76 protein-coding genes (1 of these 76 running past the window's edge) are annotated in these 83,332 nt (G+C 50.1%); 25 read left to right on the top strand and 51 right to left on the bottom strand.

The window, feature by feature from the left end; all coding sequences use genetic code 11:
* Positions 1–369 precede the first annotated feature (369 nt).
* Positions 370–1,482: a hypothetical protein gene (locus IKQ95_07490; protein ID MBR4196536.1), complete on the bottom strand. Its 1,113-nt coding sequence runs from the start codon at positions 1,480–1,482 to the stop codon at positions 370–372.
* Positions 1,479–6,842, bottom strand: coding sequence for an AAA family ATPase (locus IKQ95_07485; protein ID MBR4196535.1), 5,364 nt, complete (start codon positions 6,840–6,842; stop codon positions 1,479–1,481). Before IKQ95_07485 ends, IKQ95_07490 begins: the two co-directional genes overlap by 4 nt.
* 117 nt (positions 6,843–6,959) lie before the next feature.
* On the opposite strand from IKQ95_07485, the gene flgB reads away from it, so the two are divergent.
* Both flgB and flgC read left to right on the top strand, forming a co-directional pair.
* Complete coding sequence (gene flgB / locus IKQ95_07480; GenBank protein ID MBR4196534.1) at positions 6,960–7,361, top strand: flagellar basal body rod protein FlgB; 402 nt, start codon at positions 6,960–6,962, stop codon at positions 7,359–7,361.
* A gap of 6 nt (positions 7,362–7,367) precedes the next feature.
* Positions 7,368–7,787: a flagellar basal body rod protein FlgC gene (gene flgC / locus IKQ95_07475; protein MBR4196533.1), complete on the top strand. Its 420-nt coding sequence runs from the start codon at positions 7,368–7,370 to the stop codon at positions 7,785–7,787.
* 293 nt (positions 7,788–8,080) lie between these two features.
* Here the strand turns inward: flgC and IKQ95_07470 are convergent, their stop codons facing one another.
* From IKQ95_07470 to IKQ95_07435, 8 genes are all read right to left on the bottom strand, one after another.
* Positions 8,081–9,112 (bottom strand): hypothetical protein, encoded by a 1,032-nt coding sequence (locus IKQ95_07470; protein MBR4196532.1) that lies wholly within the window; start codon positions 9,110–9,112, stop codon positions 8,081–8,083.
* Entirely contained in the window at positions 9,109–10,173 is a 1,065-nt protein-coding gene (locus IKQ95_07465) for an ABC transporter permease (GenBank protein MBR4196531.1), read from the bottom strand. Before IKQ95_07465 ends, IKQ95_07470 begins: the two co-directional genes overlap by 4 nt.
* Position 10,174: 1 nt before the next feature.
* Positions 10,175–11,677: a sugar ABC transporter ATP-binding protein gene (locus IKQ95_07460; GenBank protein ID MBR4196530.1), complete on the bottom strand. Its 1,503-nt coding sequence runs from the start codon at positions 11,675–11,677 to the stop codon at positions 10,175–10,177.
* Positions 11,678–11,690: 13 nt separating this feature from the next.
* Positions 11,691–12,656 carry an ABC transporter permease gene (locus IKQ95_07455; GenBank protein MBR4196529.1) on the bottom strand — a complete coding sequence of 322 codons (966 nt, stop codon included), beginning with the start codon at positions 12,654–12,656 and terminating at the stop codon, positions 11,691–11,693.
* 12 nt (positions 12,657–12,668) lie between these two features.
* Positions 12,669–14,171 (bottom strand): sugar ABC transporter ATP-binding protein, encoded by a 1,503-nt coding sequence (locus IKQ95_07450; GenBank protein ID MBR4196528.1) that lies wholly within the window; start codon positions 14,169–14,171, stop codon positions 12,669–12,671.
* A 13-nt stretch (positions 14,172–14,184) separates the two neighbouring features.
* Positions 14,185–15,123, bottom strand: a complete 939-nt coding sequence (locus tag IKQ95_07445; GenBank protein ID MBR4196527.1) for a hypothetical protein — start codon at positions 15,121–15,123, stop codon at positions 14,185–14,187.
* Between the two features lie 84 nt (positions 15,124–15,207).
* On the bottom strand, positions 15,208–16,326 hold the full coding sequence (locus tag IKQ95_07440) for a sugar ABC transporter substrate-binding protein (GenBank protein ID MBR4196526.1): 1,119 nt from the start codon (positions 16,324–16,326) through the stop codon (positions 15,208–15,210).
* Positions 16,327–16,351: 25 nt separating this feature from the next.
* Complete coding sequence (locus IKQ95_07435; protein ID MBR4196525.1) at positions 16,352–17,344, bottom strand: ABC transporter substrate-binding protein; 993 nt, start codon at positions 17,342–17,344, stop codon at positions 16,352–16,354.
* 103 nt (positions 17,345–17,447) lie between these two features.
* Between IKQ95_07435 and IKQ95_07430 the strand changes: the two genes are divergently transcribed.
* Positions 17,448–18,473: a galactose mutarotase gene (locus IKQ95_07430; protein MBR4196524.1), complete on the top strand. Its 1,026-nt coding sequence runs from the start codon at positions 17,448–17,450 to the stop codon at positions 18,471–18,473.
* On the opposite strand, the gene IKQ95_07425 is transcribed toward IKQ95_07430, so the two are convergent.
* Complete coding sequence (locus tag IKQ95_07425) at positions 18,470–19,165, bottom strand: L-ribulose-5-phosphate 4-epimerase (protein ID MBR4196523.1); 696 nt, start codon at positions 19,163–19,165, stop codon at positions 18,470–18,472. The genes IKQ95_07430 and IKQ95_07425 overlap by 4 nt on opposite strands.
* Before the next feature lie 8 nt (positions 19,166–19,173).
* On the bottom strand, positions 19,174–20,649 hold the full coding sequence (gene araA / locus IKQ95_07420; protein ID MBR4196522.1) for an L-arabinose isomerase: 1,476 nt from the start codon (positions 20,647–20,649) through the stop codon (positions 19,174–19,176).
* Between the two features lie 116 nt (positions 20,650–20,765).
* Here araA and IKQ95_07415 point away from each other — a divergent pair, with 116 nt between their 5' ends.
* Genes IKQ95_07415 through IKQ95_07405 form a run of 3 tightly spaced genes read left to right on the top strand, consistent with a single transcriptional unit; the run spans position 20,766 to position 23,386 of the window.
* Entirely contained in the window at positions 20,766–21,500 is a 735-nt protein-coding gene (locus IKQ95_07415; protein ID MBR4196521.1) for an MgtC/SapB family protein, read from the top strand.
* Positions 21,501–21,542: 42 nt separating this feature from the next.
* Positions 21,543–22,607 (top strand): branched-chain amino acid aminotransferase, encoded by a 1,065-nt coding sequence (locus tag IKQ95_07410; GenBank protein ID MBR4196520.1) that lies wholly within the window; start codon positions 21,543–21,545, stop codon positions 22,605–22,607.
* Complete coding sequence (locus IKQ95_07405) at positions 22,598–23,386, top strand: 4-diphosphocytidyl-2C-methyl-D-erythritol kinase (protein ID MBR4196519.1); 789 nt, start codon at positions 22,598–22,600, stop codon at positions 23,384–23,386. Before IKQ95_07410 ends, IKQ95_07405 begins: the two co-directional genes overlap by 10 nt.
* A gap of 25 nt (positions 23,387–23,411) precedes the next feature.
* Here the strand turns inward: IKQ95_07405 and IKQ95_07400 are convergent, their stop codons facing one another.
* The gene (locus IKQ95_07400; protein ID MBR4196518.1) at positions 23,412–24,158 is read right to left on the bottom strand and encodes a polysaccharide pyruvyl transferase family protein; all 747 of its coding nucleotides are present in this window, start codon (positions 24,156–24,158) and stop codon (positions 23,412–23,414) included.
* 546 nt (positions 24,159–24,704) lie between these two features.
* Here IKQ95_07400 and IKQ95_07395 point away from each other — a divergent pair.
* Positions 24,705–25,472: a DUF1311 domain-containing protein gene (locus IKQ95_07395; GenBank protein ID MBR4196517.1), complete on the top strand. Its 768-nt coding sequence runs from the start codon at positions 24,705–24,707 to the stop codon at positions 25,470–25,472.
* A gap of 41 nt (positions 25,473–25,513) precedes the next feature.
* Here the strand turns inward: IKQ95_07395 and IKQ95_07390 are convergent, their stop codons facing one another.
* The 9 genes from IKQ95_07390 to IKQ95_07350 form a co-directional block, all read right to left on the bottom strand.
* The gene (locus tag IKQ95_07390) at positions 25,514–26,806 is read right to left on the bottom strand and encodes a hypothetical protein (protein MBR4196516.1); all 1,293 of its coding nucleotides are present in this window, start codon (positions 26,804–26,806) and stop codon (positions 25,514–25,516) included.
* A gap of 17 nt (positions 26,807–26,823) precedes the next feature.
* Complete coding sequence (locus tag IKQ95_07385; GenBank protein ID MBR4196515.1) at positions 26,824–28,104, bottom strand: hypothetical protein; 1,281 nt, start codon at positions 28,102–28,104, stop codon at positions 26,824–26,826.
* Between the two features lie 12 nt (positions 28,105–28,116).
* Positions 28,117–29,286, bottom strand: a complete 1,170-nt coding sequence (locus IKQ95_07380; GenBank protein MBR4196514.1) for a hypothetical protein — start codon at positions 29,284–29,286, stop codon at positions 28,117–28,119.
* Positions 29,287–29,307: 21 nt separating this feature from the next.
* A complete protein-coding gene (locus IKQ95_07375; protein ID MBR4196513.1) occupies positions 29,308–30,585 on the bottom strand; it encodes a hypothetical protein in 1,278 nt (425 codons plus the stop codon).
* Between the two features lie 14 nt (positions 30,586–30,599).
* The gene (locus tag IKQ95_07370; GenBank protein ID MBR4196512.1) at positions 30,600–31,865 is read right to left on the bottom strand and encodes a hypothetical protein; all 1,266 of its coding nucleotides are present in this window, start codon (positions 31,863–31,865) and stop codon (positions 30,600–30,602) included.
* 15 nt (positions 31,866–31,880) lie between these two features.
* Positions 31,881–32,534, bottom strand: coding sequence for a hypothetical protein (locus IKQ95_07365; GenBank protein ID MBR4196511.1), 654 nt, complete (start codon positions 32,532–32,534; stop codon positions 31,881–31,883).
* Positions 32,531–33,157, bottom strand: a complete 627-nt coding sequence (locus IKQ95_07360; GenBank protein ID MBR4196510.1) for a hypothetical protein — start codon at positions 33,155–33,157, stop codon at positions 32,531–32,533. The genes IKQ95_07365 and IKQ95_07360 overlap by 4 nt, the downstream gene beginning before the upstream one ends.
* Before the next feature lie 14 nt (positions 33,158–33,171).
* Positions 33,172–34,500 (bottom strand): MBOAT family protein, encoded by a 1,329-nt coding sequence (locus tag IKQ95_07355; GenBank protein MBR4196509.1) that lies wholly within the window; start codon positions 34,498–34,500, stop codon positions 33,172–33,174.
* 99 nt (positions 34,501–34,599) lie between these two features.
* Entirely contained in the window at positions 34,600–36,006 is a 1,407-nt protein-coding gene (locus IKQ95_07350; protein ID MBR4196508.1) for a purine/pyrimidine permease, read from the bottom strand.
* 119 nt (positions 36,007–36,125) lie between these two features.
* On the opposite strand from IKQ95_07350, the gene IKQ95_07345 reads away from it, so the two are divergent.
* Genes IKQ95_07345 through IKQ95_07330 form a run of 4 tightly spaced genes read left to right on the top strand, consistent with a single transcriptional unit; the run spans position 36,126 to position 40,757 of the window.
* A complete protein-coding gene (locus IKQ95_07345) occupies positions 36,126–37,238 on the top strand; it encodes a BMP family ABC transporter substrate-binding protein (GenBank protein MBR4196507.1) in 1,113 nt (370 codons plus the stop codon).
* Positions 37,238–38,770 carry an ABC transporter ATP-binding protein gene (locus IKQ95_07340; protein ID MBR4196506.1) on the top strand — a complete coding sequence of 511 codons (1,533 nt, stop codon included), beginning with the start codon at positions 37,238–37,240 and terminating at the stop codon, positions 38,768–38,770. The genes IKQ95_07345 and IKQ95_07340 overlap by 1 nt, the downstream gene beginning before the upstream one ends.
* On the top strand, positions 38,767–39,795 hold the full coding sequence (locus IKQ95_07335) for an ABC transporter permease (protein MBR4196505.1): 1,029 nt from the start codon (positions 38,767–38,769) through the stop codon (positions 39,793–39,795). The genes IKQ95_07340 and IKQ95_07335 overlap by 4 nt, the downstream gene beginning before the upstream one ends.
* Entirely contained in the window at positions 39,795–40,757 is a 963-nt protein-coding gene (locus IKQ95_07330) for an ABC transporter permease (GenBank protein MBR4196504.1), read from the top strand. Before IKQ95_07335 ends, IKQ95_07330 begins: the two co-directional genes overlap by 1 nt.
* 40 nt (positions 40,758–40,797) lie before the next feature.
* Here the strand turns inward: IKQ95_07330 and IKQ95_07325 are convergent, their stop codons facing one another.
* From IKQ95_07325 to IKQ95_07265, 13 genes are all read right to left on the bottom strand, one after another.
* Positions 40,798–41,595, bottom strand: a complete 798-nt coding sequence (locus IKQ95_07325) for an Rpn family recombination-promoting nuclease/putative transposase (protein ID MBR4196503.1) — start codon at positions 41,593–41,595, stop codon at positions 40,798–40,800.
* A gap of 76 nt (positions 41,596–41,671) precedes the next feature.
* On the bottom strand, positions 41,672–42,292 hold the full coding sequence (locus IKQ95_07320; protein MBR4196502.1) for a V-type ATP synthase subunit D: 621 nt from the start codon (positions 42,290–42,292) through the stop codon (positions 41,672–41,674).
* A 16-nt stretch (positions 42,293–42,308) separates the two neighbouring features.
* A complete protein-coding gene (locus IKQ95_07315) occupies positions 42,309–43,715 on the bottom strand; it encodes a V-type ATP synthase subunit B (GenBank protein ID MBR4196501.1) in 1,407 nt (468 codons plus the stop codon).
* Complete coding sequence (locus tag IKQ95_07310) at positions 43,705–45,498, bottom strand: V-type ATP synthase subunit A (GenBank protein ID MBR4196500.1); 1,794 nt, start codon at positions 45,496–45,498, stop codon at positions 43,705–43,707. Before IKQ95_07310 ends, IKQ95_07315 begins: the two co-directional genes overlap by 11 nt.
* A 27-nt stretch (positions 45,499–45,525) precedes the next feature.
* Positions 45,526–45,861: a V-type ATP synthase subunit F gene (locus tag IKQ95_07305; GenBank protein MBR4196499.1), complete on the bottom strand. Its 336-nt coding sequence runs from the start codon at positions 45,859–45,861 to the stop codon at positions 45,526–45,528.
* A complete protein-coding gene (locus IKQ95_07300; protein MBR4196498.1) occupies positions 45,851–46,849 on the bottom strand; it encodes a V-type ATPase subunit in 999 nt (332 codons plus the stop codon). The genes IKQ95_07305 and IKQ95_07300 overlap by 11 nt, the downstream gene beginning before the upstream one ends.
* Positions 46,850–46,864: 15 nt before the next feature.
* Positions 46,865–47,443 (bottom strand): hypothetical protein, encoded by a 579-nt coding sequence (locus IKQ95_07295; GenBank protein ID MBR4196497.1) that lies wholly within the window; start codon positions 47,441–47,443, stop codon positions 46,865–46,867.
* An 18-nt stretch (positions 47,444–47,461) separates the two neighbouring features.
* Positions 47,462–47,944 carry a V-type ATP synthase subunit K gene (locus tag IKQ95_07290; protein ID MBR4196496.1) on the bottom strand — a complete coding sequence of 161 codons (483 nt, stop codon included), beginning with the start codon at positions 47,942–47,944 and terminating at the stop codon, positions 47,462–47,464.
* A 151-nt stretch (positions 47,945–48,095) separates the two neighbouring features.
* Positions 48,096–50,093, bottom strand: a complete 1,998-nt coding sequence (locus IKQ95_07285) for a V-type ATP synthase subunit I (protein ID MBR4196495.1) — start codon at positions 50,091–50,093, stop codon at positions 48,096–48,098.
* On the bottom strand, positions 50,074–50,409 hold the full coding sequence (locus IKQ95_07280) for a cell envelope biogenesis protein TolA (GenBank protein ID MBR4196494.1): 336 nt from the start codon (positions 50,407–50,409) through the stop codon (positions 50,074–50,076). The genes IKQ95_07285 and IKQ95_07280 overlap by 20 nt, the downstream gene beginning before the upstream one ends.
* A gap of 163 nt (positions 50,410–50,572) precedes the next feature.
* Positions 50,573–51,145, bottom strand: a complete 573-nt coding sequence (locus tag IKQ95_07275) for a flavin reductase family protein (GenBank protein MBR4196493.1) — start codon at positions 51,143–51,145, stop codon at positions 50,573–50,575.
* Positions 51,146–51,418: 273 nt separating this feature from the next.
* Complete coding sequence (locus IKQ95_07270) at positions 51,419–52,867, bottom strand: trypsin-like peptidase domain-containing protein (protein ID MBR4196492.1); 1,449 nt, start codon at positions 52,865–52,867, stop codon at positions 51,419–51,421.
* Positions 52,854–53,573 carry an ankyrin repeat domain-containing protein gene (locus IKQ95_07265; protein ID MBR4196491.1) on the bottom strand — a complete coding sequence of 240 codons (720 nt, stop codon included), beginning with the start codon at positions 53,571–53,573 and terminating at the stop codon, positions 52,854–52,856. Before IKQ95_07265 ends, IKQ95_07270 begins: the two co-directional genes overlap by 14 nt.
* 150 nt (positions 53,574–53,723) lie before the next feature.
* Here IKQ95_07265 and IKQ95_07260 point away from each other — a divergent pair, with 150 nt between their 5' ends.
* The 7 genes from IKQ95_07260 to IKQ95_07230 all read left to right on the top strand — a co-directional run bounded on the left by IKQ95_07260 (position 53,724) and on the right by IKQ95_07230 (position 60,441).
* A complete protein-coding gene (locus tag IKQ95_07260; protein MBR4196490.1) occupies positions 53,724–54,314 on the top strand; it encodes an extracellular solute-binding protein in 591 nt (196 codons plus the stop codon).
* Between the two features lie 48 nt (positions 54,315–54,362).
* Positions 54,363–54,725 carry an ABC transporter substrate-binding protein gene (locus IKQ95_07255; protein ID MBR4196489.1) on the top strand — a complete coding sequence of 121 codons (363 nt, stop codon included), beginning with the start codon at positions 54,363–54,365 and terminating at the stop codon, positions 54,723–54,725.
* Positions 54,726–54,796: 71 nt separating this feature from the next.
* Complete coding sequence (locus IKQ95_07250; protein ID MBR4196488.1) at positions 54,797–55,252, top strand: hypothetical protein; 456 nt, start codon at positions 54,797–54,799, stop codon at positions 55,250–55,252.
* 16 nt (positions 55,253–55,268) lie between these two features.
* Positions 55,269–57,479 carry an iron ABC transporter permease gene (locus IKQ95_07245; protein MBR4196487.1) on the top strand — a complete coding sequence of 737 codons (2,211 nt, stop codon included), beginning with the start codon at positions 55,269–55,271 and terminating at the stop codon, positions 57,477–57,479.
* A gap of 270 nt (positions 57,480–57,749) precedes the next feature.
* Positions 57,750–58,856, top strand: a complete 1,107-nt coding sequence (locus IKQ95_07240) for an ABC transporter ATP-binding protein (GenBank protein ID MBR4196486.1) — start codon at positions 57,750–57,752, stop codon at positions 58,854–58,856.
* A gap of 187 nt (positions 58,857–59,043) precedes the next feature.
* On the top strand, positions 59,044–59,949 hold the full coding sequence (locus IKQ95_07235) for a TDT family transporter (GenBank protein MBR4196485.1): 906 nt from the start codon (positions 59,044–59,046) through the stop codon (positions 59,947–59,949).
* A 21-nt stretch (positions 59,950–59,970) separates the two neighbouring features.
* The gene (locus tag IKQ95_07230; GenBank protein MBR4196484.1) at positions 59,971–60,441 is read left to right on the top strand and encodes a C_GCAxxG_C_C family protein; all 471 of its coding nucleotides are present in this window, start codon (positions 59,971–59,973) and stop codon (positions 60,439–60,441) included.
* Between the two features lie 69 nt (positions 60,442–60,510).
* Here IKQ95_07230 and IKQ95_07225 read toward each other — a convergent pair whose 3' ends face one another.
* The 16 genes from IKQ95_07225 to IKQ95_07150 form a co-directional block, all read right to left on the bottom strand.
* Complete coding sequence (locus tag IKQ95_07225) at positions 60,511–61,389, bottom strand: alpha/beta hydrolase (GenBank protein ID MBR4196483.1); 879 nt, start codon at positions 61,387–61,389, stop codon at positions 60,511–60,513.
* A gap of 12 nt (positions 61,390–61,401) precedes the next feature.
* Positions 61,402–62,391: a 6-phosphofructokinase gene (locus IKQ95_07220; protein MBR4196482.1), complete on the bottom strand. Its 990-nt coding sequence runs from the start codon at positions 62,389–62,391 to the stop codon at positions 61,402–61,404.
* A gap of 143 nt (positions 62,392–62,534) precedes the next feature.
* A complete protein-coding gene (locus IKQ95_07215; GenBank protein MBR4196481.1) occupies positions 62,535–62,900 on the bottom strand; it encodes a hypothetical protein in 366 nt (121 codons plus the stop codon).
* Positions 62,897–63,736 carry a hypothetical protein gene (locus IKQ95_07210; GenBank protein ID MBR4196480.1) on the bottom strand — a complete coding sequence of 280 codons (840 nt, stop codon included), beginning with the start codon at positions 63,734–63,736 and terminating at the stop codon, positions 62,897–62,899. The genes IKQ95_07215 and IKQ95_07210 overlap by 4 nt, the downstream gene beginning before the upstream one ends.
* 1,713 nt (positions 63,737–65,449) lie before the next feature.
* A complete protein-coding gene (gene lysS / locus IKQ95_07205; GenBank protein MBR4196479.1) occupies positions 65,450–66,970 on the bottom strand; it encodes a lysine--tRNA ligase in 1,521 nt (506 codons plus the stop codon).
* A gap of 61 nt (positions 66,971–67,031) precedes the next feature.
* A complete protein-coding gene (locus IKQ95_07200; protein MBR4196478.1) occupies positions 67,032–67,310 on the bottom strand; it encodes an RNA-binding S4 domain-containing protein in 279 nt (92 codons plus the stop codon).
* Positions 67,311–67,376: 66 nt separating this feature from the next.
* Positions 67,377–68,975 (bottom strand): phosphoglucomutase (alpha-D-glucose-1,6-bisphosphate-dependent), encoded by a 1,599-nt coding sequence (pgm, locus tag IKQ95_07195; protein ID MBR4196477.1) that lies wholly within the window; start codon positions 68,973–68,975, stop codon positions 67,377–67,379.
* A gap of 57 nt (positions 68,976–69,032) precedes the next feature.
* The gene (gene lpxA, locus IKQ95_07190; protein MBR4196476.1) at positions 69,033–69,821 is read right to left on the bottom strand and encodes an acyl-ACP--UDP-N-acetylglucosamine O-acyltransferase; all 789 of its coding nucleotides are present in this window, start codon (positions 69,819–69,821) and stop codon (positions 69,033–69,035) included.
* On the bottom strand, positions 69,818–70,273 hold the full coding sequence (fabZ, locus tag IKQ95_07185; GenBank protein ID MBR4196475.1) for a 3-hydroxyacyl-ACP dehydratase FabZ: 456 nt from the start codon (positions 70,271–70,273) through the stop codon (positions 69,818–69,820). The genes lpxA and fabZ overlap by 4 nt, the downstream gene beginning before the upstream one ends.
* Entirely contained in the window at positions 70,269–71,090 is an 822-nt protein-coding gene (locus tag IKQ95_07180; GenBank protein MBR4196474.1) for a UDP-3-O-acyl-N-acetylglucosamine deacetylase, read from the bottom strand. Before IKQ95_07180 ends, fabZ begins: the two co-directional genes overlap by 5 nt.
* Positions 71,071–72,045 (bottom strand): UDP-3-O-(3-hydroxymyristoyl)glucosamine N-acyltransferase, encoded by a 975-nt coding sequence (gene lpxD / locus IKQ95_07175; GenBank protein MBR4196473.1) that lies wholly within the window; start codon positions 72,043–72,045, stop codon positions 71,071–71,073. Before lpxD ends, IKQ95_07180 begins: the two co-directional genes overlap by 20 nt.
* A gap of 20 nt (positions 72,046–72,065) precedes the next feature.
* Positions 72,066–73,298: a hypothetical protein gene (locus tag IKQ95_07170; GenBank protein ID MBR4196472.1), complete on the bottom strand. Its 1,233-nt coding sequence runs from the start codon at positions 73,296–73,298 to the stop codon at positions 72,066–72,068.
* Entirely contained in the window at positions 73,282–75,009 is a 1,728-nt protein-coding gene (locus IKQ95_07165; protein MBR4196471.1) for a BamA/TamA family outer membrane protein, read from the bottom strand. The genes IKQ95_07170 and IKQ95_07165 overlap by 17 nt, the downstream gene beginning before the upstream one ends.
* Before the next feature lie 11 nt (positions 75,010–75,020).
* Positions 75,021–75,569, bottom strand: a complete 549-nt coding sequence (locus IKQ95_07160) for a hypothetical protein (protein ID MBR4196470.1) — start codon at positions 75,567–75,569, stop codon at positions 75,021–75,023.
* Positions 75,556–76,101 (bottom strand): sigma-70 family RNA polymerase sigma factor, encoded by a 546-nt coding sequence (locus IKQ95_07155; protein ID MBR4196469.1) that lies wholly within the window; start codon positions 76,099–76,101, stop codon positions 75,556–75,558. The genes IKQ95_07160 and IKQ95_07155 overlap by 14 nt, the downstream gene beginning before the upstream one ends.
* The gene (locus IKQ95_07150) at positions 76,098–76,751 is read right to left on the bottom strand and encodes a histidine phosphatase family protein (protein ID MBR4196468.1); all 654 of its coding nucleotides are present in this window, start codon (positions 76,749–76,751) and stop codon (positions 76,098–76,100) included. The genes IKQ95_07155 and IKQ95_07150 overlap by 4 nt, the downstream gene beginning before the upstream one ends.
* 95 nt (positions 76,752–76,846) lie before the next feature.
* On the opposite strand from IKQ95_07150, the gene IKQ95_07145 reads away from it, so the two are divergent.
* The 7 genes from IKQ95_07145 to IKQ95_07115 all read left to right on the top strand — a co-directional run.
* On the top strand, positions 76,847–77,608 hold the full coding sequence (locus IKQ95_07145; GenBank protein MBR4196467.1) for an ATP phosphoribosyltransferase regulatory subunit: 762 nt from the start codon (positions 76,847–76,849) through the stop codon (positions 77,606–77,608).
* Positions 77,605–78,216: an ATP phosphoribosyltransferase gene (locus IKQ95_07140; GenBank protein MBR4196466.1), complete on the top strand. Its 612-nt coding sequence runs from the start codon at positions 77,605–77,607 to the stop codon at positions 78,214–78,216. The genes IKQ95_07145 and IKQ95_07140 overlap by 4 nt, the downstream gene beginning before the upstream one ends.
* Positions 78,213–79,466 carry a histidinol dehydrogenase gene (gene hisD / locus IKQ95_07135; protein ID MBR4196465.1) on the top strand — a complete coding sequence of 418 codons (1,254 nt, stop codon included), beginning with the start codon at positions 78,213–78,215 and terminating at the stop codon, positions 79,464–79,466. The genes IKQ95_07140 and hisD overlap by 4 nt, the downstream gene beginning before the upstream one ends.
* Positions 79,467–80,183, top strand: a complete 717-nt coding sequence (locus tag IKQ95_07130) for a hypothetical protein (GenBank protein ID MBR4196464.1) — start codon at positions 79,467–79,469, stop codon at positions 80,181–80,183.
* Between the two features lie 6 nt (positions 80,184–80,189).
* On the top strand, positions 80,190–81,584 hold the full coding sequence (trkA, locus tag IKQ95_07125; protein MBR4196463.1) for a Trk system potassium transporter TrkA: 1,395 nt from the start codon (positions 80,190–80,192) through the stop codon (positions 81,582–81,584).
* A complete protein-coding gene (locus IKQ95_07120; protein ID MBR4196462.1) occupies positions 81,574–83,025 on the top strand; it encodes a TrkH family potassium uptake protein in 1,452 nt (483 codons plus the stop codon). Before trkA ends, IKQ95_07120 begins: the two co-directional genes overlap by 11 nt.
* A gap of 75 nt (positions 83,026–83,100) precedes the next feature.
* A protein-coding gene (locus tag IKQ95_07115; protein ID MBR4196461.1) for a fused MFS/spermidine synthase crosses the window boundary here: on the top strand, positions 83,101–83,332 show its 5' end (the start). It continues 1,238 nt past the right edge of the window; the window shows 232 of its 1,470 coding nt (coding positions 1–232); it begins with the start codon at positions 83,101–83,103; its stop codon lies beyond the right edge, outside the window.

Raw genomic sequence — 83,332 nt, 5'->3', positions numbered from 1 at the left:
TTCGAATCCAGGTGCCGCTATTTTGTTTTTCCCTTTTCACACACACATAACACGCTCCGAAAGCATGAAGGCCGCGAATTTTCCGCAAGCCCTCACGCAATGGAGTCATCATCAAAACACCGCGCGGATACCCCTAGCTTTAGCTATGAGGAGGACGCGCGCTACTTTATTTTTTACTTTTTCTCTCTTAAAATTCTTACATATGTTTAGCAATAGGCGTTCTGTAACAGGAACGTATAAAAATACACAACGGTCTTAGAGCCGTTCCGGGCTGGTATGTCGCCCTTGCGATTTCCGCATAAAAATTGCCCAAACATGAGGCGGGGGAGTAAGCCGTAAAAAGTAAGCGGATAGGCTTTAGGGTCTTACTCACATTTTCCCGTCATAATGCCGCTGAAAGTCAAGCAATTCTCTCACCTCGGCAACTTTGCACGGAGTCATGTGGGCGAGGGAGTTCCGTATTGTCCGCAATAATGAGACATACTCGGCAAGCATTACGTCAACATTCTTTATCAGGTTGGACTTGCAGAGAATGTGAAACAGCCCGCCTATGTCGAGGTCTTCAGGGTCTGTTACCGTTTTTCCGTCGCTCTGAGTCATCGGGAAGCCCTGCGATTCCATCCATGAGAGCGCAAATTTTATCCGCCCGAACAATTCAGAGTCCCCCCGCAGAATTTTCACACGCGCAATTTCGATCATCGGGAAAAATATTTGTACCTGCGCCATCCATATGCGAGTCATTATTTCCGTCTCATCATGGCCGGATTTCCCGCCGTCAGCAAAATTCAGAGCGTCAAAAGGCTCAATCGCCGTGAAATCTGCCGAACGTATTAACCTCTCTGCTGTCTCTGCGTCTGCCCCGCATAGCATCGCCGACAGTGCCGCAATATAATCCTTCCACGCCTGCGAGTATTCCGGCCTCCTGTAAGTCTCAGCGTCAAGCAGAAACGATGTGAATATCCTAGTGTCATATGCCCCGGCGTAATCCGCGAAATTAACCGCCCTCATCCGCCCCGCAGGAAGTATGTCATTCGCCGTGTCAATGATGAATAATCCCGTGTCAGAAGATGTCGACTCATACCGCGAGCAGAAATTCACCCAGTCAGAAACCTGCGCTTTGTCCCGGAAATTATGCAGCCAGAAAATATGATTGCACAGCAGATTATTCCGCAAAAAATATTCCTGCGCCGTGTAAAGCCGACTGCGATATTTCCGCCCGATGTCATAGCGTGAAAGCAGGAAGTCTTCAGCCGTCCCGGAGCATTCCGACTCAGCGTCAATCACCGTAATGTACACATCTCCGCCGGAAATCTCCTCGCGTATTATCCCCCTCATTCGGTCAGGCCACGGGGTAAAGTCAGGCACTCCCAGTATGACGTTATAGCCCTCTGAGAGTGCGCCAACAGTGTCGGCAATCATCGCTGAAGGCCCGGTAATGTTGCGCCACCAGAAATTTTCGGGGCTGAAATTCGCCGCGGTCATTCGCCAGTCCTCAGCACCGAGTCTTCATCCGGCCATATCGATTTTATGAACGACTGACGGCGGAATCTGTAGCTGCCATTTTCGAGTCGGCTCAATATTCCCATGTCGGACATCTCCCGGAGTATAGCGTCATACGAGTCGTAGCTCTCGCCCGTCATGCACTGAGTCAAACCTGCGTCAGCCTCGGCGATCTCGTTCACGCTGTAGCCACGGAACGCCCCGGAAGTTTCGCCCCCTCCGATGTAATAGAGATAGGCTATGCACTGTCCCAGCATGAAATATTTATCGAGGCTCAGGGATAACCGCAATGTCTGCGCGGCGGCCTCGTTCAATTCCTGGGAGGCTATGACGCTTCCGAGAAGTGAGTCGTCAGCCGAAAAAGGCGGGGAAATTTCTTCTGTCCCGGAATTGGCGCAACGCTCCGTGAATTTCTCAAGCAATGTATACCCGAAATACTGAATGACTCCCGGGTAATAGTTCGTGGCGGTCAATATCGTCTCCAAATGCCTCTCAGGGTCAATCCGAAAGCCTATATATTCGAGCGGCTCAAGCAGGAGTCTCTGCGCCTCAAACGGGGACAAAGGACGAATGCACAGTGCCGTACCCAATTGCCCAAGGGGATTATTGTCGGCGGCGGAATTTTTCGCCCTCATTACGTTATGGAGTCCCGCAAGAACGAATCGGAACTTGTTGCGCGTCGAGTTTCGCAGGTTCACAAGCGGGCGCAATGGCTCATAGTTTGCTTCACGGATTGAGTCAAGGAATGCGTCTGCCTCGTCAAGCAGTAGCATGAATGACTCGGCTTTCCTGTCAGCAATAAGAGCGGCTATATTCTCGCACATTGCCTGAAGTGTATTGCTGTCATCGCGGAGGAGTCCGGGAATTTTCGCGTTCACGTTGCGGATAATGTTGGCGGTGAACTCGGACTCATTGTAGCCTTCCTGAAATGATTGCTTCAGGCCGTTGACCGTCAAATCATTGTAGACGGCAAATTTCAGCTTCTCCGGCTGATGTTCGAGAGTCTCGGCGCGTTTAAGGAGTGATGTTTTTCCGAGCTGGCGGCCTCCGTAGACGATTGATGACCCTTCCGGGCTTCGTATGTCGGCTAATTCCCGCTCCCTGCCGTAGAACATTTCCGGCGCAACGTAGCCGCTTCCTTTCGTGAACGGTATGCATGACGTGTACGGCAGTGTGCACTGTAACATGACGGAAAAGCGGTTCCCCGTGTCCTGTAACGTGAGGAACAATGCTAATACCCTGTCGATGAGGAGAAAATATTTGTCCTGCCTGTCGTGAGTCCTGAAGGCTTTTGCGTACTGGCTGCGCTCGGTGAGGCTCACATGATAGTCCATGATGAGAATTGACGCGCCCGGCTCGCGCTCCATGACTGACGACACAATTTTTTCGGGAGTCCCTGAGCCGTAAAGCACAATGACATTCAGCGACTCCAGTTTTGTGCCGAATTTCGCGATCGGGTGAGGGCAAATTCTGCCGTCATTGCGCTTGATTTTCACGGTGAAAAATTCCATGTTGGACTCTGTTCCGTCCTTCTTCACGCTGTCTTCTGAGGGGTCAGCCGTGAATCCCAGCCCGGTAACAAGTGCGCGAATCTGTTCGGGAGTCGTGTAGCCGAGTCCTGACGGCCAGTTGTCGATTATGGCGGTGCGTTCGTCTTTGAGCTTCCGAGTCAGCCCGGCCCATTCCGCCGGAGGATTCGACTCAATGTAGGAGCGTCCGAAATTCTTTAGTGCCTTCTCCTTGTTCCCCGGCTTCTTGCACTCGCCGTAAATCTCCGGGAATTTCTCCATAAACTTGCTGAATGCGTCAATCTCTGTGCGCTCCGTCCGAATGTCCGCAACCGTCAGACCCATAGCCCTAGCCGACTCGCACCTGCTGAAGAGAGACTCGGCGGCGTTGAGACTGCCATTAACGGCAAGGGACATGGCCGTGTCGAGGTCTTCAGGGTATCCGGGCATTTCGCGCTTGGGATTCTTGTCGTGGTAGTACGCCATCCGCTCAAATATCGCGTCAGTCAGCACAGCCTGCCGGGACATATATACGTCTTCCGCCTGATGTCTGATTGCGTCAAGAAACTGCCGCCAGCACCCGAAATCACCGAGTGCAAGAATCGAGTCATTCTCATTGATTAACGCCTTGAAGGTCTCTGCGTCATCCTCTGAGATTCGCCCGAATGCGTAATCCGTCATGATCTGTAGCCTGAAATCTTCCGTGAATTTCTCGGCGGACTCTCTCGCCCTCTTCCCGTCATCGCCCAAATCTGTATCACGCCCCTGAATCTTTCTGATGATTTCGAGCTGGTGCAAGTTCTCGAACATCGGCGACTCATCGTCATACAGTATTTTCCGCCCGGCCTCCTCAAGAGTCAGGCGGGGGGCATTCAGGAAGCGGACGACATTCCGCAGAGGCTCATAATATTTCACGTCCTTCATTCCGAGAACGGGCAAATTGTCCGAGTCAAGCGGGATTATTCCGTTTGTCAGCAATACCGCGAAATATACCGGCTCAGGCTGACAGGTCAGCTTACGGCGTATACTGTCAAGCGTCATAATGACAACCGATTTTCCAGCCATGCCTGAAAGTTTCTGCATTGCGTCATCAGCCAGGGCTAAAATCTCGTCCCTTGCGGCGGTCAGTGCGTCCGTGTCGAAATTCCGCGACTCTGAGTCCTTCACGGCAAGCCATTTCTGCATTATCGCGAGTCTGACATATGCGGCTCTGATTACGCCCGTGCGGAGATGTGAAATCAGAGGGCTTAATTTTCCGGGCATAACGCTTTTTTCGCGCCACACTTCCGCCCATTTCGTGTCGATTAAGTCCTTCATTTTCTCGCCTGACATTTTCTCGCTCGTGTCGTAATATTTATCCACAAAGGCGCGGACTCTCTCAGTCCCGGACGAGTCATCATCGGCAACTGTCTTCAGGCACGAATATATTTCCCCAGCCGGGCCGAAAAATTCCCGTGTGAAAAACGGCAGCAGCTTCATGTCCTTGTTGAACGCAGGAACGTTAAGCAGGCTTTCGGCTTCTGACTTTATCCGCGACAAAATTCCGCTGTCATTCTCTTTTCTGTTTGCTGACTCAAGGAACGCCGCAGGAAATTCGCTGTACCGCCTGAAAAACTCGCAAACCCGCGCAAAAATTTTCTTTGTCTCACGGTAGGACGGGAAAAACACGCCGTAATTGTCGTTGAGTTCGTCCGCCCTCCGTTTAAGCTCGAAATCAGAATACGGCATTTCAGGGAACATCATCCCGCCCAAATACGCCGACAGCATTAGCCCTTCCGACACAGTATCACCCGCCAGCGAGTCCGGGAAAATAGCTGAGAGATTCGCCCCGGTGTATTCCGGCGAGTCTGGCAATACAGGCGCGGCCATGTCGAGACGTGAGAAAAGCCCGGCGCATTCCGCGTAACCCTGAGTGAGTGAGGCGGCCTTAGCGGTGATTATTGCGCTGGCTATTGACGGGTACGGGATTTCGTCATTCCCGCAGTCTGTATCATTGAGCATTGCGCGTATTTCGGTCAGCAGGTCAGAATCAGACGGAAGCGGAATCATGCCGGACTCGGAGTCTTCCGGGACTGGCTCGGATTCTGTCGCTGTGATTTCGGGAGCTGACTCGGATTCTTGCGCTGTAATTTCGGGGGCTGACTCGGCCTCTTCCCGCGAAATTTCCGGGACGTGTTCGGGCTGTGAGTCATGGCCGGGTTCATCGTCGCCAAAGTCAAAACCGAGCTGGTAATACGATTCCTCCGGGGCTGAGTCGGAGTCAGAGTCATCTTCCGGCGGAGTAATCTCACAGAGTCCCCTGTGAAGAGTCTTACCCGCGACAAAAATACGCTCCCTCAATGCCGGGTCAAGCGTCATAAGTTCGGCGTTTATCTTTTCGGGAGGGTCGACAGCCGCCATCAATATATCATCATCAGGGAAAGCCGCGGCAGTCTTTCGGGCTTCTTCTGCTGACGGAACAACCCTGCACTTGTACTCGTTCCCCTCATAGAACACAGGTGCTATAGCCTTGCCCGGAGCGCATTTAACGCCGTCAAGAATCCGCGTGTACCTGTCTCGGTCAGCCATGTACAGCACTGAGGCAAGATATGTCTGCACATAGTAGTTATTGCACATGATCCCGACGGCTTCATTCTCTGGGAGTCCGTCATCAGCGGAGTACAGGAAATTTCCCGGAGCAAGCCCCGTGAAAGTTTTGCGGACATCCTTTTTGGCCAGAGAGTCGCACATCCATTTTGTGAGGCAGAAAATATCCTTGTCAGCCATTCGGAATGAGGCGATAGCTTTCCTGCGCTCCAGCCATTCGATGACTCCCCGTGCCGCTTCAGCGTAATCGGGGGAATCTGTCGACAACTTTTCGCGGATATATTCCTGCCTTTCGCTGTCGTCCTTTATGTGCCACGCCCTGTAGAACACTCCGAACCCGAATACCTGATCAAGCGTCAAGACTCCGTAATGCATAAAGATATTCAGAAGGTCGCGAATCTCAAGCATTGCTTCTTTTCCCATGGCGCGGGAGTTCCTGATTATTTCCTCCCTGAAGGCTTTTGCCCCGGCTTTTTTGGGCTTTATGGGCGTGTTAGGGGGGATGATATTTCCCGTGTCATTCGGAATTTCTGCGGGGGCGGCCTGAACCGGAGACTCCTGCGCGACTCTTTGCGGCTCCGGGGACTCCTTCAGCTTTTGGGACTCATGGGACTTTTGCGGCTCTGCGGACTCTTTCGGGGGGGCTGGCTTTGTGCTTTCCCCGTCAATATAGTAATGATTCGATGTGAGTCCGACAACAGTCATCGGCGGAAATACTTTCGTCAGCTCCTCAGCGTTTGAGATGTTCCCCTCTGTGAGTTCCTGGTCAAGCATGGCGATAAATTTCTGGTACTTCAACGACTCATTCAGTGCTGACTTTTTCGCGCTGCCCGTGAGATTCTGAGTCTCCATTTTCTGAAGCAGCTTTGAGGCTTTCTCCTGCGACGGCCTTATGTGATTGCTGAACGCCTCCATTGATGAGCGAATCTGAATGAAGCGGCGCAGGTCTTCTTTTGCTGTCTCGACTGTCTCATTAAGCCCGGCTGTTATTGCGCGTAATTCTGAGACGGATAACTCTTTCTGCAACAATTCTGTATCTGTTGACTCTGACGCTATGAGAGAGCAAATATTCTCGTACAGTTGCCGCAGACCCTTCAGGGATGAAAATAGCTGTGAGATTTCTGTCCCGCTTGGTGAATAACCGCCGTCAATTTTCCCGGCAGCCTCATGAAGAATTTTCCCGGCAGCCTCAGAGAGTCCCGCGAATTTATCAAGCTCGCTGTAAATCTGCTGCTGTATGTCCGGCATATCAAGACTCCTTTCTTTGTGGGTATGGCAAAATTCTAAACACTAAAGCCCAAAAAGTGAATAGTGTATAATTACGGGTAAATTCAGCGCAGACAAAGGACAAAGGAGTGATGACACATGCTAGGCGATTATACATGGGACGTAATCGAGAAGGAGTCGGAGTGCCTCGCGCAAAGATTCCAGGCCGTAAGCAAGAACGTAGCCAACGCAAACACACCCGGCTATGCCCGGCATAATGTCTCGTTTGAGGATCAAATGCGCGAAGTCATGGAGCAGGGCAGGAAACTTCACATGACAGTAACAGACCCCGGGCATATTCCCTCGCACCCGCTCAAGATTAAGGACGTTCACGCCGCTGACACGAAAATAATGGATGAGCAGTATCGGCTTGACCTGAACAATGTAGACCCCGAAAGAGAAATGGCGGTGCTTGCCGAGACGCGGATGATGTACACGGGCTTCATGAGGATAGCCGCCAGCAAGCTCACAACCCTGAAATCTGTAATAGCCGGAAGGTGATGTATCATGAAAATTTTTGACAGCCTCGAAGTCGCAGGAAGCTCACTGACCGCCCACCGCTTGTGGATGGACACAATATCGTCGAACCTCGCCAACATAAACACTACACGAACGAAAGCAGGAGGCCCCTACAAGCGGAGAGTTCCTGTTTTCGCGGAAATGCTCGATAACACATTAGGCGGGTATCACGACATAGGAGGAGTCCGCGTTCTTGGGATAAGTGAAGATCAGGGCGCGCCGAGAATGGCATATCAGCCAGATCACCCGGACGCGAATGAAGAAGGCTATGTAGCGTACCCGAATGTTAATCTTGTGCGTGAGATGACGGACATGTTAGTGGCGAGCCGTGCATATGAGGCAAATTTGAGCGTTGTTACGACAGGGCGCGATATGTGGAACGGTGCGCTTGACGTAATGAGGGGATAACTTTCACCCTGCGAAAATCACCCCCCTTCCGCTGTCGCTCCCTTCCCCCTTGGCAGGTTCACCCCTTTGTTTCGCTCCGCGAAAATCACCCCCCTGTATCCCCCCTTGGCAGGGGGGACGAGGGATTCGCCCATGTTCTTGCCTCCACTGCGTAAGGGGAGGTGTCCGAAGGACGGAGGGGTCGCAAACCCTGCGAAAGGCGCGGGCAGGGAGGGGGTGCCGTAGGGTCGGAGAAATTATAGGGATAAAAATTTTCCCGGAGGATTCATTTCTGAGTCTTCCGGGAATTTTTGTTATTTGCGTCTTCCTGTTGACGTTACGACAAATCGCTGTATGCATATGAACAGTAACAGCAATAATCCCGTCGCAATTTTTCCCCACCATGAGAGAAGATTACCGTTGAACGTAATCAGGGCAGGTATTACAGACTTCAATAACACGCCGAAAAGAGTCCCTATCATGTAGCCGACTCCGCCCGTCAGCAACGTACCGCCTATTACTGCACACGTAATCACCTCAAGTTCACCGCCCTGCAATGACAGATTCCAGCCGCTTTTGACGTAGAGCGCGTAGCTTATCCCCGCCAAAACTGAGCACAGCCCGTTGAAGCCGTACACCAAAACTTTTGTGCGTCCTACAGGGAGTCCCATCAATGAGGCTGACTGCTCGTTGCCCCCGATGGCGTAGATGTTGCGCCCGAATCTTGTACGCTGCAATATGAATGCACCGATAAGAATCATCACGAGGAAAAGTATCACGTTGAAATTCACGAACGCAATCGGCTTTATTCGTACCCATTTCCCGTCAGCAAACTTCATGAGATAAATTTTCCAGCTTGCAAGAGCGTCAAACATTGGGTGATGAATGTCGATTGACTCCCGGCTAATCAGTGAGCATACTCCCCGCGCTAGGAACATTCCCGTTAATGTCGTGATAAACGGAGGAACATTGAGATAGTGAATCACCCATCCCATGAGAAGCCCTAATCCGACTCCCATCACTAACGCCGCAAAAATGCAGGTCATCGGGTGAAGGTGCAGTACCGTTGTCCCGTAAGCGATAAACATTCCCGTTAATGACGCGACAGCACCGACCGACAAATCAATTCCGCCCGTGATAAGTACCATTGTCATGCCTACAGCGGAGATACCGAAATATGCGTTGTCAATGAAGAGATTGACGAACGTCCGCACAGTGAGGAAGCCTTTATCACCGTAGAGCATTCCCCCCGCGGCGTAAATCACGAGGAAGATTCCTATTGTCGCGTAAACCATTATGTATTTGGGATTCGTGAGACGGGCAAAGAGTGATTGTTTCTTGCTCATGACTTAGCACCTGCCCTTCTCATGGCCGCGCGTCTGGCAAAATATTTCCTCACCGGCTCAGACTGCAACACTATAACTACAGCGATGATTAACGCTTTGAATGCCATCGTTGCTTCCGCGACAATCCCGAAATAGTACACGAACGTTACAATCGTGCGAATGATGAGAGAGCCTATCACCGTTCCTGCGAGGCTGAAGCGTCCCCCGGCCATGTTAGTGCCTCCGATGACGACCGCTAATATTGCGTCCATCTCGAAATTAAGCCCGGCATTGTTGGAGTCGTTCGACATTATACGGCTTGAGTATATGAGTCCGGCAATCCCCGACAAGAGTCCCGTTATCATGAAGACAAGAAGAATGACATTCCCGGCCTTTATGCCTGATAGACGGCTTGCGCTCGGATTGACTCCGACACTTTCAACGAACGCCCCGAAAGCTGTTTTTCTCGTGAACAATGCAACCGCTACAACAACGATTATTGTTATGATTATCGGCATGGGCAGACAGAGAAAACTTCCCTGACCTATTACCCTGAACGGAGAATAGCCCGTAGTGAATTGCTTTCCGTCCGTGAGAATCTGAGCGACTCCCCTTCCGCATACCATTAGAATCAATGTCGCGATTATCGGCTGAATACCTCCCTTTGCGACTAAGAAGCCGTTAAACAGTCCCATTAACGCGCACACGATTAACGGCACAGCGATAACGAGAATATACGGGTAAACGGTGTAATCTCCGGGCGTTGTGTAGGTGAGAACGTCCCAGCGCAAAAACTTCAAAGCAATAGCTCCCGCAACTGCGACCAATGCGCCGACAGAAAGATCCGTACCGCCCAGCGCGATAACGAGAGTCATACCCATTGAGATTATTGTGATTTCGGCTGAACGGTTCACGATGTCTATCAAGCTACCGTAAAGCATTCCCGTTGAAGGCTGATAGCTTATGCTGAAGAAGTCCGGCCTTATGATGAAGCAGACGAGGAGAATTAATGCCTCAGCGATTACAGCCCATGTTACTTTTGACTGCATGAGTCCCGAAAGGTCAAAACGTTTCCCGGCCATGTTACGCAGCTCCTTCCGCAATGATTCGCAATATGTCCTGCTGTGTGCAAGACTCGCCGTCAACCTCTGCGACTTTTGCCCGGTCTCTCATGATGATTATCCTGTTTGAGCACCGTATTATTTCGTCAAGCTCCGAGCTAATGAAGATGACGGAGACTCCCTCCCCGCACATTTCGAGCATGAGCCGCTGAATTTCCGCCTTTGCTCCGATGTCGATTCCGCGTGTGGGTTCGTCAAGTATTAACACTTTCGGACTCGCCGCCATCCACCGCGCAAGAATCACTTTCTGCTGATTGCCCCCGGATAATTCGCCGGCTTTCTTCTCGCAGTCAGGTGTAGCGATTCCCAATAACTTTATGTACTTGTCTGCTAATTCGGTCTGCTCTTGTCGCGTCATTGGGTGCATGAATCCTTTGCGTGATTGAACGGCAAGCATTATGTTTTCTCGTATCGACAAATCGCCGATTATGCCGTCGCGCTTGCGGTCTTCCGGGCAGAATGCAATCTCAGATTTTATCGCGTCAAAAGGAGTCTTAATGCTGACATTCTGACCGTCAACAAAAATTTCACCGTGAACAGCACGCGATGCCCCGAACAACATTTCAGCCGTCTCAGTTCTTCCGCTTCCCAAGAGTCCCGCAAAGCCGATTAATTCTCCCTTCTTGAGAGTAATTGATATGTCATTGATTCGCGAGGAGTCCCCGATATGTTCGGCCTTTAACATTATGGGCGCGTCTGGTGAAACGTCTGCGCGTTTGAGGCTGAATATCACGTCCATGTCCTTGCCTACCATTTTCGTAACAAGCTCAACTTTTCCCAGCTCGTTAATGTCGTAAGTCCCCACTAAATGACCGTTACGCAAAATCGTCATCCTGTCCGAAACCGCGTAAATCTGATCAAGAAAGTGTGTTATGAAAATTATTCCCATTCCTGACGCTTTAAGCTCGCGCATTACGGAGAAAAGCAGCTGCACTTCATTCTCATCAAGTGAGCTTGTCGGCTCATCGAGAATCAAAATTTTTGCCTGAACGTCAACGGCTCTTGCTATTGCTGTCATCTGCTGGATTGCTGTCGAGTAATACGACAACGGGCGAGTCACGTCAATATCAAGATGGAATCGGGACATTAATTCTTCTGCCCTGCGGTTAATTTCCTTCCAGTCGATTTGATTGTGCTTCATTGGCTGACGGCCGACAAAAATATTTTCTGCCACACTCAAATTAGGACACAAATTTACTTCCTGAAACACCGTAGAGATTCCGAGCTGCATTGCGTCATAGGGGCCGGAAGGGTTGATTTCTTTTCCGTCAAGAAGAATCACGCCGGAGTCTTTGCGGTTTACTCCGTTGATACATTTGATGAGGGTAGATTTTCCCGCGCCGTTCTCGCCTAGAAGGGAATGAATTTCTCCCTCCCTCAGCGAGAAGTCAACGCCGTCAAGAGCCTTAACTCCCGGAAATTCTATCGTTATCCCCCTCATTTCTAGGATATTTTTCCCCGGCAAATTAATTCCCTCCCTACTTGATTACTTTCAGGGCTTTGCGGTCAATCGTCAGCGCAACAAAAATCAGGAACACGACTCCTTTAATCAATTGCTGAGTCGCCGACTCGAATCCGAGCATGACGAGTCCATTATTCAGAACCGTATACATTAATGTGCCGACAACGATATTCGAGAATCTCACCTTTGCCCCGCCCGTAATCGGAAGCCCTCCGAGAACTAGCGAGATTAATATTTGCGTCTCAAGCTGATTCCCTGCTGTCGATGTTATAGAGCCTACTTTGATTACGTTGACGAAAGCGGCGAGTCCCGTCAAAGCTCCGGCAGCAACAAACGCGAGAAATTTTACTTTGTCCGTGCGGACTCCTGAGAATTTCGCGGCAGTTTCTCCCGAACCTACAGCCTTAACATCATTTCCGATTCGCGTAAACTTGAAGAGGAAAAACGCAACAACAAGCACAGCGATTGTTATTCCGATTTTGAGGTTGTCGCTGTCGAGTGCCTTAATCGCCGCTGAAGCAGGGATTGCCGTCTCTGTCGTGAAGTAAGCGCAGACTCCTCTGAATAAATACATCGTGCAAATCGTAACAATGAAGCTCTGCAATCTGAATTTCACGTGAAAGAATCCATTCACCGCGCCGATAGCCGCGCCCGTCAGAATGCCGCCGATAATCGCGAGCGGAATATTGTAGAACGAAAGCACCGACACAACGATTGACGCAACACCGAGAGTCGAACCCTCCGTGAAGTCGATTGAGCCGAGAGTCATAACGAAAAATACTCCCGTCGCGACAATCATCGGGTAATATACCTGTGAGAGGAGAAGCCGTAACCTTTTCGGCTGCATTATCCGCCCGTCCGTCAAATAATACATCGCGCCGAGTATCACAACAAGCCCGATAAACGGCAATAACCCTTTGAACGTATCACTGTCGAGAAACGCAGAAAGTTTTGACTGATTCATATCGTCATTTCTTGCCATAATTTTCACCGCCTAAACCATTTTCGCGATTAAGTCCTCTTCACTTAGGGACTCGCTCCGCATAAATTCGCCGTTGATTCTGCCGTCCTTCATGATGAGTATTCTGTCGGACATTCCTAGCAATTCGGGGATTTCCTCGCTAATCATGATGATGGATTTCCCCTGCGCTGTAAGCTCCTGCATTAGGGCGTAGATTGCCTGCTTCACTTTTACGTCAATTCCGCGAGTCGGTGAGTCAAGCACAAGAATGTCGCTGCCCTTTCCGAGCCACCGCGCTAACACAACTTTTTGCTTGTTCCCGCCGGACAAGTCCGAAATGAATTGATTGATACCCTGCATTTTCGTCTGCATTTTGTCGGCGAACTCCTGCGCGAATCGATTCAGCTTTCCCGCTTTAAGTATGTGATTCTCGGCGAGGTCATCAAGCGACGGAAGGACGATATTATTTCTGATTGACTCGTTGAGGATGATTGACTCGTTGTCGCGGTCTTTCGAGGCATAACCGATTGAATGATGTATAGCTGTCGGAATGTCGTTAATCTGAGTCCCGTCAGCAAGCGTTACAGTTCCTTCCCTGTCGAGAGACGCACCGAATACGGCCTTTCCTGCCTCGTGCATTCCGCATTCTGAGAGTCCGCCAAAGCCTAATATTTCTCCCCTGTGAAGCTCAAAGCTGACATTCTCAATTTGCCCGGGCACTGTAACATTCTTCACACTCAGCACAACTTCAGGCGATATAGTTTTGCCGTAATCTGTCCTGTAATACGCGCTTCCGATTTCGCGGCCTACCATGAGGCGTTTAATGTCGTCCTCGTTCACGTCTTTTGCGTTTACGGTGTCGATATATTCGCCGTCCCTGAGAATCGAAATTGTGTCGCAGTGAGTCAATATCTCGTTCAAGTCGTGGCTGATGAAAATTACGCTCCTTCCGTCAGCACGAACAGCGTCAATAATCTTGTAGAGTTCGAGTCGCCCGTTCTGTGAAAGCGCGGTTGTTGTCTCGTCAACGATTAAGATTTTCGGCTTCATGTACGTTGCCTTGACGATCTCAACTAATTTCCTGTCCTCAAAGTTATAGCTGTCGATCATCGCGCCCGCTTTGATGTTTGTGAATCCGTACTCGTCAAGAAGTTTCTGACCCTCGCGAATCATTGCCGGAGTGTTTTTAATTCCGTGATTCATGAACGGCTCTTCATGGCCGAGAAATATATTCTCAGCTACAGTGAGTCCCGAAAGAGTCCCCATCTCCTGAACGATGATTGAGACTCCGAGTCTGTTCGCCTCAACCTGATTGCGGACGTTCACGGGCTGGCCGTCAAGCGTGAAAGTTCCCCCGCCTATCGTGTAGATACCGCAAAGCATTTGGCAGAAGGTAGATTTTCCGCTTCCATTCTCGCCGATTAACGCGCGAATTTCCCCGGCGTAAACGTCAATGCTTACATCATTAACCGCGTGAGTGATTCCGAATCTCTTGTCGATGTGTTCAGCCTTGAGGAGAATTTTTTTGTCTGACATTTTCCCCGCCTCCTTACTTTACGACAGAGCCGCGCCCGCCGCGAGCCGTCAGAGTTACGATTGCGAGAAGTGCCGCGCCTGTAACAACATTCTGTATTGTCGTGGGCGCACCGAGTGCCACAAAGCCGTTGAAGATTATCGCGATGATAAATTCTCCGATGACGATTGCGCTAATCGGATTGCCGTATTTCCTGAAAGCAACGCCGAAGAACGTACCCATTAACGGCTGAAAGTTTCGGCTCATTGTTGACATTCCGGTTAATGCTGTCATTGTCGTACCGTATGAGACTGTGAGGATTGCCATGATTCCCACAAAGAAATGAAGAAGCGCGAATCCTATGAGCTTGTATTTCTTGACATCGATTCCCATATTCTTGGCGGTAAATTCATTTGAGCCGATAGCGTTGCAGTATGTTCCGATTCGGGTATAGTTGAGAATGAACCACATTAACGCAAACGCAAGAGCCGCTAGAATGATGTTGCCCGGTGCGCCCGAAAAGAACCGTAATTCAGGTGCTAACGTCTGCTTTACTCCGCCCGCCGCGAAAACCGCAACGCTCTCAAGAATGAGCATGATACCGACAGTAACAATCATTGACGGGACATTGAGCTTGTTATACAGGAAGCCGATTATGATTCCGATTACTGTACCGCAGCCGAGACAGCCGAGAATGAATCCCGGATAGCCGAGCTTCTCAGAGAGAATGACTCCTACGATTGACGACAGCACGATGTTTGCGCCGACAGCGAAATCAAACAGTCCCATCACGACAATGAAATACAATCCGCAGCCGCCGACAGAGTAAATGATTGACGACTGGAAATAGGAGAAAAGATTATCGGGGCTTCCGAAATTCGAGGGCGTAAGGAATTTGAAGATGGCGTAAAAGAAGATGACCATTGCCGCAAGAATCATGAAGCCGAAAAATCGCGAGTTTCTGAAACCTTGCATGATTAATTCACATCCTTATGTCAACAAAAAAAACAGAGCCGGAATTTTTTGGGACTCCGACTCTGCACATGCCATAATTACAGCCTACTTTGCGTGGCGCGATACAACGTCTTCAACCGAAAGTTTAGCGCAGGCCGCCGCGAGATCATCATAGCTCATCTCAGCGAGGGCTTTAATCTCGTCCGCGTTGTAGGGGAGCTGATCGCCGGTGAAATATTTTGCGTAGTTCTCGTAGTCTTCAGGGGAAGCAACGTACATATACGGGAAGACCATATCATGAAATCCCGTTGTGCTGGGTTCATATTTTCCGCGCACTGTGTTGTAGACCATGAGGAACGCGAAGAAAGGATCTGCGTAATGACCGCCGGACTCAGCCGCCATTGCTCCGCTCTTGAGTTTTGCGTCAAGATCGGGAAGGAAGTCTGTTGAGACGACAGCAATTTTACCCGTGAGACCTTTTGCTTCAATGGCCGCGATTGCTCCGAGAAGTGTATCACCGCCGCCGCCCGCAACTATGAGCGCGTCAATGTCCGGGTTCGCGTCAATGATTGCCTCTGCTGTTGCGCGTCCTGTGTCTGTCGTTGTGCGTCCGTACTGAGGATCAAGCAGCACTACTTTGTCGTCAGGGTGCGCTGCGTTCCATTCCTCGACTCCTGCCTTGTAGCCTGCCCAGCGTCCCAAGAATGTAGCATCGCCCGGTTCCCATCCCTCAAGGCCGATTTTCCTGCAGCCCTTCTGACCCGCGAGAATGAGTACTAACGTTTTGCCGTTGTCGAACTCTGACTCATGCACTGCGCCGACATAGTATTTTGACTCTACTGCCTGCTTGTATTCCTCCGGGTTAGTGTTTTTGTCGATTGAGCGGAAGAACTGAGCTACGTAGACTTCATTCTCATCGCAAGTTTTGATGACTGATCCCATTTCGGCGGAAGCACTGTTGCAGATGATTATTCCGTCGCACCCGGCAAGGGCTAATGTCTCTGCGCTTGATGTTACCTGCTCTGAGATATGCGCCTGGTCAACCCACTGAGTCTCAACTCCGAGGGCTTTTGCGGCCGCGTCAATCATTCTTTTGCACTCACTGCCGAGAGTGTCTGTTGATGACCATATCGAGATTCCGATTTTGATGGGTGCCGCGAACACTGCCGGAGCTGCCGAGAAAATCATTGATACTGCGAGTAATAATGCGACTGCTTTTTTCATGATACGAATTTTTCCTCCTGCTGAATTAATATCTGCGCTGTGAAATTACGTCAGCGGCTTTCACTGATTTCACTGACCCTAAATCGATTCCGCCGTCTGTGTCAAATACGCCCTCTTCAGGGTGAATGACTTGCTTGCTGAACTTCTCGCCTTTTTCGAGTCCCTCAATTGTGGGAACGACAAACGCGCCGTAAAGCGGTGTGCATTCAACCGTGCAATTCATTTCTCCCGCTACAATCGCGTCAAAAGCGGCCTTCACTGAGTCGCACCCGACAATGATAATATCTTTTCCCGGGACTTTTCCGGCGGCTTTGATTGCGTCAATCGCTCCGAGTGCCATATCATCATTCTGTGCGATGAGGACATCAATTTTCGGGATTGACTTTAGCCAGCTCTCCATGACGGCTTGACCTTCAGCGCGTGTGAAGTTTCCTGACTGCTGTCCGACAAGTTTCAAGTGCGGATACTCTTTGAGGGCTTTAAGGTTGCCTTCCGTGCGTCCTGTTTGCGCGCTTGCTCCCGTAGTGCCTTCCATGATTACGATGTTTACATCTTCATCACCGCGTCCGGCTTTCTTGAGGTATTCGCCTGCCCACGCTACCTGCCTTCTACCCTCTTCAACGAAATCACCGCCGAACGCTGCAACGTAGTCGATTTTGTCCGCGCAGTCGGGGATTCTGTCGATGAGTAACAGCGGTATTTCGGCCTCGTTGACTTCCTTCAATACCTCGTCCCAGCCCGTAGACACAACGCCCGTGAAGAGTATGTAGTCTACATCCTGTGTGATAAAGTTGCGGAGTGCTTTGATCTGATTCTCCTGCTTCTGCTGGCCGTCATCGTAGACGAGCTTCCATCCCGGATGATTCTCGATTGCCGAGCGTAAGTCGTCAGTGTTGGCTGTTCTCCAATCGGACTCCTGCCCAATCTGTGAGAAAGCAATCACGACATCTTTGGCACTCGCCGCCGAGACGCAGACGAGAAGCACAAGCGCAAGGGTGAAACATAAAACTTTCTTCATGAGAAAATTTCCCTCCGTTTATGAAATTGTGAATTGTATAATTGAAGTGTAAAAATCCTACAACAAACGCGAAAAAATTTCAATTTGTGAAAGGGCTGATTTGATGACGGAAAAAACTTTGTTCGGCGTTCTTGCTGACGGAAGGAAAGTTTACGCATACACGCTCAAAGATGAGTCCGGGCAGAGCGTTGTTATGTCTGAATACGGCTGTGCGATTCTTGAGATTAACGTTTTCGGGAATGACGGCCAGCTTCATGATGTGGCACTCGGTTATGATTCGCTGTCTGAATATGTGAATGACAAGTGCAATTTCGGCGTTACGGTGGGAAGATATGCGAACAGAATCGCGGGGGGAAAATTCACGCTTAACGGCATAAAGTACAGGCTCCCCCGGAATGACGGACGCAACACTCTTCACGGAGGCTTTCAGGGATTCGGGAAACGTGTCTTTGACTCGGAGTGCGAGAATGACGCAGTAATCTTCACGCTGTACAGCCTTGATCTTGACGAGGGATTCCCGGGAAATTTCGTGCTGAAGGTGAGAGTCTCATTCACGGCGGGGCGGCTAAGGATGGATTACGATTATGTTTGCGACAAGGACACGCCCGCGAGCATCACCAATCACAATTACTTCAACTTAAACGGGCATGGCCGGGGGACGATTCTGAATCACTATGTTCATATCAACGCGGAAAAATATTGCCGGGCAAATGATGAGTTACTTGCGCTCGCACCGTGTGTTAATGTCGAGGGGACTCCGTTCGATTTCAGGAGCGGGAAAAAGATTGCTGACGGCGTGAACACATATTCGCCGGAACTCATCAGCGCGGGGGGAGGGTATGACCATTGTTTTGCGGTTGACGGAAACGGAAAAGCCGCTGAAGCCGTGAGCGATGTTACGGGGATAAAACTTGAAGTATATTCCGACATGCCCGCAATGCAGTTTTACACGGGGAATCAGATCGGCCATGTTCGCGGGAAAAACGGAGCGATCTACAACAGCTTTGACGGTTTCGCGATGGAGTGCCAGAAATTTCCCAACGCAATAAATGAGCCGTCCTTCCCCGATTGTGTCATCAAGGCAGGACAGCCCGAAAAATCATATATCGAGTACCGTTTCAGCCGCTAGTTTTTCTGCCCGTAATATGCATTCGGCCCGTGCTTTCGGAGATAGTGCTTATCCTGCACATACTGCGGGGCTTCGGGAGCATGGGCGGAAATGTTCACGGTGTACATTGCCATTTTCGCGACTTCCTCAAGAACGACAGCATGATACACAGCCTGAGCCGCGTTTTTCCCCCATGTGAAAGGCCCGTGAGAGCGGCATATCACCCCCGGCACCGCAAGAGGGTCTAATTTGCGCTCCGTGAAGGTCTCTGCGATAACCTTCCCCGTGTTCAGCTCGTAATCTTCATCGACTTCCTGAGCCGTTAAATTTCTCGTGCATGGTACAGCGCCGTAGAAGTAATCCGCGTGTGTCGTTCCGTAGCAGGGAATATCGCGCCCTGCCTGCGCCCAGGCTACAGCGTGAGGGCTGTGGGTGTGGACGATCCCGCCGAGGCCGGGAAATGTCCTGTACAGCTCAACATGAGTCTTTGTGTCGGATGACGGATTCATGTTCCCTTCAACAATCCTGCAATCCATATCGACAATTACGAGATTTTCCGGCGTGAGGTCTTCATATTCGACTCCTGACGGCTTAATGACTACGAGTCCCTTTTCGCGGTCAATCCCGGAGACATTGCCCCATGTGTAGACGACAAGCCCGCGCTTAGGCAGCTCCATGTTGGCGCGGTAAACTTCCTCGCGTAATTCCTTCAGTATCATGATTACTTCAGCTTCCACGCAAGATCGGCAAGGAATAAATCACGCTCTAGGCTTTCGGGCGTTGTGTCTTTGCCGATGTGGACGAACTCAATATCCATAATCCGCGCCCAGTCCTTTATCATTTCCGCGTCAGCGTCATAGCTCAGTGTAGTGTGATGTGCGCCGCCTGCAAGAATCCAGCACTCGATTCCCTTCTTGAGGTCGGGAAGAGCCTTCCACATTACGCGGGCAACGGGCAAATTCGGCATTGGCATAATCGGCTTCACGCACTCTATATCCTGGCAGATTAGGCGCAGTCTTCCGCCCATGTCAACAAGACTCACCGCAACCGCTTTCCCTTCGCGCCCCTCAAAAACGAGTCTGGCGGGGTCTTCCCTGTCTCCGATTCCGAGCGGGTGAACCTCAATGCGGGGTCTTCCTGCCGCTACTGACGGGCAAACTTCAAGCATGTGCGCTCCGAGACTGTACTCGTTTCCGGGGACAAGGTGATACGTATAGTCCTCCATGAACGCCGAGCCGCCTTTGAGTCCCTGAGTCATGAACTTGATTATTGCTGTCATGGCCGCGACCTTCCAATCACCTTCCGCGCCGTAGCCGTAGCCAGTCGCAAGCAAATGCTGAGTCGCAATTCCCGGTAACTGTCTCATGCCGTACAAATCCTGAAATGTGTTCGAGAACGCGCAACAGCCTTCAGCGTCTAACATCTTCTTCATGGCAATCTCTTCCCGCGCCTGATAGCGTATTGCCTCAATGTTATCCGTTGCGATTTCGTAGAGGGACTCATATTCTTTCATGAGCGCGTCAATTTCTGAGTCTGTTACGGCGTTCATGATTTCGACGAGTTTCCCGACTGCCCATGTGTTGACCTGCCAGCCGAGTTTTGTCTGAACTTCTACTTTGTCGCCTTCTGTTACTGCAACTTCTCTCATGTTGTCCCCGAAACGCATAACCTTTAACGTTTTGGAGAACTCAGCCCCGGCGGCACTCCTCATCCAATGGCCTAACCTTTTCTGAATGTCCGCGTCCTGCCAGAATCCCGCGATAATTTTGCGGGGTGCTCTGAGCCTTGCGCCTATGAATCCGTGCTCACGGTCTCCATGCGCCGCCTGATTCAGATTCATGAAGTCCATATCGATCTCATCATTCGGAATTTCGCGGTTGTACTGTGTCGCAAAGTGGCACCACGCCTTCTGAAGGTGAGCGAGTCCGTTGATCCACATTTTTGACGGGCTGAAAGTGTGGCACCACGTAATAATCCCCGCGCATTTCTTGTCATAATTTGCCTCGCGGATAACGTCTGAGATTTCCGCGTTTGTCTTGGCTGTAACCTTGTAGATTATTTTGCAGGGGAGATTGCCGGAGGCGTTGAGGGTGTCGGCCATTTCCTGGGCGCGTTTTGCTACGGTTTCGAGAACTTCCGGGCCGTAGAGATACTGACTCCCTACGACAAACCAGAACTCGTAATCTTTCAGGTTCATGATAAATTTCTCCTTCTTGATGTGCTTTTGTGAGGATGGCTAATAGTATACCGCCTCAGAAAAATTTTTGTGATAATATTTCGGCTTAATACAAACTTTCACGGAGATGATTCCCAATGGACAATAATCCTTTCACCGATGACTATATCGCAAACCTTCTCGGCGGATGGTCATCGGGCGTAAATGTTTACTCTGTAATGTTCCGTATAGCCCTCGTGATAATTCTTGCGTCAATAATCGGCTGGGAGCGTTCGAGCAAAAGACATTCAGCGGGCTTGCGGACGTTCATTATTGCGTCAATGGGCTGCGCGGTTTCGGCCATGATTGACTCGTGCGTTATGGCCGTCAGCCAAAGCAATATCCCGATAATTTCGGCGGCGGCTGTTGTGTCTGTGGCAATGTTGAGCGGTAACTCAATATTATTCAGCTCACGGAGTCAGATAAAGGGCCTCACGACATCGGCGGGGCTGTGGGCCTGCGGTATTGTGGGACTCGCAATAGGGTGCGGGCTGTACACAATCGGCATAGCGTCATTCACCGCGCTGATATTCTGTATATCGCAATTGCCGAAAGCTGAAGTGATTCTCAAAGACCGCTCCAATCATTTCGAGCTTCATTTAGAGCTGCGGAACAGCTATAACCTTCAAGATTTTGTTACGACGATTCGCCGCTTAGGGATGATGATTGACGACATAGAGTCAAATCCTGCCTATGCAAATTCGGGTCTTAGCGTGTACTCGGTCTCAATCTCAATAAGCGACTCGGACTTCAGGAAGTACAAGAGCCATAATGATATTATTGAGGCATTGCGGTCGCTCGATTATATTCACTATATCGAGGAAATGAGCTAGAATATTCGCAAAATCCACACGCAAAAGGAGATATATTTTCATATGCAGATTGCCATAACCAAGAATCCGCACCCCGGAAAAATGCCGCCTGAAAACGAGCTTGGCTTCGGAAAAATCTTCACCGACCATATGTTCATCATGGACTACACCGACTCGGAGAAATGGCACAATCCGCGCATAGTTCCCTACGGCCCGTTGTCGCTCATGCCGTCAGGGGACGGAATACAGTACGCCAATACAGTTTTCGAGGGAATGAAGGCATACCGCTGGGCGGACGGGTCAATACACCTTTTCAGGCCGGGCGAGAACGCCAAGCGAATCAACGTGTCAGCCGAAAGAATCGGACTCCCTCAGATTCCCAACGATATATTTCTTGAGGCAGTCCGGGAGCTTGTGAGGATTGATTCTTCATGGGTGCCTTCAAGCGAGGGGACATCGTTATACATTCGCCCGTTCATTTTTGCGACTGACGAGGAATTAGCCCTCCACGGAATCCACAAGGCTATATTCGTGATAATTCTTTCCCCTAGCGCGAGTTATTTTGCTGAGGGAATCAAGCCCGTGAAAATCATGCTTGAGACTGAGGACGTAAGAGCGGTGCGCGGCGGGACAGGCTATACGAAATGCGGAGGGAATTACGCCGCCTCCAACCGCGCCGGAGACAGGGCAATGGAGAAAGGATATTCGCAGGTCTTGTGGCTTGACGGGGTACACCGCAAATACATTGAGGAAGTCGGAGCAATGAATGTAATGTTCAAGATTCGCGGGACAGTCGTAACACCATCTCTTGAGAACGGCTCAATCCTCAGCGGAATCACGCGCAAATCCTGCCTTGAAGTATTGCGGCACTGGGGAGTCCCTGCTGAAGAAAGGCTGCTGAGTGTTGACGAGCTTATGTCAGCGGCTGAGGACGGCGGACTTGAGGAGGCATTCGGTACAGGAACGGCGGCTGTAATTTCACCGATCGGGGAGCTTTTCTACAACGGGAAAAAGTACACCGTCAACAATTTCGAGATAGGCGAGACCGCGCAGAAACTTTACGACGAATTGACCGGAATACAGTGGGGGAAGCGGCCTGATCCGTTCGGCTGGACGGAATGCGTTTAATCCTTCCGACATTCGCGAAACTGAACCTAACACTGCGCGTTGTGGGCAAGCGTTCGGACGGCTATCACAATCTCGTGTCGACATTCATGAAGATACCTTCCGGGGATGTGCTGTACATTTCGGAGTCGACAGCGGGAATCGACATCGTGAGCGCAAATATTCCGCTGAAGGGTGAAAATATCGTAGCCAAAGCCCTGCGGGTTGCCCGTGAGGAAGGCTTCAAGATTCCGCCTCTCAATGTGAAGATACACAAGAGCATTCCGCCCGGCTCAGGACTCGGAGCGGGTTCGGGGAATGCCGCGGCGGTGCTGATATTGTTCGGTGCAGAGAGAGTTGCGGCCAAAGTCGGAGCTGATGTGCCGTTCCTTTGTTCGGGGAATAAATTTGCGCTTGTGTCGGGAATCGGGGATCACATAGAGCCGGTGAAGACTCACGAAATTCACGGGGTAATAGCGATTCCGAACTGGGAGACGGAAACGAAATCGGCCTACGCTGAACTTGACGCACTCGGCTACGAGGTCGGAATAATGCTCGCCCGGACTGAGGCGCGGGATATATATTACGCCAACGCCGGACGGAAAGTCGGACTTCTCCCGAATGATTTTCTGAAAGTGCTGACCAAGAAGCACCCGAAATATAACGAGCTTTTCCGCATGTTTGAGACTGCTGATGCTGACTGCTGGGGCGTAACAGGCTCCGGGAGCGCGGCATTTGCGGTGCTGAAAGAGTCCGTGAAATTCTCGTGGCCTTCTTACGTGAAGCACGTGCTGTATTTCTAGCGGCTGAACGGATTCCTCCTGAGCGTTAACTGCCCGGGAGGAATTTTTTTATGCGCGGAAGGAATTCGGGTTTTATCTCGAACGGGAACAGCGACAGAAGTTCGGCGTAATCAATTTTTCCCGGCCTCCATTTGTCTTTTGCCCTCAATATGTCATCAAAATTGAAACCCTCGTAAAGTTTCATGCTGCTCATGTCGTGCTTGCCTATAGACTCGTAGAAGTCCCTGAACTTGAAGCTCCAGTCAGGGCTTGTATGGAAAAATCCTGTCCTGTGGTCGCTGAACTCAACCCATAAGCACGGAACGTTATATGTCTCCGAGACAATCACGCCGTGCAGGGACTCCGACATCACAAAATCGCTTCCCGCAATTTCGTCAATAATATCTGTCCACTTGTCATAAGCTGTCATTGTTATCGCTCTGCAATGATATTTTTCCTGAAGCTCTGTCAGCGGGGCATTGTGTCTGTTATGCGCGTAAGTTCTCCTGTGCGGAATGACCAGCATATGATTTTGTTTTTTTCTGGACGGTGAATAGAAGACAGGAAGAAGCATGGCGGGATCGCCGTATTTTTCCGGGCAGTCAAAGCCTTTCTGGATTAATGCCTGGCGTGTAAGAGGGCCTCTCACGCTGATTATTTTCTCTGGAGTTCCTCTTACTTTCAGTGAGCCTTCGATCAAGCCGGAGCCGTACACAACAGCTTTGTACTGGCTGTAGAAACTCAGCACGCTTCCAATCATTGAATAATGCTTTATCGGAAAAGCATAATCCATGAGGACTACTTTCCTGCCTGTTATGAACTCTATGAAATACTTGTTTAGCTCATCTCCCCAGTTGTATGGGAGGACAGTTTCAAATTTTTTTCTCTTGACTCAGCTTCTTGTGAAGATTACATCGTGAGTAAAGAAATTTCTAATTAGGTAGAAAAGCACATAAAGCGTATTAAACGAAAAGAGATGTCGCAGTCTTTTGGCAAAACGGCAGATTCTCTCCGTAGTCCGTAGTCTTTTAGTCGCGTTTTTTGTCATTGTCAACATCCTTTCTTCTGAATTTTTCTGCTGTCAGACAGAGTATCACTACTCATCCTTCGAGCCTGAAATCTTAACTCATCCTAGGGACAGGGAAATTATAGCAAACGCCCGCGATATATACCACGCCAACGCCGAACGGGAAGAAGCACCCGAAGTACAGGGAGTTTTTCTCAGAGAAAATCCGGGAGGGGAATTTTTTTTGCGGCTGTTTCCGACTCTGTGTCATGAGCTTTATTTTCCCTTGAATGTATAATAAACTTTACGCTTAACTTTAAGGAGGCATTCAGAATGAAGCGTTTTTTTGCAGCGTTATTGATGATGATGATGATGATTTCTCCGGCAATGGCTCTCAGCGATGCGGAGTATATCAGGATGAGGAAGAGCAGTGCGGATTTCAGAGCCGCCGACAAGAGACTGAATCAGGTCTGGGCCGGGCTGAAGAAATCACTTCCCAAGAAAATATTTTCCCGCCTCGATAAACTTCAGCGCGAGTGGATAAAGTCCGGGCGAGATGAGGAAGCCGAAGCTCTGATGAATGACGGCTATTCACGCATGGAGGCTTACACTATGGCCACGAATGACCGCGCCGACTCGCTGCCCGGAATCGCAAAGGAGCTGAGAGACTCCAGCGCCCCGTCCCCGGCTCCCCGTCAGAGGACTCAGCCACAGTCCCGAAAGCCTGAGCCAGCCCCAGAACCTGAACCCGAACCAGAATCAGAGCAGGAACCGGGATTCCCGGCAGAGATTAGACTCTCAGACATTGAGGGCGAATACCAGAATGACAGCGGATTTTTGTCGGTGAAAATTGCTGACAGGAGCGCGGACGAGTTAGAGGTTACATTCAGCCGCTTCAAGGACGGCGTTCACTGGACGGCAAGAGGATGGCTTGAGGGGAATATTCTTGAGCTGTCCGACCCGAATTACAGCGAATGCCAAGCCGAACTGATATTTTCGCGGAGGGCTGTGAAGGTTAATATTTCTGACACGGACGACTGGAACGAGGCAATATCCCCTGATTTTGTCCTGAAGGGAACGTACCGCAAGTTAGCGAACTAGAAATTATCCCCCCCGGATTTTTATAGGCCGGGGGATTTTTGTTACCTGAAATCGTATAATTTCTTGTTTTCTTTTGTTGCTGACGGATTAGCATACCTTCCCGGCACAGTCGCATAATACATCACTATAACGGCATCGAGTTTTTCCTGCTCAATGAATCTTTTCAGGCTCCCTGAGAAGTGCCGAAGGTCTATAGCGTAGATATGGCTGACTCCGAGCGCAACAAACGGTATAATGCAGTTTGACATTGATTCGTGGATAATGAGAAGCTTTTTGCCGCCCGGTATATTCATGTTCTCCATTCTCGTCAGAGCATTGTCCGCGTAAATATATGCCGCGTAAGTATTCTTGCCGTAATAGTCTCTCGTGTCAACATCCTTCATGTTATAGGTTATCGCGAAATCTCCTGACATAGCCAGATTCCTGCCGGGTATCTCAAATTTTATGTTGGCAGTGAATTTAGGATATATCAGCGTGAAGTTCTCCGGCTTTGCCCGTGCCAATGTCAATTTTTTCCCCGCTGACCCTAAGAACCATTCAGGATATATCACGTACCTGAAATTTTCCGGCCTCAGTATTTCCGGCTCAACGTCATATCCGAAATCATAGCGCAGAATTTTGAGTATCTCTCCCGCCGCCCATAGTCCTGTCTCCGGCTTCCAGTGATGATCAGTGATGAAGAACGCCCCGTGATGATTCATACCCCCCCCCCCTATAGCACTAAAGTGCAAATTTTCCCGGAAGTCATAATTTCTCACGCCTGAATCTTTCAGCATGGCAAGAAATTTGTCCGCGTTCTGATTCGCGAAATCGAGAGTCCCGGAAATTTCTTTGTCCTCTGACACGCAGATTTTTGTGGGAAAATTAATGTACGCGAAATCTATTCCCCTCCCGGCGCAGAAATCCGCAAGCCCTTTCACAGCTTCAGCGTCATGCCTAACATCAAGGCTTGGCGTGTATGAGGTCAAATATCCGTCCTTGAGCCGTACGACCGCATTGTAATCAAATATAGGAACCATGTTCCAGCCCAAGACATCCTCATATTTCTTGGCCGACTCAACGAGACTGTAATAGCCCGGCATTTCCTTTGATGTGTAAGATTCGAGACGCTCTTTGACATGCTCATACAATTTCACAAGCGGCGAATCTTTCGCGGGCATTTCTTCCGCGCTGATCTCAAACGGGTAAATCTTCTCCCATTCTATTTTTATTCTCTGCCCGGGTGCTTCCTCATCATGATTTATTTTGTTTGACGCGAAACCGAACACCGCCGACAGCATTAACGCGCCAATCACAAACGTGAACACGCACGCGGTGAATCTCTCAGGCTTCATTCTCATCACCTCAGCTATTACTGAAAATTGTACAGCCTTTGGTCTTCATTGGTAACGTTCGGGCTGCTATACTTTCCCGGCATAACAGAATAATACTCCACTATGACCGCATCAGGCTTTTCCTGCTCAATAAACCTTCTCAGGCTCCCCGTGAACTGCCGAAGGTCTACCGCGTCAACATGCTGAAGCTCCAGTGCTGCGAATGGTATCACAGTGTGGGAAAATGAATCGTGAACGAAGATAATTTTTTTCCCGCTTGGCTTATTCATGTTCTTAATTCTGACTAGGGGATTATTCCCATGATTATATAATATTCCGGGACTGCCTCCGTAATAGTCTCCCATCTTGCTTTCGTCTACGTCATAAGTTACCCTGAAATCACCCGATATATTCAGCAACATCATTGGCACTTCAACATTGAGAGCAGTCGCGAATTTAGGATATATCACCGTGAAATCTTCAGGCTTGGCGCGGGCTAATGTTACTTTTTTCCCTTCTGACCCAAGCAAGCTGGCGGGATAAACTACATACTCGAAATTTTCCGGACTAAGTACGGCGGGATTCACATCGTATCCGAAATCGTCCCGCAGAATTTTGAGTATCTCCCCTGCCGCCCATAATCCTGTCTCAGACTTCCAGTGAAGATCTGTTACAAAAAACGCGGCATGATGTCTCCCGTCCCACCTTTTATGGAGATTTTCCCGGAAATCGTAATGTCTTACCCCTGACTCTTTCAGCATGGCAAGAAGTTTGTCCGCGTTCTGATTCGTGAAGTCGAGAATGCCGGAAATATTCCTGTCCTCAGATTTGCAGATCTTTGCCGGAAAATTAATGTACGCGAAATCTATTCCCCTCCCGGCGCAGAAATTCGCAAGCCCTTTCACCGCCTCTGCGTCATGCGTTACGTCAAGACTGGGCATGTATGATGTAAAATATCCGTCTTTGAGCCGTACCACTGCATTGTAATCTAACACTGAAACCATGTTCCATTTCAAGACATCCTCATATTTCTTTGCCGCCTCAACAAAACTGTAATAGCCCGGCATTTTCTCAGACACATAAAGCTCAAGTTTGTTTTTGATGTTCCTGTATAAATTCATTAACGGTGAAAATCTTGCGCTTTTTGTCTTTTCACTCTCTTCATAAAACGGGTAAAGTTTCTCCCATTCTATGTTTGCCCCTGCCTTTGAAGTATCTATCAGTTTTTTTGTCCTCGCGCCGATACCATAGACCGACAGCAGCATGAACGCTATAATCACAAATATGAACACTCTCGCCGTAAATTTCTCAGGCTTCATTTTCATCACCTCTTAGAATTTGTATGTCCTCTTCGCCGCCTCTGAGGCAGTCCAGTTTTCGGTTACGCCCGGTATTTCTGAGTTGTACTCAACTATTACCGCGTCAGGCCGGGACAACTCAATGAATGCCCGCAGGCCGTCCTTCAGGTAACGCACGTCCACTACGTCAACATACTTGACTCCCAGCGCAACAAACGGCACAACGCAGTTTGAGAACGATGCTTTCACGACAAGCAGCCTTTTCCCGCCTGTCATATTCCTGTTCTCTGTCCTAGTAAGGTCATTGTCTCCGTAAATATATGCCCCGTATGGATTTTTGCTGTAATAGTCTTTCGGGTCAACCTGCTTCATGTCATAAATTACTCCGAAATCCCCGGACAGATTAACTTCTTGACTTGGTATCTCAAAATGAAGTCTTGTTCCGAATTTCGGATATATCATCGTGAAATCGTCAGGCTTCGCACGGGCAAGCGTATACTTTTTCCCCCATGACCCTAAGAACCATTCAGGATATATCACGTACCTGAAATTTTCCGGCCTCAGAAGGTCAGGATTGACAGCCCAGCCAAAATCGTCCCGGAGAATCTTCAGCACTTCCCTCGCTGCCCATAGTCCTGTCGCCGGCTTCCAGTGATGATCGGTAACGTGAAATGACTCATGATGCCTCATTCCCGCAATGTGAAGACTCTCCCGGAAGTCGTAAGCTCTCACGCCGGACTCTTTCAGCCGGGCAAGCAGCCTGTCCGCGTTCTGGTTCGTGAAATCGAGAATGCCGGAGATTTCTTTGTCCTCATACTTGCAGACTTTGTGCGGGAAATTGATATAGGCAAAATCTATTCCCTTCTCAGCGCAGAAATCCGCAAGCCCTTTCACCGCCCCCGCGTCATGCGTAACATCACAGCTTATGACAAAATTCGTCAGCCAGCCGTCATACAGCCTCATCACAGGACTGTAGCCGGGTCTTGCCGCAATGTAGCCTGCAACTGAAGCCATGTTCCAGCGCATTATGTCATCATACTTTCTCGCGCTCTCTACAAGTCTGTAGTAGCCGGGCAGCTTTTTGGACGTGCAATCTTCAAGCCCCGGTGAATCTTCCGATGACACAAAAGCATATGCCGACATCATCATGAACGCTATAATCACGGATATGAATACCACAGCCGTAACTTTCTCAGGCTTCAAAATAAATCACTCCCCGCAAATCTATCTGAAATCGTATAGCCTTCTGTCTGTATCGCTTGAATACGGCGCGCCAGTCCTCCCGGGCATTTCAGCATAGTACATCACCGCAACGGCATCGGGCTTCTCTCTCTCAATATAGCTCCTTATACTGCCACTGAAGGATCTCAGATCCACAGCGTCAACATACTTCACTCCCAGCGCAAGGAACGGGAGAACGCACCCGGAAAATGAATCACGTATCAGCAGAAATTTCTTACCCTCCGAAATATTCATGTTCTCAGTCCTTATCACTGAGCTGTGCATACTGTAGGTGCCGTACGTGTTTTTGCCGTAATAGTCTTTTGGCTCAAGCGCGCTATAATTCAGCATGACGGAAAAATCTCCCTCAGCGTCAATTCCGCTTTGAGGAACTGACAGCCTTATACTTGAACTGTATTTAGGTGTTATCAGCGTGAAATCATCGGGCTTTGCTCTGGCAAGCGTAACTTTTTTGCCGTATGCCCCTAAAAAATGCTCACGATAAGTTTTGAATCTGAATTTTTCACGGCTTAAGACTCCGAGATTCACAGGCCATCCGTAATCATCTTTCAGAATTTTGAGGATGTGCCTAGATGCCCAAAACCCTGTCTCAATTGTCCAATGATTATCAGTCGGGAAAAATGACCCGTGATGATTCATTCCTTCCGCGTGAAGAGTTTTCCTGAGATCGTAATATTTCACCCCGTTTTTTCCGAGAATGTCAAGAAACTTGTCCGTATTCTGATTCGAGAAGTCCAATATCCCCGATACTTCTTTGTCTTCGTGGATGCATACTTTCTTAGGGGCGTTGATGTAGAAGAAATCTATCCCCCTTTCGCGGCAGAAATCAGAAAGACTCACAGTCCGTAAAGCATCGTACGTTACATCCCTGCTTTCGGTGTATGTTGTGAGCTGCCCGCACGGCATTTTCATGACAGCGTTATATTCAGACATTGGAGCCATGTTCCAGCCGAGAAAGTTTTCATACCTTTTCGACGATTCAACATAGGAATAATACCCTGCCAGTTCTTTTGAGGTATAATTTTCCAGCTTTTCCTTCACATAATCATAGAAGAAAGATGACACTTTATACCCCCCCCCCCCGGGTACGTAATTCATGAAGGGATATTCTTTCTCCCAGTCTATTCTGACATCATGCCGAGGATTTTCCGCGTTCTTAACTTTTTTCGACACAAACACAAATAACACTGATAGCATTATTCCTGTTATGACAGACAAAAATATTAGTGCAGTAAAATGTTCCGGCTTTAATTTCCTCATGTTTTCTCCCTTCACTAACGGAAATCCCACAGGCTTTTCTCGTTTTTGTCGGCTCTTCCCGGAATCGCGGCATAGTACATCACCAGCACCGCATCAGGCTTCACAGTGTCAGCAAAATTCCTCACGCTCCCTGTGAAATATCTCAGGTCAAGAACATCAACATGCTGAACTTCAAGCGCAATGAACGGTATAACACAGTTCGAGAAAGAATCTTTTATGATCAGCAGCCTTTTTCCGTTCTTTCGGCTAAAGTTCTCCATTCTCACAAGGGGATTGTTCTCGTAAATATACGCCGCGTAAGAGTCTTTGCCGTAATAGTCTTTCGGCTCAACCTGCTTCATGTCGTAGATTATCCCGAAATCCCCGGACAGGTTCACTCCGAGACTTTGCACCTCAAATTTCAGGCTGACCCCGAATTTCGGATATATCAGCGTGAAATCCTCCGGCTTAGTACGGGCTAATGTCGCCTTTTTCCCGCGAACGCCTAAATACCAGTCCCGGTAAATCTCGTACCTGAAATTCTCAGGCTTCAGCGCACCGGGATTAACGTCCCAGCCGAAATTATCCCGCAGAATCTTCAGTATCTCGCCCGCTGCCCATAAGCCCGTCTCCGGCTTCCAGTGAAGGTCTGTCCTGAAGAATGACTGATGATGATTCATTCCCGCCGCGTGAAGATTTTTGCGGAAGTCATAATGTTTCACGCCCGAATCTTTGAGCATGTCAAGAAGTCTGTCCGTATTCTGATTCGAGAAGTCAAGAAGGCCAGAGATTTCCCGGTCATCAGACACGCAGATTTTCGACGGGAAAGCAATATACGCCAGATCGATTCCCCTTTCAGCGCAAAAAACTGCAAACGCTTTCAGCGACTCAGCGTCATACGCAATATCACGGCTCGGAGTGTATGAGGCAAGATAGCCATCTTTGAGCCTCGTTACGGCGTTGTAGTCTGCTACTGATACCATGTTCCAGCGGGCGGAGTCCTCGTATTTTTTCGCGGCCTCAACCATTTTGTGATAGCCCGGAAGCATTTCGGACGTATATTTTTCCAGCCTGCTCACGATATACCCGAACAATGACGAGATTTTTTGCGACTGCGACTCTTCCCTCCTTCCATCGTCAAACGGGTAAATCTTCTGCCAGTCTACCGGGATTTCCCCGCGCGGCTGCTCTATCATGTCATGCGTTCTTGCCGCCACGCTGTAAAATGACATCAGCATGAACGCCGTGATCGCGAATATGAATACCACCGCCGTGAATCTTTCCGGCTTTAATTTCCTCACATTGTTTCCCCCTTACTAGTGAAAATCCCACAGCCTTCGGTCAATTTCAGATGTTCTCCCTGGAACTGATACATGATATATCAGAATTACAGCGTCAGGCCGTTCCTCTGCGATATAGCGTCTTATGCTTCCGTCAGCCATTCCCCGCAAATAACGCAGGTCAACCGCGCTGATGTCTCCGATTTCCAGCGAAAGAAACGGGATTATAACACTGGAAAAAGAGTTCCTGATGAGAAATAACTTCTTCCGCCCTCCGTCTGTCCTTCTGGCTTTTAGCATTGGGCGCGTTCCGTAACAGTAAGTCATGTAGGTGTCATTCCCGTAGTAATCCCCTGAGACAAAATACTTCATGCCATAGAACACTGAGAAATCCCCGCTGATGTCCAGCCCGATGTCAGGCAGCGAAAAATCAAGCATTATATTGCGCTTAGGATATATCACCGTGAAATCGTCCGGCCTTGCGCGTGAGAGGGTAATTTTTTTTCCCAGCGCACCGAGAAAACAGCCATGAGAAACCGTGTAATCGAATTTTTCCGGGCTGAGACTCTCAGGTTCAACCGGCCATCCGTAATCATCACGCAGGAATCTCAATATATGCCGCGCCACCCACAAACCTGTCTCCGGCTTCCAGTGATGATCTGTCGCAAAGAACATGCCGTGATGATTCATACCCCCCCCCCGTCATGAGTAATTCTGCGTAAATCATAATACTTAACTCCCGCTTCTTTGAGTTTCGCGAGAAATCTGTCTGCGTTCTGGTTGGAGAAATCGAGAATGCCGGATATATTTCTGTCTTCACTGGCGCAAATTTTGCCGGGTTCGTTGACGTAGAAGAAATCAATTCCCAGCCCCGCGCAAAACTCTGCAAGCGACACTGTAGATTCGGCGTGTTCTGTGATGTCTCTGCTTTCCACGAACGGAGCAAGATAACCGCCCTCAAGTATCATTACAGGATTGTATTCGTACACTGAGGTCATGTTCCAGCCTATGAGGGACTCATATTTCTTCGCGGCCTCCGTCATTCTGTAGTAGCCGGGAAGATATTTCGAGGTATAGTCGCCAAATTTCTGCTTCAGATATTCAGCAAGTGATTCCTTCTCTGAGGCAATATTCTGCTCCCTGCCGTCCGTGAAGGGGTACAGCTTTTCCCAGTCAACAGAAATATGAACGCCGGAGCTTTCACGGTTCAGCAGCTTCATGGCCGCGTTGACAGTGAATGAGCCGAATACAGCGCACATCATCAGCATAATCACAGCGAGGAACATTACCGCCGTGAATCTCTCAGCTTTCATTTTCACAGCCGCCGCTAAAAGTTGAAGTATATGAACGGATTGTATGTTGAGCCGACTATCTCAAGCAGCGAGATTACCAGCAAAATGCAAAGCCACGCCGACTCGATCCATTTACGCCCGCGCAGGAAATTCCCGACAGCCGGAAATACTCCGATGAGCGCGAAAATCATCACAAGCCACGTGCCTTTGACGTATTCAATAAATCCGCTGTCATAAAGCGCGTTCCCTTTAAGGCCGAACATTGACGCGATAAAGCCGAATCCCTTGCTGACAGTCTCACACCTGAATATTACCCACGCAAGAATCACGCAAAGCATTGTCAGAACATGGCCGAGCTTGACTCCCGTCTCACGCTCGAACAGTAACAGCGCAAAATATAGCAAGCCCCACAGGATAAATGTCCAGTTAGCACCGTGCCATATACCCGTCAGAAGCCAGACCGCGAAAAGATTCAGCACCCAGCGCGAATGATTCACCCTGTTCCCGCCAAGCGGTATATAGACGTAATCACGGAACCATGTCGACAGCGATATGTGCCACCTGTGCCAGAAGTCCGCAACGCTTGAGGCCGTGTAGGGATAATTGAAGTTCTCCTCAAAGTGAAAGCCGAACATTAAGCCCAGACCTATAGCCATGTCGCTGTAGCCGGAAAAGTCAAAGTATATCTGCAATGTGTATGCGAGTGCGCCGAACCACGCCATAGAAATTGACGGGTTAATCAGGTAGCCGAAAACGTTATCCGCAACCTGTGCGACAAAATTCGCGAGGAGAATCTTTTTGCCGAGTCCGTAAATGAACCGCCTGACTCCCGCGCTGAACATGTCAAAATTTTCGTCCCTCTCTGTGATTTCCTCGGCTATCTGATTGTAGCGGACTATAGGCCCGGCGATTAGCTGAGGGAAAAATGATATGTACAGTGCAACATAGAGCGGATTTTTCTGAGCCTGTGAGTTTCCGTAGTACACATCAAAAACGTAGCTCATCATCTGAAATGTGAAGAATGATATTCCGATGGGCAGCGCGATGTTGATACGGGTCATTCCGAGATTTTCCGTGATGAAGCCCGCGTACTTGAACACGCCCAGCAATAACACGTCAAGAATTATCGCCAGAGTCAGCCACAGCTTTGGCCGCGTCGACTTTGACATGATGAGAGACAATGCCCAGTTCGCGAAAATTGAGGCAAGCATTATGAATATGAATATAGGCTCACCCCATGCGTAAAACAGGAGGCTTGCCACGAGGAGTATATAGTTGCGTACTGCCCGCCCCCTGAGCGCGTAATACATCACTAAGAGTCCGGGCAGAAACAGAAACATAAATATGCCTGACGAGAAAACCATAGAAATTTATTCCCCTTCTGTATTTTCAGGATTTCGAGATTATATCACCATAACAAAAACCCCCGGCACTTTCACCGGGGGCATGTCGTAATTTCTGCGCTAAAATTCTCTAGGCGCAACGTTGATTCCGCGCTCCTCGTCCGTTCCCGGAATGAGTGAGTCGCAGACCGCCGCGCAAAGTCCCGCAACCGCCATCGGAGTCTTCAGCACCGCCCAGACCATTCCGCCGAGTGTGTGCATTAACTGACTCTGTGCGTCATTCATGAAGATAGCCTGATTCGCCTCAACCCATCCGGGCAGGCCAAGCGCCATAAGGAACGCGAACCCTACAATCAGTATATTTCTCTGGCTCGACATATCCGCCCTCAATAAAACCTGAATGCCCATTGCGCCGATTGTCCCGAACAGAGCTATATACGCCCCGCCGATTATGGGTGATGGCATTGTGGCAATCAGTGCGCTTAACTTTCCTACAAAGCTCATCAGGATTAATATCACTGCTCCCGTCCTTACTACGACTCTTGACGCGACTCCCGTCAGACCGATCAAGCCGATATTCTCGGTGTATGACGTTGTGCCGACTGAGCCGAATACGCCCGACAGAGCACAGCAGAGTCCCTCCGCGCCAAGCCCGCGGCTTATCGTCTCGGAGTCAGGGTCTTCCGCGCCGGAAGCGTACGACACCGAATGATAGTCGCCGATTGACTCGATCATTGTCGCAAAGAATCCCGCAAGCATGGCCGCAATTGCCATAAGGCTGAACTTGGGCATTCCCCAGGGGATTATGACGTTCTTTATGTCCCTTATCCACGGAGCCTCGCCCACTCTCGCAAGGTTGATGTAAGCGGGGTGATCGGGCGCGAATGTTCCATTTACCGACAGCCAGAGGCATACGCAGTACGTTATCACAATCGCAAGAAGTATCGCGAAAATGTTGATGTACTTGTTCTTCAACACTAGGCTGAATATGAATATCAGTACCACGACTCCCAGCGAGGCAGGCCAGTAATTAGCGGCGTTGCCCTGTATGGCAGTCCCGGCAAGCGAGAAGCCTATAGCCATTATCACCGGGCCGATTACTACAGGGGTGATTACTTTGCGGATTACCCCGGCGATTCTTGAGTAGCCGATTATGGACAGGATTATTCCGCCCGCTATGAGTCCTCCGCCCATGTACTGCATGACCTGCTCAGGCCCTCCGGCTTTGTAGAGGGCTATAACCGTCATGACCGATGGGATAAAAGAAAAGCTCGATCCTTGGACGATTGGCAATCCTGAACCGAGCTTTTTGCTTGTCTGTATTAACGTTGCTACTCCCATTCCGAAATAAACGCAGGAGATTAACGAGGCTATTTGCAGTGCGTCCATTCCCATTGCGGGGCCGAATATCAAAGGAACTAACGTTGTTGCGCCGAATAGGGTTAATACGTGCTGTGCTCCTGAGAGAAGCGTTATCAGAAATGGCGGTGTGTCGTTGATGCCGTAAACCATTTGTCTTTTGGCCATGCGGTTAAATCCTCCTGAAAAGTTAGTTTTTTCAGGGGTGAAATTTTACATGGCGGAAAAAATTTTGTCAAGCCGTGTATAATTGCCGTATCCAAATTTCACAGTGAGGTGTTCATTCCATGAAGAAGCATTTACTCTTTGCGTTCACAGTTTTAACGGTGCTTGCGTTCATGGCGGGTTCGTCTTTTGCTGACGGACTCAAAGTCGCAGTCATCACATCACCGAATGACGTTCATGACGGCGGCTTCAACGAGGACAACTATAACGGTGTTGTCGCGTTCGAGAAAGAGAATCCCGGCACAAAAATTACGGTTATTCATGAAAAGACCGGAGACCCTGCCGAATGCATGAAGGCTGTTGAGAATGTTACGGCAGATTATGACGCTGTTGTGTGCTTGAGCTTCCGTTTTGCGGGAATAGCCGAGATCGCAGATGACAACCCCGATGTGAAATTCCTGCTCGTTGACGCTTACCCGACAGATGATGAAGGGCGCGAGTCATCAAAAGAAAACGTAAACGCGATGAAGTACAAAGAGGAGGAAGGCGGATTCCTCGCGGGGATTGCGGCGGCATTAAGCACAAAGTCGAACAAGGTAGCAGTCGCAAACGGAATCACATTCCCGTCGAACGTAAACTATCAGTACGGCTTCATGTCGGGCGTGAATTACGCGAACAGGCACTACGGGACAAAGGCGGAAATTGTCGAGCTTGCGTCATATTCCGGGGTTGACCTGAACGGGAAAAATGTCGGCGGAAATTACATCGGCTCATTCATTGACCAGGCCAGCGGGAAAATTGTCGGGCAGGCGTTAATCCGCGAGGGCTGCGATGTGATATTTGTTGCGGCAGGCAAGGCAGGAATGGGAGTCTTCACGGCCGCGAAAGAGTCAAAGGGGGTTTACATTATCGGCGTTGATGTTGACCAGTACGATGACGGCAAAAACGGCAACTCAAATGTCGTTCTCACAAGCTCGCTAAAGGCCATGAGCATTAACAACAAGAGAGTCCTTGAAGATATAGCCGCGGGGAAATTCAGGGGCGGTAATTTCCTTCTCGGTGCTGACAGCGGATCAATCGACTACGTGAAGACACCGGGACGCAATCAGCTTACCGATGACGCAATCGCAAAAATTGACTCGGCTCTCGCTCTCCTCAAAGCCGGGAAGATTAAGCCTGCTTCATTCACAAGCGGGACAACGCCGGACAATTTCGAGGGGATTGACGCGGAATAATGGCAGAAAACATTGTAGAGTTCCGGCACATCACGAAACGTTTTCCCGGAATAGTCGCAAATGATGATGTCTCACTCTCTGTGAAGGAGGGTGAGATTTTTGCTGTTTTGGGCGAAAACGGCGCGGGTAAATCGACTCTCGTGAGTATGTTGTTCGGAATGTATGAGCCTGACGGGGGAGAAATTTACGTGCGCGGGAAATTGGAGCATATCACATCGCCGCGTTACGCAGGTTCGCTCGGTATCGGAATGGTGCATCAGCATTTCCAGCTTGTGTCGAATTACACGGTCGCAGAAAATATTGTGCTTGGTCTTGAGCCTGTGAGAAAAATTTTCGGGGTCATTCCGTTTGTCGACATGAAGAAAGCGAATCACGACATCGCGGAATTGTCCGAGCGTTACGGCCTGAAAGTTAATCCGACTGACGTAATAGAAAATCTCAATGTCGCAACACGCCAGAGAGTCGAAATCCTGAAGATGTTATACCGCGAGGCCGATATACTGATATTCGATGAGCCTACAGCAGTATTAACGCCTCAGGAGATTAAAGCGTTCCTGTGGGTATTGAACGGCCTGCGCGAACAAGGGAAGACAATCATTCTCATCACTCACAAATTGAACGAGATAAAATCCGTTGCTGACCGCTGCGCGATAATGAACCGGGGAAAACTGGTAGACGTTCTTGACGTTAAGACGGCCTCAACTGATGACATGGCGCGAATGATGGTCGGACATGATATTTCATTCACGACTGAGAGGAAGCCCGCTCATTTCGGAGATGTTGTTCTTGACGTGAAAAATTTGACGGTGAAGAACGCCGCCGGACTCGACGCTGTGAAAAATGTATCCTTCCAGATTCACGCGGGTGAAGTTTTCGCGGTTGCGGGAGTCTCCGGGAACGGTCAGAACGAATTAGCCGACTCAATTGCGGGACTCGCTAAAATTTCGGGAGGCTCTGTAACACTTTGCGGCCATGACATAACAAATGCTACAGTCCGCGAGCATATCACAGAAGGAGTCGCGTATATCCCTGAAGACCGTCATAATGTCGGACTCATTCTTGATTTCACGCTGAACAATAATTTTCCGCTGAGGCAGTATTACACGCATAAATTTTCACGCAAGGGAATAATCAGCAAGTCGGAGTTCAAGACTTACGGCGAAAAGTTAGAGGAAGCGTACGACATTCGCAGCGGTCAGGGAGGCAGCACAGTAACCCGCGAAATGTCCGGCGGGAATCAGCAGAAGGCCATAATTGCCCGCGAGCTTGACATGAAGACACCGTTAATTATTTTCATGCAGCCTACGAGGGGGCTTGACGCAGGAGCCGTCATGAACATTCACAAGCATATTGTAGCCGAAAGGGACAGGGGTGCGGCGGTGCTGTTAATATCGCTTGACTTGGACGAGATTTTAGACTGCGCCGACACAATAGCGGTAATCTACAGCGGTAGCATCAACAAAATTTCCCCTGCGTCAGAAATTTCAGCGGACGAAATCGGCCTATACCTGATGGGAGTGAAGACGGCATGAGGAAATTCACACAGTCATTAATCGCAATCATAATCAGCCTGATATTCGGCGCGTTAATCCTGTGGCTGATGGGAAAAGATCCCGTGTCGGCATATATGGATTTATTGCGGGGTTCGGGACTGATGGAGAAGGTGAGATATTCAGGCCGTCAAAATATGTTCACGGACTTCATGAGCTTCATTGACGCGATGACCCCGATGATTTTCGCGTCTCTTGCCGTTGCGCTGGCGTTAAAGGGCGGCTTCTTCAACATAGGCGTATCGGGTCAGATGTTATTCGCGGGATTCTGCGCTCACATGGCCGCAATGATTCTCCCGTCAAAAATTGCTGTCGTCATTGTGGGCTTCGTTGCGGGTGCGTTAATAGGCGCGTTAATCGGCTGGCTCAAGTACCGCTTCAACGTGAACGAGGTCGTAAGCTCCATAATGATAAACTCAATCTTGATGTATATGATAACGTTTTACATCAACACGTTCTACATTAATCCCGTCTCAAGACAAAGCAAATCAATCATCAGCGCGGCGAGGCTGACTCTTTCGGGCTTCAGGTGGGAGGGCTTGAAGGTAGATATTGCGCTTGCGTTCCCTGTCGCGATAATAACGGCGTTGTTCCTTCACTGGTTCATTGAGCGTACGACATACGGCTACGAGATAAAAGCGTCAGGATTGTCCCCGAACGCGGCATATTACGCGGGAATGAACGTAAACAGGACTGCACTAATGACGATGACATTATCGGGAGCGTTGGCGGGACTCGCGGGAGTGTCGTACTTCTGCGGCTACCTTGCGGCGATTCAGCCCGGTGTTGTTCCGTCAATGGGATTCGATGCTATAGCGGTCTCACTTTTGGGCGGTAATGATCCCCTAGGCTGTGTGCTTGCGTCATTCCTGATAACAGTAATCTCGAAAGGCTCGGTGTATATGAGTTCGCGGCAGAATATAGACATGGAGATAGCGAGTCTTGTTACGGCGTTCATACTGACATTCGCGGCGTGTTCGTCAATTCTCGGAAGGAGGCGGAAATAATGCCTGACATGATAATAATTGACGGCCTGAGCTTTTCGCTTCCGCTGTTCATTATGGCAATCGGCGGAATCTACAGTGAGAAGAGCGGAATAACGAATCTTGCGCTTGAGGGCTTCCAGGGATTCGGGGCGTTCACGGGGGCATTTGCGACTGTGTACTTGTACGGGATATTCGGAGCTGAGTCGCATGTGCCGTATTACGCTGGATTCATTTGCGCTGTGATTGGCGGGGGAATATTCGCGCTTCTCCATGCGTTATTGTGCGTGAAGTTCAAAGCGGATCAGGTAATAAGCGGTGTAGTAATGAACATTTTAGCGATGGCCTTAACGAGCTTCCTCACAAAAAGAATTAACGCCTCATTTTTCGGGAATGACGCAAACAAATTCATGCTGAGTGCGAGCGCAAGAATCACAATTCCGGGACTCAGCGATATTCCGATAATCGGGGCGGCGTTCAGGGACGTTTACCCGTTCGAGATAATGATTCTGATTGTGGCTGCTGTGATGTGGTACGTGATGTACAGGACGGTGTACGGAATGCGCCTGCGTGCCTGCGGGGATAATCCACACTCAGCAGACGCGGCCGGGATTAACGTCTACGCGGTGAGGACTCTTGCGGTGTTCATATCGGGGTGTCTTTCGGGGATTGCGGGAATGAGTTTCGCTTATTCTGTGTCGGCAAATTTCTCGCCTGATATATATTTGGGCTACGGGTATTTGTCGATTGCGGCGTTAATTTTCGGGAACTGGTCAATACTTCCTGCGCTGTTTGCGTGTATCATGTTCGGATTTGCGCGGAGTGCCGGCTCTGCGGTGATTCATCAGCTGGGACTGCCTTCAAGCTATAACGATCTTGTTCGAACTCTGCCGTATGCCTTGACACTGTTGCTGCTTGTGTTTTTCGGGAGGAGCAACAGAAGCCCGCGGGCGTTGGGACAGATTTACGACAAAGGACAAAGGTAACGAAAGCCCCCGGAATTTCCGCCGGGGGTAAATTTTTGCGCTAAATTCTGCTGAGGTCTTCAGGGGATAAACCTGTGAGGCTGCATATCTGCTCATCAGTGAATCCTGCGTTGCGCATACGTCCGGCAATTTCGAGCCGTCCCAGGCTCAAGCCTTCATTCTTTCCCCTGTCAAAATAATCCTGCGCCCGTGTTCTCTGCGCCCAGTACTCCCACTCCATTTCAGGAGTCATTAACACTTCTTCCATTTTTGCCTCCAATCTTTTCACAAACGAATCGTCCGACTTTATGCCCATTGTGAGATTCAGAAATGCTTTCATTCTTGGGCTGACATCATCAGCGACTCCCTTAGCGTTAAGAAATATCGTAGAAGCTCCGTCATTAAGCTCTATGCTTGTGTCTTCCATGCAAATATTCCTGAATGTGTAGATATGTCTTCCCTTCCCGAACAGATCAAACAGACAGATGAATATTACGTAGGCTTTGTGAATATCATTGTAATTTTTCATCTTCCTGATGTCCATTTCACTGCGGGTAATCATTGAGTGATAAGCCCGTATGCGTTTGGGAAGGTTGCCAGTGTCAGCCGTCTGAATTTCAACGTCAATAATTTCGCCTTTGTCTGTCCGCGTGTAAACATCAAATCTCACGCCGTGCATAAAGATTCCTTCAGCCAATGCTTTCTGTCGTTCAGGAAATTCAACGCGCTCAATGTCAAGCTCAGGGAGTATAAGCTGTATCAGCTCACGGCAGAGGCTTGTGTCCTGAAACACCTTCCCGAACATGAAATCGTTGCCCAGAGTCAGATTCAGCCATTCCTTTTTGAAGTCCGTCAGCAAAATATCACCTCACGGAAATTATTATACAGGCAAAAAAAATTCCCCCCGACTCACATCGAGGGGATTAATTTTCTCTTTACGCCGAAACAATTTCCTTTATCTTCATGAGTCGGCTCAATGTGGATCTGTCCTGCTCATCAAGTTTCATGCTGATGTAGCGTATTGTCTCAGCCAGATTCGGGATCATCACGTACTCTAAGGCGTTGACCCTGCGTCTTGTGCGCTCAATTTCTCCGGCCATGAGGCGAATTGCTTTCTCCTCGGCGGCAAGGTGCAGCAGCTTCACGATTATCCCGCTGAACTGTTCAAGTGCCGCGTCAAGCAACAGGGGGACATTCACAAAGCCGTAATTTACGGGGTTGCCTTCCTGCTTTACGTCATATTCGGGAACCATTACGCTCATGACGTTGTGCCAGCTCACCGACAGTTCGGACTTTGCGCCGGGGAAAATTAACGCCTGCTCCAAAATCTCCGGGGTAGTCTGCGCCCGTGAAAGTACAAATGTCCCGTAGCACTCTAATAATTCCTTCTCGACTGACTCGCGGAGTTCCTTTCCTGCTTTGGCCTTCTCAAGAAATGCCTTGATTAAAGCGTCCTGCTTGTCTTTAAGGAGCTTATGACCCCTTTTTGCGACGGCAAGGCGTTTCTTCAGGCGGGACAATTCCATACGGTTAGGGTTGACGTTGATTCGTGCCATCGTCAGACACCCTCCTTTACGCTTCGCCCTTCTCTGATTTTGCCTTCAGCAGCGGGTTCAAATATTTCTCGATGTAGGCATCGCGGATTCTCTTGAGTTCCTTCACAGGAATCATTGTCAGCAAGTCCCAGCCGAGTTCGAGAGTCTCTTTGATTGTCCTGTTCTCATACTCGCCCTGACGAACATATTTATCCTCAAAGACTGTTGAGAATTTCGCAAACGCTTTATCCTCGTCCGACAATGCACCCTCGCCGAGAATGACCGCTAACTCTTTGGCCTCTTTGCCTCTCGCATAGGCCGCAAAAAGCTGGTTCATCAAGTCGGCGTGATCTTCCCTTGTTTTGTCGCGCCCGATTCCTTTGTCCTTCAGTCGCGAAAGGGACGGCATTACGTCAACAGGCGGGTAAATTCCCTGACGGTGTAAGCTCCTGCTGAGGATGATTTGCCCTTCCGTGATGTAGCCGGTAAGGTCGGGGATTGGGTGTGTCTTGTCATCTTCAGGCATTGTAAGAATGGGAATCTGCGTGATACTTCCGCTCTTGCCCTTGAGTCGTCCGGCTCTCTCGTACATTGTCGCAAGGTCGGTGTAAAGGTATCCCGGGTAGCCTCTTCTGCCGGGGACTTCCTTCCTTGCCGCTGAAATTTCCCGGAGTGCCTCGCAGTAGTTCGTTAAGTCCGTGAGAATGACAACAACATGCATGTTGCACTCAAACGCGAGATATTCCGCCGCCGTCAAAGCAATACGCGGAGTCGATATACGCTCTATTGCGGGGTCATCAGCAAGGTTGATATACAGTACTGTGCGCTGTAACGCTCCCGTCCGCCTGAAGTCCTCCATGAAGAATGACGCTTCCTCGAACGTGATACCCATTGCCGCAAAGACAACCGCGAAATCCTCATGCCCGCTGATGACTGTAGCCTGTCTCGCAATCTGAGCCGCCATCCTGTTATGCGGGAGTCCTGACGCTGAGAATATCGGCAGTTTCTGACCTCTGACCATCGGGTTAAGGCCGTCAATTGTTGATATTCCGGTCTGTATGAACTCTGAGGGGAAATCCCGCGAGAACGGATTCATGGGCATTCCGTTGATGTCAATGTTCTGCTCAGGGATAAGCGGTGCGCCTCCGTCAATAGGTTCTCCGCGTCCGTTGAAGACTCTTCCGAGCATGTCGCGTGATACAGGGAGGGTTAAGACCTTGCCGAGAAATCTCACTTTAGCGTCCTCGTTCTCGATTCCTGTCGTACCCTCGAAAACCTGAACTAATGCTCTGTCGCTCTCTATCTCAAGGACTTTTCCGCGTCTCTTGTCCCCGTTGGCAAGCGTGATTTCTACAAGCTCATCATAACGAACGTCAGCGGTTTTCTCGACCATCATAAGCGGGCCGGATATGCTTGATATTGTCCGATACTCTCTAGGCAGCATTGTTATCACCTCCGACAGGGATTATTCCGTTGATCTGCTCCTTGATTGTGTCGTCAAGTTTGTCAATCTGGCCTATGTCTTTCTCCTCAAGATAGCGCATTCTCGCAATCTGCTCACGAACAGGGAGGTTAAACAGCTTATTCATGGCCGCGCCTTTGTGGAGTGCGTCAAGTCCGGCATGATGGAACGCGACAATTGTCTTCAGCATCTTGAACTGCTTATCCATTGAGGCGTACGTGTCAATCTCGTGGAAGGCGTTCTGATGGAGGAAGTCTTCACGCAATGATTTAGCCGTCTCCATTACCATGCGCTCATCGCGTGATAATGCGTCAATTCCCACGAGTCTCACAATTTCGTTGAGCTGTGATTCCTGCTCAAGAAGGCTCATTGCCTCGACACGGAGTCCGCTCCACTGATCATCAAATTTTTCGTCCCAGTAAGGATCTAACCTCTCTGTGTAAAGTGAGTAGCTGTTGAGCCAGTTAATCGCGGGGAAGTGCCTCTGATAGGCCAAATTCGCGTCAAGTCCCCAGAAGACTTTTGTGACTCGCAGTGTGTTCTGCGTAACAGGCTCGGACAAGTCTCCGCCGGGAGGTGATACGGCTCCGATGACGGTGATTGAACCCTCGCGGCCTTCTTTGCCGTTTACGATACAGCGTCCGGCCCTCTCGTAGAATGACGCAAGGCGTGTGCCGAGATACGCGGGGTAACCTTCCTCGCCGGGCATTTCCTCAAGACGGCCTGACATTTCGCGGAGAGCTTCTGCCCATCGGCTTGTCGAGTCGGCCATGAGTGCCACAGAGTAGCCCATATCACGGTAATATTCAGCGAGCGTTATTGCTGTGTAAACGCTGGCTTCACGGGCGGCAACGGGCATGTTTGATGTGTTCGCGATTAGGGTAGTACGCTTCATTAGGGGCTGGCCTGTCTGCGGGTCGTCAAGCTCCGGGAACTCAAGAAGAACGTCTGTCATCTCGTTACCGCGTTCACCGCAGCCGACGTAAACGACTATCTGAGCCTGCGCCCATTTCGCGAACTGGTGCTGAATGACCGTCTTCCCCGATCCGAAAGGCCCGGGAACGCACGCAGTACCGCCAAGCGCAACCGGGAAAAATGCGTCAACGACTCTCTGTCCTGTTGTCATCGGGACATTGGGAGCGAGACGAGTCTTTACGGGGCGGGGCTTTCTGACCGGCCAACGCTGTAACATTTTCACTTCATGTTTCGTGCCGTTGTCATCAATCACCGCTATGATGTCTTCTACGGTATGTTCGCCCTTCTCGATTTTTGCGACTTTCCCTTTAACGCCGTAGGGAACCATGATTCTATGTTCAACAACAACGGTCTCCTGAACTGTTCCGAGAATGTCGCCCGGTATGACCTCATCGCCGACTTTCACTTTCGGGGTAAAGTCCCATTTCTTTGCGCGGTCAATCGCCGGAACGCTGATTCCCCTCGAAATGTAGGGGCTTTTCGCGGCCTTCTCGATGAGTTCAAGCGGTCTCTGTATCCCGTCATAGAACTGTTCAATAATCCCCGGCCCAAGCTCAACGCTCAGAGGCTCGCCCATTGACACAACAGGCTCACCCGGCATTAACCCGGATGTTTCCTCGTACACCTGGATTGATGCCTTGTCGCCGTTCACCTCTAGTATTTCGCCGACGAGTCCGAGTTCGCCGATATGCACAACGTCCTGCATACTTGCGCCCTCCATGCCGCCCGCGATTACAAGAGAGCCGGAGATCCTCTCTATTACTCCTTTGACTTCTTTTTTCTCAGGCATTTTCTTTATCTCCTGCCTCCGTTTTTATTATCTTTCCGCAAATATATCCATACCAACGGCTTTTTCCACGCTTCCGCGAATTGACGCAAGCCCCGCCCCCGTTGCTCCTGAAGGACCGGGAACAGGCAGCACGCTGGTGTGATACTTATCGTTGATTTCCTCGACTTTTGCTGTGAACTCAACGAACAAATCTTCCTGTATGAACACTACCGCATAATCTTCACGCGCTAATTTCTCAAGAGTTGACTCAAATGTCCCGCGAGTCTCAGGAGTCAGAACAACGCTCTTCACTCCGACAGCCTGAAACGGTAACGTCATCTCATAGCTCCCGATTGCGGCCATTGGTTTGCTGTTATCTGCCATTGCTCAGAAGCCTCCTCCCAAATTCGCGGTCAAGCCCTCCCGATATGCACACAAGAGCAACCCGCATGTTACGTGTTTCAGCTTCCTTTGTGAGAAGGTAGAGAAGAACATTCTCCGGGGCATCCATTGAGTATTTCGCGCTGTCGAGTACCCGAATCAGATAGTCATCAAGCGATTTCGACACGTCAGTCAGCGATGTCTTTATGTCGCCGGAATCCTGCAATGACCCAAGAGCCGCGCCTATGTCCGTGTGCGACAATAACCTGCTCCAAGTCTCTTGAGGCTCACTGAGGAGTCTTGCCATGTCATCAGGCCGAATCGTTCCGCCCTCGTGGAAGAAGGGAAGAGCTTTCGCGCTGTCGTATTTGATTCGTGCGAGACGTACCGCGCTCCGCAAGTTTTCCGCGTCAATCCGGGACTTTACCCAGTGAATCACGGCGGGCATTTTGAGTCCCTCGGCGATATTCAGCATTGCCCGGAACATGGCGTGATCTATCAGCAACTCGACAGCCTGCGGATTTTTCCCAGCGTCCCACAACTGCCAGCACTGCGGAATCAAGTCCGTAAGACCGTAGGGAAGGAATCCGTATTCCTCCGTCTCAATCGCTGTCTTCAGCTCCTCAGCGTCAATCGTTCCGAGTTTAGACAGCAAATCATACCGCCGTCCCTCAGACTCTCCGCCTCTGACTTTGAACAGCCCTTTGAGCAAAACTTTCACGTTGTGGAAATCGTAGGGGATTCTGAAAATGTCAATTAATCCCTTGTCAGGCACAAACGATTCAAGCTCTTTGCATGTCGCGAGCATTTCCGAATCTATAGCCTTGTCGAAATTCTCATTTCCCGAAATCCACTGAGAGTATGACGTTTCGCCGAGTGCCTTCAATGCGTCATCAATGCCGGAGCTGTCCATGAGCCGCGAAAAAAATGCCGTGTCAAGTATGTGATTTTCCATACCCCGCAAACGTGCTACGGTGTATACATAACTCACAGCCGACACACCTCCCTACGCGAATAACCGCTTCACAACTTCGGTCTCAATGTCAGCGCGGGCATCCTCTATGAGCATTTCCCACGAACAATTTGTGTCAATTCTGTCATTCCTGAGAACGAATCCGCCCGAAATCGGCAGCCTGTCGCCCGAAAGTGTCAGCTTGGTATTGTGCGAGGCGTTGTAGCCGTCAAGCCATCGCTGATCTAAATTCTTCTCGTTCTTGCCGACTAACACAACTTCATTTCCTGTTGTTACGGCCTGTGCAAGAAGTTTGTCCGCGAATTTCAGATACTTGTCCGGGGACATTGAAGCCATCTGCTGAAGTGCCGCGTCAAATGCTTCTGTCAACAACTGCTGACGGACTCCGAGATCAACGCGCTTTGCGTCAAGCTCTGCTACAATTTCGCGCCGTCTCAAAACTTCAGGCTCTTCACGTCCGAGTCTGGTGGCGTAAGCGTCCTGAACCTCTTTGATTTCGGCGTTTACTTTGCGGCTAATCTCGCGGACTCTCTCGTCATTTTCCGCCTCTAATGCTTTGATTTGCGCCTGTGATTCTGCTTTGATTTTTGCTTTGATGTCTGCAAGTGCCATTCTTCAACACCTGCCCGATTAGCCTACCTGTACTCCCATGAGCATTAATATACTCGTAAGAAGCGCAAGAACGGCGTATGTCTCGACCATTGCGGGGAGGATTATTGCTTTTCCCATCGCTTCAGGCTTCTTGCCGATCATCTGAATCGATGCCGCTGACGTTTTGCCCTGCCAGATTGCCGAGTACCAGCCCACGACCGCTATCGGGAGGCATGACGCAAGAATCTGGAGTCCCTGATTCCATGTGAGTGCGACCGCGCCAGCTCCGCCGAGGAGTCCGAGCTTGTTCAGGACGAAGAATGCGATAAGGAGTCCGTAGATACCCTGCGTTCCGGGAAGTGCCTGAAGGATTAAGCATGAGCCGAACTTGTTGGGATCCTCAGTCATTACGCCTGCCGCAGCTCCGCCTGCTACGCCGATTCCGATTGCTGATCCGATTCCTGCAAGAGCCGCCGCAAGTGCCGCCCCGAACAGCGCGAGTGAAAGTCCAAGATGTTCCATGATGATTTACACGTTCCTTTCGTGATTGAAATTGTTACTGCTCACCCCTCCGTCTTTCAGACACCTCCCCTTCTCAGGAGAGGCAAGAAAAACCTGCGCCCCTTGTCAAGGGGGAGAGAGCCATTAATGGCGAGGGGGTAATAACTTTTCCTTACGCTTTCACGTTCACAAATTCCTGTGAGAGCGTCAACGGGGTGAAGGGTTCTCCGCCGCCGCTGTAAAACTTTCCGAAAAATTCAACATACTGAAGCCTTAACGGGTGAACAAATGAGCCGAGTATGTTTATCGCAATGCTGAAGATATGTCCGCCGATTACTACGGTGATTGCCACGAACCAGCCGACATACGGAATATCAGCCGCGAGTCCGCCGAGAAGGTTTATTACCATTCCGATGACCGCCGAGCCGAATCCCAGCGCAAGAAGCCTGCTGTAGCTGAGAATATCTCCAAGATATGACGTTGAGCCGTATAACGCTAAGAATCCGTTTATGACCTTCTTGAAGTAATTAGGCTCACCCTTGCCCGCGTAAATGAAGATTATCACAGCTCCGAGTCCAGCCATCGCCGCGCCTATCTGCACAAAGTGAGGGGGCAACATTCCGCCCAGTCCCACACCGTATAAGCAGAGTCCGACAATGAAGAAGAACCACGATATTTTTTCGCCGATCGCGTCAATGATTTCTCCGTTCCTCAGCTTGTCATACGCCGAAATCAGAAGCCCGAACATCAGGTGAACTACGCCCAGCAACAGCGAGATTCCTAATACCTGCATGGGATTCGTCATTGGGTCAACAAGCATTAACGCATTCTTCATAGGGACTAACGGGGGCAAAAATGCGTCAATGAAATTCCCGAAGAATGAGCCGGAAATTACGCCGTAAATAAATGTCGACACCGAGCAGAAAAGGAACAGCGTTATGAAATCTTTTACGCCCGGAGCAATCTTCTTGTACTTCCTGAAGACGAACAGAATCAGGCCGAACACTACAATACCGTATCCCGCGTCGCCTAGACACATTCCGAAAAATACCCAGAAGAACGGCGCAAGAAGCGGAGTCGGGTCAATCCCCCTGTATTTCGGCGAGGAGTAAAGCTCCGTCAGAATGTTGAAGGGCCTTACGGTGCTTCCGTTCGCCAGGAGTGAGGGCGGCTCTTCATCGGGCGCAGGGTCTGAGAGTACTAACTCAACATCCGTGCTTATGGCCTCGATTTTTGCGCGGATCTCGTCTGCCCGGTCAGCAGGAAGCCAGAATCGAGTCAGCATTACCGAGTCTGTCTCGTCGCTCATGGCCGTGCCGTTATAGCGGGCGGAAAGGCTGTTGTAGTAGTCCGAAAGTTTCTGCACTGTCGGCACGTTCTCTTCAGCAAGGGCTTTGAGTCTCTCGTCAAGCTCAATTTCTTTTGCCTCAAGCGCGGAGATTTCACCGGCGAGTCTTTCTTTTTCCTCGTCATATGTTCCCGTCAATGTCGCTGGGACTTCAACGGGGGTAAATCCATTTTTCGCGCAGACCTCTCTTATTTCGTCCTCAATACTGCGCGAGTAAATCAAAGCCGCAAAAATATCGGTAGTTTTCTCGTCATAGGGAGCAATGATTAACTCTGAGTCGTCCCTGTATTTCGAGAAATCACCGAGTGCAGCCTTTAAGCCGCTGACATTTCCGGGCTTCACTGTTCCGACAACGCCGGTCAATGTCTTTGTTCCTTCCGTGATTGCTGAGAGAGGGTAAGGGAAAAATTCAAGTGATGACAAAATTAACGCCGTATTCCTAGCGTCTGAGAGCTTGAGCCTGTTGTCCCCTGTCTCATGTTCAACTGCGCGTGTCTTATCGCAAACCGCTTTGAGATCTGTTTTCGCCGCAAGGTCAGCCAGCTCCGTCATTGTAACTTCAGGACGCTCACCCAGCATTCTGTCGAGAGCCGGAACCGGGTCGACATAGTGCGGTGTTAATGTCCTAGACAAGTAGCGGACATCGGCGAGGTATTCATCATTTCGGGAAATCAGTGCTTCAACGTCAGCCGGGCGGGAATGGTTTTCCTCCGCTGATGAGATTATCTGACATGCTCCCGTCTCCTGAAGTGCCGCGGCGATCTGTTCATGAATGGATTTGTGATAATACAGCTCCGCCTTCTTAAGCCTGGCTACTCCCATATTTTTTCATCACCTCTTCCATTATGAATGAAGCAGCTGCCGTAACTTTTCCTTTGTGTTTCTCGTAGAAAGCCTTTGCATCTGACTCACGCTTTGAGAGAACAGCTTTTGCTTTTGTCTCTGCGGCCTCTTCTGCCCTGCGAATCTTGTCGCGGAACTGGCGTGCGGCTGCCTGGCGTGCTTCCTTGAGGGAATTTTCTGCGTCAGAAGTTGCGCGGTTGAGTTTTTTCGCAGCGTCCTCCTTAGCTTTCTGGACAGCATTAGCGGCTTGAGTCTCAGCAGCTTTTATCTCAGCGATTGTTGAGTTCTCCGCCATGAAATACTCACCTCCCGTCCTTGTGAAATCGTGTTAAGTTATTGTGCTACGGATTGAACAAAAAGGAATTATACCCAAAAAAGTTTTGCATTCAATCAGGAAAACAACGGCAAAAAAAAATTCCCCCTCCGTTTTTTGTGAAGGGAGAAAAATTTTCCTCTTGTTACTTTTTCATCAGCTCCGCGCCGACTCTCCATGCCTGCGCGATTTCTTTTCCGACAGTGTAATATGTGTTCCTGAACTGGTCGAACATTATCGCGTTCAGTTTCCCCGCGTCAACTTTGCCCTTCTCATCGAGGACTCTTTCTTCCGCAAGAACATTGACGATTGTCCCTACGACTCTCTGCTCGCCGAAACAGTCGCGGATTTCCTCAAGCCTGCATTCCATTGTTACGGGGAACTCCTCAATGACGGGTGCGTCAACATGTGCGCTCTTGTGTGCGTGAAGGCCGGTTCGCTCGAACTTGTCGGCCATGACATTCCCGGAGGCTGTGCCGAGGAAGTCGGCTTCTTTCACGTGGGCTTCATCGGCAAGGGCTACGGTAAATGCTTTGCGGGCAAGAATATTCTTGAGGGTCTTGCGCTCTGTGGCAAGGTTGAGGGCGATTTTGTCCATTCCGCAGATGCCGCCCCAGGCTACGTTCATGATGTCGATTTTTCCGTCCTCGCCGTAAGTCGCAACCATTAAAACGGGCATAGGAAACACAGCGGGCAGTGAGCCTAAATCTTTAAGCATGATGAAAAAATGTCTCCTTTGTTTTGTGATGGCTATATTATGACAGATGAGTCAAGAAAAAATCCCTGCTCTGAAATATTGACACGCTATAAATTGAAGGTGTTTGCTGACATATCGCTAAACTGCCCGTATCTGATACAAGGTCTGCCCGTGATTGTACGTTACATCCTTCAGCCTCACAAACCGCCACCCCTCACATTTTCCCCCGTCAATTTCCCCTCTACAGCCGCCTGCAATACCGCCCTCCGCAAATCCTCCGCCAGCTTCATGCCCTCACCTTCCCAAATATTTCCTCACCGCCCCGATTAGCTCATTAATCCTGCTTCCCCTCGCGGGCTTCTCCCACCTGTAATCCCTCTGCGGACGAACGTAATCACGCGCTATGCTCCCGTCCGTGTAAAGATTCACCGTCCGAAGGTGCAAATATGTATTGTCGGACAGGTCAACAGCGTACAGCAATATGCACGGCCCGAAATTTTTCCCGTGTACCGCCCGGAAATTCGGATCCCTCTTCATCTGCCTGTTAGTTCTCTCTGTCGGAAACCATACGCTCACGAACGCCGCCTGAGAATTTGCGCTGTCATACTCTATGTAGTCCGCGGCTATGTACATCTCGTAGCTCTCATCACTGCGGACAAATATCATGCTGCCCGTGTCAACGCCGTCAGATTTCCCCGGAAGTTTGCGCGGAGTCTTGTCCCTCGCTGACTGGAAGAAGCGCGACAATATCCCCGGAGCTATGGCAAAGTTCAAATTCTGTCCGTCCGTGCGTAACTTCGTGGGCATTCCGACAACCTCGCCCCGGAGATTCACGAGCGCACCCCCGCTTGACCCCGGCGAAATTGGCGCGGTGAACTGTACCCAAGTATTATTTTCCCGGAAGGCCGACACGATTCCGTTCGAGACCGTTCCGCTTAACCCTTTGGGATTCCCGATGGCTATAACGGCTTCTCCCTGTCTCGGCAAACGCGGGCTAATCGTCAGGAATTTCACAGGGGATGACGTTTTCACCATCAATAATGCCATGTCCTTTTCCGCGTCATAATCCTTCAGGCTTGCGGAAAGGCTCGCTCCGTTCTGAGGGGTTACGGTGATATATCCCGCGCCCTGTATAACATGCCAGTTTGTGAGAATGTCCCCGTTTGCGCTGACAAAGAACCCGCTTCCCGTCCCTGTGTCGGTCTTAATCATCACGATTGACGGCATTACCCGTTCAACTAAATCCGCGTAATCAGGAGCTATATTATTCTGCTGAATGGGAATGTCAGTTTTTGCCCGGAGCTGTTCAATCTCATGAAGGAGGCGCGAATAATCACGGTCATTTTTCGGACTCTCACGCGAGGTATACAGGAAGTAACCCAGAGTCAAAGCTGTTACTGTCGACATAATCAGCGCAAGTTTCATGATGATATTTCCGCGGGGCTTTTCTTTGCTGACGGGCTGAGGGGATTTTTGCGGCTGCGTTTCCTCTTCCGCGTCATCATGGCCGTAAATGTCGTAATATGCCTCGACGAGATACTCATACGCGGCCTCGATATTCTGCCTCATCCGGCGAGCCTCGTCATATTCGGGCGTGTCGGGGGCAAAGCGTATAGGGTCATAAATAGACATACGGGCGTGGTAGTTGCGCTCTATCCTGTCGATGTCTAAATCCGTGTCATCAGGCGAAATCCCAAGATACCAGCAGGCTTCATCAGGAGTCATATATTCATCTGCTTTCACTGATAATCCTCCGCAAAATTCTGCTGCCCATCAATGCGCGGTTCTCTCTTGCGTAACTCACTGCGCTTTTGGGACTCGCTCCCCATTCCAGTAATTTCTCGATTAATTTCTGACTCGGCTTTGTCGCGCTGACGGCCTTAATGAGTATTTCGTCCTTGTGGTTTATGCTGTCTCCGGCGTATTCGATTATGACATTTGCGGTCTTGACGTGCCTGTTCATCACTGCGAGCATAAGGGCTGTATTGCCGTCTGAATCTCTTGCGCTGAGGTCTGCCCCTGCGGTGATAAGCTCACGGACTGCGGGAATATTTCCGTCCTTTGCGGCTGACATTAGAGCGCGGTTTTTCCCGGTGCCGTCATCATCCCTGCAAACGCGGAGGAGGGCTAATGCGTTTCCCGTCCTGCCTGCTGTCAATGCTGCTTCAAGAGGGGTAATTCCTGCGTCATTAGGCTTGTCGGGGTCTGCTCCGTACTCGTATAGAAGCTCTATGATTGACGAGCTTGGATTATTTTCGGCGGCCTCGATTAGGGGCGTTGTGTTATGATGATTTTTCCTGAAGACTATAGATTTCAATACGGCCATGAAATTTTTGGGATTCAGACTCACAGCCGCGTTGACAAAAGCACCGTCATTTAGGGCGGATTTGATTTCGTCATAAAGCCCGCTGCGGCACAAAAGGCAGAAGTCAGAATCAGAGAGCGGCATAATATCACCTCGCATGTGTTAAGGGCATTATAGCGCATTCGCATGGGTGATAGAAATACGGTGTATCGATTCGGGATTAACGGCTAAAATATCATACATCACCAAAAAATTCACAGCTCCAAAAATTTATCGTCAGGAGGATTCTATAGCATGAAGAAATTTGTGTTATCTCTTGTTATCGTCATGGCGTTGTCTGTCATGGCCTGTGCCGCTGAGTCGGTCAAAGCCTATACGACAATGGAAGAGCCGTTAGCAAAAGCATTGTTTGACGCTTTCGAGGCTGACACGGGGATCAAAGTCGAATGGGTGAGGCTGTCAGGTGGCGAGGCTATAGCGCGTCTTGAGGCTGAACGGGCAAATCCGCAGGCAAGCATATGGGTTGGCGGTGTCGGGACTCAGCACATTGAAGCAAAACTGCGGGGGCTGTCGACTCCTTACCGTTCGAGGGCGGCGGGGAGCATTCCGGCGAAATACAGAGACCCCGAAAATTATTGGACGGGACTCTATGTCGGGCCTATAGCTTTCTGCATGAACACGGACCGGGCGAAAGAGTTAGGACTCGACATGCCGAAAAGCTGGGCGGATCTCCTGAAGCCTGAGTACGCGAAAAAAGTCCGCGTGGCACATCCCAGCACATCAGGAACAGCCTATAACATGATTACGACAGTAATACGGATATTCGGAGGCGATGAGGATAAAGCGTTCGCATACTTCAAAGACCTGTCGAAATCTGTGGAGTAGTTCACGCGCTCAGGGTCAGCACCGGGGAAATCTTGCGCGCTCGGCGAAATTCCGATAGCAATCGGCTACCTTCATGATCAGATTAAACTTCAGCGCGAGGGGGCGAAAATTGAGATCGCTATACCGTCTGACGGGACTGGATTCGAGACGGCCTCAATGTCAATCCTAAAGGGAGGCCCGGACGCTCTCAACGCCAAAAAGCTCTATGACTGGGTACTCGGACAGAAAGCTATGGACACGATAGCAAGATGGTACGTCATTCCGCTGTCGGACAAAGCTACGCCGACTGACACGGGATTTTCTCTCGCGAAAATGAATCTCGTGAATCAGGACGACCAGTGGGACGCGGCCAACAAAGAAAGACTCCTCGAACGCTGGAACAAAGAAATCTCAACAGCTCCCGAAAAGTAACGGCTGATTCATTGTGCCTCCTGTAATGTAATGTTGCGGGGGGCATTGTTTTATGTGAAGGAAGTGAAAGAATGACAGAGAACACAAAGCCGCTGAAGTGGCACAACTTTTTGATTTACTTCTTGCTGTGGGCAGGAGCGGTTATGCTTGTTCTTGGCGGCGCAACGTTTATTGCAGGAAAAGTATACGGGAAAATAGGAGACAGAATTTATCAGGCATTACCTGCTATGCGTTTCGTTGATATTGCTTACGGCCTTGTGCTTGTCTGCGTGGCTGTGTACATGATTTACACGAGATTCCAGCTTGCCGGCTTCAGACAGGGCGCGCCTAATAAATTGCTGATTCTGTTAGCGTTGAGTCCTGTTTTGGAATGGGGGTATCTGCTGACAGTCTCTGCGGTTACGGGAGTTTCAATAACTCAGCTTCACTCCGGCGGAAGTTTCATCGGTGAATTAATCGGAACAGCAATAGGAATCTGGCTTCACAAAATATATTACGACAAGCGTGCAGAATTATTTGTGAATTGATTTCAGCAAAGGAGGAATGAATTTGAACAAGCGAATCATTAACTTCATCATAACATTGCTGTTTGTTGTGCTTGTGGGATGGTGGATATATTCAAGCGTCAGTGATGAGTTCATGAAGCAGTCAAGAGCGGCGCAGATACGGACGGTTGAGACAGTCGCGGCGGGCTACCCTTCAGGAGATGACGAGGTAACAGAATGGCTCAAGCGTCTCGCGGAAGACTCATCAGCGTACAGAGTCGCATATGTCCCGGAGATTCCCATGCCCGGCGAAAAGTTATCATCAGTCCCAAAAGGAGACCCCGAACTCGCCAAGCTCACGGAAGAGTCAGCAATGGACTCCGAGTTCGCGAAAGGTTTCGACAATGCCGCCTACGAGGAAATTTATCGGAGCGTCAAAAATTGGACTGTAGGAACTCACGAGGAACAAGCGTTATTTTTCGCTCCTGCCGTTGACATTAAGACTCATGATGTTGAAGGGGCGTTAGTGTTCTCATTCAGCACAGAGGGCGAACGGGGATTCATGCGGATGATGAACACGCTATTTTTCTGCGCGTTCGTACTTTTCGCGGTTGTGATATGGCAGCTGATGATGAGCAGGGATCCTATTGTCGGTTTTGCGCTGGCTGGATTGTTTTTGATGACGCTGATATTTGTCGCTTATCCGTTATTCGAGGCGTTGAGACTCTCATTCATTGAGGACGGAAAATTTTCCCTGTCAACGTGGAAGACGATTCTACAGTCCGAGGGCTACATGTCAGCACTATGGGGAAGCCTCAAATTAGGGTGCTGGACTGCGACATTCTCAACGATAGTGGGATTCTTGTTCGCGTTCGTAGTGTCGAGGACAAACGCCACGTGCAAGAAGCTAATATCAACAATGGGAGTCCTTCCTGTGATTTCTCCGCCGTTCTCGCTTACCCTGTCGATAATATTATTGTTCGGGAACAACGGACTCATAACGCGGTGGCTCCGGGTAATCGGTCTTGATTTCTCAATATACGGTCTTCCGGGACTTGTACTCGTTCAGACGATGGGAATGTTTCCGATTGCGTTTTTGACATTGAGCGGGGTATTGCAGGCGATTGACTCGACATTTGAGGAAGCGTCATTGAATTTGTCGGCGGGAAGATTTCAGACGTTCAGCAAAATTACATTCCCCCTTGCGATTCCGGGGATATTAAGCGCGTGGCTGTTAGTGTTTACTACGTCGCTTGCGGATTTCGCGAACCCGTTATTACTGGCGGGCGACCTGAAGGTCTTATCACTCGAAAGCTACATAGAAGTTACAGGAATGAATCGGCTCGGCTACGGTGCGGCACTGTCGATATTGTTATTACTTCCGACATTAACGGCGTTCCTTGCTCAAAGATTCTGGGTCGCGAAACGTTCATACGTAACTGTAACGGGCAAACCTTCTGGGAGAATCACGGAGCTTACGACACCGGGAGTCAGACGAGTCTTAACGGGGATAATCTTTGCGATAATAATCTTCCTAGTGATGTTATACGGGACAATTTTCGCGGGGTGTTTCGTGAAAAACTGGGGCATTGATTACACGTTCAGCCTGGAGAATATCACGGAGGCTATAACGCGCTCGACTGATGCACTTTTCGACACGGTAACGCTTGCGGCAATCGCGACACCTATCGCAGGAATCACGGCCATGATTGCGGCATTGCTGATAGTCCGCAGGAAATTTCACGGCAAGAAACTTCTTGAGATGCTATTGATGACTCCGTTCGCTTTGCCCGGGACTCTTCTCGGAATAAGCTACATACTTGCGTTCAATCATGCCCCGATAATTTTGGTGGGAACGGCGGCAATCATCATCATCAATTACGTGATACGGGAATTGCCCGTAGGCATTGAGGGCGGAATAGCGTCCCTGCGTCAGATTGACCCGTCAATAGAGGAGGCCGCAACAGATCTCGGAGCGGATCAGGCTACAGTGTTCCGTACAATCGTATTACCGTTGGTGCGTCCTGCGTTCCTGTCGAGTTTGTCGTATACGTTCGTGCGGTCAATGACGGCGGTTAGTGCGGTAATCTTCCTGATTTCGGCGAAATGGTATCACATCACGGTGTTAATCTATAACTTCTCGGAAAATCTGCGTTTCGGGCTGGCTAGTGTCCTGTCAACCGTATTAATCATAATCGTGTTCGGTGCGTTCGGAATAATGCGCTTGCTTGTGCGCGAGAATGCAAACTTGATGAAGAACGTAACGTAGATAGTACCCCCCTAAATCCCCCTTGTGCAGATGGGACAAGACTCGCCTGGTTTCTTGCCTCCCCTGCGCAAGGGGAGGTGGCTGAAAGCCGGAGGGGTCGACAACCCCCCTTCCGCTTACGCTCCTTCCCCCCTTGGCAGGGGGGACAAGGGACTCGCTTCCCCCTGTGTAAGGGGAGGCGCCCGGAGGGCGGAGGGGTAGAATCCCTGCGAAAGGGGAGGTGCCCGCAGGCCGGTGGGGGGCGAATGGGTAAAAGATTACAGAAAGGAGATAAAGAAATTGGCGAGCAAGTCAGTAACATTTGAGAACATAAAAAAAATATTCCGCGATCCTCAGTCAGGGCAGGATGTTGCGGCGGTTGCGGGTGTGTCATTCCGTCTTGAGCCGGGCGAACTGGTAACGCTTCTCGGCCCTTCAGGGTGCGGGAAGTCAACAATCCTGCGAATGTTATCGGGATTCGAGCAGCCAACATCAGGGCGAATCATGATAGGCGACAATGACGTAACGAACACTCCGCCCAACAAGCGCGACACGGCGATGGTATTTCAGAGCTACGGACTTTTCCCACATATGAATGTCGCGGAGAATGTCGGCTACGGTCTCAAGCTCAGGAAGATTCCGCAGAATGAAATTGACACAAAGGTGCAGAAATTTCTTGAGATGGTCGGGCTTGGGCAGATGGGAAAGCGTCCGCCCTCGCGTTTGTCGGGAGGCCAGCAACAAAGAGTCGCCCTCGCAAGGTCGCTTATCGTTGAGCCGTCTGTCCTGTTGCTTGATGAGCCGTTGAGCAATCTTGACGCACTTTTGAGGGAACAGATGAGAGTCGAAATTCGCCGCCTGCAAAAATCACTCGGCATCACAGCAATGTACGTAACACATGACAGAGTCGAGGCAATGAGCCTTTCAGACCGCATAATAGTCATGAAGCTCGGCCACATAATACAGATCGGGACTCCCAGCGACATATACCGGGATCCCGTTGATACGTTCGTGGCGGGGTTCGTGGGAAAAGTTGCGTTCTTTCCGTGCACGGTGAAGGGGATTGATGACGGCTGCCATGTTGAGATTCGCGGACAGAGATTCACAGCTCCGAGATGGGCGGAGAGTCTCAAGTCAGGGGATAAAGCGTTAGTGATGGCGCGTCCTGAGTCGCTTTCAGTCGGCGAACCCGGCGCGGGTGTTGAGGACGGAATCGTTACGGCGAATATCTATCTCGGCAACAGCGTAGAGACTTGGGTGAAAACTGACTTGGGAAATGTCCTTGTGCAGATCGATAATCCCGATGTCAAAAAAATCTGGGACGAGGGCGAAAAAGTGTCGCTGTCGTTTGACCCGTCATTGACGAAAGTTTTGGCGGACGACTTAGAGAAGGCGTAGAAAAATTTTCGGGCGGAGTCCTGCGTGATTCTGCCCGTTTTTTGTGCAAATCACTCCGGGAATTAGCCCGCTTCATTAATGATTGTCCTTACTCACTAAACATTATCGCTGATTCATGCGGACGCTGATATTATAGCTTTTACTTTCACGAAAGACATTCCATTTTCTGACAGGAGGCTATATCGTTATGGAGTTCCTGAAACGTTATCCCATTCCCATAGCGGGACTGATACTCGCGCTTTTCGCCCTCGGCAATCTCATACAGTCATACAGCGCGGAGGCAAGACTCGCCCTCGGATTAATCGCGTTCATTCTCTACATACCGTACCTGCTGAAGGTCGCAATCCTGAACGTGAAACTCTCTGAGCCGTTAAGCAACCCTGTAGCAGCCAGCGTATTCCCGACAATCACAATGGCTACTATGCTGCTTGCGGGCTACGTAAAGCCGTATTCACCCGAATGCGCCAGTGTCATATGGTACGCAGGAGTCATCGGCCATGCGCTATTGATTGTGTGGTTCACGCTGAATTTTGCCGTGAGGGGATTTTCGGTGAAGAAAGTATTTCCGTCATGGTTCATTGTTTATGTAGGGATTGCGGTCGCGAGCGTCTCAGCTCCTGTTACGGGGCGGCTTGACATTGGGCAGTGGGCTTTCTGGTTCGGCCTCGCAACGTATATATGCCTCCTCGTGATTGTGTGCTACAGGGTCTGGCTTGTGGGTGAAATTCCTGCTCCGGCCATGCCTACAGCGGTGATATTTGCGGCTCCTGCGTCATTATTGCTTGCGGGATACATGGTTTCATTCCCGGAAAAAGACTCGGCGATGGTTATGGCGTTATTGTGTGCGTCATTGCTATTCTGGCTTGTGGGAATGGCGTACTTCCTGCGGACATTCCGGGGGGCGTTCATGCCGAGTCATTCGGCGTTCACATTCCCGCTTGTGATTAGCGCATTGGCGGTGAAACTTTCGGCGGGGGCAACGGGATTCACATGGCAGGGGACTCTTGCTGACGTTCAGACGGTCATAGCGGGGGTAATCGTTTTGTGGGTGCTTGCGCGCTACGTGATGTTCATTTTTGCGGGCGCGAAGTAAATATATCAGGAGGGTAAATTTATGACGCGTGAAGAGTACGTGAAATCCATACGCGAGACAGCGGAGGAATACTTCAGGAGCGGGACATTTTTCTGCTCGGAAGCGGTGTTGCAGACGATCAACGATGCATTAGGCAAGCCGTTTGATGACAACATCGTGAAGATGGCCTCAAGTTTCCCGATAGGACTCGGTAAGGCTCAGTGCCTCTGCGGGGCTGTGTCGGGCGGAGAAATGGCACTCGGTATCGTCTACGGCCGCACGAAAGGACAGCAGATGAACCCGAAAATGTTCGAGGTCGCAAAGGGTCTTCATGATTTCGTGAAGGAGAAATACGGCGCGACTTGTTGCAGGGTTATGACTCGTCAGTGGGCGGGAGATAATTTTATGTCGCCTGAGAGAAAAGCCCACTGCATAGAGATAACCGGGGTTGTTGCGGAATGGGTAGCAAATGCCCTGATTGATGACGGAAAATTAGCAGTCCCCGCCGCGTAACGAAAGCCACAAAAAAGCCGGGCCGGAAATGAAAAAAGTTTCTGACCCGGTTATTTTTTCTCATCACTCTTAGTGCGATAAAAAGAATTTCAGCATACGTTCTCTGTAATCAGGGGCAGTGTCATAAGCCGCATGGCCGTAACCGTCATACATGAACAACTCACAGCCCGGTTTATCTTTCAGCGACTCAAAAATTTTCTCGGACGCTTCACCGCCTAATACTTTGTCATCTTTTGAGCCTATCACTAAAACAGGGCAGGCGATCTTCTTCAGGTCATCAGCAGCGTCAAAGTCTTTCGTTGCTTCTGCGAGAATCACAAAGCGAGTCAGCTCTTCAGGCGTTACAGTTTTTGCGGAATCAATCAGCAATTTTCTTGACTGCTCAAAGACTGACTCAGGGTAAAGTTTTTCACCGAATGAAAGATAAAGCCCCTCCGCATTTCCGGCTTTCGCAAACTGAATCCACTCATCAATCACGCTGAATTGAGTCCGAGTTACATGCGCTGAAGTTGAGCCGAGAATGAGACTCCGAACGAGTCCGGGATTATCGGCCGCGATCTTCATTGCTATCATTCCGCCCTGAGAGACTCCGAAAAGACATACCCCGCCGAGTTTCAACGCTCTTATGGCTTCCGCTGTATCACGCGACATATCGTAAACCGAGTATGAAGACGGCAATTCATTTCTCCGCTCAAATAGATACACCGTAAAATCATCCGCAAGCAGCTTGTAACTTTCTGCGACTGCCCCGGAAAATTTCATGACGCTCTGAACGCTCAGGCCGGGAATAATAACAAGAGGCTTCTTGCCATTTCCGAATCTCAGATAGTCCATCGTGAATGATTCTGTCCTAACCGTTTCAATCTGCATAGTTTTCACCGTTTGCGCGCTTGCAGGAATTTGGCATAAAATACTCAGCGCAAAAAGTGCCGTAAGTATACGCAGCATTATTCCTGCCCGTTAGTGAAAGATTCCCGGCGCGGAAATTGCTTCCATTATCTCGTAGCGGATCATAGGCAGGCTCTTCTTCATGGCTAGAGCTTCCTCTATGGGAATTTCCTTAATGCTTCCTTCCTGTGTGCATATAATACTGCCTGTTCTGCCCTCAGCAAATGCCCTCACAGCGCAGTAGCCCATTCTCGTGGCTGTCTCGCGGTCTCTTCCTGTGGGTGCGCCTCCCCGCTGAATATGTCCCAGCACCGTAACACGCGGATCAAGTCCCAGAGACTCGTGAATCTGATGGCCGATTTCTATCGCGCTTCCGGCTCCTTCTGCAACGACTATCGAGAAATGCGTGATACCTGAGAGGCGGGCATTCTGTATTCTTTTCACGACATCTTCCTCAAAGTTCACGGGCTTTTCCGGGATTAACACGCACGTAGCACCTACAGCGATTCCGACATATAGCGCGAGGAATCCCGCGTGCCGTCCCATGACTTCAACGACCGAGCAGCGTTCATGACTCTGCATTGTGTCGCGTAATTTGTCGATGCAGTCAATTGCGGTGTTGCAGGCAGTGTCAAAGCCGATTGTGTAGTTTGAGCAGCCTATATCATTGTCGATTGTTGCGGGGATTCCCATGACAGGAACGCCGAGCCGCGAAAGCTCAAGCGCACCCCGGAATGTTCCGTCCCCGCCGATGGCCACAATTCCGTCAAGACCCAGCATTTTGCACGTTCCGACAGCCTTCTCCCGGCCTTTCTCGGTCATGAACTCCTCACTGCGGGCAGTGTAAAGTATGGTACCGCCATGCCCAAGAATGTGGCTTACTGCTTCATTGTTTAGTATCATGAAATCGCTGTTGATTAGACCCTGCCAGCCCCGGCGGATTCCGATGCACTCAATCCCGAAATGCATGGCTGATTTTGCGACTGACCTGACAGCGGCATTCATTCCGGGTGCGTCTCCTCCTGAGGTGAGGACTCCTATGCGCTTTATTTTCTTGTCCATTTGAATATCTCCTCCTGCGTTCAAGTTTTTGGGAATGAGAATATAATATCACCTGCAAAAATTTTATGAGACACATTTCTTCAGTGATAAAAAAATTCCCGCAGACTCGTTTTTCCAAGCCTGGCGGGAAATAAAATTTTCGGTTACAAAATCTGACTCACATCAAAACAATAATCGCCCGAAGCCGTTTCAATTATGTCAACTTTATCTCCTTCATGGCTTTCTATCTGGCTCAGAAGTTTTGCGGAAATTCTTTGTATTCCCATGATTCTTTTCACATCTTCATAAACATCGAAAGTATAGGCTTTGCTGTCATCGTAGACATAAATTTTCACATCCAAGTGCGTCCCAAGATACATTCCGCCCGTAACATAAGTGCCGTTGCCCCCCGCATAGCGGCCTTCATATTTGTACTGCTCATTCTTGGTTACACCTTGTTTTACGAATGCTACATTGTCTGCGTGTTTGCTTATTTTAACAATTCTTCCTTTGTGCGCTGTTACTGTCATGTTGTCTGCTCTCCTTTTTCTGACTGGGAAAAATTTATCATCCTCAGAAATTCCCCCTCATCAATAACAATAACGCCGAGACTTTCCGCTTTCACGAGCTTTGAGCCGGGGTTTTCGCCCGCCACAACATAATCAGTTTTCCCGCTGACACTTGAAGACACCCGCCCGCCCAGAGATTTCACGAGATTGCTTGCCTCCGATCGCGTCATTGTCTCAAGAGTCCCGGTGAACACGAAAGTTTTTCCGCGTATACTGCCTGCATGAAGCTCCGCGGGGTTTTCGGTTCTGCTGACTGTTTCCGGCAGCTGAGTCAATATAGACTTGAAGTCATCTATGAGCCTGATATTGTCCGGGTCAGTGAAATATTCATGCACTGAGCGCACTATGACAAAAGACTCCGCCATGCTGTCAACGCCTGCGCCCCTTATGGCCTCAATAATCTTTTGTCTGTCATCGGGCCGGAATTTTCCCGCAAGTTTCTCGGCATCGGATTTCGTCAGGCACGGTATATTACACCTGAGAATATCCGCAAGAAGTTTCCCTGTCCTTTTGATTTCCGGCTCATCATAAATTTTCTGAAGGACTGACTCTGTATTTCCCTCATCCCGGAAAAATCCGTATACCGCCTCTGCTCTTTCCTCAGCAAGCCCGGATGTTTTCTGAGGTAATGCCCTGGCTATTTCGCTGACACCTGCGCCCGCTATGGCCTTTGCGGTTCTTATGATACTGTCGCCCGGCCTGAAGTACGAGATTATATCCTGCGCCGTGTTTATGTCCGCGCTTACTCTTGAGCATACCGCCTCAGCAAGGGATTTTGACTTCATGAGATACGGCATGTTCCCGTCATCCCTGAAAAATTCATGGACAAGAGTCGCAGCTTCTGCTTTCTCCGGGCTTAACGCTCTCATTATGTCCGCTGGCCTAGCCGATTTCAGCGCGTCAATTGTCCCGAAATATTCCGCGAGATACTCGGCCATGACCCTCTCAACATGAGGAATGCCCAGTGCCGTAATGAATGCCGGAAGCGGGCGTGATTTCGAGTCTTCAACCTCAGCCATGATTTTGGCCGCGTTTTTCTCACTGCCTGAAATTTCGCACCAGTCAGCAAAATTCAGCCTGTAAATATCCGTGAGGCTGTGAACTTTCCCGGAGTCAACGAGAGAATACGCGATAACTTTCCCGATCCCGCGAATGTCCATAGCCTTGCGCGAGACGAAATGACGCACGGACTCTTTCAGCCGTGCCGGGCATTTGGGATTTGTGCAGACGTGAGCCGACATTGTGATTATCTCCCCGCCCCTGATGATTTCGCGCTCTTTTTGTCTGACTTCAGCACCGCAGAACGGGCATTTTTCCGGCATGGCAAAAACTTTCTCCGCGCCTGTCCGTGATTCAGCCTCAGCGCAGACAATTTCCGGGATAATCTCGGCGGCCTTTCTCACTCTCACAATGTCGCCGACTCTGATGTCTTTCTGCTTGATGTAATTTGCGTTGTGGAGGGTTGCCCGCTGTACTGTTGTTCCTGCGACAATTACAGGCTCAAGAATCGCTACAGGTGTCAATACTCCCGTGCGCCCTACTGATATTTCTATGCCGGTGAGTCTTGTGAGGGCTTCTTCGGGGGGGTACTTGTACGCGACCGCCCATCTTGGAGCGTGGGATGTTGCGCCGATTTCCGGCCATGATGTTATGTCGTTCAGCTTCACTACAACGCCGTCCGTGTGATAATTGAGCTTGTACCGTTCATTCTGCCAATGGGAAATAAATTCCTTCACGCCGTCAATATTCCCGCAGAATTTGTACGCTTCCTGAACGGGGAGTCCGTGAGACAAAAGCCACATCAACGCGCCTTCCTGTGTAGTAACTCCGAACCTTTCAGCGTCAACAAGATAATACAGGAATATATCAAGCCCCGATGATATGAGGTCTTTATTGTCCTTCCTGCGTAAAATTCCTGCCGCGGCGTTTCTTGGATTGGCGAAAAGTTTTTGCCCGCGTGATTCCCGGACTGCGTTCACCGCGTTAAATCTCTCGTTTGTCATGAGGACTTCACCGCGGACTTCAACACGCCCGGACGGAGGATTGATTAATTTTTTCGGCACAGCGTCAACAAGCATAAGATTTTCTGTTACATCCTCGCCGACTCTACCGTTTCCCCTCGTAGCCCCCTGAACAAAAATTCCATCCTCATATACGAGTGAGACCGCGAGTCCGTCAATCTTCATTTCGCAGACAAACCCCCCGCCGGAATTTACACGATCAAAGAATGCTGACAGCTCTTCGGGCGCGAACACATTATCAAGTGAAAGCATAGGGGACGAATGCTCAACCTTGGCGAAAAGACTGCTTGCCGTTCCTCCTACGGTCTGAGTCGGGGAATCTTTGCGGGAAAATTGCGGGTAATCATGCTCAAGCTGTTTCAGCTCACGGACTAGGGAGTCATATTCAGCGTCAGAAATTTCCGGGCTGTCATTGTCATAATACAAACCCGCATGGTATTTCACGAGCCTGTAAAGCTCATTCATGCGGGCTTCAAATATATCCATGCGCTACGCTTTCGGCTTCATGGCCGGGAACAAAATCACATCCCTGATTGAGCGCGCCCCGGTCAGGAACATCACTATTCTGTCCATGCCTATACCCATTCCGCCTGTGGGAGGGAGTCCGGCTTCTATCGCGTTGATGAAATCCTCGTCAAAAACGTGCGCCTCGTCATCGCCTTCTGCTTTCTTTCGCGCCTGATCCTCGAATCTTTCGCGCTGGTCAATCGGGTCATTAAGCTCGCTGAATGCGTTTGCGACTTCCTTCCCGAACATGAAAAGCTCAAAGCGGTGTGTGTAGTCCGGGTTGTCGGGGTCTCTTTTCGACAGCGGGGAAATTTCCGTAGGGTGTCCGAGCAAAAATGTAGGCTCAATTAATTTCTCCTCGCCGAAAGCCTCAAATAAAAGATTTAGGACTGCAAACTTGCTTTCATGGCCGGTCATTTCGGAGGCAAGCCCCTTTTCACGGGCGATTTTCCGCGCTTCCTCGTCTGACTTCACCGCGTCAATGTCGACTCCGGCAAATTCCTTCACGGCCTCGCGCATTGTTATACGCTTGAACGGTTTGGACAGGTCTAATTTTGTGCCGTTCCATTCGATTTCAAGAGTCCCGATAGATTTTGCGGCGTTGCGGATTAATTCCTCAGCTAAATTCATCATGTCGACATAGTTAGCATACGGCCAGTAAACTTCCATCATCGTAAATTCGGGATTGTGCATTGTGTCTATACCCTCGTTGCGGAAGTTGCGCCCGATTTCGTAAACACGTCCCATCATGCCGACAACAAGCCGCTTCAGGTACAGTTCAACAGCTATACGCATATACATGTCAACGCCCAGCGCGTTATGATACGTCTTGAAGGGTCTTGCGTTCGCGCCTCCTGCAAGCACAGAAAGAATAGGAGTCTCAACCTCAAGAGTCCCATGAGATTCTAGCGTCTCGCGGAATGATGATATTATCCGTGAGCGTTTGCGGAACACCTCGCGGACATCAGGATTTGCGATCAAGTCCATATATCTTTTGCGGTAACGTATTTCCGTGTCTGTGAGGCCGTGCCATTTCTCCGGCAGGGGGCGTATTGCCTTGCTGAGGAGCTTATAGCCCGTAACCATCACCGTTAATTCTCCGCGGCGAGTCCTGCAGGGATGTCCCTCAATGCCGAGCCAGTCGCCTGTGTCAACCCATTTCTTGAGGAAGTCATATTCTTTTTCCCCGATGGTGTTCACCTGAAAGTAAAGCTGTATTCTTGATGTCTCGTCGGCAAGGTCTGCGAATGTCGCTTTACCCTGCTTGCGTATCGTCATGACTCTTCCTGCTGTGCTGAGAGTTTCGGATGAGTCTTCCTGTTCGGGCTGAAGTGAGTCGAATTTCTCGCGGATTGAGGCTAACGTGTCGCGCCTGTCCCATGTCTCATTGATATACGGATTGTAGCCTTCCTCCGTCAAAAGACGCTGTAATTTTTCCTTGCGCTGCCGTACTACTTCATTGTCCTCAGAAGTGAAGCCGTCCTGCAAAATTTCTTCAGGCATGTAGCAATCTCCTTTGTGATTATGGATATGTCAGCTATATTTTATTACACGCGCAAAATTTTCACGCGAACGGTTTTTCGTCGGGCTTCACGGGGCGTTCGTCTAACTGTTCCCATGATACAGCCTTTGGCCGCCTCAATATAGCCTCATCAGCGCATAAAACTTTCACCTTCAGTACGCGGTTAATATACGCAATCTCTATAACGTCTCCTTCTCGGACTTCCCCGGATGGCTTGCACTCTCTGCCGTTTATGCGGACTGCTTTAAGGTCTATCATTTCCTGCGCGACTGTGCGGCGTTTCACGAGTCTGGCGAGCTTGAGATATTTATCGAGCCTCATTGCCTCACTTCCTTTGACACAAAAATAACCCCCCGGCGATATGCCAGAGGGCTGATATTTTTTCACTTAGGCTATTATTGTCTGTGCTTCTTCCTGAATCTTCTTGAGGTGTTCAGGGCTGATGAAACTTTCCGCGTACAGCTTGCAGATGTTCTCCGTTCCTGATGGGCGGGCCGCAAACCATCCGTCAGCAGTTGTAACTTTGAGGCCGCCTATTGAAGCGTTGTTGCCGGGGGCTTTCGTGAATTTCCCGGTAATCTTCCCGCCTGCTAATGTGTCGGCTTTGATGTCGTCAGGCGATAATTTTCCGAGCGCGGCTTTCTGCTCCGGCGTTGCGGGCGTGTCTATGCGGGCGTAATAGCTCGTGCCGTATTTGGCGGTTATTTCGGCGTAATGCTCCGCGGGGTTTTTCCCTGTTACGGCTGTGATTTCGCACGCTAACAAGTCCATGATTATGCCGTCCTTGTCCGTAGTCCACACAGAGCCGTCCCTGCAGAGGAATGACGCTCCGGCTGACTCCTCGCCTCCGAATCCCATTGAGCCGTCAAGAAGACCGTCAACAAACCACTTGAATCCTACGGGGACTTCACACAGCTTCCGCCCGATTCCTTCCGTTACGCGGTCAATGATTGAGCTTGAGACTACTGTCTTTCCCACTGCCGCGTCAGCTCTCCAATTTTTGCGCGACGTGAATAAATGCTGAACTGCAACGGCTAAATATGCGTTTGGATTCATGAGTCCCTGCGGAGTTACGATTCCGTGTCGGTCATAATCCGTATCATTCCCGAACGCTATATCATAGTCATCTTTCAGGCGTATAAGGTTGGCCATTGCGTAGGGTGAAGAGCAGTCCATTCTGATTTTGCCGTCATGATCCGGGGGCATGAATGAGAATGTCGGGTCTAAGTTCGGGTTGACGACCTCAAGATTCTTGATGCCGTAAATTTCCGCGATTGGCTTCCAGTAATATATCCCTGAGCCGCCGAGGGGGTCTGCGCCGATTTTGAGTCCTGACTTTGCGATGGCTTCCATGTCGACAACGCTGGCAAGGGCTTTCACGTAGGGGATGACGAAATCCTCAAAATGAACATTGTCCATCTTCACAGCCTTCTCGAACGGGACTCGCTTAATGCTTCCGACTCCCTGCCGTATAAGCTCGTTGGCTCTGTTCTGAATCTTGCTTGTGATTTCGGGGCTTGCGGGGCCTCCTGAAGGCGGGTCATACTTTATTCCGCCGTCTGTCGGGGGGTTGTGGGACGGGGTAATCACCATTCCGTCAGCGGTCTTATTGCCCGGTGTCCTGTTGTGGGCGAGAATTGCGCGTGATATTACGGGCGTGGGTGTAGGGGCAAAATCTTTCTGCAATATCAGCTCTACTCCGTTTGCCGCGAGGACTTCAACGCATGTCCGCATAGAAGGCTCTGATAATGCGTGAGTGTCAGCTCCGAGATAAAGCGGGCCGGGAATGCCTTCCGCTGTTCGGTGTTCGTACACTGCCTGCGCGATCGCGAGAATATGAGCCTCGTTGAAGCTGTGAAGGGCGGAGCTTCCGCGGTGGCCTGATGTCCCGAATGAGACATGCTGCGACTTGTCCGCCATGTCAGGCGCAAGCGTGTAGTAGTCGCTTATCAGTGAAGGGATATTGACTATCTTCTTCTCCTGCATGTATATTTTTCCTCCGTTCTTGCTGTCGTTTTCTTTTGGGAATGGGAAAATTATACCCTATTTGCACCAGAATGTTACACCGCGTTTTGTTCCGGCGTAAAAGTCTATTATTCTCACAATTTCGGGAATGTACTCGGACTTATGCGGCAGTATTTCATTCATGGCCTCAGTAAAACTCACTTCAGGACGGTACAAATTACGGTAGAACCTGTAAATCTCACGGATTACTTCAGGGGAAAACCCTCCGCGCTGAAGCCCGATTTTGTTCAGCCCCGACAGTCTCAGCGGCTCGCCGGAAGCAAGCGTGTAATGCGGGACATCCTTTGAGACGCGGTATAGTCCGCCTATCATGCAATAGTCGCCTATCCTCACGAACTGATGAACCCCGGCCATGCCGCCGAAAACTGTATGGCTCCCAACTTCAACGAAACCCGATAATCCTACCTTGTTCGCAACTGTTACAGCGTCGCCGACTTTCACATTGTGCGCGAAATGAACGCCCTCCATAATGAAGCAGTCAGAGCCGACAACTGTAGCGTTTCCCTCTCCTGTGGCGCGTGAGATTGTTACGTTCTCGCGGATTATATTGCGGTCGCCGATTTTCACGTATGAGATTTCGCCCTTGTAGGCGTGATCCTGAGGGTCTCCGCCTATTGCGGAATGCTCGCATATGAGACAGTCCCGGCCGATTGTTACATGGCTGTGAATGCTTACGAACGCTGTTAGCTCTGTGCCTTGTCCGATTGAGGCATCTCCGTCAACAAAACAGAAAGGGCCTATCTTCACTCCGTCTGAAATTTCTGCTTTGGGCGATATTACCGCTGTAGGATGAATATTTATGCTCACTCGCCTACCTCCGCATGCCGCTCCAGAGTGTCGCCGATTATCGTCAAAAATTCCGCCTCGGCCACTAATCTGCCGTCCACATATGCTTTGGCCTTTGCTTTTGCTGACCTGCTGCGGACATTAGTCAGCTCTGCCTCTGTGATGAGCTTGTCGCCCGGGCGAACGGGATGGCGGAATCGCACGTTGTCCATTCCTGTGAGAAACGCTATTTTGTTGCCCTGCTCAAGTCCCAGCTTTATGCCGAGCAACACGCTTGTTACCTGTCCCATGCTTTCGACAATCAGCACTCCGGGCATTACCGGGTCTCCGGGAAAATGCCCCGTGAAATACGGCTCGTTGTATGTTACGTTCTTGTAGCCTGTTACGTGCATTTCGTCATAGTCCGTAATGCGGTCAACCATCAAAAATGGGTAGCGGTGCTTCAGCATTTCCATTATTCCGAATATATCAATCTCTGCCAATATTCATTTCTCCCTTCAGTTTGTCGGCAAGTTTCAGGTGAAGCTCATGGCCTGCCCTGACCGCTATTATATGTGCGTTCAGCGGAAAGCCTACAGAGGCCAAGTCTCCTATCAGGTCAAGTATCTTGTGCCTGACGAACTCATCCGGCCATCTCAGCCCTCCTGATGCTATTATTCTGTCTTCTCCGATAAGCACAGCGTTGTCAAGCGAACCGCCTAACGCCATGCCATGAGAGCGGAGATACTCTATTTCACGCTCATACGCAAATGTTCGGGCGGGGGCTATGTCCGCCGCGTAATCATCAGAGCCGCGAAAGTCATATATCTGAGTCCCTACTGTGTCATATTCCGCCGCGTACGTTATGTGAAACTCATCGGCGGGAAACGCACACACAAAACGAGTCATGTCATCATTGCTGACTATCACGGGCGAGGAAATTTTCACGCGGGGAATATCTTTTCCGTCAATAACGCTGTGGGACAGGATTTCAGCGCACAGAGTCTTGGCGCACCCGTCAAGCGCGGGCATTTCACCGCCGTTAGCAGAAACACGAACCCCGGAATATATCCCTGTTCCGCAAAGAGCCGAAAGCACATGCTCGCAGGTACGCAGAACCTGCCCGGAAGGAAATACATAATCTGAGGAACGCCTAACTCCCTCGCATTTGAGCATATGCAGGGGCATTTCCTCACCGCGCAGGCTCATCATGATGTGCGGGCTGTCGCATGGCTCTATTGAAAGCTCGGTTTCAAGCCCGGTGTGAAGCCCCGTACCCCTCAGCGTTATTTTACCGAGAAGCCGTCTCACGCCTCAGTTCCTCCACCTCACGTTCAAGAATACGCAGCCTTTTCACTATCAGCGGCAAATCTGTAGCAAGCACTAACGCCCGCTTTGCATCATTGTGGTTGCGAGCCGGAAAGCCGGAAATTATGCTGTCCGGGGGGATGTCATGAGTTACGCCTGCCCGCCCGCCTATTATCGTATTCGCGCCTATCCTCACATGGTCAGTTACTCCGGCCTGAACCGAAATTGTTACGTTGTCCTCAATAACGCTGCTTCCTGCTATGCCTGACATTGAGCAGATTATGCAGTTCCGGCCTATTTTCGCGTTATGCCCGATCTGAACTTGATTGTCTATCTTAGTCCCGGAGCCTATCACAGTATCGTCCAGAGTCCCGCAGTCCACCGTAGCACATGCTCCTATCTCCACATCGTCGCCGATCATCACTCCGCCCGTCTGCGGAATTTTCACAACTCCTGACGGTGTACGCTCAAAGCCGAAGCCGTCAGCACCAAGCACAGCACCTGAATGAATGATACAGCCTTTCCCGATACGGACATCATGCACTAGTGTAGCGTTAGGGCAAATGACTGACATATCGCCGACATAGCAGCCTGGGCCGATGAAAGCGAACGGGGAAACAGAAGCCTCCGGGGACACTACAGCGTCAGGGGAGACGAAAGCCAGCGGGGAGACTCCGCGCTGAGGGCGCAGGCCGGAATGAGCCGGGAACAATGCGGCTACCATGGGCAGAGATTCGCGGGGGGTGGGCGATATTAGGCCGTCCCTGCCGGGGGCAAAATATTCTGCCTTGCCGATTATCGCTGTTTCAGAGGGTAGCTTTTTGATGGCTGACTTGTCCCAAATCACGCACACCCGACCGGGGGCAGGGTATTCGGGGCTGGCTATTCCTATGATTTCTCGTTCTCCGTTTCCGATTAACTCTAGGCCGAGCTTCACGGCCATGTCTGAAAGTTTCACTTTTTCTTTATTCCTCCTGTCTACAAATTCCATATTCCGCGCAGACCTATTCTGCTGTCATAATATATTATCTCTGCTGATATATGCTCATCAAATCTGTATCCTAATCCAAGCTCATGATATGGGCGGCCTATTTCCCACCGCCACCGGGCATATGGCCTTCTGAGTTTCAGCGGGATATATTCAACCCGCAGGAACAATGCGCCGCGGGGCAGGTCGTATTCTGTTCCCGCCCAGAGGTTTTCGAGAGTCTCAAGCCTGAGTCCGGCGCGGTATGCTAGGCCGAAATCATCAAGCGAGAATACCGCCTCGGCGTAAATTTCAGGGGCAAGATTAACATCTCCTATTCTCCATACAGGCCGAAAGCCGAAAAACGCTCCTGCTTCAGGGTAACGGCCCTCAATCCCGGCATATGCCGCTATCCATAGGCTGAACATAAAAGTTTGGCTGTCTGCTCTGGCTTCTATCTCTGATATTTTTCCGGGCGTGAAGCTCACCGAGACGGAAGCGCGCATATTCCCGACCGTGTTTCTTTCCTCAAGATATGAACATGCTACGGATTCTATGTCCTTCTTGTGCCGGAGTGCCCACTTCACTGGCAGGCCGATTAGCGGGGAAAGAGACGCGAGAATTTTGGCCTCCATGTCTGAGCGGAACATTACAGGGATTGTGCGCGAGAGTATTACAGGCTTCAGGGCGAGTATCATATCACCTGACGGACGGAATGAAAGATTTATTGCCGCTGTTGTGTCTGATATATATATCTGCTGGGTGAAATCCCATCCGGGCAGGCGGTGCTTTACCTCAGATTCTACACATTCACGCAAAGCCCCGTCAGCCCACGACAAAGCCGCAGGGGGGACTTCTCCGGCAAGGGCGGAAACTTCCTCCGAAAGCCCGGTTATGTCTTGACTGAACCATGACAGCGGAAGGCCGCGCAAAAGCGGTAATGTTATGCGCGTTTCAGGCCGCGTTGGAGTCTGGGCGCAGGTAAAAATCACCGCCGGGCCTGTCCTGCCGGGCTTGACTTTCACGACATAGCCGGAAAATAGTCCCGCCGCTACAAGCTCTAATGTTGCCTCACGGTCTGTACTGCCGTCATCGGGTATCTCACTCCATACAGCACTGAGGGCGCGCAAAGCCGCAGGGGAAAGCCATGATGGAAGCCCTGAGACTGTAACAGCATGGGATTTTTCTGCGGGCAGGAATATTATCATCAGGCACAGGCAAAACGCGCTAAAACATCTCGCCAAATCCGAAATATGTCCTGTTCTCGTCCTCACCTTTGGCATAATCCACACGCAGATTCCCGAACGGCGTTTTAACACGCAGACCTATGCCGTAATCATCGTGATAGTTGCTCCAGTCCATAGTGATGTCCGCGTTTCCTATGTCGTAAAATCCCACGATTGATACAGCACTTGCTACCGGGACTCGCAGCTCAAAATTTCCCAGATAAAAATTGCTGCCCTCAAATGACCGTGAATTATATCCCCTGAGAGAGTTCATTCCGCCGAGACTGTAACGGGCGAACGCGGGAAGCTCGTCAGCAGTCGATGAGCCTATGCGGAGCCGTGCGGCAAAAAGAAACGGGTTCTCATCGCTCCACATTCCCCCGACATCAGCAAATCCCTCAATAAGTTTGTTCAGAGGGACATATAATCTTGCCTGCGTCCAGTACTTGAAGTAATCATACTCGCCGCCGAGAACTTTTACCGCCTGCTCCAAATTCGTATCCCACACAAATCCTTTAGGGTAGGGCGAATATTCGTCGCGCTTGTCCCACATAAGCTGAAATTCTACAGTCTGATTCACTCCGTCCCACGGCGTAAGATCGTCCACATATCCGGGTATCGCCCGCTGTATGTTGCTGTACTCTGCGTCCTCGCGCCGCAGGGTTACGAACCAGCTCCAATCCTCATTGCTGAATTTCTTTCCGGCTCCGGCGAATAGGGTGAATACTTTTTCGTCATAGTCAAACTGCCTGCGATTCTGACGGTAATAATATCTGCCGTCATATGTCCTGTAGCGCGCACCGATACGCCATCCCCATGTGTTTGCGTCCATGTACGTGCTTGACAGCGTAGTCCAGTATGTAGACTCATCGCCCGCGTTGAAGCCAGCCTCAAACGTTATTCCCCTTCCGAATAAATTTGTGTTGCTGTATGTCAGTCCCCCCGACAAACCGCTCTCCGTACCGTAGCCCAGATTCAAACCTACGGAGGCCGTGCGCTTCTCCTTTACCGTCAAAATCAAATCAACAATGCTGTCATCATCCTCCGGGACATCGAACGCAACATTGACATCCTCAAAATATCCCAGCCCCTGCAATTTCCCAAGCTCATGGCGGAAGCGCGTTACGTTGAATATATCCCCTTCTTTGAGCTTTATTTCACGCCGGATAACATATGTCTTTGTCTTTGTGTTGCCCTGTATCAGCACATCTTTGACACGCGGCTCAAGAATGCTGACGTATATATTTCCCCCCTCAATCTGAACATCAGACACACGAACCATAACATAGCCTGCTTTGTGATATTTTTCCTGTATGCGGTCTAGGTCATTGCGGAAAAATTGCCTGTTGAAGACCGTACCTTCATGCGAAAAAACTTCGTCCATAAGCTGCTTTGACGTAAACAATGTGTTGCCTGAAAATGTAATGCTGCGTATAACAGGGTTCTCCTGTACGGTGAATGTTACGCTGACTCCGCCGCCTTCGTCAGTAAAATCAGCGTCAACGAAAGAAAAAAAGCCCTGATTGTAGACGGCCTCAATATCAGACAAGATAATATCCCTGCTTAAAGGCGTACCCGGCTTTGTGTCGATAACGTTAAGGATATATTCCGAGGCAATGTGGCTGTTGCCTGAGATATTGACGCTTGTAACCTGACGGGCGAGTTCAGCGGAATAAAGCGGTGTCGACAACAGAAGCGCAAGGATAATCGGCAAGAAAAATTTTCTCATAATAACTCCTTTCACTTAATGAAAATGACAGATTTATCATTGTCCAAAGCCCTGCGCCCTGTACGAACAAGAGAAAAAATTTTGTCATGCGCAGGCGATTTCTGAGTAGTTGCTGTGGAAGATACTTTTTCAGCGGGCTGTATTCTAGCATTCTTTTGGCTCTGTTTCTTGGCTATAGTCCGGCGTGAAGTCTTGCGCGATTTTTGCGGGACTGTAGCAGGAGAATCCGCACGGACAACAGGCGCGGGGGTCGGTTGACTCTGGCTATGGACTTCCGACGCGGGGACGGGTGCTGATGGCTGCGGCATAGATACCGGGCTGGCAATGGACAGCACAAACACAGCGCAGAGGAATACGGAGCGGATAATATTTGCGGCAATGTGAGTCTTTCGGGGGCGTATGGAGCAGAAAGCCTCGCGGCGCAGAACCTCCAAATCTGCCCTGGCACATTCAGCGTCAAGATAAGCACACTCCGCATGGCCTGAAGTGTATGATGTCTTCATTCGTTCAAGCCAGTGAATTACAGCGTCAATTCTTGCGGAAACATTAAGCACCCTCAATGCCGAGCCACCCCCTTAATTTAGCCAGCGCACTACGCCGGAGTCTGTAAATATGGCTGACATCGAGAGACTTTTCGCGGGCAATGTCCTTCGGGCGTTTGCCGTCAAAGAAAAGTCCGCGCACTATATCGGCCTCGCGTCCCTGAAGTCGTGAGACGGCCTGCTCTGCGTCAATCCAATCATCGCCGCCCTGCTGCTCATAATCAGCGCAGAGATATTCATCCGGCACAGGAATAGGCGCTCTCTTCTCGGAACGCTCCAACAGGTTTATCACAGCACCGTGTATTTTGTGATAGGCGTATGTTGTGAAGCGGCATTGTTTCTGAGGGTCAAAGCTGTCCACAGCCTTAATTAACGCTAACATCCCCTCCTGAATAATATCCTGCCTGAGATTGTCATCGGAGACATAAATTTTGCGGGCAATCCAGAACACAAGAGGCCGATATGACACGATAAGCTCCTCGCGTGCGGAAACATCACCGTCAGCAAGCCTGAGCCAAAGCCCCCGCTCATAATCACGGTCAATGCTCATATCTCATCCCTCCATACAGGCATGGCAGTTCCGCCCGGCGCGGCGTGGAGATTGTCATTTGCGAACGACAGATATATACGCCCCTCACGGACAGCTATACCGGTCATAGAGCAGTTCGGAATGTCAGAGAACCAAGCCTCATGAGGGTCTCTGCCCAAGATGACAGACCACATAGCCCGAATAACGCCCCCGTGTGTTACGGCTATGATACGTTTCTGCGGGCATGTCATAAGAATATTGGCGGCAACAGTGAGACGTGCTTCAATCTGTGGCCATGTCTCAGCATCCTGCGGAGGGTTGAAGAACGGATCCTCAAGCCACCGGGAATATTGCTCATAATGTTCAGCCCTGAGATAATCGAAAGACTTGCCCTCCCACGAGCCGAAATTAATCTCTTCAAGCTCCGGGATAATTACGGGCGACATGTTGAACTGAGATGCTATAGTCCCTGCGGTAAAGACAGCCCGGTCGAGAGGGCTTGTGAAAATTACATCCGGCGGCCATGAAGATAAACGCACCGCCAAATCTCCGGCCTGTTTTTTTCCTGCTTCCGTAAGCTGTATATTTGTGCGGCCCTGAAAACGGTACTGCTTGTTCCATAGGGTTTGGCCATGCCTCACTAAGATTATACGGCGGTCTGACAGGCTCATATTCAGCTCACCTTTCTGACTTTTATTCTGCGGATTTATCGCAGGCAATTATAGCATGTGCTATTATTACAGCAAAAACGGAGATTTTTATCCCTATGAATGATTCTATACTCACAGCTCAGGAGAAATGCGCCCTGAAACTTAGAGAGCTTTACGCTTCCTACGGCTTCAAATTTTACCGCATGAGCCGCTTTGAAGAGTATGACTTTTACGCCGGGAAGAAAGGATTTCTCACAGCAGGGTCTATTCTGACGTTCACAGATACAGACGGGCGACTAATGGCACTGCGTCCTGATGTTACGCTGTCGATAATCCGCAGCAGAGAGCCGGGAAAATATTATTATGATGAGAAAGTCTACCGCCCTAAAGGAGGATCGTACCGCGAAATTTCCCAGTGCGGAATAGAATGTATCCCCCCCTGCGAATCAGGCGAGATTCTTCGGCTTGCGGTGATGAGTCTTCACGCAGTCTCGGAAGGCAGGAAGTGTGCGATTGATGTCGCCGATGCCGGGAAAGTGTCGGCCCTTTCGCCCGATGAGCTGAAGCCGGAAATACTGCGCTGTCTCTCCGCTAAGAACATACACGGCCTGCATGAAATCAATGCACCCTCAGAGATAATAGACCTTGCCTCAATGAGCGGAGAATACCCCTGCGGATTGACTGAGTACCAAGAAGAGATACATACGGACTATTCAGCGGTTACGAGTCTGGGCTACTATGACGGGATAGTGTTCAAGGGCTATATTGAAGGCATCCCCGAAGCGGTTCTTTCCGGCGGGCAGTACTGCGTTGACGGCGTGAGGGGCGCGGGGTTTGCGGTTTATATTGACGCTGTGGCAGGGGTGGAGCGGATATGATAAGCATAGCACTTCCCAAGGGGCGCTTAGGCAGGAAAATAGCCGTCTTGCTGTCAGAAGCGGGATATGATTTTCCCGGCCTGCTTGACGACACAAGGCGGCTTGTTTTTGTGAATGAGGCTGAGGATATGCGTGTTTTCTGGGTGAAGCCGTTTGACGTTCCCGTGTATGTTGAGCGGGGCGCGGCTGACATAGGCGTGTGCGGCAAAGATATTCTCATGGAGCTTAAACCCGATGTGTATGAAATTGCTGACCTAGAAACGGGGATATGCTCATTGTGTGTTGCGGCCATGTCGGGCTTCTCTGATGACGGAGTGAAAACGCTTCGTGTTGCGACAGAATTTCCGAATGCCGCCCGTGAATATTACGCCTCAATGAGCCGAGAGATAGACATTATAACGCTGAGGGGGTCTGTTGAGCTTGCGCCCCTGCTGGGACTGTCAGATGTTATTGTTGACATAGTAGAGACTGGCACGACACTGCGCGAGAACAGTCTAGAAGTGATAGCCACAATAGCCCGAATAAGTGCGCGCATGACTGTGAATAAGTCCTCATACAAATTCAAAGGAGAGAGGATAAACGAAATGCTGAGGAGGTTTTCTCTGTGATAAGAATAATGACTTCAGGAGAATATAGCGGACGTTCAAAGATAGTGAAAAGCCCTTTGCCTGATGTATCAGAAAAAGTAAGCGCAATAATAGCCCGCGTAAAGGAACACGGAGACGCGGCATTAAGGGATTACGCACTTGAGTTTGACGGAGTGCGGCTTGAGGAAATCGAGGTTGACCCTGCGGAAATATCACGTTTAGCGGAGTCCGTAAGCAGTGAATACATCCGCATACTGTCAGACGCGGCGGAAAACATCAAGAATTTCCATGAGCGTCAGAAATCCGGAGAGTTCATGTATTCGCCCCGCCCCGGAATAATACTAGGGCAAAGAGCCATTCCCATTAAGCGGGCAGGAATATATGTTCCTGGAGGAACTGCGGCTTACCCTTCAAGCGTATTGATGAACGCAATCCCCGCCCGTGTAGCAGGAGTAGAGGAAATAATAATGTCAACGCCGAACCCGTCAGCCGAAATATTAGCCGCGGCAAAAATCGCCGGAGTGTCCCGCGTTTTCCGCATAGGAGGAGCGCAGGCAATAGCGGCTATGGCCTACGGAACGGAGACAGTACCAAGCGCAGACAAAATCACCGGGCCGGGAAATATATACGTTGCAGAGGCAAAACGGCAGGTATCCGGCGACGTAGGAATAGACATGACAGCCGGCCCAAGCGAAATAATGATAATAGCCGACAAGAATAATTACCCCGCGCATATAGCCGCCGACATGTTAGCACAGGCCGAACACGACCCGAACGCCTCAGCGGTTCTCCTAACACCCTCGCGCAGAATGGCTCAGGCAGTAAGCTGTGAGATAGAAAACCGTCTCCCGAAACTACCCCGCTATGACACAGCGCGCAAATCAATCGACAGCAATGGAGCAATAATCCTCGTGAAAAATATATATGACGCGGCGGACATCGCTAATGATTACGCTCCCGAACATCTTGAACTTTGCGTGGATAATCCGTTCGAGTACATGACATACATTCGCAGAGCCGGAAGCATATTCATAGGGCGCAATTCCCCGGAGGCACTTGGCGATTATTGGGCGGGAGTGAATCATATACTTCCTACGATGGGTACGGCGCGTTTCTCAAGCCCTCTTTCCGTCAGCGATTTCGTAACAAGACAGCAGTATGTATATTATTCTGAGGCTGAATTATCGCGTGTTTCCCGGAGCATAGAGAGCTTTGCGGCTTCTGAGGGTTTGTCCGGCCACGCTGAGAGCATCTCAATACGGAGGGAATAAATGTACGCCCGCGACATAAAGGTGATGCCGTCTGATGTGTCTGCTGACGGGCGCATAAAGCTGCGCAGCCTTCTTGATTACTTTCAGGACACGGCCGGGATGGCTGTTGAAGATATTGAAGGTACAGCGACGGAATTATATTCGAGGGGCTATGCGTGGGTAGTGGCAAGGTACGAGATAAATTTCACGGGTAATATGCCCATGCTTGATGATACGTTTACCCTGCGGACATATCATGACCCTAATCACGGCTATAACACGCTGAGAATGTTTGAGACTGATTTTGCTGCGGCTAAAACAAGCTGGCTTCTTGCTGACGTTAGAAGCGGCCGCCCCGTGAAACCCTTGGCGCATATCCCCGGCATAACATCCCGCGACAATCAGGAAATATCCCCGGACTTTATGGAAATTCCGCCCCTTTCGGCAATAACGCATACCGAAATTTTCCCCGTAAGGTATCATGACGCAGATTATAACGGCCACGCAAACAACGCGGCATATTTCGAGTGGATATATGACATGTCGCCCGCAGAAATGTTAGCCCGTCCGCTGAAGACAGTATGCGCCTCTTTCCGTTCAGGTGCCAGACTCGGCGAGACAATAACGCTTGAGGCACAGTCAGACGAGGAGAGAAATATTTTATTGTACGAGGTTAAGCGGCAGTCTTCCCCGTCAACAAAAAAACCGTCAGCAAGATTTTTATGTGAATGGAGATGAGAGTCAGTGCCCGGGAATATCGTAATCGTTGGAGCCGGTGAAGTCGGCCGGAGCGTGGCAAGGAGATTATCTTCTGATGGGTTCAACATATGGCTTGTGGAAAACAATCCTGCCTCAGCAGAAGCGGCAGGAGAGGAGTTAGACGCTGTAATAATTCGCGGGAACGGTGCGCGCCCGCAGGTTTTGGCTCAGGCCGGAATTGTGCCGGGCGGCTCTGTCGACATGCTCATAGCCTGCACAAACCGTGATGAAGTAAATATGCTTTCCTGCTGGATAGCACATTCAGCGGGAGTCCCGCAGGTGATAGCCAGAGCAAGAAGCCTAGAGTTTACTGACACATTGGACTGGGGGCGGAAGCTGGGAATAGACGCGATGATTTCCCCTGAACGATCAATAGCGCGTGAAATAACGGGGTTGATAGAAGTCCGGGGTGCCACGCATACGGCGGAGCTTCTCGGAGGACGCGCCGCGCTGTACACCCTAAGAATAGCGCAGAACTCCCCGCTTGACGGCGTAATGCTGAAGGATTTGCGGACTAAGTTCCCTGACCTCATGGCCGTTTTGGTTTATGTTGAGCATGACGGCGGGACATCAGGCGTTCCCAACGGCGCAACAGTGCTTCATTCCGGCGATGTCTGCTGGGCTGTAACGTACAAGAAGAGTCTTGCGCGTATGCAGGAGCTTTTCCAGCCCGGAAGCACCGCAAAGCGTGATGAGGGAAAAATATTCATAGTCGGCGGCGGAAAACTGGGTACTCAGATAGCACTGATGATAAAGCGTGATTTCAGCGGAATGAGCCTGCGTATTATCGACAGCGACAGGCAGCGATGCGAAAGGCTTTCCGAACAGTTCGGTGAATATTTAGTGCTGAACACTGACGGAGCGGACAGCAGGACTCTCGCCGAGGAAGGCATAGACGGCGCGGAGGCATATATATGCGCTACCGACTCTGACGAGATTAACATAATATACTCAGCTATGGCGCGGAAGATGGGAGCTAAGAAATCAATAGCGGTTGCACGGCGCAGAGATTATCAGGCACTCAGCGAAATAATACCCGTAGACGCGATAGTTGACCCAAATATTTCACTCGCCAATGTAATACTTAGGTACGTAAGGTACAAAGATCATGCCTCAGCCTACAGCATGATAGAGAAAATCGGAGCTGAAATGCTTGAAGCGGTATTGTCTCCTGAAGTCCCCCTTTGCGGCCGGACGCTTGCACAGATAAAACTCCGAAAGGGTGCTGTAGTCGCGTTAATCGGGCGGGGTAATGACGTTCTCCTGCCTACAGGAGCTACCGAGCTGTTACCCGGCGACCATGTTATTTTGTTCGCGCTCACTGAGATTATGCCCGCCGCGGCGGTTTTGTTCGGAGCAAGTTACAGCCATGAAGGTTAAGCCCGTACTGCGTTCACTGGCGTATGTGTGCCTCACGGTGTCATGTATGATGGTACTTCCCCTATTGACGGCTATTTATGACGGTACGCATGACGCTGACGACTTTGCCCTGTCGTTTTTCGTTGGCATAACTTTTAGCACAGTGATAATTTTCATGACACACGACCCGAATCCCGGGGACATGGGAATACGCGAGGGCCTTTGCGTTACGGGCTATTCATGGGCGGCGGCTTCTGTGATAGGTGCTTTGCCGTTCTATATATCGGGCTGTGTTCCTTCATTTGCTGATGCATTCTTTGAGACGATGAGCGGCTTCACGACAACGGGCGCGACAATCTTCTCGGAAATAGAATCCCTGCCCCGCGGTATATTGCTGTGGCGGTCTCTCACTCACTGGATGGGCGGAATGGGTATTATAGTCCTAAGCCTAGCGGTGTTTCCGTTTCTCGGCGTTTCGGGAATGGAAATGTACAAGGCTGAAGTCCCCGGAGTAACTGCCGGGAAATTAACACCTAGACTTCATCAGACAGCAATATATTTATGGAGCGCGTATATATTCCTGACAGTCTCGGAAACAATATTGCTCATGGCCGGGGGAATGTCATTGTTTGACGCATTCTGTCATTCATGCAGTACTATTGCTACAGGGGGATTTTCGACAAAGGACAACTCCATAGCATATTTCACAAGCCCTTATATTCAATGGGTGATAATAATATTCATGTTTCTCTCCGGGATAAACTTCTCGCTGTACTTTCTTCTGCCGCAGAAAAAATTTCATGAAATATTTTCTGATGAGGAGCTTAGGGGCTACGTGTCAGCGGCTGTTCTTTCAGCATTTGCCATAGCCTTATGCCTTTATTTGTCCGGCAGTCTTTCCGGGTTTGAGAATATTTTGAGGAGTGCGGCGTTTCATGTCGTGAGCGTGATGACAACAACGGGATTTATTGTTGATGACTACGACAAATGGCCGGAGGCAGCAAAGTGCATAATAATAATACTAATGTTCATAGGCGCGTCGGGAGGTTCAACCGGGGGCGGGTGCAAAGTCTCAAGATTCATCATAATAGCACGTGTAATGAAAGCGGAAGCCCGCAAGCTGCTCCATCCTAGGGCGGTAATCACTCCGCGCATGGACGGCCGTCCGATTCCATTGGCGACAATAGGCTCATCTGTGGCATTCTTTGCGCTGTACATGGCGACACTTTTCGCCGGGACATTAATCACAGCGGCATACGGAATAGACCTTCTGACAGCGTTCACCGGGATACTAACCTGCCTAAGCAATGTAGGCCCGGGATTGTCGCGTCTCGGTGCTGTGGAGAATTTCGCCTGGCTTCCTGAGGGCGTGAAGTGGCTAATGTCATTCTGTATGCTTGCGGGGCGACTTGAATTATTCGCGGTATTTCTGCTGTTTATGCCTGATACTTACAAGAAGTAAAATAGACATCAAAAAAGGGAGCTGATTACAATAAACCGAACGAAAATACAAGCCCGCCTTCAGGCCGTATCATTCATGAGCGGATGTGCCACAATGATATTGGAGCTGGCCGGCTCAAGACTCGTGGCACCGTTTTTCGGCACATCGTTAATCGTGTGGACAGCCTTAATAGGAATAATAATGACCTCGCTTTGTCTGGGCAGCTGGCTGGGCGGAGCTTTGGCGGACAAACGCCCGGAGGCCAAAATTCTTGGGCGCATACTGATGGCGGCGGCGGTCATAACAGCGTCAACAGCATTCGCCAGCA

It is taken from the genome of Synergistaceae bacterium (assembly GCA_017540085.1).
Lineage (GTDB): Bacteria > Synergistota > Synergistia > Synergistales > Aminobacteriaceae > JAFUXM01.
This window is presented reverse-complemented; position numbering and strand designations above follow the sequence as displayed.

Coding starts and splice junctions, on each gene's coding strand:
- IKQ95_07490 (MBR4196536.1), bottom strand. CDS start 1,482: ATGACCGCGGCGAATTTCAGCCCCGAAAATTTCTGGTGGCGCAACATT.
- IKQ95_07485 (MBR4196535.1), bottom strand. CDS start 6,842: ATGCCGGACATACAGCAGCAGATTTACAGCGAGCTTGATAAATTCGCG.
- flgB (MBR4196534.1), top strand. CDS start 6,960: ATGCTAGGCGATTATACATGGGACGTAATCGAGAAGGAGTCGGAGTGC.
- flgC (MBR4196533.1), top strand. CDS start 7,368: ATGAAAATTTTTGACAGCCTCGAAGTCGCAGGAAGCTCACTGACCGCC.
- IKQ95_07470 (MBR4196532.1), bottom strand. CDS start 9,112: ATGAGCAAGAAACAATCACTCTTTGCCCGTCTCACGAATCCCAAATAC.
- IKQ95_07465 (MBR4196531.1), bottom strand. CDS start 10,173: ATGGCCGGGAAACGTTTTGACCTTTCGGGACTCATGCAGTCAAAAGTA.
- IKQ95_07455 (MBR4196529.1), bottom strand. CDS start 12,656: ATGGCAAGAAATGACGATATGAATCAGTCAAAACTTTCTGCGTTTCTC.
- IKQ95_07450 (MBR4196528.1), bottom strand. CDS start 14,171: ATGTCAGACAAAAAAATTCTCCTCAAGGCTGAACACATCGACAAGAGA.
- IKQ95_07445 (MBR4196527.1), bottom strand. CDS start 15,123: ATGCAAGGTTTCAGAAACTCGCGATTTTTCGGCTTCATGATTCTTGCG.
- IKQ95_07440 (MBR4196526.1), bottom strand. CDS start 16,326: ATGAAAAAAGCAGTCGCATTATTACTCGCAGTATCAATGATTTTCTCG.
- IKQ95_07435 (MBR4196525.1), bottom strand. CDS start 17,344: ATGAAGAAAGTTTTATGTTTCACCCTTGCGCTTGTGCTTCTCGTCTGC.
- IKQ95_07430 (MBR4196524.1), top strand. CDS start 17,448: ATGACGGAAAAAACTTTGTTCGGCGTTCTTGCTGACGGAAGGAAAGTT.
- araA (MBR4196522.1), bottom strand. CDS start 20,649: ATGAACCTGAAAGATTACGAGTTCTGGTTTGTCGTAGGGAGTCAGTAT.
- IKQ95_07415 (MBR4196521.1), top strand. CDS start 20,766: ATGGACAATAATCCTTTCACCGATGACTATATCGCAAACCTTCTCGGC.
- IKQ95_07410 (MBR4196520.1), top strand. CDS start 21,543: ATGCAGATTGCCATAACCAAGAATCCGCACCCCGGAAAAATGCCGCCT.
- IKQ95_07405 (MBR4196519.1), top strand. CDS start 22,598: ATGCGTTTAATCCTTCCGACATTCGCGAAACTGAACCTAACACTGCGC.
- IKQ95_07400 (MBR4196518.1), bottom strand. CDS start 24,158: ATGGATTATGCTTTTCCGATAAAGCATTATTCAATGATTGGAAGCGTG.
- IKQ95_07395 (MBR4196517.1), top strand. CDS start 24,705: ATGAAGCGTTTTTTTGCAGCGTTATTGATGATGATGATGATGATTTCT.
- IKQ95_07390 (MBR4196516.1), bottom strand. CDS start 26,806: ATGAAGCCTGAGAGATTCACCGCGTGCGTGTTCACGTTTGTGATTGGC.
- IKQ95_07385 (MBR4196515.1), bottom strand. CDS start 28,104: ATGAAGCCTGAGAAATTTACGGCGAGAGTGTTCATATTTGTGATTATA.
- IKQ95_07375 (MBR4196513.1), bottom strand. CDS start 30,585: ATGAGGAAATTAAAGCCGGAACATTTTACTGCACTAATATTTTTGTCT.
- IKQ95_07365 (MBR4196511.1), bottom strand. CDS start 32,534: ATGAATCATCACGGCATGTTCTTTGCGACAGATCATCACTGGAAGCCG.
- IKQ95_07360 (MBR4196510.1), bottom strand. CDS start 33,157: ATGAAAGCTGAGAGATTCACGGCGGTAATGTTCCTCGCTGTGATTATG.
- IKQ95_07355 (MBR4196509.1), bottom strand. CDS start 34,500: ATGGTTTTCTCGTCAGGCATATTTATGTTTCTGTTTCTGCCCGGACTC.
- IKQ95_07350 (MBR4196508.1), bottom strand. CDS start 36,006: ATGGCCAAAAGACAAATGGTTTACGGCATCAACGACACACCGCCATTT.
- IKQ95_07345 (MBR4196507.1), top strand. CDS start 36,126: ATGAAGAAGCATTTACTCTTTGCGTTCACAGTTTTAACGGTGCTTGCG.
- IKQ95_07340 (MBR4196506.1), top strand. CDS start 37,238: ATGGCAGAAAACATTGTAGAGTTCCGGCACATCACGAAACGTTTTCCC.
- IKQ95_07335 (MBR4196505.1), top strand. CDS start 38,767: ATGAGGAAATTCACACAGTCATTAATCGCAATCATAATCAGCCTGATA.
- IKQ95_07330 (MBR4196504.1), top strand. CDS start 39,795: ATGCCTGACATGATAATAATTGACGGCCTGAGCTTTTCGCTTCCGCTG.
- IKQ95_07320 (MBR4196502.1), bottom strand. CDS start 42,292: ATGGCACGAATCAACGTCAACCCTAACCGTATGGAATTGTCCCGCCTG.
- IKQ95_07315 (MBR4196501.1), bottom strand. CDS start 43,715: ATGCTGCCTAGAGAGTATCGGACAATATCAAGCATATCCGGCCCGCTT.
- IKQ95_07310 (MBR4196500.1), bottom strand. CDS start 45,498: ATGCCTGAGAAAAAAGAAGTCAAAGGAGTAATAGAGAGGATCTCCGGC.
- IKQ95_07305 (MBR4196499.1), bottom strand. CDS start 45,861: ATGGCAGATAACAGCAAACCAATGGCCGCAATCGGGAGCTATGAGATG.
- IKQ95_07295 (MBR4196497.1), bottom strand. CDS start 47,443: ATGGCACTTGCAGACATCAAAGCAAAAATCAAAGCAGAATCACAGGCG.
- IKQ95_07290 (MBR4196496.1), bottom strand. CDS start 47,944: ATGGAACATCTTGGACTTTCACTCGCGCTGTTCGGGGCGGCACTTGCG.
- IKQ95_07285 (MBR4196495.1), bottom strand. CDS start 50,093: ATGGGAGTAGCCAGGCTTAAGAAGGCGGAGCTGTATTATCACAAATCC.
- IKQ95_07280 (MBR4196494.1), bottom strand. CDS start 50,409: ATGGCGGAGAACTCAACAATCGCTGAGATAAAAGCTGCTGAGACTCAA.
- IKQ95_07275 (MBR4196493.1), bottom strand. CDS start 51,145: ATGCTTAAAGATTTAGGCTCACTGCCCGCTGTGTTTCCTATGCCCGTT.
- IKQ95_07265 (MBR4196491.1), bottom strand. CDS start 53,573: ATGCCGCTCTCTGATTCTGACTTCTGCCTTTTGTGCCGCAGCGGGCTT.
- IKQ95_07260 (MBR4196490.1), top strand. CDS start 53,724: ATGAAGAAATTTGTGTTATCTCTTGTTATCGTCATGGCGTTGTCTGTC.
- IKQ95_07250 (MBR4196488.1), top strand. CDS start 54,797: ATGACAGAGAACACAAAGCCGCTGAAGTGGCACAACTTTTTGATTTAC.
- IKQ95_07245 (MBR4196487.1), top strand. CDS start 55,269: ATGAATTTGAACAAGCGAATCATTAACTTCATCATAACATTGCTGTTT.
- IKQ95_07235 (MBR4196485.1), top strand. CDS start 59,044: ATGGAGTTCCTGAAACGTTATCCCATTCCCATAGCGGGACTGATACTC.
- IKQ95_07230 (MBR4196484.1), top strand. CDS start 59,971: ATGACGCGTGAAGAGTACGTGAAATCCATACGCGAGACAGCGGAGGAA.
- IKQ95_07225 (MBR4196483.1), bottom strand. CDS start 61,389: ATGCTGCGTATACTTACGGCACTTTTTGCGCTGAGTATTTTATGCCAA.
- IKQ95_07220 (MBR4196482.1), bottom strand. CDS start 62,391: ATGGACAAGAAAATAAAGCGCATAGGAGTCCTCACCTCAGGAGGAGAC.
- IKQ95_07215 (MBR4196481.1), bottom strand. CDS start 62,900: ATGACAGTAACAGCGCACAAAGGAAGAATTGTTAAAATAAGCAAACAC.
- IKQ95_07210 (MBR4196480.1), bottom strand. CDS start 63,736: ATGCCGTATCTCATGAAGTCAAAATCCCTTGCTGAGGCGGTATGCTCA.
- lysS (MBR4196479.1), bottom strand. CDS start 66,970: ATGCCTGAAGAAATTTTGCAGGACGGCTTCACTTCTGAGGACAATGAA.
- IKQ95_07200 (MBR4196478.1), bottom strand. CDS start 67,310: ATGAGGCTCGATAAATATCTCAAGCTCGCCAGACTCGTGAAACGCCGC.
- pgm (MBR4196477.1), bottom strand. CDS start 68,975: ATGCAGGAGAAGAAGATAGTCAATATCCCTTCACTGATAAGCGACTAC.
- IKQ95_07165 (MBR4196471.1), bottom strand. CDS start 75,009: ATGAGAAAATTTTTCTTGCCGATTATCCTTGCGCTTCTGTTGTCGACA.
- IKQ95_07155 (MBR4196469.1), bottom strand. CDS start 76,101: ATGAGCATTGACCGTGATTATGAGCGGGGGCTTTGGCTCAGGCTTGCT.
- IKQ95_07150 (MBR4196468.1), bottom strand. CDS start 76,751: ATGAGCCTGTCAGACCGCCGTATAATCTTAGTGAGGCATGGCCAAACC.
- IKQ95_07145 (MBR4196467.1), top strand. CDS start 76,847: ATGAATGATTCTATACTCACAGCTCAGGAGAAATGCGCCCTGAAACTT.
- IKQ95_07140 (MBR4196466.1), top strand. CDS start 77,605: ATGATAAGCATAGCACTTCCCAAGGGGCGCTTAGGCAGGAAAATAGCC.
- IKQ95_07130 (MBR4196464.1), top strand. CDS start 79,467: ATGTACGCCCGCGACATAAAGGTGATGCCGTCTGATGTGTCTGCTGAC.
- IKQ95_07120 (MBR4196462.1), top strand. CDS start 81,574: ATGAAGGTTAAGCCCGTACTGCGTTCACTGGCGTATGTGTGCCTCACG.